The following is a 113,806-nucleotide window of genomic DNA, read 5'->3' as shown; positions in this document are numbered from 1 at the left end:
AGGTAGTGGTCGAGATGTCGGCCGTCCGGGAGTTCGACATCGGCGAGATTGACCTTGAGCCATGGGTTTTCGTAGACCGTGTGCTCGCCGAGATTCTTCCAGATCGACACCGGCGCTCGCTTATCGCGCCAGAGCGGGGGCCAGCCGCTGAAGCAGGTACCCGGCACACCACCGGGACTCCGAATCCTTCGGGTCGACGGCCTCCTTGGCGAGCTTCGCCGCCAGCTTCTTGGGATCCGGGGCGGTGGTCGGATCGTCGGCGACACGCAGTGACGTCTGCCAGTCGATCTGGGTCAATCGAGATACCTCGGACGCGAGGCAGAGCCTCCGCACCTTCGCGTCCTCGTCCAGCACCTTTGCTACCAGTTCGGCGTTCTCCCGGCCGGGGAGGAACCCGACGATGCTGACCGCGTTGGCCCGCAGAGTGGAAGTTTTCCCTTCCACCGCCCAGCGCCGGAAGTTCCGGACCCCCTCCGGCCCGACAACTGGAGCCACCGCGGCGTCGATAGAGCTAGACGTAGGTCCCTCGGCGAAGATCGACGGATCTCCGGATTCGACAGCTTGGCGGATTTTCTCAAGGTGTCCCGAGTCCTTGATCTTCATCAGACGCGGGTGCGTGATGTCTCGACGCCGCATGCCGTCTCCCAGCACTCTCTCGTAGGCCGTGACCACGTCCAGGGTAACCGGACGTAAGCCCGTCTCGACCTGCCCAAGGTACGCCTTCGAGTAGGCGGTCTGAGCCGCCATTTGGGACAGGGACAGACCGACGTACAGGCGAGCCGATCTCAGACTCTCGCCGGTTTCCTCGCTTGCATCGTTTGCAGACACGTGCAGACCCCTCGCCCGTTCATTTCACCGTCGGTGGTGACGAGACTACTCCCAGGCAGTCAAGTCGAGGAGGACTGAACCCGTGGACGGTGAGGCGTCGCCATGAGCTGGCGAGTGGACGAGAACGGGACGGTCGAGACCGATGAAGGGGACTCGTTCCCAGGTGGACGGCATGCATTGCGGTTGCCGGAGTGCTACCGGCCCGTGGTCGGCGGCGTTCGCCACCGCACCAAGTTCCGCGCCCCACCGCCGCCGGGCGAATGGGTGACGGCGCTGTGCGGCCTGCTCTACCAAGTCGGCAGCCGTCCCGCCCCCGAGCCGATTTACGACTGCCACAGCTGCGACGACGAAGCCGAGGGACAAGCCATGGCCTACCAGCCCGAGACCGCCACGGCGAACCCGTACACCGACCAACTCGACACCCTCATCGGCGAACTGGTCCGCATGCGCCGCAGTCGGGGCCTCACCCAGCGGGATGTCGCCGCCTACTTCGGCTGCGACGCGCCCACCGTGTGCCGCTTGGAAAAGCGCGAGCGCGAGTTCACCGTACGCACGCTCCAGGGCTACGCATGCGCCCTCCGTTACCGGATCGTCATGGTCATCTCGCCACTCGGTTGAGCTGCCCCGGACGAGGTTTCGCGTGCCCGAACGGGGAACTCGGTGTTCCGAAACGGGGGACTCGCGCGACCGAAACGGGGGACTCGCGGGAGCGGTGGCTACGTGCGGGACGCGGCCAGGACTTCCCCTAGCTGGGCGGCGAAATCGGTGGCGTGGGTGCCGTAGCCGATGTGGCCGCCCGGGAAGTCGACGATCGGCAGGCCGAGTTTCTCGGCCAGGATCTGGTTGGGCCAGTAGGGAAAGGCGTCGTGCGAATCGCGGCCACCGGAAAGCACCAGGCGATCCGCGGTCGCCTCCAGCGCGGCGAGGTCGGGGGTCACGCGCGGGTAGGAGCGCAGTTCGTGTTCCAGCCAGAATTCGAGGTTGTGCCGCACGCGCGCCACGAATTCCGCGGTGTCGCCGATCGGTTCCCGCCCGCCGGGCCCGCCCATTCCCTCGATCCCGGTCGCGCGCAGGAACTTCGCCAGCGCCGCCCCGAAACCCACAGTGCGGTAGGTGTCGTACACGTCGTCCAGGAGAACCAGGTGCCGTTCGCTGTCGGGCAGCAGGGTCACCAGCGGCGGCTCGTGCGCGAACAGGCGAAGGATCCGGTCCGGGTGCCGGGTGAGCAGTTCGAGCGCGACGATGGCGCCGGAACTACTGCCGAACACGTACGCGGGCCGATCGGTGAACTCGCCGAGCAACCGCTTCGCGTCCTCGACGTCGGCTTCGACCCGCGCGTCGTCGTCCACCGGCCCGTCGAGCGGGCTGCGGGAAAACCCGCGGCGGTCGTAGGTGACGGTGGTGTACCGGTCCGCCAGCGCGGTGGCCACCCCCTGGTAGAGCCCGGCGTCCCCGTTGCCGCCGGGGATGAACAGCAGCACCGGCCCGGTTCCGCGCTTTTCGTAGTAGAGCTCGGCTCCGGGCACCTTCAGCGTGGTCATCCACTTCCCCCAATCTCAGGTGGCCGACGGATCGGGCAATCCGGCGGCGAGTTGACGTAACGCGTCGCGCAGCAGCGGCCGGAGCGGAACCGGCGGATCCGCGCGCAGCCACTGATCGGTGACCACCTGCGTGGTGGCGCCCACCGCGGCCGCGACCAGCCGCGGGTAGAGATCGTGCCGGGGATCGGTCCCGGTCCGTTCGGCGATGACCGCGGCGAACTCGCTGTCCGCGGCGAGACCGGCCTTGAGGACCTCGGCCTGGAAAGCGGGTTCGGCGAGCAGCCGCCGGACACCGGCCGTCACCTCGGCGGACGGGCTGCGGTCCGCGGCGCCGTCGTCACCGTCCCACTGCGCCAGCGTGGCGTGGATGACCGCGTCCCACAGCGGTTCGTCCCGGGGCCGTTCGCGCAGTTCGAGCGCGGCTCGCCGCGCCCGGTCGAGGTGCCGCGCGGCGAGGGCTTCGTACTTGCTGGAGAAGTAGTTCCGGAACGTGCGGGTCGAGACCTCGGCCTCGGCGGCGATGTCCTCGACCCGCACGTTCTCCAGCCCGTGCTCCAGCGCCAGGGCCAGCGCCGCGTCGCTGAGCGCCTGCCGGGTCGCGAGCTTCTTGCGCTCGCGAAGGCCCAGGGTCTCGGTGGTCACGCCGACCACCCTACACAAAGTTGCCGATTCGGCAAGCTTTCCGAATCGGCAACTTTCTCGCCACGTCAAGCTAAGTCCACTTCGGACAGCTTTGCCCCGGGTTCCCGCCACTTCCGGCGCTCCCCTGTGGTCCCGGCGACTCAGGCCGTGGGAGACCTGGCTCCACTACGGCGGTCGTGGGTACGGTAACGCTGATGAGTGAACGCAGTTGGGGCTTCCGCACCCGCGCCCTGCACGCCGGTGGCACACCGGACCAGGCGACGGGCGCCCGGGCGGTCCCGATCTACCAGACCACCAGCTTCGTCTTCGAGGACGCCTCGGACGCGGCGAACCTGTTCGCGCTGCAGAAGTACGGCAACATCTACAGCCGGATCGGCAACCCGACGGTGGCCGCGTTCGAGGAGCGGCTGGCCAGTCTGGAAGGCGGGATCGGCGGCGTCGCCACCAGCAGCGGGCAGGCCGCCGAGTTCCTCACGTTCTCCGCGCTGGCCGAGGCGGGCGAGCACATCGTCTCGGCGAGCGGGCTCTACGGCGGCACGGTCACCCAGCTCGACGGCACGCTGCGGCGGTTCGGTGTGGACACCACCTTCGTCGCGGGCGACTCACTCGATGACTACGCGACCGCGATCACCGACAAGACCCGGCTGATCTTCACCGAGGTCATCGGCAACCCGAGCGGGAACGTGGCGGATCTGGCCGGGCTGGCCGATCTCGCGCACGCGCACGATCTGCCGCTCGTGGTGGACGCGACGCTGGCCACGCCGTACCTGTGCCGGCCGATCGAACACGGCGCGGACATCGTGCTGCACTCGGCGACGAAGTTCCTCGGCGGGCACGGCACCACGCTCGGCGGCATCGTCGTGGAATCCGGGAAGTTCAACTGGGGCAACGGGAAATTCCCGCGAATGACCGAGGTGGTGCCCAGCTACGGCGGGTTGAAGTACTGGGAGAACTTCGGCGAGTACGCGTTCTGCACCCGCCTGCGCGCCGAACAGTTGCGCGACATCGGCGCCGTGCTGTCGCCGCATTCGGCGTTCCTGTTGTTGCAGGGCGTGGAAACCCTGCCGCAGCGGATGGACGCGCACGTGGCGAACGCCCGCGCGGTCGCCGAGTACCTGGAGGCCGATCCGCGCGTGGACTGGGTGGCCTACGCGGGCCTGCCGTCCCATCCGCACCACGACCTGGCGCGGCGGTACCTCCCGGGCGGTCCCGGTGCGGTGTTCTCGTTCGGGGTGCGCGGTGGCCGGGCCGCGGGCGAGACGTTCGTCGAATCCGTGGAGCTGTTGTCGCATCTGGCCAATGTCGGTGACGCCCGGACACTGGTCATCCACCCGGCTTCCACCACGCACCAGCAGCTTTCGGACGAGCAACTGCGCGCGGGCGGGGTCGGCCCGGATCTGGTCCGGTTGTCGGTCGGCCTGGAGGACGTCGACGATCTGCTCTGGGACATCGACCAGGCGCTGGACAAGGCGGTGCGGTCATGACCTTGGAAACCACCGTGCCCGAAGGCGGGATCCGGGCCGTGGACGACGTGCTCACCTGGACCCCGCCCACCGCGCGGGAACGGCTGAGCCTGCTGTCGCGGACGAAATCGGTGACGATCGTCGGCGCTTCGAACAATCCCGCGCGGCCGAGCTATTTCGTGGCCACCTATCTGCTGTCCTCCAGCGACTACCAGGTCAACTTCGTCAACCCGCGGCTCGACGAACTGCTCGGGCAGCCGGTGTACCCGTCGCTGGAGGAGGTGCCCGGCGGTGTGGACCTGGTGAGCGTGTTCCGCAAGCACGAGGACCTGCCGCAGGTCGCCGCGGACGTGATCGCCGCGGGCGCCCGCACGCTCTGGCTGCAGCTCGGTCTGTGGCACGAACCGGTCGCCCAGCACGCCACCGACGCGGGTCTGGACGTGGTGATGAACCGCTGCGTGAAGATCGAGCACGCGCGGTTCGCGGGTGGGCTGCACCTGGCCGGGTTCAACACCGGTGTGATCAGCTCCCGCCGCCAGTCGAAGCCCTGAGGCTCAACCGGCGGCGAGCGCGGCTTCCACCGAGGGGTAGACCGGCACGCGGTTGCCGTTGTCCCGGAGCACCCGCAACACCCGCTCCCGGTCGCACACCAGCCGGACCGAACCGTCGTGCTCGCCGGCCTGTTTCAACGCGTACTCGAGCGCGTCGACCCCCGCGGAGTCGAAGCGGTCGAGGTGCTCGAGGTCGAAGATCAGCCGATAGCGGGCGCCGCCGATCAGCTCGTCGACATGCTCGCGGATCCGGGTCGAGCTGTCCTGATCTATTTCACCGCCAACCTCGACGACGGTGCAAGCTTCGGCGTTGCGGGTGGACAGTGTCACGGTCACGAAACCTCCCGAGGTTCGACGGCCCGCCCCCGGCCCGTCGCCGCACGCAGATCTACCGAGTTCGATCTTGAACCGCTTTGCTCGTCACCCGTCTGTAGGCGTGTCCCGGACGGGTTGGCGCAAGATGGTACGCAATCCGGCCGGATCCCGCTCGGCGAAACCGGCACGGTCCGGAACCGGTCCAAAGTGGCCAGCAGGCGCCGCCGGATCAGCTCGGCCTTCACGCGATCAAGAATGAACGCTCCCGCGGCGGGAGAGACAGGCGCCTCGCGAGGGAATAATCCGATTGAATTTCTTCACGCACGCTATAGCGGACCTCAATTGAATTCTGTGAGAATCGGGGGCAGAGCGAACGGACACCGGGGGGTTTCCGGATATGCACGATGTGGTGGTGCTGGCGTCGCCCGGTGCCGTCCTCTTCGACCTGACCGTTCCCTGGCACGTCTTCGAAGACGGCCTCGCCGGTTACGCGCCGGCCGAGGGCGGCCTCGATCCGTGTTATCGCGTTCGCATCGCGAGCCGGGACGGCGAACCGGTCCGGTGCCAATGCGGGCTGCACGCGGGGGTGCACGGCGACCTGGAACTGCTCGAAGCGGCGGACACCGTGATCGTGACGGGATTCGCCGATGTCGACTATCCGCACGACGAGGACGTGCTGGTGTCGCTGCGCCGGGCGCACGCCGCCGGGCGCCGGGTGGTCGGCCTGTGCGACGGGGCCTTCCTGCTGGCCGAGGCCGGGCTGCTGGACGATCGCCGGGCGACCACGCACCGGGCGCGCGCGTCCCTGCTGGCGCGGCGGTTCCCGCAGATCACGGTCGTGCCGGACGCGCTGTACGTCGATGCCGACGATCGGGTGTTCACCTCCGGCGGTGAGGCGGAGATGATCGGGTTGTGCCTGCACCTGATCCGCGCGGACCACGGCGCGGACGCGGCCGCCTTCGCGGAGCGCCGGATGGCGTTCGCCGAGCACCGCGGCGGGCCGGTGTCCGATGACCGGAGTCTCGGCGCGTTGCGCGAATGGATCACGCAGAACCTCGACCAGCGGCTGACGTTGAGCGACCTCGCGGCCCGGGTGCATCTGTCCGAACGCACGCTGACGCGCCGGTTCAAGGCGGAGGTCGGGGTCTCCCCGCGGCGGTGGATCCTGTTCCAGCGGCTCAACCTCGCGCAGAACCTGCTCGAACGCACCGATCAACCGGTCGAGGCCATCGCGCGCTCGACGGGGTTCAGTTGCCCGGCGTCCCTGCGCGAGCACTTCCAGCGTGCCGTCCAGATGAGCCCGGCCCGCTACCGGGTGTTCATCCGGGCCCAACGAGACGAACTGGAAACCCGCGGTTCCTGGTCGTGAGTGGTCAGCGGCTGGAGTCGAAGCGATCGGTGAACTCCTTGCGGCCGCGTTCGGTGAGGCCGCCGTGCAACCGCAGCCGGGCCAGGCCACCGTCCGGATAGATGTCCAGCCGCACGTGGGTCACCTCGCGCTGTTCGGGCACCACGAACCGGTGCCGGGTGTCCGGCTGCAACCGGGTGCGCGGCAACAACTCGAACCACGCATCCGGTTCGTCCACATCGGACACCGAACCGCTGAGCGAGGCCCAGCCGGGGGCGTTGCCCTTGAGGTTGCTGGTGTCCAGTTCCGCCAGCCGGATCACCCCGGCCCCGGCGAGCCGGAGCGTCGCCCAGTCGTTGCCGTCGTCGCGGCGGCGCGCGGTTTCCCAGCCTTCGGCCTGGTGCGCCGCCAGGCCGGGCGCGAGCATGTTGCTCGGTGACGAATAGAACATGTTGCTGCACCCGGTGATCTCGCCGCCGTTCTCCAGCGCGGCGAGGTCGAGCGCGCCCAGGTCGACCAGGCCCGGATCGGCGATCGGCCGGCCGTGCACGCGCAGCCGGGCGACCCCGCCGTCGGGGTGCATGGTCAGCCGGACGTGGGTGTACCGCCGCCCCGGCTCCACCGGGAAGAAGTTCTCGGTGTGCCCGGAAACCGGCGACTTCGGCACCACCGTCTCCCAGCCGGACAGCTCGTCCGCGCTCGGGTAACCGTCCACGGCACACGCCTCCACCGAGACGAACGGCGGGTAGTTGCCCTTGAAGAACGCGGTGTCCACGACCACCCCGGAAACCACGCCGGGCAGCCCGAGCCGCACCACCGCGTGGTCCACCCCCGGTTCGCGGCGCCGCCGGGTTTCCCAGCCGTCGTAGACCTGCCCCTTGGGACCGAAGGTCTCCGGCTGGTGCCGGGGAACCCAGTCGTTGATCAGGTTCTCCTTCTCGGCGAACAGCTCGTCGGTCGCCCGCATCACCGTGCCACCGAACCGCCGCGCCGCCAGATCGGGCAGGTTTGTCCACTCCGGACGGTCGTTCACATCGCCTCCTGTTCAGCCCCGGACGAGCAGTTCACCGAACGGCTCACCGGTGATCTCCTTACCCCGCAACCACGTTCCGCGTACCACCCCGGCGAGCGGGCGCCCGTGGTAGGCGCTCACCGGATTGCGGTGGTACAGCTTCGCCACGTCCACCACGAACGCCTCGTCCGGCGCGAACACGCAGAAGTCCGCGTCCGCGCCGACCGCGATCCGGCCCTTGCGCGCCAGCCCGACCTGGTCGGCGGGCGCCTCGGCCATCCACCGCACCACGTCGGCCAGTGCGAACCCCCGCTGCCGCGCCTGCGTCCACACCGCGGGCAGGCCGAGCTGCAGGCTCGCGATCCCGCCCCAGGCCGCCCCGAAATCGCCGCGCTTCAACTCGGCCGTGCACGGCGAATGGTCGCTGACCACGCAGTCGATCACGCCGTCGGCGAGCCCGCGCCACAGCAGTTCCCGGTTCGCCGCCTCGCGGATCGGCGGGCAGCACTTGAACTGCGTGGCCCCGTCGCCGATCTCCTCGGCGATGAAGCTCAGGTAGTGCGGGCAGGTCTCCGCGGTGATCGCGACCCCGTCCCGCCGGGCCTCGGCGATGAGCGGGATCGCCTCGGCCGAGGACAGGTGCAGGATGTGCACCCGCGCCCCGGTCCGCCGCGCCAGTTCGATCACCCGCGCGATCGCCACGTTCTCCGCCCCCGGCGGCCGCGACCGCAGGAAGTCGGCGAAGTGCACGCCGTCGGGCGCGGGCGCGTGGTCGATGGTGTCGGCGTCCTCCGCGTGCACGATCATCATCCCGCCGAACGCGGTCAGCTCGCGCAGCGATTCCTCCAGCCCGGCCGGGTCGAGCGGCGGGAACTCGTCCACCCCGGAGTGCAGCAGGAAGCATTTGAACCCGAACACCCCGGCCTCGTGCAGGCCGCGCAGGTCACCGAGGTTGCCGGGGATCGCCCCGCCCCAGAAACCCACGTCGACGTACACCCGGCCGCGCGCGGACTCGCGCTTGACCGCCAGCGCCGCCACGTCGACCGTCGGCGGGAGGCTGTTCAGCGGCATGTCGACGATCGTGGTCACGCCACCGGCCGCCGCCGCCCGGGTCGCGGTCTCGAAGCCCTCCCATTCGCTGCGCCCGGGGTCGTTGACGTGCACGTGCGCGTCGACCAGCCCGGGCAGCAGCACGGTGTCCGCGCCGAGTTCGACGACCCGGTCGCCGGTCAGCCCGGAATCCAGCGGCTCCACCGCCGCGATCCGGCCGTCGACCACCCCGATGCTGCACGCCGCCTCGCCGCCGTCGAGCACCACGCGCGGCGCCTTGAACACCAGATCCACTCGCACACCTTCCTGCTAGGGAACCGCTTCGAACTCAACCACACTGTCCAGCGCGGTGCCCATGGCCGCGTTCGCCTCCCGTTCGATCATGATCTCGACCAGCACCGGCCGGTTCGTGCGCTCGGCCTCCTTGCGCGCCCATTCCAGCGACTCGCGGATCTCCCCCGGTTCGGAAACCCGGGTCCCGGAACAGCCGTACGCCTCCATGATCTTGACGTTGTCCGTGCCGATCGTGTCGTAGTGGATGTCCACCTGGTAGTTCATCCCGTACCCGGTCTCGGCCTGGCGGATCAGGCCGAGGTACTCGTTGTTCAGCATGATCAGCACGAACGGAACGTCGTACTGGGCGGCGACCGCCAGCTCCTCGACCAGGAACTGGAACGAGTAGTCGCCGACCACGCCGACCACCTCGGCGTCCGGGCGGGCCTTCTTCACCCCGATCGCCGCGGGGATCTCCCAGCCGAGCGGCCCGGCCTGCCCGCAGACCTGGTAGTGGCGCGGTTTGTGCGCGCGCTGGAACTGCCCGGACCAGATCTGGTACAGCCCGATCGCGGTGACGAAGTACGCGTCCTCGCCGTAGAACTCGTTGATCTCCTTGAACACCCGCGGGGCCTTGATCGGGGTGTCGTCGAAGTCCTCGCGCCGGGGCAGCAGCTCCTTCAACCGGGCCAGTTCGGCCACCCAGTCCCGCCAGTCCGGGGCCGCGGACCGGCGCTCGGCGGCCGCCAGCAGTTCGGTGAGGAACGCGCGGGTGTCCGAGACGATCCCCAGGTCGGGGCCGAACACCTTGCCCAGCTGGGTGGGTTCGATGTCCACGTGGATGAACTTGCGCTCACCCCGGTACACGTCCAGATCGCCGGTGTGCCGGTCGCCGAACCGGGCGCCCAGCGCGAGCACCAGATCGGAGCGGAGGAAGGCGGCGTTCGCCCAGCGCTGCGAGGTCTGGATCCCGGCCATCCCGGCGAACAGCGCGTGGTCCTCCGGGAAGCCGCCCTTGCCCATCAAGGTCACGCCGACCGGCACGCCGAGCCGTTCGGCGACCGCGCGCAGCGCCTCGTCGGCCTCGCCGAGAACGACCCCGCCACCGGCCAGGATCAGCGGGCGCTCGGCGGCGAGCAGCAGGTCCAGCGCCCGTTCGACCCGGGCGACCGCGGGCTCGGGCCGGGTCACCGGCAGTGGCGCGTCGATGCTGGAGTCCCATTCGATCTCCTGCTTCTGCACGTCGATCGGCAGGTCGATGAGCACCGGGCCGGGGCGGCCGGACCGGGCGATCCGGAACGCCTCCCGGAACAGCCACGGCAACTGGGCGGCCTCCTTGGCCTGCACGGCCCACTTCGTGACCGGTTTGGCGATCTCCACGATGTCGACCGCCTGGAACGCCTCCTGGTGCAGTTTGGCCGACGCGGCCTGGCCGGTGATGCACAGGATCGGGATCGAATCGGCCTGCGCGGTGTACAGCCCGGTGATCATGTTCGTCCCGGCCGGCCCGGAGGTGCCGATCGCGACGCCCACGTTGCCGTTGGTGCGCGCCCAGCCGTCGGCCATATGGGTCGCGCCCTCCTCGTGGCGCACCACGAGGTGCTCGATGCCGCTGCCCTGCAATGCTTGGTACAGCGGGAGAATCGCCGCGCCGGGGCAGCCGAACACGGTGTCCACGCCCTCGCTGGCCAGCACCTCGACGACGGCTTGCATGACGGGAATTCTGGGCATGATCGTCCCTTTCTCAGGCTCGACCGGAAAGCTGCTCGGTGACCTTGAGCAGCGCGGAATGGTCCAGCGAGCCGTACCCCATGGCTCGCCCGGCGGCGACGAGCTGGGCGACCAGCCCGGTCAGCGGCAGCGCGACCTCGGCCTGCCGGGCGGCGGCCAGGGCGATGCCCATGTCCTTGTGGTGCAGGTCGATCCGGAAACCGGGCTGGAACTCGCGGGCCACCATCGACTCGCGTTTCAGGTCCAGAATCCGGTTGGCGGCCAGGCCACCGGCCAGCACGTCCAGGCCGACGCCCGCGTCCACCCCGGAGGCCTCCATCAGCACGATCGCCTCGCCGACCAGGCCGTAGATCCCGCCGACCAGCAGCTGGTTGGCGGCCTTGACGACCTGGCCCGCGCCGTGCGGGCCGACGTGCACGATGGTCTTGCCGACCACCTCGAAGAACGGGCGAGCGGCGGCGAAGTCGTCCGCCTCCCCACCGACCATAATGGACAGAGCGGCCTGCTTCGCGCCCGCCTCGCCACCGGACACCGGGGCGTCCAGCACCCGGATCTCCTTGTCCCGCGCGGCTTGCGCGATCTCCAGCGAGGTCTCCGGCCGGATGGTGCTCATATCGATCAGCAGGGTGCCCGGTTTGGCCGTCTCCAGCACGCCGCCCGAGCCGAACACCACCTGCTCGACGTGCGGGTGGTTGGGCAGCATGGTGATCACGACTTCGGCGCCCGCCACGGCGTCGGTGACGCCCGAGGCGCCGTGCCCACCGGCGGCCACCAGCCGCTCGACGGCGCCGGCGTTCACGTCGTAGCCGCGCACTTCGTGTCCGGCGGTTGCCAGGTGCGCGGCCATCGGCGAGCCCATGATGCCGAGGCCGATGAATCCCACGTTCGTCATTCGCTTCCCCTTCGCTCGCGCGGCAGCCACCCGAACGAATCGGCGGATTCGCCGGTCGGCTTGTACTCCAGGCCGACGAATCCGGTGTAGCCCGCCGCTTCCAACTTGGTCAGGTAGCCCTGGATGTCCTGTTCCCCGGTGCCCGGTTCGTGGCGGCCGGGTACGTCGGCGATCTGCACGTGCCCGATCCGGGGCGTGTGCTCGGCGATCACCGCGTCCAGGTCGTCGCCGTTGACGCCGAGGTGGTAGAGGTCGGCGAGCAAGCCGATGTTGTCCTTGCCCGCCTTGTCGAGCACCGCGACCGCGTCGGCCGCGGTGCGCAGCGGATACCGCTCGGCGCCGGACAGCGGTTCGAGCACCAGCCGAGCGCCGATCCGCGCCGCGGCCGCGGCGGCGAAGTCCAGATTGGACAGTGCCAGCTCGTCCTGTGCGGCCGGTTCGGCGCCGTCGATCCGGTTGCCGTACAAGGCGTTGAACGTGCGGCAGCCGGTTTCCGCCGCGATGCCGATCGCGGCGGCGACCGCGTCCTCGAACTCGGCTTCGCGGCCGATCCAGGACACCAGCCCCCGATCGCCCGCGGGCATGTCCCCGGCGAAGAAGTTGAGGCCGACCAGCTCGACCCCGGCGTCGGTGACCGCGCGGACGAACGCGGTGACCTCGCGGTCGCCGGGCGCCGCGGTGTCGAACGGCCACCAGAACTCGATCGCGTCGAACCCGGCTTCCCGGGCCGCGGCGGGCCGCCGCTCGATCGGAAGTTCGGTGAACAGCAGCGACAGGTTGACGTCGTAGCGCAGGGCGTGTCCCATGGGCACCTCGCCAAGATTTCGTATTGTGGAAACTTGATTTCGCATAACGACAGTAGCCCCACCGCTCGGCTCTCGTCAACGGTCCGGCCGGGCGGCTACCGTGCTGGCGTGGAGCTGAAAGCCGAGTTCACGACCGAGCCCTTCCGCGGCGAGGGCGAACCACCCGAGCACGCGGTCCGGGCGAACGAGGCCGCCCTCGAAGCGGGACTGAGCACCGATTTCGGACCGCTCGGCACCGCGGTGCGCGGCGAGCCGCAGGCCCTGCTCGACGCGCTTCCGGCGATCGCGCGGGCGGCCCTGGAGGGCGGCGCCACCCGGCTGACCCTCCAGCTCACCACCGGCGCCGACATCCCGGCGGCGAGCGCGGCGCCCAGCGCCCTGGAGCGGCTCATCCGGGAGGTCGAAGCCCAACTCGGCGCGCGGCTCGCCGAACTGGACCGGCCGGGCAAGCAGCGCGCGGTCCGGCTGCTCGAGGAACGCGGCGCGTTCGCCATCCGCAAGTCGGTGGTGACCGTCGCCGAGGCACTCGGCGTCACCCGGTTCACGGTGTACAACTACCTCAACCGCAGCTCATGAGCACCACAAGATCATCTTCAACAAACTGTTGACGGTCGGGATATGCGGCCGTAACGTCTTCAGATCAGAATTAGATTTCCGCAATGCGAAACTCTGCCTGAGGGGCCCGCATGCCACTCGATCTCGACGAGTTCAACCGCACCGATCCCGAGCGGGTTCGCGCGCTGCTCACCGCCTGCCTCGATGTGCCCCGCTGGGTGGACGCCGTGCTGGCCGGGCGGCCCTATCCCGATCTGGAAGCGGTGTTCCTCGCCGCGAAGGCGGCCACCCCGCTGCTGCCGGAGGAGATCCGGCGCGCCATGGACGCGCATCCGCGCATCGGTGAGAAGCCCGCGAAGGACGACACCGGGGCGAGGTGGTCGCGGTCCGAGCAGTCCGGAGTGGACGATTCGGCCGCCGCGGAGTTCCGCGCCGCCAACGCCGCGTACGAGGAGCGGTTCGGGCACGTCTACCTGGTCTGCGCGAGCGGGCGGAGCGGCGGCGAGCTGCTCGCCGATCTGCGCGCCCGCCTCGCCAACGACCCCGAGACCGAACTCGCCGTCGCGGGTTCGGAACTCGCCAAGATCGCCCAGCTGCGGCTGGAGAAAGCGGTGACCGCATGAGTCTGGTGACCACCCACGTGCTCGACGCCTCGGCCGGGCGCCCGGCGGCGGGGGTTCCCGTCCGGCTGGAAGCCCGCGGCGACGGCTGGTCCCTCGTCGCCGCGGGCCGGACCGACGACGACGGCCGGATCCGCGATCTCGGCCCGGATCGCCTGGAGGCGGGCGTGTACCGGCTCGTCTTCGACACCGAGTCCTACCTCGGCGCGGACTGCTTCTTCCCGGAAATCACCGTGTGCTTCCGGATCACCGACCCCCAGGCGCACCACCACGTCCCGATCCTGCTCAGCCCGTTCGCCTATTCCACCTACCGAGGGAGCTGATCCGCCGTGGCCATCACCCTGGGCCCCAACCAGTACGGCAAGGCCGAGGTACGCCTCGTGACGGTGAACCGGACCGGACCGGTGCACCACCTCAAGGACCTCACCGTGTCCACGGCGCTGCGCGGCCGCCTCGAGGACACGCACCTCACCGGCGACAACGCCGACGTCGTCGCGACGGACACGCAGAAGAACACCGTGTACGCCTTCGCGAAGGAAAGCCCGGTGGGCGAGATCGAGGATTTCGCGCTGCGCCTGGCGAAGCACTTCGTGGGCGAGTTCAGCCACATCACCGGCGCGCGGATCCTGATCGACGAGCACGGCTGGGACCGGATCCCGGTGGACGGCCGCGAACACGACCACGCGTTCTCCCGCGCCGGGGACGAGAAGCGGACCACCGCGGTCACCGTGCAGGACGGCAAGGAATGGGTCGTTTCCGGCCTGACGGACCTGGTGGTGCTCAAATCGACCGGTTCGGAGTTCCACGGATTTCCCCGGGACCGCTACACCACGCTCGCCGAGACGAACGACCGGATCCTGGCCACCGCGGTGACCGCGCGCTGGCGGTACGCCTCGAACGGAGTGGACTGGCACGCCAGTTTCGGCGAGATCCGCCGGATCCTGCTGGAAACGTTCGCCACCAAGCACAGCCTTTCGTTGCAGCAGACGCTGTACGCGATGGGCGAGGCGGTGCTGCGAGCGCGCCCCGAGGTCGCCGAGATCCGGCTGTCCATGCCGAACAAGCACCACTTCCTGGTGGACCTGTCCCCGTTCGGGCTGAAGAACGAGAACGAGGTCTTCTACGCCGCCGACCGCCCGTACGGCCTGATCGAGGGCACCGTCCTGCGCGATGACGCGGAAGACGCGGGCCTGGCCTGGCACACCCTGCCCGCGTTCTAGGGAGCCCGAGATGACCGCCACCACCACCGAACCGGGCACCGGTGTGCATCCGGTCGACCGGAAACCGCCCGCGCTGCAACTGATCGTGGGCGGCGTGCAGCACGTCGCGGCGATGTACGCGGGGGTGGTCGCGCCCCCGCTGATCATCGGCGCGGCGGTCGGGCTGAGTCCCGGCCAGCTCAGCCTGCTGATCAGCGCGAGCCTGTTCACCGCGGGCCTGGCGACGCTGTTGCAGACGCTCGGGGTGTGGCGGTTCGGCGCCCGGCTGCCGCTGGTCAACGGCGTCACGTTCGCCACGGTCGCGCCGGTGCTGTCGATCGCCGCCCAGCACGGGCCCGCCGACGCGCTCGGCGTGGTCTACGGCGCGACGCTGATCGGCGGCGCGCTGGTGGTGCTCGCGGCGCCGTTCTTCTCCCGGCTCACGCGGTTCTTCCCGCCGCTGGTGACCGGCACGGTGATCACCCTGATCGGGGTCTCCCTGCTGCCGGTGGCGATCAAGTGGATCTCGGCGCAGCAGCCGACGGCCGAACCGTCCGGGCTGCTGCTGGCCGGGATCACCCTGCTCGCGGTGCTCGCGTTCACCCGGTTCCTGCCCGGTTTCTGGGGCCGGATCGCGCTGCTGCTCGGTCTGGTCGTCGGCACGCTGGTCGCGTGGCCGCTGGGTGAAGTGGACACTTCGACGCTGTCCCAGGCCCCGGCGTTCGGCATCGCCACCCCGTTCCACTTCGGCGCGCCCGCGTTCGATCTCGCGACGATCGTGTCGATGGCGATCGTGATGCTGGTGGTGATGGCCGAGAGCACCGCGGATCTGCTGGCACTCGGCGAGATCGTGGGCCGCCCGACCACTTCGCGCACCCTCGCCGACGGCCTGCGCGCGGACGGCCTGGCGACCGCGGTGAGCACGATCTTCGGCGGGTTCGCCTGCACCGCGTTCGCGCAGAACGTCGGCCTGGTCGCCCTGACCAGGATGGTGAGCCGGTACGTGGTCGCGGCGAGCGGCGCGGTGCTGGTGGTGCTCGGCGTGTTCCCGGTGACCGGCGGGATCATCGCGCTGGTGCCGCAACCGGTGCTCGGCGGGGCCGGGCTGGTGCTGTTCGGCAGCGTCGCGGTGGCCGGGATCCGCACGCTGGCCAAGGCGTCCTTCGACAACCCGGCGAACATCACCATCGTCGCGGCGTCGCTCGGCGTCGGCCTGATCCCGATCGCCGCGCCGAAGTTCTACGAGCACTTCCCGTCGGCCGTGCAGACCGTGATGGATTCGGGCATCAGCGCGGGATGCGTGGTCGCGGTGGTGCTGAACCTGATTTTCGGGCGAGGCAACCCCCGCACCCGGTGAGGCGTGTCGGTAGTACTTACCGATGGGGGAGAACACCATGCGAGTGCGAAGACACCACTGTGCCGTTGCCGGCCTTTTCGCGGCCGCGCTGACTTTGTCCGGCTGTAACTCCGACACCAAATCGGCCGCACCACCGCCGAGTCCGGTGGCACCTCCGCCGAGCAGTGCCAATTCCGAAGCGGCCGTCCGCTGGGTGGACGGCTACTGCGGCACGATCGGGGACTTCGCCGCGGCCAGCAAGGCGAGCGGGGCCAAGATAACGTCCGGCACCGTCACCGCCGGACAGGCGAAGCGGGAGACCAGCGACTGGCTCGGTGAATACGCGACCATCCTGGGCAGGGCGATCGACGGGTTGACCGCGCTCCCACCCGCCCCGGCCCCGGCCGGAGACGCCGCGAAGAAGACCTCCCTGGAGAAGTTCACCGCCGCACGGGACAGGACCGTCGCCGCGAAAACCCAGCTGGACGCGGCGTCGGCGAACAACACCGCCGCCCACGACCGAGCCGCGAAGGACATGGCCGCCGTCCAGGAAGACGCGGTCGGTGCGATCAAATCGCTGATTCCGGCGATCCGGACTCCCGAACTGGTCACCGCCGTGCTCGCCGCACCCCGCTGCCAGCAGGTCGAGTGAGGCCACCGGGCCCCGGGGGTCGTGCGTGTCGCGGCCGGCTCTAACCGGTCTGTCCACTCACGACCTCGGGGCAGGCCGGCGCGGGTTGGTCGATGGCGCCGATGCGGAGGGCGGCGACCAGGTCGCGGTACAGGTCGTCGCTCGCCAGCAGCTCCGCGTGGGTGCCGCTGGCTCGGCAGGTTCCGTTTTCCAGCACGAAGATCCGGTCCGCGTCGACCACTGTGGACAGTCGGTGGGCGATGGTGATCACGGCGCCCCGGCTGGAGATCCGGTCGATCGCGTCGTGCACGGCGGCTTCGGTGAGGCCGTCGAGCTGGGCGGTGGCCTCGTCGAGCAGGAGGATCTCCGGGTCGCCGACGAGCGCCCGCGCCAGGGCGATGCGCTGCCGTTCGCCACCGGAGATCGTCGAACTGGACAGCACGGTGTCCAGGCCGAGAACCCGCGCGCGATCCGCCAGCCGCACCGCACGCAGCGCCGACCAGATCGCCTCCTCGTCGGCGTCGGCGTGCGTGTACAGCAGGTTCTCCCGCAGGGTCCCCGGCAGCAGCGGGGTGTCCTGCTCGACGTAGACGATCCGCTTGCGCACATCCTCCAGCGACCACTGGTCGAACGGCACCCCGTCCAGGGTCAGCTCCCCACGTTCGGGCTGCAGGAACCGGAGCATCAGCGAGAACATCGTGGTCTTGCCCGCCCCGGACGGGCCGACGATCGCGGTGTGCCCGACCCGCGGGATGTCCAGCGAAATCCCCTCGACCGCCGGGGCGGCGCCCGGCGCGTACCGGGCCGTCACGTTCCGGAACGACAGCACCGCGGCGTTGCCCGGGACGGCCGCGCCGGACGTTTCGCCCGCGTGCTCGACCTCCAGCCCCTGCACCTCCCGGATCCGCGCCGCGGCGGCCACCCCGGACTGCCACGAAGTGATCGTCTTCGACAGCTGCTCCACCGGGTTCATCACCTGGAACGCGTAGAGCAGGAACGCGATCAGGCTCGACACCGGCAACAGCCCCGCGCTCACCCGCCACGCGCCGAGCCCGAGGATGATCAGGATCGCGAGCTGCACGCCGCCGCCGGCCACCGTCCACGCGGTCGCCTCGATCCGGACCGCCCGCACGCTCTGCCGGGTGGATTCCCGCGCCTCGCCGAGGATTCGCTCGCTCTCGCGGTGCTCGGCCCGGCTCGACTTGACCGTGCGCACCGCCCGCAGGGCGCCTTCCAGCACCCCGCCCAGCCGCCCGACCGCGGCCTGCGCGTTCCGCTGCACCTTGGCCAGCCGCGGCATCAGGACCGCGAACGCGAGCCCGACCAGCGCCAGCGACGCGAGCGTGGTGACCAGCAGCACCCAGTCCAGCACCGCCATCAGGGCCAGCGCCCCGAACAACCCCACGATCCCGTTGACGAAGTCGACCACCCCCGAGGTGGCCGCCTCGCGCAGCATCACCGTGTCCGAGGTGACCCGGGTGACGAACTCGCCGCTCGGCCGCTTCGCGAGCTCGCCGATCCGCACCCGGAACAACCGGCGGACCATCGACGTCCGGGCGTCGAGCACGATCCGTTCGGCCATCGTGCCGAGCAGGATCGCCTGGCAAAGGCCCAGCACCAGCCCGCCGATCAGCAACGCGATCAGCAGCCACACCGCTTCCGAGATCGGCCCCGAGACGGCGAGCGCGTCGAGCACCCACTTGGTCACCAGCGGGGTGACCAGCTCGGCGCCGGTGGTGGCCAGCCCCAGCACCAGGCCGAGCAGCACCACCAGCCGGTGCGGCCGGACGAACGACCACAGGACCTTGATGTTCTGCCAGCGCCGAGCCGGTGGTTCGGTAGTCGCGTTCTCGCTGGTCACTATGCCCCCTGGGATCGGATTCACGTGGAGTCTGATCACCAAGCTACCAAAACGGGACACCGATGTCTCATAAATAAACTTCACCACCCCTATCTGGGACGGCACTTGCTACAGTGATCCGCGTGTCCACAGCCGCCGAATCGAGCACCCGGAGCCGCACCCGGCAGGCCATCGTCGAGGCCGCGGCGACCGTGCTCTCCCAGCGCCCGAAGGCCTCGCTCGCCGACGTCGCCGCCGCCGCGGGGGTCGGGCGCAGCACCCTGCACCGCTACTTCCCCGAACGCTCCGACCTGATCACCGCCCTGTCCGACGAATCGGTGGTCCGCATGCGGCAGGCGGCCGCGGACGCCGGTCTCGACCAGGGCACCGCGGTCGAGGCGCTGCGCAGGCTGGTGCACGCGTTCTTCGGGCTCGGCCCGTGGCTGCTCTTCCTGTTCAACGAGCGACTGCTGGAGGAAGAGGAGACCTTCCTCGCCAGTTTCGAGACCGCCAACGAACCGGTCGCGGGGCTCATGCTCCGGGGCCAGGAAGAGGGCGTCCTGGACCCCGAAGCGAGCATCGAATGGCTGCTCCGGGTGCTCTGGATGTTGGTCTACGCCGGTTGGGATGCCGTCCGGGACGGCGAGCTACCCCGGCATTCCGCCACCGAGTTCATCATCCGCGCCCTGGAGCACGGGATCGTGCTCAGCCGGTGAACCCCCGCGCCGCGCGGTAGGCCCGCCAGTCGCCGAACTCGGTGATGTCCACCAGTTCCGCACTGTCCACACAGGACTTGCGCAGCACGGTCGCCAGGCAGGCGCCGCCGTCGTCGAGCTCGATCACGCCCAGCTCGAGTTCCGGCGGTTCGGCCGGGATCAGGTGCTCCCGCAACACCGCGAGCGGCAGGTCGTAGACCTCGCCGAGCACTGCGGCCCCGCCGGAGGCGACCTCGTGCATCGCCGGGAACCGGTCCCCGACCGAGAAGTACCGGTACTTCGGCGCGGACCGCGCGGTGCACAGCAGCGGCGCACCCCGCAGCTGCTCGTGCAACGGTCCCCCGCGCATCCCGCCACCGTTGAGGAACATCAGGGGCATGGCCGGTTCCTTTCCTATTGCAGTGCCGAGGTGATTCCTTCGACGGCGAAGTAGACGAAGAAGATCGCGGCCAGCACACCCAGCAGCCAGCCGATCTCACGCCACTTCCGCTTGCCGAGTTTGATCAGCACGTAGGCGATCAGGCCCGCGCCGATGCCGTTGGTGATCGAGTAGGTGAACGGGATCAACGCCGCGGTGAGGAACACCGGAATCGCGAAGTCGATGTCCTGCCAGGGAATCCGGCGGCACTGCGCCATCATCATCCCGCCGATCACCACCAGCGCGGGCGCGGCGGCCTGCGCCGGGACCACCGCGGCGATCGGGGTCAGGAACAGGGTCGCGGTGAACAGCCCGCCGGTGACCAGGCTGGCCAGCCCGGTGCGCGCGCCCTCGCCGACCCCGGCCGCGGATTCCAGGAACACCGTGTTCGGCGCGGATCCGGTGACCCCGCCGGCCAGCGCCCCGGCCCCGTCCACCAGCAGGATCCGGCCCATGCCCTCGACCTTCCCGTCCCTGGTCAGGCCCGCCTCCTCGGACACGCTGGTGATCGTGCCCATGGCGTCGAAGAAGCCGGAGAGCACCAGGGTGAACAGGAACACGCTCGCGGTCACCACCCCCGCCGAACCGAACCCGCCGAACAGGTCGATCCGGCCGAGCAGCCCGAAATCCGGGGTCGCGACGACGTGCTCGGGCACCTGGGGTTCGACCAGGCCCCAGCCGTGCACGTCGAACACGGTGTTGACCACGATCGCGAGCACGGTCGCCACCAGGATGGACAGCAGCACCGCACCCGGCACCGCGCGGCTGACCAGCACGATCATCAGCAGCAGCCCGACGCAGAAGATCACGATCGGCCAGCCCATCAGGTGCCCGCCGAGTCCCATACGCACCGGCACGGTCGAGTTCGCCGCGTCCGGGGTCCGGGTCACGAACCCGGCGCTGACCAGGCCGACCAGGGCGATGTACAGGCCGATGCCGACGGTGATCGCCGTCTTCAGCGGCATCGGGATCGCGTTGATGATCCGTTCCCGCACCCCGGAAACCGCCATCAGCACGATGCACACGCCCTCCAGCACGACCAGCCCGAAGGCCTGCGCCCAGGTCATCTCCGGCGCCATCTGGAAGGCCACCACGCCGTTCACGCCGAGCCCGGCGGCCAGCGCGAGCGGCGCGTTGCCGACCAGTCCCATCAGGATCGTGGTCACCCCGGCGGCCAGCGCGGTCGCCGTGGTGACCTGCTCGGTCGACAGGCGCGCGCCGGTGATGTCCGCCGACGCGCCGAGGATCAGCGGGTTGAGCAGCACGATGTAGCACATCGCGACGAAGGTGGTGACCCCGCCGCGCACCTCGCGGCCGAACGTGCTGTCTCTCGCGGTGATCCGGAAGAAGCGGTCCAGTGCGGACGCTCTTCCCGGTTGGGGCTCGGGCGGGTGGTGCGGTCGGTCCGTGCGCAACTGGGTCATACCGGCCTCCACGACATCGCGGGCGTGCTCGACCAAGCCCCTCGGCCCGGCCGAGGAGCCCAGCAGGGGTGGGTCAGTAGGCGACCTTGTCGGTTTTCGCCTGCCATGCCTGGAACGGCTGGTTACCGTCCACAAGAGACAACTGGCCTACGGGTACCGGCCAGGTGTGCCTCGGCTGGGAGAAGAGCTCGTAGAACTCGCGGTCGTCGAATCCGGCCCGCGCCGCGTCGTGCCGGTCGGCGGCGTAGAGCACCCGGTCCAGCCGCGCCCACAGCGCGGCGGACAGGCACAGCGGGCACGGTTCGCACGAGGAGACCAGCACGCAGCCGGTCAGCCGGAAGTCCCCGATCGCCTGGCACGCCGCGCGGATCGCGACGACCTCGGCGTGCGCGGTCGGGTCCAGGGTCGGGGTGACCTGGTTGGTGCCGGTGGCGATCGTCTCGCCATCCCGGATGATCATCGCGCCGAACGGCCCGCCGCCCGCCGCCACGTTCTCGGTGGCCAGCCGGACGGCCTGGCGCAGCCATTCCTGCTCGGCATTGTCCACAAAAGACAAGGTGGTACCCACAGAAGTCTCCGTTCGGTGTTGGCTCAGGTGCCGGTGAGGTGCTCGGGCCGGACCGGGACCCGGTTCAGCGCCTTGCCGGTGGCGGCCCGGATGGCCGCGACGATCGCCGGGGTGGAGGAGATCGTCGGCGGTTCCCCGACCCCGCGCAGACCATACGGCGCGTGGGGATCGGCCAGTTCCAGGACGTCGATGCTCATCGGTGGCATGTCGAGCACGGTCGGGATCAGGTAGTCGGTGAAGGACGGGTTGCGGATCTTCCCGTCCGCGGTCTGGATCTCCTCCATCACCGCGAGCCCGAGCCCCTGCGCCGAGCCGCCCTGGATCTGGCCGAGGACGGCTTGCGGGTTGAGCGCCTTGCCGACGTCCTGCGCGCAGTCCAGCGCGATCACCTTGACCAGGCCCAGTTCGGTGTCCACGTCCACCACCGCCCGGTGCGCCGCGAACCCGTACTGCACGTGCGCGTTGCCCTGGCCGGTCTCGGGATCCAGCGCTTCGGTCGGCCGGTGCCGCCATTCGATCGTCTCGTCGAGCACGGTTTCGCCCAGGACATCCACCAAATCGGCGAGCACGCCCTCGTCGGAGGAGATCAGCTTGCCGCCCGAGACGCTGAGTTGCCCGCGCGCACGGCCGAGTTTGCCCTCGGCGTGGGTGAACAGCGCGGACCGCACGGCGAGGCAGGCGGCGCGGACCGCGCCCCCGGTGACGTAGGTCTGCCGGGACGCCGAGGTGGACCCCGCGTTGCCGATCGAGGTGTCCATCGGCTGGATGGTCACCCGTTCCACGCCCAGTTCGGTGCGCGCGATCTGCTGGATGATGGTGACCAGTCCCTGCCCCACCTCGCAGGCCGCGGTGTGCACCAGCGCGGCGGGTTCGCCGCCGATCACCTGCAGCCGCACCCGCGCGGTCGAGTAGTCGTCGAACCCCTCGGAGAAGCAGATGTTCTTGATGCCCACCGCGTAGCCGACCCCGCGCACGACGCCCTCGCCGTGCGTGGTGTTGGACACCCCGCCGGGCAGCGTGCGCAGGTCGTAGTCGCCGGAACGCTCGGGCGGCAGCGGTTTGCGCTCCACCCGCCGGAGCAGTTCGGCGATCGGCGCCGCCGAGTCGACGACCTGCCCGGTCGGCATCCTCGTTCCCTCGCGCATCGCGTTGCGCACGCGCACCTCGACCGGGTCCAGGCCGCACGCCTCGGCCAGCCTGTCCATTTGCGACTCGTAGGCGAACGCCGCCTGCACCGCGCCGAATCCGCGCATCGCACCGCACGGCGGGTTGTTGGTGTAGGCGCCCCAGCAGTCGATCGACACGTTCGGCACCTCGTACGGCCCCACGCCCAGGGTCGCCGCGTTCGCCACCACGGCCGGGGTCGACGAGGCGTACGCGCCGCCGTCGAGGAAGATCCGCGCCTTGACGTAGACCAGCTTCCCGTCCCGATCGGCGCCGTGCTCGTAGTGCAGCGTGGCCGGATGCCGGTGCACGTGCCCGTAGAAGGATTCCTCGCGGTTGTAGACCATCTTCACCGCTTTGCCGGTGTGCAGCGCGAGCAGGCAGGCGTGCACCTGGATGGACAGGTCCTCGCGGCCGCCGAACGCGCCGCCGACCCCGCCGAGGGTCAGCCGCACCTTGTCCGCGGGCAGCCCGAGCGCGGCGACCACCTGCCGCTGGTCCACGTGCAGCCACTGGGTCGCCACGTACAGGTCGACGCCGCCGTCCTCGGCGGGCACCGCGAGCCCGGATTCCGGGCCGAGGAACGCCTGGTCCTGCATGCCGACCTCGTACGAGCCGGTGACCACCACCTCGGCGGTCGCCTCCGGGTCACCGGCACGGATCGGCACGTACCGCACGACGTTCCCGTCCGGGTGCAGATCGGGGGCGGCGCCCTCGACCGCCTGCTCGGCGTCGGTGACCGGGTCGAGCACCTGGTAGTCGACGCGGATCCGCTTCATCGCCCGCCGCGCGGTCTCCGGATGGTCCGCGGCCACCAGCGCGACCGGTTCTCCTTGGTAGCGCACGACATCCACCGCGAGCACCGGCTGGTCGGGATGTTCCAGGCCGTACCGGTTCACCCCCGGCACGTCCTCGTGCGTGAGCACCGCGTAGACACCCGGCACGGCGAGCGCGTCGGTGATGTCGATGCCGCGGATGCGGGCGTACGGATGCGGGCTGCGCAGCGTGGCGCCCCACAACATGTCCTCGTGCCACAGATCCGAGGAGTAGGCGAACTCACCGCGCACCTTGATCGTGCCGTCGGGCCGCTGCGGGCTGCCGCCGATCCCGTTGACCGAACCGGTCACCTGGCCGGTTTCCGTCGAAGTACTCATCGAAGCCTCCCGCTCGCGGCGCGCAGTTCGGCGGCGATCCGCGATTCGTCGTCGGTGCGCAGCTCGCCGTCCGCCACCACGGTTTTCCCGCCCACCAGGAGCAGGGTCAGCGGCGGGGTCGCGCCGAGCACGAGCGCGGCCACCGGATCCTCGATCCCGGCGTGGTTCAGGCCGTCGAGCCGCCACACCGCGAGATCGGCCAGCTTGCCCGGTTCCAGCGAACCGAGTTCGTCCTCCCGGCCCAGGCACCGCGCGCCGCCCATGGTGCCCATCCACAACGCCTCGCGCGTGGTCAGCCCGGTCGGGCCGCCGCGCTGGCGGGCCTGCAGCAACGCCTGGTGCAGTTCCTCGCCGAGGCCGCCGGATTCGTTGGACGCGGCCCCGTCGACGCCGAGCCCGACCGGGACGCCCGCGTCGAGCAGCGCGCGCACCGGGGCGATCCCGGCGCCCAGGCGGCCGTTGGAGGTCGGGCAGTGCGCCGATCCGGTGCGGGTCGCGCCGAGCCGCCGGATCGCCTCGGGCGCCAGGTGCACGGTGTGCGCGAGCCAGACGTCCTCGCCCACCCAGCCGAGTTTGTCGGCGTACTCGGCGGGCGTGCAGCCGACCTCCCGCAGGCACTGCTCCTCCTCGTCGAGGGTCTCGGCGAGGTGCGTGTGCAACCGGACTCCCTTGCGCCGCGCCAGATCCGCCGACCGGGACATCAGTTCCTCGGTGACGGTGAACGGCGAACACGGCCCGGCGGAGATCCGGATCCGGGCGTCCGGCGCGGGATCGTGGTAGGCGTCGATCGCGGCCTCGGTGCCGAGCAGCGCGTCCTCGGTGCTCTCCACCAGGTTGTCCGGGGGCAGCCCGCCGTCGGATTCGCCGCGGTCCATCGAACCGCGGACGAGCTGCGCCCGCACCCCGATCCGGCCGACCGCCGACACCAGCGCGTCCATCTGGTCGCCGCCGTCGTTCGGGAAGACGTAGTGGTGATCGGCCACCGTGGTGCAGCCGGTGAGCGCCAGCCGGGCCAGGCCCGCGGTCGCCGCCGCGTGCGTGATCCCGGCGTCCAGTCGGTTCCACACCGGGTAGAGCGCGGTCAGCCACTGGAACAGGGTGTGATCGGCGGCGAGGCCCCGGGTCGCCCACTGGTAGAGGTGGTGGTGGGTGTTCACCAGGCCGGGGGTGATCAGGCAGCCGGTCGCGTCGATCCGGGTGTGCGCGCCGGAGATCTCGGGCGCCGGGCCTTCGCCGACGGCCTGGATCCGGTCGTCCGCCACGACCACGTGCCCGTCGCGGAACTCGGCGCCGTCGGCGTCCACAGTGGACACGGCGGCGTGCTCGAGGACGGTGGTGCTCATCGCGTCCTCGCCGCCTGCCGGACCGCGTCCAGGATCTTCTCGTAACCGGTGCACCGGCACAGGTTCCCGGCCAGCGCCTCGCGGATCTCCTCGTCGGTCGGCTCGGCGACCCGGTTCAGCAGATCGTGGGCCGCGACGACCAGTCCGGGCGTGCAGAAACCGCACTGCACCGCACCCGCGTCCACAAAGGACTGCTGGACCGGGTCGAGCCGCTCGCCCTCGGCCAGGCCCTCCACGGTCCGGACCTCGCGGCCCTCGGCCTGCCCGGCGGCGACCAGGCACGAGCACACCGGAACGTCGTCGAGGTAGACCGTGCACGAACCGCATTCGCCCTGTTCGCAGGCATTCTTGGAACCGGGGAGGCCGAGCCGCTCGCGCAGCACGTACAGCAGGCTCTCGCCCTCCCACACGTCGTCGGCCTGCTTGGCGTCGCCGTTGACCGTCACGTTCAGGCGCACGAGCGCTCACTCCCCTGGTAGTCGTTCCACGCCCAGGTAAGCGTCCTTCGGGCCAGGACGGAAAGGGCGTGCCTGCGGTATTCGGCGGTGCCGCGGACGTCGTCGATGGGACTCGCGGCCGACGCGGCGAGCGCGCCGAACCGGCGGCGGACCGAATCGCGGATCGGCGCGCGGGTTTCCCACAACCGGGTGTCGGTCAGCTCGGCGGTGAGGAACTCCTCCGCCTCGATGGCCCGGCGCGGGGTCGGGGCCGCGGAACCGACCGCCGCACCGACGCGGGCTTCTTCCGGATGCAGCGCCACGGCGAACGAGCACACCGCGATGACCATGGCGTTGCGGGTGCCGACCTTCGCGAACTGCTGGGGACCGGCCGCGGCCGGGAGGTGGATCGCGATGATCAGCTCGTCGGGCTCCAGCGCGTTGCGCTTCACGCCGAGGTAGAACTCCTCGGCCGGGATGCGGCGCGAACCGCGGACCGAGGCCACCTCGACGCTCGCGCCCGCGGCGAGCAGCACCGGATGGGTGTCCCCGGCGGGCGAGGCGGCGCCGAGGTTCCCGCCCACGGTGCCGCGGTTGCGGATCTGCGGCGAGCCGACCGTGCGCGACGCCATCGACAGCGCGGGCAGCGCCTCGCCCAGTTCGGCGATGACCCGCACGTACGGCACCGCGGCGCCGAGCGCGACCACTCCGTCCGAAGTGGACCATTCGGCCAGTTCACCGACCCGGTTCAGGTCGAGCAGCGCGGCGGGCCGCCGGTGGTCGAAGTTCAGCTCGACCATGACGTCGGTGCCGCCCGCGATGGGCACCGCGTCGGGCCGCTCGGCCTTGAGCGCGAGCGCCTCGGACAGCGAGGTGGGACGCAGGAAATCCACGGTTGAGCTCCTTGGTGCGGCGCAGGTGTGTCCCAGTACACATCCCGGCAGACCGAGGGGCAACGGTGCCAAAACATGAACCTGAGGCGCCCGAACGCTGCGGATTTGTGCTTTCCTACAAATCTGATGACGGTCGTGAAACATCTCTTGGAAATGCCCGAGCTCAGGTTACGACTGCGTACCGGCGCCGGGCTGCTCGACCGCGAGGTCACCCGGATCTACGGCACCGAACTGCCCGATCCGAGCCGGTACCTCTCCGCCGGTGAGCTGGTCCTGACCGGGCTGCTGTGGTGGCGGGAACCGGGCGACGCCGAACCGTTCGTCGCCGCGCTCGCCCGCGCGGGCGCCGCGGCGCTGGCGGCCTCCGGCGCCGATACGGGTGGCATCCCGGCCGATCTGGTCGAGGCGTGCGAGCGGCACCGCATCCCGCTGCTGGAAGCGTCTCCCGACCTGTCCTTCGCGATCATCACCGAACGGGTGGTCCTGGCGCTCACCACCGGATCGGGGGTGTCCCGGAGGCGGTTGCTGTCCACCGCGACCGAGGACGCCTCGCTGCCCGCGCTGCTCCGGCGCGGCGCGACCGAGTTGGCGGCGGCGTGCCGGGTCGTCTCCGGCACCGGCCGGGTGGTCGCGGAAACCGGCCCGGGCGACGGAATCACCCGGCTGCCGATTCCCGGACGCTTCGCGGTGCCGTGGGAACTGGTCGTGGCCGCGGAACTCGGCACCGGCCAGGCCGAGATCGCCGACGAACTGGCCAGCCTGATCGGCCTGGAACGGTCGCGGGCGGACGAGGTCCGGCGGGTGGCCGACCGGGTCGCCGAGCCCCTGCTGCGGCTGCTGGCCGGATCCGGCGGCGACCTGGCGACCGCGTTCGCCGCGACCGGGCTCGACGAGGACACCGCGCTGCGGGTCCTGCTGGCCCGCACCCCGGACGGCGAGCCCCGGATCGGCGCCGAGTTGCTCGCCGAACTGCTCGCGGATCCGGATTCCCGGAGCCTGGTCGGCGAGGTCGGCGCGGACGCCTACGCGCTGGTGGTCGCCGACGGCGGGTGGCCGGAGGACTGGACCTCCGCGGCGACCGCGGCGTTGTCCGCGGTGGCGCCCCGGTTGCCGGTTTCCCGGGTGCTGCTGGGCGTGGGCGGGCCCGCGACACTCGCCGGGCTGCGCGGGGCCTTCCAGGAAGCCCGGCACGCAGCCGTTGCCGCGGCCCAGCGCGCCGAACCGATCGCGGTCGTCGCGGGCGACGAGATCGGCGTGCACCGGCTGCTGGTCGCCGGGGTCCCGGACGAGTTGCGGCGCTCGGTGCGCGACCGCCTGCTCGGCCCGCTGCTGGCCTACGACGCGGCGCAGCGCAGCGATCTGGTGCACACCGTGCGGGTGTTCCTGGAATGCAGCGGCTCCCCGGCGGTCACGGCCAAGGCCCTGCACATCCACGTGAACACCCTGCGGTACCGCATCGCGCGCGCGAGCGAACTCCTCGGCGTCGACCTCACCGCCTTCCCCCACCAGGTCGACGTCTACCTGGCCCTCACCCTCGACGACTGATCCCGGCTCGGAAAGCGCGCGCACTTTCAGAGTGGCCGGGCCTCTCTAACGGCGGGCGTAGTGGTCCAGGGCGGGGCGGTCGAGGGTGGTGAGATCGGTGACTTCGGACTGGTCGAGCGCGCCGCAGTCGAGGCCGCGGTTCAGGAAGAGGGCCAGGGCCCGCGCGGTGGCGGGTTCGTCGAGGATGCCGCTTTCCGCCCGCGTGGCGTAGTCCCGCAGGCGGGCGGCCGCGGCGGGCAGACCTTCGCGGAAGAACGCGTAGGTCGCCGCGAACCGGCTGGGCAGCTGGTGCGGATGCAGGTCCCAGCCCTGGTAGAAACCGCGTTCCAGGGATCGCCGCACCAGGCGCAGGTGCTCGGCCCAGCCGGTGAGCACGGCATCGCCGACCGGGAGCCGGTTCGTCGAACCGTCCGAGAGGCGCACCCCGGTGCCCGCGGCGGCCACCTGCATGAAGTCCTTGGCGAAATCGGCCGCCGGATGGTCCATGCTCTGGTAGGCCGCGCCGATCCCGAGCCCGGCGCTGTAGTCGTAGGTGCCGAAGTGCAATCCGGAACACCGGCCCTCCGCGGCCTCGATGATCCGCGGCACGGCCACGGTCCCGTCCGGGGCCAGGATCGACTGGGAAGTCTCGATCTGCACCTCGAACCGCAGCGAACCGGTGGCCAGCCCGTAGGCGTCCTCGAGTTTCGCGAGCACCTCGGCCGCCACGGCGACCTGCTCGACCGCGGTCACCTTCGGCAGGGTCACCACGAAACCCGGCGGCAGCGGACCGTTCTCCAGCAGCCCCGAGAGGAACAGGTCGAGCGTGCGGATCCCGCGCCGCCGGGTGGCGCGTTCGAAGCTCTTGAACCGGATGCCCGCGAACGGGGTGCCGCCGGTGGTCGCGCACGTGCGCCCCGCCGCCACCGCGTCCGCGTCCTCGGCTTCGTCACCCGGACTGCCGTAGCCGTCCTCGAAGTCGATGCGCAGATCCTCGATGGGTTCGGTGAGCAGTTTCGCCCGCACCCGCTCGGCCACCTCGGCGTCGAGCCCGAGCGCGTCGCCCTGCTCGATGAACACCTTGCACGCCTGCTTGCCCCAGTCCGCCACCAGCCGCGTCCGGTACTGCGAGGCCGGGACGTACACCGTGTGCACCGGCTGGCGGCCGGACGGCTCGCCGGGATATCGGGCCGCCACCCGCGCGTCCGCCTCGGCGAGGCGGACGTCGGCGGCGGCGTAGACGTCGTCGGCGAGCCGCCCCTTCACCACGTCAGGCGATCCGCTCGTAGGCGGGCAGGGTCAGGAAGTCCGCGAACTGCTCGGCGAGCGCGACCTGTTCGAACAGCTCGACCGCGGGGGTCAGCAGGTCCTCCTTGATCTCGCCGGCCAGCTCGCCGCGGACCTCGCCGATGACCTTGCGGACGAGTTCCCCAGTGACCGTCTCACCGGTATCCAAAACGACCGAATTGCGGACCCACTGCCACACCTGGGAACGCGAGATCTCCGCGGTCGCCGCGTCCTCCATCAGGTTGTGGATCGCCGCCGCGCCGTTGCCGCCCAGCCAGGAGGCGATGTACCGGATGCCCACGTCGACCGCGCCGCGCAGCCCGGCCGCGGTGGACCGGCCCTCGGTGGCCGCCACGTCGAGCAGCTGCTCCGCGGTGACCGAGACGTCCTCGCGCTTGCGCTCGAGCTGGTTCGGCTTGTCGCCGAGCACCTTGTCGAACTGCTCGCGGCAGAGGCCGACCATGCCGGGGTGCGCGACCCAGGAGCCGTCGAAACCGTCCCCGGCCTCGCGCGCCTTGTCGTCGGTGACCTTGGCGGTGGCCTTCTCGTTGACCGCCGGGTCCTTGCTCGGGATGAACGCGGCCATCCCGCCGATCGCGAACGCGCCGCGCTTGTGGCAGGTGCGCACCAGCAGTTCGGTGTAGGCGCGCATGAACGGAGCGGTCATGGTCACGCTGTTGCGGTCCGGCAGCACGAACTTCGCCCCGGCGTCGCGGAAGTACTTGATGATGCTGAACAGGTAGTCCCAGCGGCCCGCGTTCAGGCCCGACGCGTGCTCCCGCAGTTCGTAGAGGATCTCCTCCATTTCGAACGCGGCCGGGATGGTCTCGATCAGCACGGTCGCCCGGATGGTGCCGTGCGGGATGCCCAGTTCCTTCTCGGCGTGCGTGAACACGTCGTTCCACAGCCGCGCCTCGAGGTGGCTTTCCATCTTCGGCAGGTAGAAGTACGGGCCGCGGTCGTTCGCCAGCAGCGCCCGCACGTTGTGGAAGAAGTACAGCCCGAAGTCGACCAGCGCGCCGACGCCCTTGCGCCCGCCGAAGGTCAGGTTGCGCTCGTCGAGGTGCCAGCCGCGCGGGCGGACCACGATCGTGGCGTGCTCGACGTCGTCGCGCAGCGCGTAGTGCTTGCCGTTCGAGTCGAGTTCGATGGTGCCGCGGATCGCGTCGTGCAGGTTGACCTGACCGCCGACCACGTTCGCCCAGTGCGGGGTGTTCGCGTCCTCGAAATCGGCCAGCCACACCTTGGCGCCGGAGTTCAGCGCGTTGATGGTCATCTTCCGGTCGGTGGGGCCGGTGATCTCGACCCGGCGGTCGCGCAGGGCCGCGGGGGCCTCGGCGACCTGCCACTCCGATTCGCGGATCTCCTTGGTCTCGGGCAGGAAGTCCAGCTTCCCGGTGCGCTTGGCCTCTTCCCGGCGCGCCTTGCGGGCCTCGAGGAGCTCGTCCCGCCGCGCCGCGAAGGCGTCGTGCAGGCCGGCCAGGAACTCGAGCGCCTCCGGCGTCAGGATCTCGTCGCCGCGCTCGACCGAGCCGCCGAGCACCTGAACTTCAGACATGCGGAACACCCCACTGTGACACGTTCAAAACGTCCATACGGTTTTTACATATCGGACTATAGTTTCTGCATAGCGGAACCTCAAACGGAGGCGTGGCGAACCCGACACGATCCGCTGGCACCTTAGGATCGGCGGCAGTCGAAGGGAGTAAACCGTGACGCCGGAGAAGTCGGCCCGGGCCGGGAGCGTCCAATCCCTCCAACGCGCCTTCGAGCTGCTCGAACACCTCGCGGACACCGGCGGAGAGGCGAGCCTGTCCGAGCTGGCGGCCAGCTCCGGCCTGCCGATGCCGACCATCCACCGGTTGATCCGGACCCTGGTCGAACTCGGGTACGTCCGCCAGAACACCAACCGCCGGTACGCCCTCGGCGCGCGGCTGATCCGGCTCGGCGAGCACGCCAGCATGCAGTTCGGCACCTGGGCGCGACCGCTGCTTTCCGAACTCGTCGACGAGGTCGGCGAGACCGCGAACCTGGCCGTCCTGGAACGGGACGAGGTCGTCTACGTGGCCCAGGTGCCCTCGAAGCATTCGATGCGGATGTTCACCGAGGTGGGCCGCCGCCTGCTGCCGCACGGCACCGGGGTCGGCAAGGCCATCCTGTCCCAGCTCCCGGCCGACGAGGTGCGCGCGCTGCTCGACCGCACCGGGATGCCCGCCTACACCGCGCACACCTACACCGATCCCGACGCGCTGCTCAAGCACCTGGTGAAAGTCGCCAAACAGGGTTACGCGCTGGACGAGAGCGAGCAGGAACTCGGCGTCCGGTGCGTCGCGGTGCCGCTCACCGGCACGCCCACCCCCGCCGCCGTCTCGGTCTCCGGCCCGGAAGGCCGCCTCACCAAGGAGGCCGTCTCCCGCATCGCGCCGATCGTCCAGCGCATCGCGAGCACCCTGTCGACCCACCTGACCGGGGCCGAGATCCCCGCCTGACTCAGAGCGCGAGCCCGTCCGCCAACCGCCCCAGCGTCCGGTCCAGGGCGGCGATCGGATCGCCTTGCGGGTTCTTCGCCCAGTCGAACAGGACCCCGTACCCGATGCCGACCATCGCGTCGGCGACCGCCCGCACCGCGGGGTCGTCCGGATCGCGACCGGCGCGTTTCGCCAGCTGATCGCGGAGGATCTCCCGGCCCTTGGCGAACAGCCCGAGGTTCGCCGCCCACAGTTCGGGCACGGTCACCATCAGCACGTCCCGTTCGTAGCGCGCGGCGCGCTCCTCGGGCGACAGGTCGTCGAAGAGCGCGCGGAGCGCGCCGCGCAGTGCCGGGACCGGACCCAGCTCGGCGGGCTGCGCCGCGAGCGCGGCCGCGGTGGCGTCGGCCAGCGAGTAGTAGTCGTCCAGCACCGCCAGGTCTTCCTTGGTGGCGAAGTAGCGGAAGACCGTGCTGGGCGCGACCTCGGCCGCCTCGGCGATCTGCTCGACCGTGGTGGCTTGGTAACCCTGCTCGCGGAACAGCCGCAGGGCCTGCCGCTGGATCTCGGTCTTGGTCCTGGCCTTCTTCCGTTCCCGCAGGCTCACGGTCGCAGCCTAACTCACGGAAGCCTTCTCGCTTTTGAGAGTTGACTCTCAAAAGCGAGTAGACTCTCATGTAGTGGTCCCCAACGAGGAGGTTGCCGCGATGACCGAACCCGTCGCTTTGCCCATCGACCGCAAGCCCGGCTGTCCCTTCGATCCGCCCGCGGAACTCACGCGGCTGCGGGACGAACGGCCGGTCGCCCGGCTGGCCTTTCCCGACGGCCACCTCGGCTGGCTGGTCACCGGCCACGCCGCCGCGCGCACGGTGCTGACCGATCCCCGCTTCAGCACGCGGCCCGAGCTGAAGCACCTGCCACTGGGCGTGATCGCCCGGCCCAGCGGCGCCACCGCGCCACCCGCGCCCGGCTGGTTCATCAACATGGATCCGCCCGAGCACACCCGCTACCGGCGCCTGCTCACCGGGCAGTTCACCGTGCGCCGGATCCAGCGACTCGAACCGCGGATCGCCGAGATCACCGCCGAATGCCTGGACGCCATGGCCACCGCCGGGCCGCCGGTCGATCTGGTGCGGGCGTTCGCGCTGCCGATCCCGTCGCTGGTGATTTGCGAGTTGCTCGGCGTTCCCTACGAAGACCACGCCTTCTTCCAGGAACAGACCACGATCATGGTGCGGATCGACAACACCCAGGAGCAGATCGACGCCGCCATGGGGACCCTGGTGGAGCATCTGGGCAAGCTGGTGCGGTTCAAGCGCGAGCATGCGAGCGACGACCTGATCGGCGACCTGATCGCGGAAACCGAGCTGACCGACGAGGAGCTGACCAATATCGCGCTGGCGCTCCTGATCGCCGGGCACGAGACCACCGCGAACCAGATCGCACTGGGCGTGTTCGCGCTCCTGCGGCACCCGGAACAGGTCGCCGCGCTCCGCGCCGATCCGTCGCTGACCGGCGCCGCGGTCGAAGAACTGCTGCGCTACCTGACGATCGTCCACCTCGGCGCGCCCAACCGGTCCGCGCTGGAGGACGTCGAACTGGAGGGGCAGCTGATCCGCGAGGGCGAAACCGTGACGATCGGGCTGCCCGCGGTCAACCGCGATCCCGCCGCGTTCCCCGATCCGGACACCCTGGACTTCGGCCGCGCGGACGTCCGGCGCCATCTCGCCTTCGGGCACGGCGTGCACCAGTGCCTGGGCCAGCAGCTGGCGCGCGTCGAACTGCGGATCGCCTACCGGGGGCTGCTCGACCGGTTCCCCGGGCTGCGGCTGGCGGTTCCGCCCGAAGCGGTCCCGTTGCGCGAGAACGCGGCGGCCTACGGGGTGTGGGAGCTGCCGGTCGCCTGGTGAGGGGTCAGTTCAGCAGGGCGTCGACGAAGGCGCCGGGTTCGAAGGGGGCCAGGTCGTCCGGGCCCTCGCCCAAACCGACCAGTTTGACCGGCACGCCGAGTTCGCGCTGCACCTGGAAGACGATGCCGCCCTTGGCGGTGCCGTCCAGTTTGGTCAGCACGATCCCGGTGACGTCGACGACCTCGGCGAACACGCGGGCCTGGGCCAGGCCGTTCTGCCCGGTCGTCGCGTCCAGCACGAGCAGCACCTCGTCGACCTTGGCCTGCTTCTCCACCACGCGCTTGACCTTGCCCAATTCGTCCATCAGGCCGGTCTTGGTGTGCAGCCGCCCGGCGGTGTCGACCAGCACGGCGTCGACGCCCGCGTCGATACCGCGCTTCACCGCGTCGAACGCGACCGCCGCCGGGTCGGCGCCCTCCTTGCCGCGCACGACCTCCGCGCCGACCCGCGACGCCCAGGTCTGCAGCTGGTCGGCGGCCGCGGCCCGGAAGGTGTCCGCGGCGCCGAGCAGCACCTGACGGCCCTGCGCGACGAGGACGCGGGCGAGCTTGCCGGTGGTGGTGGTCTTCCCCGTTCCGTTCACGCCCGCGACCAGCACGACCGCGGGCTGTTTGGCGCCCTCGACCGTGTGCGGCAGCGCGCGGACCGACCGGTCGGCGTCGGGGTGGAGCGCTCCGGTGAGCACCTCGTGCAGCACCGCGCGCGCCTCCTCCGAGTCGCGCACCGCGCGGCGGGTCAGCTCGGCGCGCAGGTTCTCCACGATCTCCGTGGTGGTCGCCGCGCCGAGGTCGGCCACCAGCAGGGTGTCCTCGATGTCCTGCCACGAGTCCTCGTCCAGGTCGCCCGCGCCGAGCAGGCCCAGCAGGCTCTGCCCGAACACCGACCGCGACTTCGACAACCGCCCGCGCAGGCGTTCGATCCGCCCGGTCGCCGGGGCGATCTCCTCGGTGACCTCGGGCTTCTCGGCTGCCTCCTCGACCGGAGCCGCTTGGGTCTCGTCCGGCAGGCCGACGTCGACGATCGTCCGGCGCGGCGCGTCCCGCGGCACCGAGGCGTCGTCGCCGACCCCGGGCTGCCCGTCGACCTCGGTCCGTTCCCCGGCGGGGTGTTCCGGCGCCGCCTCGGCCTCTTTTTCGCCGCCGGGCGCCAGCGCGATCCCGCCACCGGCCGTGTAGGACCCGCCCTTCGGCTTGGCCTGCTCCCCCTCGACCGGCTTGGACTCGCGCAGGCTGATCTTGCGCCGGCGCGCGATGGCCAGCCCGCTGACGAGCGCGATCGCCAGCACGACGACGACAACGACAACGATCCAGAACCAGAGGTTGGTCGACACGCCGCCATCCTCGCATCCGCACCTCGCACCCGCGGGAACCTCCCCCAATGCCGCATTGGTGTCCTCGCGCTACCGGCACAGCGGCACCATGTGCCCCACTAGCGCCCCACGCACCGAAGGCCGCATTTGCACGCGGCAGGCGGGACCACACGAACACGGCGCGAAGCCACACCGGGAAAACCTCATGAGGGAGCGCCGAGAAAGTTCAACTCGGAACGAATCGGTTTGGACAAGAACAAACGATATCGCTTGCGCACCCCTCCCGAGTGGACTAGACCACCCCGAGTGACCTCGCACTTTCCGGACGACGGCGTCCGGGTCGTCGGCCTGATCTCCGGCACGTCGATCGACGGCATCGACGTGGCCGCCGCCGAGTTGCGCGCCGAGGGCGAAGAAGCCGTGCTGCGGCCGCTGGGGGAACTCGAGCTGGCGTACCCCGAAGAGCTGCGCGAACGGCTGCTCGCCGCCCTGCCCCCGCGCGAGTGCAGCGCGGCGGAACTGACCCAGCTCGACACCCTGGTCGGGCAGGCGTTCGCCGAGGCCGCGCGGACCGGGATAGACCGGCTCGCGGGCGGGCGGGCCGAGCTGGTCGCCTCGCTCGGGCAGACGATCTTCCACTGGGTCGAGGGCGGGCACGCGCTGGGCACGCTGCAGCTCGGGCAACCCGCGTGGATCGCCGAGCGCACCGGGCTGCCGGTCGTCGCCGATCTGCGGGCCCGGGACGTCGCGGCCGGCGGGCACGGCGCCCCGCTCGCCAGCACGCTCGACGCGTTGTGGCTGCGCGGCCTCGCGGAGGACGGTGGCCGACCCGCGATCGGGCTCAACATCGGCGGGATCGCCAACATCACGGTCGTCGGCCCGGACGGGGACGTGCTCGCGTACGACACCGGGCCGGGGAACGCGTTGCTCGATCTGGCCGCGCACCAGGTCACCGGCGGCGGGCAGCGCAGCGATCTCGGCGGGAAGATCGCCGAACGCGGACAGGTGCGGCTGGACCTGCTGGAGCGGTTGCTGCGGGATCCGTACTACGCGGACGCGCCGCCGAAGTCGACCGGCAAGGAGCGGTTCCACGCCGACTACCTGCACACCGCGCTCGAGGGCCTGGAGCCCGTGGCGGACGCGGATCTGCTGGCCACGCTGACCGAACTGACCGCGGCGACCATCGCGGCGGCGTGCGCGCGGCACGCGCCGCACGCCGTGGTGGCCTCCGGCGGTGGCGTCGAGAATCCGGTGCTCATGCGAGCCCTGGCCCATCGCCTGCCCGGCGCGGCGGTGCGCACGAGCGACGAACTCGGCCTGCCCCGCGCGGCCAAGGAGGCCTACCTGACCGCGTTGCTCGGCTGGCTCACCTGGCACGGGCTCCCGGCCAACCTGCCCAGCGCGACCGGCGCCTCCGGCCCCCGGCTGCTCGGCAGCATCACCCCCGGCGCGGGTCCCCTGCGCCTGCCCGCCACACGTTCGGAAACCGTGACCCGCCTGCGGGTAGCGGCGCCCACGGCACTACCGGTAGGAGATATGAATGCGCGCTCTTGACCTCGCGATCATCGCGATCTTTCTGGTGGGGATGCCGTTGCTCGGCATCGCGATCGGCGGCCGGCAGAAGTCCGGCAACGACTACTTCGTCGGCGAGGGCAAGATCTCGTGGTGGGTCGCGTGCCTTTCGGTCGTTTCCGCCGAAACGTCCACATTGACTGTGCTTTCGGTGCCCACGGTGGCCTACATCGCCAAGCCCGAAGCGGGCGGCATGACCTACCTGTCGCTGGCCATCGGCTACATCCTGGGCCGGATCGTGGTGTCGTTCGTCCTGCTTCCCCGTTACGTGGCGGGGAATCTGGTCACCGCGTACGCGTTCCTCGGCAAGCGTTTCGGCAGCGGGCTGCAGGGCACGGCGTCGGTGACGTTCCTGCTGACCCGCCTGCTGGCCGACGGTCTCCGGCTGTTCGCCACCGCCATCCCGATCAAGGTGGTGCTCGGCGCGTACGGCGTGAACGTCTCCTACTGGCTGATCGTGCTCGCACTGGGCGTCGCGATGGTCATCTACAGCTTCTTCGGCGGGGTCCGCGCGGTCGTCTGGGTCGACGCGATCCAGATGCTCTGGTACGTGCTCGGCGGGATCGTGGTGATCTGGGTGCTGGCGGAGAACCTGCCCGGCGGCTGGCTGGACCGGGCCTTCGACGCCAGCAAGTTCCAGATCCTCGACTTCAGCTCCCACGCGCTGACCGGGCAGTACGCGGTGCTCACCGCGGTGCTCGGTGGCGCGGTGCTCTCGATGGCGTCGCACGGCTCGGACCAGCTGATCGTGCAGCGCCTGCAGGCCACCAACGATCTGCGGGCCAGCCAGAAGGCGCTGATCGCGAGCGGTGTCGTGGTCTTCCTGCAGTTCGCGCTCTTCCTGTTCATCGGCGTCATGCTGTGGGCCTTCTACAACGGGGTCGATCCGGTCAAGCAACTCGGCCTGCGCAGCAACGACGAGTTGTTCGCGAACTACATCGTCACCGAACTGCCGAGCGGCCTGTCCGGTTTCGTGATCGCCGGGATCCTGGCCGCCGCGCTGAGTTCCTCGCTCGGCGCGCTCGCCTCGTCCACGGTCACCGACGTCTACGAACGGGTCATCGGGCGTCAACTGTCCGAAGCGGACCGGTTGAAGCAGGGCCGGATCTGGACGGTGATCTGGGCCGGGCTGCTGATCGTCTTCGCGGGGTTCTTCGCGTCCTACGCCTCGACCAGCGACCCGATCGTGGTGCAGGGACTCTCCATCACGGGGTACACCTACGGCGCGCTGCTCGGGGCGTTCCTGCTCGGACTGCTGGTCAAACGGGCCCGGCAGCGGGACGCGATCATCGCGTTCGTGGTGACCGTGGTGGTGATGGCGTTCGTCATCCTCGGGCTCAAGTTCAGCAAGGCGAGCGGTTCCCTGCTCGGCGTCGACTTCGGCAAGGCGGGCGGGGACAAGGTGGCCCTGGCGTTCCCGTGGTACACCGTGCTCGGCGTGGTGATCACGCTGATCGTCGGCGGGCTGCTTTCGCTGCGGCACCGGACTCCCGATCCGAAGGCCGTCGAACCCGCTCCCGCGAAGGAACCGGAAGCCGAGGCGGCCTGACGTGGATGCCGCCACGCTGCGCCGGGCGGCCGCGGAATGCACCGGCTTCCTGCTGGAGCACGCCGAGGCCGACTGGACCCGGGACATCCCGGAGCTGGAGATGACCGTCGCCGAAGTCGTGGCGCACATCGGGAACACGTTCGTCTGGTACCCGCAGGACCTGGTCGCCGGGCCGACCGAACTGTCCACTTTGGATATCAAGGTGCGGCCGGACGCGTCGGCGCGGGAGCTGATCGCGACGGTTTCGGCCGGGGCGTCGGTGCTGGCCCTGGTGATCGCGGGCACCCCGCAGGACACCCGGGGCTGGCATCCGTGGGGGCTGGCGGATCCGTCCGGGTTCGCCGGGATGGCCTGCGACGAACTGCTCGTGCACACCGAGGACGCCGCGCGCGGCCTCGGTGTGCCGTTCCGCCCGTCGCCCGAACTCGCCGAGGCCACCGTGCGGCGGCTGTTCCCGTGGGCGCCCGGCGACGCCGATCCGTGGGACGCCCTGCGCTGGGCCAACGGCCGCCTCGCGCTACCCGGTCACCCGCGCCTGACCAAGTGGCGCTGGCACTGCGCTCCACTCGCCGACTGGAACGGCGTCGCCCCGATCGAGTAACGGCACTCTTCCCCCAAAGTGCCGTCCTTGCGTGTGCAGGAAGGACACTTTGGGGGTAGTGCGGCTCTCAGTCGCGGCCGGTGGGGGTGCCGGGGACCGGGGCGGGGCCGACCTGGGACAGGACGGTGTAGCGCGAACCGGACCAGGCGGGTGCGCCGCCGACCGGTTCGAGCCGCACCTGGACCGCCGCCTTACCGGCCGACGCCCAGAACGGCACGTCGAAGCTGTCCTCCAGCCACCTGGAGAACCGGTTGCCCAGCGGCTGGTACCACTCGCCCACGAACCGGTCGTCGACGAACACGTTCGCCCGCTGGAACGGCGCCAGCTGGTCGGACACTCGGTGCAGGCGCAGACCGCCGTTCGCCTGGTCGACCTTCGCGGTGAACCGGATCGGGCCGGTCGCCGCCGTGGTGCCGCCGGTGACCGGGGTGCGGTCGCCCTTGCCCTCGAACGTCGACTCCAGCGTGCCCCGGGTCTCGCCGATCGCCGAGTACCCGTGCAGCGCCCGGCTGGTGTCGTCGGCCGCGTCCACCACGTCCGACTGCGCCAGCGACGGCGCGGCCTGCCCGTACCAGTACGCCGTGGAGCTGTACTCGGACGGCCGGTCGGAGTCGGGGCCGTGCTCGATGTCGAACTCCAGCCCCCGGCCGAACGGCACCGCGTCGGCCATCAGCAACCGGTAGGCGTTCAGGCACACGTTCTGGCAGCCGTCCCGCTGCCATTCCTCGCTGACCAGCCCGGCCTGCGGCATCGCGTACGGCACGCCTTCGCGGTGCCCCCACTCGTCGTCCATGAAGTACCAGCCGGACTCGTAGAAGTCCTCCGAACCGGTGCCGATCATCGCCGGGCTGGCCGACCCGTCGGCGTACACCCGCTCGTCGCCTTCCAGGTAACTCATCGGATGGAGCGGACCGCCCGGTGCGATCCGCCCGCGCATGCTGGTCGTCACGCCGTAGAAGACACCCTTGCCGCCGGTGTTGAGGAAACCCCATTCCTTGTCCGGCACGGTGTCGCCCCGGTTGTGCGTGGCGTGGAAGTAGCCGAGCTTCCCGTCGCGGGCCAGATCACCGGGCAGCTTCGGCGCGGGCGCCGAGGTGACCGCGAAGCTTCCCCCGCTGATCGCCACGTTCGACGTGTTGACCAGCTCGATCATCGCGCCCTTCGCGTACGGCATCGGCCACCACGACGTGAACGCGCCGTTCTCCGTGGTGTCGATCGACTGCATCAGGTTCCGGGCCTCGTACTTGCCCAGCCCGGAACCGAAGAACTCGCCGACCGGAGCGTCCACTGTGGTCTGCCCGTCGAAGGTGATCCGCAACCGCAGGCCCTCCAGGATCGCGTCCGCCCGGGCGACCTGGTCCGCGGGAGTCGGGTAGACGAAGGTGCCCAGGCCTTCCCAGCGCTGGCCGACGATCCGGTAGTCGTGCGCGGCCTCCTCGTTGGGGTGGTTCGGCCCGACATCGAGCAGGTCGGTGCGCACCCACTGGCCGCCGACCCGGCTGTGCACCTCGTACCGGAACTCGTTGACGTCGAAGCTCGACGAGACGAACGCGTTGCTCACCGACAGCCGCGACTTCCCGCCGGAGACCGACTGCGGGATCACGATCGACTGGTCCGCCCAGGTGTCCGGCGGGGTCGCCGCGCCGTTGCGCCACTCGCCGACCTGCTTGCCGTCGACCGAAACCGTCGCGTGCTGATCGGCGATCTTCGGGTCGTACCGGCGGGTCAGGCGCACGCCCTGGTTGTCCGGTGAGACGGCGACGGTGAACGAGCTGCCACCCGGTTTGTACGCGCGGCCGTCGTCGATGACCCCCGGTGAGGTGATCGCCTGCGGCAGCCGCATCGACAGCTCGCTGATCCGCCGCGGCCCGGCGGCCGCGGGCAGTTGCAGGGTCGCCCCCGGCGCCAGGTCCACCCCGGCCCGCTGCGTCGACGCACCGGGCGCGGGCGGTTTCGGATCGCGGACCCCGAAGCCCCGCAACCGGTTCACCACGTCCAGCGCCTTGTCGCTCGGATCGAACGTGCGCACGCCCTCGGCGTCGGCGAACTGCCGGTACGTCACGTGGTAGAAGTGCGGGTTGTTCTGGGTGGTGATCCGCATCGAGTGCGTGAACGGCATCGGGACCTTGATCACCGTGCCACCCATGGTGTCCGCCGAGTTGCCGACCAGCGGCCACACGAACGGCGCGCCCTTGGCCCCGTTGACGATGTCCTGCAGCACGCCCTGCAGCACGACCCGGCCGTCCAGCTCGATGGAGATGTCCCCGATCGCCAGCACCGAGTCCGCCCGGTAGGTGAACCACATCGACGAGATCTCCCCGGCGCCGTGCACGTCGGCGATTACGCACCGGCCGTTCGGCTCGTTGGTCAGGCACGAGTAGGTGCCCTCGAAGCCGTCGTCGTTGAGTCCCCGCCGGTCGAAACTGGAGAACTGCTTGACCTGCTCGCCCGGCCGGAGCCGCTCCAGGCCGTCCAGCGTGCGGTAGGTGTCCCAGCCGACCGGCCCCTTCGCGGGCGCCTCCTTGGCGGGCGCCGCGGCCGCCTGCGCCGGGCTGACGGCCATCGCGAGCGCGGCCAGGAGCGACAGGACGAGTGCGGCGAATGATCTTCGCGATTTTCCGGGCGCGACAACAGAATTCCTGGACACGACTACTCCTGCCCACAACGCCAAAGGACCCGCGCCCCCGGGCGCGAGTAATCGATTACTCACCAAGTAAAATGGATGTTAAGCGGATATGTCTAGCGCCACATGGGTGGTCTGTACCAAACGCGAAGTTGTTACGCGGACGCGGTTTCTTCGGTACGCAATCGTTGCGAGATGACCTTGGTGATCCCGTCGCCCTGCATGCTCACGCCGTAGAGCGCGTCCGCGATCTCCATGGTCGGCTTCTGGTGGGTGATGATGATCAGCTGCGACGACTCCCGCAGCTGCTCCAGCAGGCCGATCAGGCGGCGCATGTTCGTGTCGTCCAGCGCGGCCTCGACCTCGTCCATCACGTAGAACGGCGAGGGGCGGGCCCGGAAGATCGCCACCAGCATGGCGACGGCGACCAGGGACTTCTCCCCGCCGGACAGCAGCGACAGGCGCTTGACCTTCTTGCCCGGCGGCCGCGCCTCGACGTCGACGCCGGTGGCCAGCATGTCGTCCGGTTCGGTGAGCACCATGCGGCCCTCACCGCCGGGGAACAGCACCGAGAAGACGACCTCGAACTCGCGGGCCACGTCCTCGTAGGCCGAGGTGAACACCTCGAGGATCTTGTCGTCCACCTCTTTGATGACCGTCAGCAGATCCTTGCGGGTCGCCTTCAGGTCCTCCAGCTGGGTGGACAGGAACTTGTACCGCTCCTCCAGCGCCGCGAACTCCTCCAGCGCGAGCGGGTTGACCTTGCCCAGCAGCGCGAGGTCCTTCTCCGCGCGCTTGGCACGGCGGGCCTGGGTGTCGCGGTCGTACGGCATGGGCGGCGGCGGGGTGACCGCCTCGCCGCGTTCCTTGGCCTCCTCGTACTCGGCCATCTCCCCGGCGCTCGGCGGCACCGGGACGTGCGGCCCGTACTCGTTGACCAGGTCCTCCAGGCCGATCCCGAAGTCCTCGGCGATCTTGGTTTCCAGCTGTTCCAGGCGCAGCCGCTGCTCGGCCCGCAGCACCTCGTCGCGGTGCACCGCGTCGGTCAGCTTCTCCAGTTCACCGGCCAGTTCGCGCACCCGGTTGCGGACCTGGGCCAGCGCCTGCTCGCGGTCCGCGCGCGCGGCCTGCACGGTGTCGCGCTCGGCAGCCGCGCGCTGCACCGAAACCTCGATCCGTTCCAGGGCCAGCTCGCCGCCCTCGACCACGGCGGTGGCGATCTCGGCGCCCCGGGCGCGGGCGAGCCGGGCCTTCTCGGCGCGTTCGCGGGCCTGCTGCTCGGCGTGCGCGGCGCGGCGCAGCGAATCGGCCTTTCCGGCGATGCCGCGCGCCCGCTCCTCCGCGGTGCGCAGGGCCAGGCGCGCTTCGACCTCCTCCTGGCGGACCACGGCGAGTTCGTCGGCGGCCTGATCGCGTTCGGTGGTGTCCGGGTCCTCGTCGACGTCCTGCTCGGCGACCGCGGTGAGCCGCTCCTCGAGTTCGGCGAGCTTGGCGAGCGCTTCTTCGCGGGACTGCTCGACCTTGGCGCGCTGGTTGCGCAGCCGCTCGACGTCGGCTTCCGCGGAACGCGCGGCCTGTTCCATCCGGCTGAGGCGCTCCGAGGAACGCGCCTTGCGCACCTTGGCTTCGCCGAGCGCGTCCTTGGCCTGGCCGACCTCCTCGCGGCGGGCCTGCTGCTCGGCGCGGGCGCCCTCCAACTCGGCGGTCGTCCGCTCCAGGGCGCGTTCCGCGGCGAGCATGCGGTCGCGGGCCTCGTCGACGGCGGCCTGCACCTCGATGACGCTTTCGCTGCGCGCGGAGCCGCCGACCGCCCAGTGCGAGCCGAACACGTCGCCCTCGGCGGTGACCGTGCTGATCTCGGGGTGCACCGCGACCAGCCGCCGGGCGGTCTCCAGGGTGTCCACCACGGCGACCCGGTCCAGCGCGCGCTCCACCGCGGGGCGCAGCGTTTCGGGCGCCGACACGACCTCGCGGGCCCAGCGGGCGCCGGTCGGCAGGCTCGGCCAGTCCGCGGTGTCGGCCGAGTGGTCCTGCCCGCCGAGCAGGATGCCCGCGCGGCCGGAGTCGTTGTTCTTGAGGTAGCGCAACGCGGCGAGCGCGTCCTCCCCGCCCTGCACCGCGACCGCGTCGGCGACCGGGCCGAGGGCGGCGGCGAGCGCGACCTCGTAACCCGCTTCGACGGTCAGCAGCGCGGCGACCGAACCGAGCAGTCCGGGCAGTTCGTCGGAGGCGCCGAGCAGCGCGCCCGCGCCGTCCTTGCGCTTGAGGCCCATGGACAGGGCGTCGACCCGGGCCTTCTCCGACGCGATCTCGCGCTCGGCGGTGCGTTCGGCCTTGACCAGTTCCTCGACCCGGGCCTTGGCCGCGTTGTTGGCCTCGACCGCGCGATCGTGGCGGACCTGGAGGTCGGCGTCGTCGGATTCCTCGACCCCGCCCTCGGCGCGGGCCTGCTCGAGTTCCTCGGCCGCGATCTCGGCGCGCTCGGCGGCCTCGTCGATGCCGACGGTGAGGCGGTCGATCTCGTCGGAGGTGGCGCCGTTCTTGCTGCGCAGCGCTTCCACCTGGCCGGTGAGCTTCGCCAGGCCCTCGCGCCGGTCGGCGATCGCGCGGACCGCGGCCATATGCGCGCGCTCAGCGGCCTGCACGGCGTGTTCGAGCTGTTCGCGGCGCTGCACGGTCTCCGACAGCGTCGACCGGGCCACCGCGACGGCCTCGTTCAGCTCTTCCTCGCGTTCGGCGACCTGCTCGGCCTCGGCCAGGAGTTCCTCGGGATCGCGGCCGCCGGTCGGCGCCTGCACCTCGGCGGTGAGGTGGCGCTGGCGTTCCACCGCGAGCCGGACGGTCCCGCGCAGCCGCTCGGCCAGCGCGGACAGCTTGTACCAGGTGTCCTGCGCGGCGGCCAGGCGCGGCGCGTCCTCGGCGAGCTGCTCCTCCAGCGTGGTCTGCTCGGCGGTCACCACCTCGAGGGCCTGCTCGACCTCGCTGCGCCGGGCGCGGGCGGCCTTCTCGTCCGCTTCTTCCTTCTGCAGGTCGGCGCGTTGGGTGACCAGGTCGTCGGCGAGCAGGCGCAGGCGGGAGTCGCGCAGCTCGGACTGCACGGCCTGGGCCTTGCGGGCGATCTCGGCCTGCTTGCCCAGCGGTTTGAGCTGGCGGCGCAGCTCGGTGGTGAGGTCGCCGAGGCGGTCCAGGTTGCCCTGCATCGCGGTCAGCTTGCGCAGGGCCTTTTCCTTGCGCTTGCGGTGCTTGAGGACCCCGGCGGCCTCTTCGATGAAACCGCGGCGCTCCTCGGGTTTGGACTCCAGGATCTGGGAGAGCTGGCCCTGCCCGACGATCACGTGCATCTCGCGGCCGATACCGGAGTCGGACAGCAGTTCCTGCACGTCCATCAACCGGCAGGTGCTGCCGTTGATCTCGTACTCGCTCGCACCGTCGCGGAACATCCGGCGGGTGATGGAGACCTCGGTGTAGTCGATGGGCAGCGCGCCGTCGGTGTTGTCGATGGTCAGGGTCACCTCGGCGCGGCCGAGCGGGGCGCGGCCCGCGGTGCCGGCGAAGATGACGTCCTCCATCTTGCCGCCGCGCAGGTCCTTGGCGCCCTGTGTGCCCATGACCCAGCGCAACGCGTCGAGAACGTTGGACTTGCCGGAGCCGTTCGGCCCGACGACGCAGGTGATCCCCGGCTCGAAGCGCAAGGTGGTGGCCGAGGCGAAGGACTTGAAGCCCTTGAGCGTCAGGCTTTTCAGGTGCACGTTGGCGCGAACCCTCCGATGCCGGGACTTGGTTGCCAGTCGGCAGAGTTTACCCAGGCCGCGTTACGAACCGTGGGACGCGGGCCATCTCCCCGCGTGCCTCGCCACACTCGTCACACCGGTCTCACCTGCACCAGCGCACGGTACCGGCAGGAAGGGACCTTCACTCCGGTTGAACGGGAGCGTGGGACCTTTACTACGGCCAGACGTGAGTGAAGGTCCCTTCCTGCCGCCGCTACCGGGAAGTGGGGCCTGCTGCTGGGGGTCGTGAGGGTTCAGGCCGGTTAGAACCGGTCCAAGCACTCACGACCCCCAGCACTCGGCCCCTCCCGTGTGCAAGGGCCCCGGCGTCAGCGCTCGACGAAGCCGACGAGGCCGCCGCGTGCCGGAGAGAAGCGGTGCACGACGTGATCCACACGTCCGGGTGACTTGCCGGACTTGAGGGCCTCGAGCAGACGCTCACAGTTGTCTTGAGCACCCTCCGCAACCACCTCGACACGCCCGTCCGGCAGATTCCCCGCGCTTCCCGCCAGTCCGAGTTCCAGCGCGCGGCTGCGGGTCCACCAGCGGAATCCCACGCCCTGCACCTGGCCGTGCACCCACGCGGTGAGTCGTACGGTGTTGTCTTCTTCACTCACGATCGTCATAGTGCCGTCCGGGCGGCGACTGCGCACAGTTAACCGACCGCACCGGCACGTTCGCGAGCAGGTGACGGACGGTGGTACGGTCCCCGCCGGGGTCCACCGCCCGGGCTAACACGCTCGGGTGCTTCCAGGCCGATCAGTGCCAACCGAGGAGCAAGTATGACCCAACCGGGGTCACGACCGGGCAAAAGAGCCGAGGACGCGCCGCCGCGGGTATCCAGCGGCCGGCTGCACCGCACCGGCTACGTGATGCTCGCCGCGAGCGGGCTCGTGCTCGCCACCGCCTTCGGTGCGATCGCCGAGCTCGCCAGTCCTTCTCCCTCCGACGCCGCCGGTCCGGCCGCGGGCCAGCCGCACCCGGGCCAGGCGCCCGGCGCCCAGGTCGTCCCGGGCAACGCCGTGCCCGGCCAGGCGCCGATCACCGTCAGCGGGGTCGCGGTGGCGGGCCCGATCCCCTCGTCCCCGGCCGCGCCGACCACCGTGGTCAGCGTCGGCCCGGACGGCAAGCCGACCACCAGCGTGGTGACGCCCCCGCCGGCGCACCCGGGGCCGGGCCAGCCGGGCACGCAACTGCCGCCGGGCACCGGCCCCGGCACGCCGACCGGAACGCATCCCACGACGCCGCCGTCTTCGTCCAAGCCCACCCCGACCTGGACCCCGCCGTCGCCGACGACGACCACCGACCCGTCGCCGTCCGACCCGTCCTCGTCCACCGGCGGCACGTCGTCCCCCGGCAGTTCGGGCAGCGGGACGTCCAGCAGCGGAAACTAGGCTTCGAAGCGGTAGCCCATTCCCGGTTCGGTGAGCAGGTGCCGCGGCCGCGAGGGTTCCGGTTCCAGTTTGCGGCGCAGCTGCGCCAGGTAGACCCGCAGGTAGTGCGATTCGGTCTCGTAGGACGGCCCCCACACCTCGTGCAGGATCTGCTTCTGCGCGACCAGCCGCCCGCGGTTGCGCACCAGCAGTTCCAGCACTCCCCATTCGGTCTTGGTGAGGTGCACCTCGGCGCCGTCGCGGTGCACCTTCTTCGCCGCGAGGTCGATGGTGAACGCCTCGGTCTCCACGACCGCCTCGGCATCGTCCGCTTTGGACACCGAGGACCGCCGCACCGCCGCCCGCAGCCGCGCCAGCAGTTCGTCCATGCCGAACGGTTTGGTGACGTAGTCGTCGGCCCCCGCGTCGAGCGCCTGCACCTTGTCCGAGGAGTCGCCGCGCGCCGACAGCACGATGATCGGCACGGTGGTCCAGCCGCGCAGCCCGGCGATCACGTCGTTGCCGTCCATATCGGGCAGGCCGAGGTCGAGCACCACCACGTCCGGTTTGGTCTCGGCCACCGCGCGCAGCGCCGCGGTCCCGTCGTGGGCGGTGATCACCTTGTACCCCCGCGCCGACAGGTTGATCCGCAACGCGCGCACGATCTGCGGTTCGTCGTCGATCACCAGCACCGTGCCGGATCTCGCCTGCCCGTTGTCCGCCTTCGCCGCAGTCATGGAACTTGCTCCCCACTCTCCTCGTCCAGCTCGAGCTCATCCAAGTCGGTGAGCCGGACGCCGTTCTCCTGCCCCCGGTACGCCGGTAAGGAGATCACCACGGTGAGCCCGCCGCCAGGCGTGTCCTCCGCCCGGATGGTGCCGCCCATCGCCTCGGTGAACCCCTTCGCCACGGACAGCCCGAGGCCGATGCCCGGGGTCGCGTCCCGGTCCCCGAGCCGCTGGAACGGCGCGAAGGCGGCCTCCGCCCCGCCCTTCTTGAGGCCGGGTCCGTGGTCGATGATCCGCAGTTCGACGTGCTCGGCGTGCGTGCTGGCGCGGGCGGACACCGGCCGGGTGGCCCGGGCCCCGTGCCGCAGCGCGTTGTCCAGCACGTTCGCCACCACGCGCTCGAGCAGGCCCGGATCGGCGAACACCGCGGGCAGATGCTCGTCCACCTTGACCTGCACCGATTTCGAACCGTCCACATTGGCCAGTGCGTGCGCCACGACCTCGTCGTAGCCGACCGGGCGCAGATGCGGCCGCACCGCGCCGGTGGCCAGCCGGGACGAGTCGAGCAGGTTGTCCACCAGATCGGCCAGCCGATCGGCCGACTCCTCCGCGGTGAGCAGCAGCTCCTCGGTGTCCTCCGGTGACAGCTCGATGTCCTGGGCGCGCAGGCTGCCGATGGCCGCCTTGATCGAGGTGAGCGGGGTGCGCAGATCGTGCCCGAGCGCGGACAGCAACGCCGTGCGCAGTTCGGTTGCCTCGGCCTTGCGCTCGGCACGGGCCGTCGCCGCCGCCATCCGCTGCTGGCGCAGGGCGAGCAGCGCCTGCCCGGCGGCGGCCTCGAGCACCCGGCGGTCACCGGCGTCCAGCGCCCGGCCGCGCAGCGCGAGGTGGACGTCGGCGGTCACCGGCACGTCCACGTCCGCCTCGGCCGGCCCGGCGCACGGGTTCTCCCCGACCTTGGCCACCCGCTTCCACTTGGCGTCCCGCTTTTCCAGCAACGCCACCGAAGTCAGCCCGAAGTTCTCCCGGACCTTCTCCAGCAGGCGCTCCACCGGTTTGGCGTGGGTGAGCACCGTCCGGGCGTAGGAGGCGAGCAGGGACGCCTCGGTGCGCGCCTGCGCGGCCTGGGTCGCCCGGCGCGCCGCGGTGTCCACCACCAGCGCCACCAGCACGCCCACGATCACCATGGCGATCAACGTGATCACGTTGGTCTGGGCGTGCACGGTGAGCGTGTAGAACGGCTCGGTGAAGAAGAAGTTCAGCAGCCCCGCGGACAGGAAGGAGGCCAGCAGCGCGGGCCCGAGCCCGCCGATGAGCGCCACGATCACCGTGGCCAGGAAGTAGTCCACGACGTCGGTGGAGAAGTCGAGCTCGTCGCGCAGCAGGACGCCGATCAGCGTCGCCATCGCGGGCACGACCACCGCCATCGCCCAGCCGAGGACCTGCCTGCCCCACGGCAGCGAGCTGCGGCCGAGCTTGGCCCGCAGCCGCCCGCCCGCCTGCGCGTGGGTCACCATGTGGACGTCGATCGGGCCGGAGTCCTGCACCACGGCCGCGCCGATGCCCTCGTCGAACAGCCGCGCGATCCGCGAGCGCCGGGAAGTGCCCAGCACCAGCTGGGTGGCGTTGACGCCCCGCGCGAAGTCCAGCAGCGCCTGCGGCACGTCGTCGCCGACCACGGTGTGGAAGGTCGCGCCGACGTCCTCGGCGAGCTTGCGGTACTTCCCGATCGCCGTCGGCCCGAGCCCGGCGAGCCCGTCCCCGCGCAGGATGTGCAGCACCAGCAGTTCCGCCCCGGCCCGCGCGGCGATCCGGCGGGCCCGGCGGATCAGCGTCTCACTCTCCGGCCCGCCAGTGATCGCCACGACCACGCGTTCGCGGGCCTCCCAGGTGTCGGTGATCCGCTTCTCCTCGCGGTACCGCTGCAGCGCCACGTCGACCTGGTCGGCCACCCACAGCAGGGCCAGCTCGCGCAACGCGGTCAGGTTGCCGGGCCGGAAGTAGTTGCCCAGCGCGGCGTCGATGCGTTCGGCCGGGTAGACGTTGCCGTGCGCCAGCCGCCGGCGCAGCGCCTCCGGGGTGATGTCCACCAGCTCGACCTGTTCGGCGCGGCGCACCACCTCGTCCGGCACGGTCTCCTGCTGCGCGACCCCGGTGATCCGCTCGACCACGTCGTTCAGGCTCTGCAGGTGCTGGACGTTCACCGTGGACAGGACGTCGATCCCCGCGTCCAGCAGCTCCTCCACGTCCTGCCAGCGCTTCTCGTTGCGGGAGCCGGGAATGTTGGTGTGCGCGAGCTCGTCCACCACGGCCACCTCGGGCTTGCGCGCGAGCAGCGCGTCGACGTCCATCTCGGTGAACTCGTGCCCGCGGTGGAAGACGTGCCGCCGGGGCACGATCTCCAGGCCCTCGAGCAGATCCGCGGTCTTCTTCCGCCCGTGCGTCTCCACCAGCCCGGCCACCACGTCGGTGCCGCGGTCGAGGCGCCGCCGCGCCTCGCCGAGCATCGCGAACGTCTTGCCGACGCCGGGCGCCGCGCCGAGGTAGATCCGCAGTTCTCCCCGGCGCGGCTTGCCCGGCCCGCGCTCTCCGGCCTGGTCTTGCTGGTCCACGCCGCCAGTCTGCTCCCTTTCCGTTCCGGTCACCTGCCAGGGGCCGCGGCCCGGACGGCGAGGTTGAGCTCGAGAACGTTCACCCCGGGGATGCCGACCCCGGCACCGCTGGTGTGTTCGTTGACGAGCTGCCGCACCTTCGCCTCGGGCAGCCCGGTGACGCGGGCGACCCGCGGGATCTGCAGCTCGGCGTACTCCGCGCTGATCGCCGGGTCCAAACCGGACCCGGACGCGGTCACCGCGTCGGCGGGCACCCGGTCCGGGGACACGCCTTCGCGCTGGGCGATCAGGTCCCTGCGTTCCTTGATCGCCGCGATCAGGTCCTCGTTGTAGGCGCCCTTGTTCGACGCACCCGAACTGGACGGGTCGCCCGGTCCGAGCGGGTTCTCGGAACCGGCCGACGGGCGGTTGTGGAACCACGGGTCGTGCGCCGGGTCCGCGGCGACCGGGTCGATCCCGATCAGCGAGGACCCGACCGCCTGCCCGTTCTGTTCGACGACCGAACCCTCGGCGTTGGCCCGCAGCCCGGGGACCCGGGACACCGCCCACACCCCGAGCGGGTAGATCACCCCGAGCAGCACGGTGAAGACCAGCAGCACCCGCACGCCCGCGCCGGTTTGCTTCAAGAAGGCTTTCATGTCAGTTACCCGATTCCCGGAATGAGACGGATGAGGAGGTCGATCAGCCAGATCCCGGCGAACGGGGTGACGATCCCGCCCAGCCCGTAGAGCAGCAGGTTCCGGCGCAGCAGCGAGGACGCGGTCGACGGCTTGTACCGGACCCCGCGCAGGGCCAGCGGGATCAGCGCCACGATGATCAGCGCGTTGAAGATCACCGCGGACAGGATCGCCGACTTCGGCGTGGCCAGGTGCATGATGTTCAGGCCCGCGAGCTGCGGGTAGATCGCCATGAACATGGCCGGCAGGATCGCGAAGTACTTCGCGAGGTCGTTGGCCACGCTGAACGTGGTCAGCGCGCCGCGGGTGATCAGCAGCTGCTTGCCGATCTCCACGATCTCGATCAGCTTCGTCGGGTTGGAGTCGAGGTCCACCATGTTCCCGGCCTCTTTGGCCGCCGAGGTGCCGGTGTTCATCGCCACGCCCACGTCGGACTGGGCCAGCGCCGGGGCGTCGTTGGTGCCGTCCCCGGTCATCGCGACCAGGCGGCCGCCCTCCTGCTCCTTGCGGATCAGGGCCATCTTGTCTTCCGGTTTGGCCTCGGCGAGGTAGTCGTCCACCCCGGCCTCTTCGGCGATGGCCTTGGCGGTCAGCGGGTTGTCACCGGTGATCATCACCGTTTTGATGCCCATCTCGCGCAGTTCGACGAACCGCTCCCGCATCCCGGGCTTCACCACGTCCGACAGCCGGATCACGCCGCGCACGAACGCCTTGCCGCCGTTCACCTCGGCGACCACCAGCGGGGTGCCGCCCTGCCCGCTGATCTCGTCGACGACCCGTTCGGTTTCCGCCGGGAACTCACCGCCCCGGTCGCGCACCCAGTCGCGGACCGAACCGGTGGCGCCCTTGCGGACCTGCCGCTCGCCGAGGTCGATCCCGCTCATCCGGGTCTGCGCCGCGAACGGCACGAACTCGCCGAGCCGCTCGTCCGCGCCCGCCTCGGCGGGCAGGCCGTGCTCGGTCACGATCAGCTCGATGATGCTGCGTCCTTCCGGCGTGCCGTCGGCGAGGCTGGACAGCCGGGCCGCCTCGGCGAGTTGCGCGGGCGTGGACTCGCCGACCGGGATCAGCTCGGTCGCCCGGCGGTTGCCGAAGGTGATGGTGCCGGTCTTGTCCAGCAGCAGCGTGGAAACGTCGCCCGCGGCCTCGACCGCGCGCCCGGAGGTGGCCAGCACGTTGCGCTGCACCAGGCGGTCCATCCCGGCGATGCCGATGGCCGAGAGCAGGGCGCCGATCGTCGTGGGGATCAGGCAGACCAGCAACGCGGTCAGCACGATCACCGACTGCTGGCTGCCCGAGTAGCCGGCCATCGGCTGCAGCGCCACCACGGCGAGCAGGAAGATGATGGTCAGCGTGGACAGCAGGATCGTCAGCGCGATCTCGTTCGGCGTCTTCTGCCGCGAAGCGCCTTCCACCAACGAGATCATCCTGTCCACAAAGGACTCACCGGGCTTGGTGGTGATCTTCACGACGATCCGGTCGGACAGCACGGTGGTGCCGCCGGTCACCGCGCAGCGGTCGCCGCCGGACTCCCGGATGACCGGGGCCGATTCGCCGGTGATCGCCGATTCGTCGACCGTGGCGATGCCCTCGACGACGTCGCCGTCGCCGGGGATCACCTCGCCCGCCTCGACGACCACCAGGTCCCCGATGGTCAGGTCGACGCCGGGCACCCGGTCCTCGGTGCCGTCGGCGTTCAACCGGCGCGCGACGGTCTCCTTCTTGGTGCGCCGCAAGGTTTCCGCCTGCGCCTTGCCGCGGCCCTCGGCCACCGCCTCGGCCAGGTTCGCGAACAGCACGGTGAACCACAGCCAGACGGCGATCAGGATGGTGAACACGCTCGGATCGGTGATCGCGAAGACGGTCACCAGGATCGAGCCGACCCACACCACGAACATGACCGGGTTGGCCAGCTGGTGGCGGGGGTTGAGCTTGCGCAGCGCGTCCGGGAACGAGGTCAGCAGCTGCCGGGGGTTGAAGATCCCGGCACCGACCCGCCCGGCGTTTTCGACGTGGTGCTGCGTCTCCTCCTCGGGAGTACGACGAGTTTCGGTGACTGTCATGCTGTATCCTTCGCGAGCTTGCGCGCGACCGCGATCGTGTCGCCAGGGCGCGACTTGCGATTGCCTCGCACGTTGATGGGGAGGGCGCCCTGCCGCCCCGATAGCGGGGCCTGACGGCCGAGGCGCGCGCTGTGGTCGTCTCGAGTGCCGCGACTCGCCACAGATGTCCTCATGCGAGTGCCTCCGCGATGGGCCCCAGCGCGAGCGCCGGGATGAAGGTGAGCGCGGCGACGAGAACGATCGTGCCGGTGAGCATCGAGCCGAACAGCGGCCCGGTGGTGGGCAGCGTGCCCGCGGTCTGCGGCACCTTCCGCTGCGCGGCGAGCGAACCCGCCAGGCAGAGCACCGCGAGGATCGGGACATACCTGCCGAGCAGCATGGCGACGCCGAGCGTGGACTCGAACCAGTCGCTGGTGACGGTGAGGCCGCCGAACGCGCTGCCGTTGTTGTTGCCGGTCGAGGTGTAGGCGTAGAGCACCTCGGACAGGCCGTGCGGGCCGCTGTTGGTCAGGGCCGTGGACAGTTCGTTCGGCAGCATCAGCGCCGCGCCCGAACCGAGCAGGACCACGGTCGGCATCGCGAGCATGGCGATCGCGGCGCAGGTGACCTCGCGCTTCCCGAGCTTCTTGCCCAGGTACTCCGGGGTCCGCCCGACCATCAGCCCGGCGAGGAACATCGCGATGATCGCCATCACCAGGATGCCGTAGATCCCGGTGCCGACCCCGCCCGGCGTGACCTCGCCGAAGAGCATGTTCAGCAACGGCATCCCGCCGCCGAGCCCGCTGTAGCTGTCGTGCATCGAGTTGACCGCGCCGGTGGAGGTGCCGGTGGTGGCGTTGGCGAACAGCGAGGACATGCCGATGCCGAAGCGCTGCTCCTTGCCTTCCAGGTTCCCCCCGGCCAGCAGCGCCGCCGGACCGCCCGCGTTCTTCTCGGACAGCCAGATGATCGTCAGGGTCGCCGCCTGCAGCGCGGCCATCACCGACAGCAGGACCAGGCCCTGCTTGCGGTTGCCGACCAGCTTGCCGAAGGTCCGGGTCAGCGAAACCGGGATCACCAGGATCAGGAAGATCTCGATCAGGTTGGTCCAGGCGTTCGGGTTCTCGAACGGGTGCGACGAGTTGGCGTTGAGGATGCCGCCGCCGTTGGTGCCCAGTTCCTTGATGACCTCCTGGCTGGCCACCGGGGCCAGCGCGATCCGGCTCGAGCTGCCGTCCGGGTTGGCCACGTCCACGCCCGAGGTCAGGCTCTGCACGACGCCCAGGGAGATCAGCACGATCGCGAACACGAACGCGATCGGCAGCAGGATCCGGACGGTGCCGCGGGTCAGGTCGACCCAGAAGTTGCCGAGGCGGTCGGTCTTCGACCGGACGAACCCGCGGATCAGCGCGACCGCGACGGCCATCCCGACGCCCGCGGACAGGAAGTTCTGCACGGTCAGCCCGGCCATCTGCACGGTGTGGCCCAGCACCTGCTCCGGCACGTACGACTGCCAGTTGGTGTTGGTCACGAAGCTGACCGCGGTGTTGAACGCGATCCCCGGCGCCACCGGGCCGCGGCCGAAGTCGAACGGCAGCAGCGGCTGCAGGCGCTGCAGCAGGTAGAGCAGCACCACCGAGACGAGCGAGAAGGCGAGCACCCCCGCGGCGTACGTCGACCACTTCTGCTCGGACTTGGGGTCCACCCGGAAGAGCCGGTACAGCCCGCGTTCGATCTTCCAGTCCTTTTCGCTGGAGTAGACCTTCGCCATGTAGTCGCCCAGCGGTTTGTACGCCACCGCCAGGGCGACAAGAAGAAGGCCGACCTGCAGGAGGCCGGCCGTCGTGTCTGACATCAGAATTTCTCCGGCCTGATCAGAGCGATGAACAAGTAGACGATCAACCCCAGGGCCAACACACCCCCGATGACGTTGGCCGCAGTGCTCACCCCGTTCACAGCCTCTCCAGCCCGCGCAGGGTCAGCGCCAGAATCACGAACACGCCGATCAGCAGGGCGGCGTAAAGCAAGTCGGCCACTGTGCACCTTTCACAACGGGTCACCCCAGTGGTGACCGCGACCGTCCGCAAGCGTGCGCTGGTAACGGCGAGTAACCAAGCCGCCTGACGGCTCCTTGACGCCCGCGGCCGCGGCGTTTACGCGATCTTGACGCGCGGTGAGGCGGCCCACAGGGCGTAAGCCCATCCGGACGGAGCGTGCAATTTGGGCAGACAAGAGCCCGAAAATGCATTAAAACTGTGTAACGGATAGTTGTACTAGCTAAATAAACGGAAGGCAGTGCTCATGTGCGGGATCGCCGGGTGGGTGTCGTACGACTCCGACCTCACCAAGCAACAGCACGTCGTCGACGAGATGACCGCCACCATGGCCTGCCGGGGACCGGACGACTCGGGCACCTGGGTGCGCCCGCATGCCGCGCTCGGACACCGGCGGCTCGCGATCATCGACCTCCCCGGCGGCAAGCAGCCGATGGAGGTCGCGACGCCGAGCGGCGCGGTCTCCATGGTCTACAGCGGCGAGGCCTACAACTTCACCGAATTGCGGCAGGAACTGACCTCGAAGGGACACAAGTTCGTCACTGACAGTGACACCGAGGTGGTGCTGCACGGGTACCTGGAGTGGGGCGAGAGCGTCGCGGACCACCTCAACGGGATGTACGCTTTCGCGATCTGGGACGAGCGCGACCAGAAGCTGGTCATGATCCGGGACCGGATGGGGATCAAGCCGTTCTACTACTACCCGACCCGCGACGGCGTGCTCTTCGGCTCCGAGCCGAAGGCGATCCTGGCGAACCCGCTGGCGAAGCGGGTCGTCGACGCGGACGGCCTGCGCGAGCTGGCGGCGTTCACCAAGACGCCGGGCTGGTCGCTGTGGCAGGGCATGTACGAGGTCGAGCCGGGGACCATCGTCCGGGTGGACGCCGACGGCATCCACACCCACACCTACTGGACCCTGAAGGCGACCGAGCACACCGACGACCAGGACACCACGGTCGCCAAGGTCCGCGAGCTGATGACCGACATCGTGCACCGCCAGCTCGTCGCCGACGTGCCCCGCTGCGTGCTGCTCTCCGGCGGCCTCGACTCCAGCGCGGTCACCGGCCTCGCCGCCGCCCGCCTCGCCGAGCAGGGCGAGCAGCTGCGCACGTTCTCGGTCGACTTCTTCGGCCAGGAGGAGCACTTCCAGCCGGACGAGGTGCGCGACACCCCGGACTCGCCGTTCGTGCGCGATGTCGCCAAGCTGGTGAACTCCGCGCACCAGGACGTGATGCTCAACCCGGCGGACCTGACCGATCCCGCGGTGCGCCGGGCCATGCTCACCGCCCGGGACATCCCGGGGGGCCTCGGCGATATGGACACCTCGCTGTACCTGCTGTTCAAGGCGATCCGCCGGGAGTCGACGGTCGCGCTGTCCGGTGAGTCCGCGGACGAGGTGTTCGGCGGGTACCGCTGGTTCCACGACGAGGCCGCGCGCGAGGCGAAGACGTTCCCGTGGCTGGCGTTCCAGAGCGCGCACAGCGACCGGACCGGGGTGCTGCGCGCCGACGTGGCCGAACTGCTCGACGTGCCGGGCTACACCGCCGACCAGTACGCGACCTCGGTCGCCAAGGTCGAGCAGCTGGACGGGGCGAGCGAACTCGAGCGGCGGATGCGCACGATCTGCAACCTCCACCTGACCCGGTTCGTGCGGATCCTGCTGGACCGCAAGGACCGCGCGTCGATGGCCGTGGGCCTGGAGGTCCGGGTGCCGTTCTGCGACCACCGGCTGGTCGAGTACGTCTACAACACCCCGTGGGCGCTGAAGACCTTCGACGGCCGGGAGAAGAGCCTGCTGCGGCACGCGACCAAGCACGTGCTGCCGCAGACCGTGGTCGACCGGGTGAAGAGCCCGTATCCGTCCACACAGGACCCCGGGTACGCGGCGGCCCTGCAGCAGCAGGCGAAGGAGGTCCTCGCCGAGAAGGACAACCCGGTGTTCGACATCGTGGACCGCGCGTGGACGCAGGCCGCGGTGGAACTGGACCCGGCGACCATGCCCGGCTCGACCCGCAACGGCATCGACCGCGTGCTGGACCTGTACCACTGGTTCGACCTCTACCGGCCGGAACTGCGGCTGAGCTGAACCGCGGGACCGTCCGCCGTCGCGCTAGACGCGGCGGCGGACGGTGCCGTACACCGCGAGCGCGCCGAACAGGAGCGTCCCCGCGCCGAGGATTCCCGCCTCGGTCCACTGGAACCGCCAGAACCGGTCCGCCGGCTGGTAGTCGACGAAGTTCCGGTATCCGCCCGCGCGCAGGCACAGCACCCGAGCGGCCGGGGGACCCGGGCACACCTGACCGGCCGCGGACAACCCCAGCCGGGTCCCGTCCGGCGCCTGGATCCCGGCCTCCAGCAACATGGCGTCACCGAGGCCGGAGTTGTCCGATGTGGACGCAACGTGGTGTTCGGGTTCGGCGTAATCCGCCCGCAGGATGTAGAGCCCGCCGTAGACCACCACGAACATCGCGAACGTGACGGCGATGGCGGGCAGCAGCCGCCGGACCAGCGCACCGGCCGCGACGCCGAGCACGAACATGAACAGCCACCACGCGACCGGCGCCACGCCCACCACGGTGAACATCGCCCGGTCGCCGAATGCCTTCGCGGCCGCCCCGAAGACCCCCTGCCAGGCCCGGATCATCAGGCCGGTCACCAGCCCGCCGAGCGCCACCAGGGTGCCGAGCACGCCGAGTTTGACCGCCACCCAGCGCCACCGCGGCACCGACTGGGTCCAGGCGAGCTTGTGCGTGCCGTGCTCGAACTCCCGGGCCAGGATCGGCGCGCCCCAGAAGACCCCGACGAACGCGGGCAGCAACGGAACCGGCCGGAGGAACTGGTAGAGCTGGTCGTACCGTTCGGTCAGCACGGCGTCGACCTGCATACATCCCGCCGCCTCCGAGCACCGCGCGTGCTCTTCCCCGCCGGCGGCGCTGACCGCGGACAGTCCGTGCACCAGCAGCACCACCCCGAGGCCGAGCAGGAACGCGGCGGTCACCAGCACCTGCGTCCGGTGCTGCCGCCAGGTAAGCCACAACAAGTTTCGTTCTCCTCAGTGGTCGCGAACGTGCGACTCGCGTGCCCGAATGTGTAGTTCGCGTGCCCGAGTGTGAAACTCGCCGGGCGCCGCCCGCGCGCGCGAGTTGCACGTTCAGGCAAGCGAGTTACACGTTCACGTACGCGAGTTGCACGTTCGGGTAGGCGAGTTCTACGTTCGGGCGGGGGTCGCGAGGGCCGGGCGGGGCAGGGTGGCGGCGTCCGGGCGGCGGAGGTAGCCGAGCACGAGTTCCTCCAGGCCCACCGGACACTCGGTCCACTGTGGACTCAGCAGCAGGGGTGCGGATTCGCCGGTGCGGAGGAGCAGGGTGGCCTGGCGCCCGGTTCGCCGGTCGTCGATCACCGTGGTGCGGGCGGCCACCGCGTCGGCCTCGGCCGCCGGACCGGTCAGCAGGCGGTGCGCGGCGAGCAGTTCGTCGATGTCCCCGCTGACCTGGACCCGGCCACCGCTGAGCACGATCAGCCAGTCGCAGGTGTTCTCCAGGTCGGCGACCACGTGGGAGGAGAGCAGCACGGTCAGCTCGGTTTCGGCCACGGCTTCCATCAGCCCGCGCATCACGTCGTGCCGGGCGAGCGGGTCGAGGTTCGCCAGCGGTTCGTCGAGGACCAGCAGTTCGGGGCGTTTGGCCACCGCGCAGGTCAGCGCGACCTGCGCCTGCTGCCCGGTGGACAGCTTGTTCACCTTGCGGTTGAGCGGAATTCCCAGCGCGTCGAGCCGCCGCCGGGCCGCCGCACCGTCCCAGCGCGGGTTCATCCGCCGCCCCAGGGTGAGCATGTCCTCGACGGTGAACCGGTCGTAGAGCGGTTTGTCCTGCGCCATGAACGCCACCCGCTCGAGCGCGTCCCGGCCCGGTTCGCCGAGCACCCGCACGCTGCCCCGCGTCGGGGCCAGCAGCCCGACGACCAGGTGCAGCAGGGTCGTCTTCCCCGCGCCGTTCGGCCCGACCAGCGCGACCACCCGGCCGCGCGGCACCGCCAGCGAGCAGTCTCGCAGCGCCCAGTTCCGCCGGTAGCGCAGCCCCAGCCCGGTCGCCTCCAGGATCGGATCAGTCATGCGGTCTCCTCCCGGAACGCGTCGAGCAGGGCGGACGAGAACAGCGCCCGGACGTCCTCGGCGTCCAGGCCCGCCGCCCGGCAAGCCGTCAGCCAGTCGCCCAGTTCCCCGCGCAGCCGCGTGCGGTCGGCGAAGGAGGCGCCCCCGAGCGAGCGCTGCACGAAGGTGCCCAGCCCGGGTTTGCCCGCCACGAGCCCTTCGCGCTCCAGTTCGCGATAGGCCTTGAGCACCGTGTTCGGATTGATCGCCAGCTTGCCCACGACCTCCTTCGCGGTCGGCAGCCGATCCCCCGGCGCCAGCAGCCCCAGCCGCAGCGCGTGCTTCACCTGGTGCACCAACTGCAGGTACGTCGCCACCCCCGACCCCCGGTCGAGGTGAAAGTCGATCACCACAACACCCTTTCCCTAATGAAGTAGTGAAATAGTGGTGGCCGTATTCGATCTTGTCAACACCTCCTCTAATGCACGCAGTGAACAGAAGAGATGCCGCGACGCGTATATGATCGGACACACAGCGCATAAGCGGAGGGACCTCGTGGCCGTCGACCACTCACCCAGTTCCGAGTTGCTCGAGAGCTACACCCGGCTCCTCGACCTGGTACGCACCGGCGAAGCCGACTCCCGGCCCGCTCTGAGCACCCGGACCGGCCTCGGGCGCACCGCGCTCACCCAGCGCCTCACCGCCCTGCTCGACGCCGGACTCCTCGAAGAAGGCGACCTCAACCCGTCCACCGGCGGCCGCCAAGCCCGGGCCCTGCGCTTCCGCCGGGACGCGGGGGTCATCCTCACCGCCGAACTCGGCGCCACCAGCTTCACCGCCGGGATCACCGACCTCATGGGCGCCGTGCTCACCTCGCGCCACCGCGACTGCGACATCGCCCAGGGCCCGGAAACCGTCCTCGCCGAAGTCGGGGCGACCCTCGACGCGCTGCTCGGCGAACTGGCCCGTCCCGCCGAGGTCTGGGGTGTCGGCCTCGGCCTGCCCGGACCGGTCGAATTCGCCACCGGCCGGCCGGTGGAACCGCCGATCATGCCCGGCTGGAACGACTACCCGGTCCGCGACGCGTTCGCCACCCGCTACCGCGCCCCGGTCTGGGTCGACAACGAGGTCAACCTGCTCTGCCTCGGCGAACTGCGCGCCCGGCACCTGCCGCCCACCGGCGACCTGCTCTACCTCAAGATCGGCACCGGAATCGGCGCCGGGCTCAGCCATTCCGGCCACCTGCACCGCGGCGCGCAGGGCTGCGCCGGGGACATCGGGCACGCCGCGGTCACCGACGACAGCACGATCGTGTGCCGCTGCGGCAAAACCGGTTGCCTGGAGGCGGTCGCCGGGGGCGCCGCGCTCGCCCGCGACGGCGAACGGCTCGCGCGCGAAGGGGTCAGCCCGGCGCTGGCCGCGGTCCTCGCCGAGCGCGGCCGGGTCACCGCCGCCGACATCACCGCGGCGGCCCGCGCCGGGGACCACCAAGCGGTGCGGCTCCTCGTCCAGGCCGCCCGCCACATCGGCGCGATGCTCGCCACGGTGGTCAACTTCTACAACCCGTCGACGATCCTGCTCGGCGGCAAGGTCGCCGGGGCCGGGGACCTGTTCCTCGCGACCATCCGGGAAACGATCTACCGGCGCTCCCTCCCGCTGTCCACCCGGGAACTGCGCGTCGACCGGGCCCGCCTGGGCGACGAGGGCGGGCTCGTCGGCGCCGCGTTCATGGTGCTGGACGAACTCTTCTCGCCGCGCCACTTCGGCCGCTGGCTGCCTGGCGGCTCCCCCGCGGGCATGCCCGAAATGCTCGCTAGCTGATAGTTCCCTGTGAATCGCGCACACCCGGCATTTCTCGCCGAACACACACGTTGCACGGGTAGGAGAGGTGAGGAGCCATGACCCAAGCATTCACACAGACCGCGTTCACCCGGACACCCGCGATTCCGCAGCTTCCGACCATGCCGAGCGGCTGGCCGATCGGTTCCTACGACTCGTACGAGGAAGCCCAGCGGGCCGTCGACCACCTCGCCGACAGCGATTTCCCGGTGGCCGACGTCACGATCGTCGGCGTGGAGCCGATGCTCGTGGAGCGCGTGGCCGGAAAGCTCAGCTGGGGCCGGGTCCTGACCAACGCGGGGATGTCCGGCGCCTGGTTCGGGTTGTTCGTGGGCCTGCTGCTGAGCATGTTCACGCCCGGCGCCGGGCTGCTGCCGATCCTGATCGGCCTGGTCGCCGGGGTCGGATTCAGCCTGGTGTTCGCCGCGATCAGTTACGGCGCCACCAAGGGGCGCCGCGATTTCGTCTCGCACAGCCAGCTCGTCGCCCGGCGGTACGACGTGCTTTCGCAGCCGCGCAACGCGGAGCGGGGGCGTGACCTGCTGGCGAAGTTCGCCATGAAGACGCACGCGATGAGCTGACCAGGAAAAGCAGGGGGCGGGCCCCCGATCGCCCGCCCCCTGCCTCTCGGGTGGCGCTCCTCAGCCCGTCGGCTTCGGGGCGCTGGTCGGCGGTGCGGGCGGGGTGCTCGCCGGGGGCGTGGAAGTGACCGGCGGCGTCGAGGTGACCGGAGGCTTCGGGATGGCCGCGGCGAAGGGCACCCCCTGGATCTCCCGGCACAGCGGCCGGTATCCGTTGTACCCGTTGTAGCGGCCCTGGTCGTCGTAGGTGCCCTGCTCGATCTTCGGCCGCGGGAACCGGTTGTCCTGACCGAGTTTCGTCTTCCCGCCGGTGCCGGGCTCGCAGGCGTACCGGGTGACGTTGAGCGGCCGCCCGGTTTCGTCGTAGAGGTACACATCGGTGAGCGGATTGCCCTGCGCGTCGAACGCGTAGACGTTCTCCAGGGTGTCGGTGCCGTAGGAGAGCGCCGGTGTGCCGTCGGCGGTCTGGTTCAGGTACTGGTAGGAGCCGGAATAACCGCCGTAGTAGTGGCCGGTGTCGACGAGGTAGCCGACCAGGCCGAACACGCTGCCCGCGGCCAGCGCCGAAACCGGCAGGCCGAACCAGAGCCACCGCCGGTCGCTCTTGAACTTCGGGCCCGCCCACACGGCCAGCGCCGCGAGCGCCACCAGACCGAGCAGCGCGATGGCGCCGGCCGAGTTGCGCCGGGTGAGCAGCGCGCCGACGACCACCAGGATTCCGGCGCAGACCAGCCACCACGCGGGCTGCAGGGAGCGCGCGTAGGCGATCGTCTTGGCCGAGATTCCCTGGCGCCCCTTGGTGAACTGCGTGTCGAGCCACCGAACCTCGGGCAGCTTGCCCACCGGGGCGAGGCCGCGTTTCACGACGTACAGCGCACTCGCCAGGAGCACCGGAGCCACCAGCAGGAAGCCGATCAGGCCGTCGTCACGCAGCCGGATGGTGATCGCGAAGCCGATGAAACCGGTGGCGACCACACCGCCCACCAGGGCCCAGAACGCGAGTCTCGCCAGCCAGTGCCGCTCGCGCGGCGGTTTGACCGCCGCCGTCGCGGCCGAAGGCGCCGGGTAGTCACCGGCGGCGCGCAGTTCGGCGGCGTAGCTCTCCGGTGAGCCGAGCCGTTCGATGAGCGCCTCGACGCGGGCGCCGTCCCCGAGCTCCTCGCCGATCTCGACCAGGTGTGGCCGAACGTCCTCCAGGATCTCCTCCACCTCGGCGGAGGGCAGATCGGCCAGGGCGGTCCGGACCCGGGCCAGGTAGTCGCGCACCGCGGCCGGAGTCTGCGTGGTCATACTGCTTCTCCCAACAGGCTGTCCATCGTCGTCGCGAAGGTGTGCCAGGTCTTCACCGACTCTTCGAGACGCTGACGGCCGGGCTCGTTGATGCTGTAGTACTTGCGATGCGGTCCTTCTTCGCTCGGCACGACGTACGAGGTCAGCAATCCGGCCTTGTACAGCCGCCGCAGCGTGCCGTACACGGAGGCGTCGCCGACCTCCTCCAGCCCCGCGAGCCGCAGCCTGCGCAGCACGTCGTAGCCGTACCCGTCCTCGTTCCGGAGCACCGCCAGCACCGCGAGATCGAGCACACCCTTGAGTAGCTGACTGATCTCCACTGGTTCCTCCAGTCTTACGCCAAGGACACTAGCACGCATTGCGCAGTAGTGCGGACAACACACACCGGGTCGTGGACGTTCAGGCCGGTTGGAACCGGCCTGGCCACTCACGACCCCGGCGACTCGGCGGCCTAGGTACGGCGGCGGGGTCGGGGTTGGCAGCGGGGGCAGGAGTAGGACGAGCGGTTCATGAACGGTTCCCGGCGGACCGGGGTGCCGCAGCGCCCGCACGGGCGGTCCGCCTGGCCGTACACGTTGAGCGAGCGTTCGAAGTACCCGGACTGGCCGTTCACGTTGACGTACAAGGCGTCGAACGAAGTCCCGCCCGCCCGCAGCGCCTCGGCCATCACCTCGGTCGCGGCGGCGAGCAGGGTCGTGCCCTGCGCGTTGGTGAGGCGTTCGGTCGGCCGCGCCCAGTGCAGGCGGGCGCGCCAGAGCGCCTCGTCGGCGTAGATGTTGCCGACCCCGGAGACCAGGGTCTGATCCAGCAGCGCGCGTTTGACCTCGGTGCGCCGGGACCGCAGCGCGCGCACCGCGCGGGCCGGATCGAACGCCGGATCCATCGGGTCCCGCGCGATGTGGGCGATCGTGCTCGGCAGCCAGGTGCGGTCGACCTCGACCAGATCGGCCAGGGCGAGCCCGCCGAACGTGCGCTGGTCGACGAACCGCAGCTCCGGGCCGCCGTCGTCGAACCGCACCCGCACCCGCAGGTGCTTCTCGTCCGGCGCGCCCTCGGGCTGGACCAGCATCTGCCCGCTCATGCCGAGATGCGCGAGCACCGCCTCGGCATCGGAAAGTTCCAGCCACAGGTACTTCCCCCGGCGGCGGGCCGCGGTGACCCGCTCTCCCGCGAGCCGTCCGGTGAAGTCCTCGGCGCCCTCCGCATGCCGCCGGATCGCGCGCTCGTGCAGGACCTCGACCTTCGCGATGGTCCGCCCGGCCACATGGGCCTCCAAACCGGCGCGGACCACCTCGACCTCGGGAAGTTCAGGCATACCGGCGATTCTGCCGTACGCCTACGACATTCCCGGGCCTGCGTCCGATGGCGCATGAGAACGAACGCATTGAGCCGCACCCGCGCGGGAATGCGGGTGCGGCTCAAGGGAAAGCGATTCAGGACTGGGTCTCGTCCTCGCCCGGATCGTCCTCTTCGGCGGCGTTGGTGTTCAGCTCGTCGGTCAGCGCGCGCCAGGCGGTCTCGGCCGCCTTCTGCTCGGCTTCCTTCTTGGTCGAACCGGTGCCGTGCCCGAGTTCGCGCCCGGCGACCAGCACCGTGGCGCTGAACTCCTTGCGGTGGTCCGGCCCGGTGTCCTCGACCTTGTACTCGGGCACGCCGAGCCCGTTGGAGGCGGTGAGCTCCTGCAGGCTCGTCTTCCAGTCCAGCCCGGCGCCCCGCAGCGGCGCCTCGGCCAGCAGCCCGTCGAACAGCCGGTGCACCAGCGCGCGACCGGCGTCGATCCCGTGCTGCAGGAACACCGCGCCGATCACGGCTTCCAGGCCGTCGGCCAGGATGCTGGCCTTGTCCCGGCCGCCGGTGAGCTCCTCGCCCTTGCCGAGCAGCAGGTGCGCACCGAGGCCACCTTCGCCAAGGCCACGGGCCACCCCGGCGAGCGCGTGCATGTTCACCACGCTGGCGCGAAGCTTGGCGAGCTGGCCCTCCGGCAACTCGGGATGCGTGCGGTACAGGTGATCGGTGACCACGAGCCCGAGGACCGCGTCACCGAGGAATTCGAGCCGCTCGTTCGGCGGCAGTCCCCCGTTCTCGTACGCGTACGAGCGGTGGGTCAGCGCGAGCATGAGCAACTCGGCGTCCAACTCGACGCCGAGCGCTTCGAGCAACGGCGCGGGGTCGGCCGCCGGTCCCGGCGTCGACTTGCCCCCCATATCGGTCAGCTACCTCAGGCGGGCTCGACGACCTGACGACCGTCGTACTGACCGCAGGTCGGGCAGGCGACGTGCTGGGGCTTCGGCTGCTTGCAGGCGCGGTTCGAACACGGCACCAGCTGCACCGGGGTCGCCTTCCACTGCGCACGGCGGGAGCGCGTGTTGGCTCGCGACATCTTCCGCTTGGGGACGGCCACGACTAGATCTCCTCATCACGGTCTGCTCGCCGGGCGGCGAGCATGGCTTTCGTACTGGGTCGAGCTGGCGCTCGTCAGGGTTGCTCGGTGCTCTCCTGGGAGCCATTCGCCGGATTCTCGTCGAAACGCTCGACCAGCGCGGCCCACCGAGGGTCTATCGTCTCATGCCCGTGTCCGGGCTCGAGATCGACCCACTTCACGCCGCACTCCGTGCACAGGCCCGGGCAGTCTTCCGTGCACAACGGTACCTGGGGAAGCGCGAGCACGACGGCGTCCCGGACGACCGGCTCCAGATCGATCCGGTCGTCGACCAGGCGGCTCACCTCGTCTTCGTCCGTGGTGGCCTCGGTGGTCGAGTCGGGGTAGGCGAAGAGCTCGGTGAGCTCGACCTCCACCTCGCCGCTGATCGGGTCGAGGCAGCGGGAACACTGGCCGGTGGTCGGCGCGACGGCCGTCCCGCTGACCAGGACCCCTTCGACGACCGACTCCAGCATCAGGTCGACCTCGACCTCCGCGCCCTGGGGCACGGTGATCACATCGGGTACGCCGAGCGGGTTCTCTACGGTGAGCCGCCGCTGGACGGCACGGCTCAGCCCAGCCCGGCGACCCAGCTCGCGGGTGTCGAGCACCCACGGGTTGCGCGCGTCGAGCTGTGCGGGTGTGGACTTATCGTCAGACATCGCATTCACACGGTAGTGGTGGCGGACGTTGCGCTTACTCCGCGCAACCTCACCAGGGTACGCGAGCCCCTCGGGGCCCCCGCAATTCGGGAACTCAGGCTTGGAAGTCGTACAGCGTCGGACGCCCGCTGCTGAGGTTGGCGGGACCGCGCAGGTGGTTGCGGCCCGAATCGACCGTGCGGAGGGTGGTCGCGAGCAGTTCGGAGAACTCCGCGAGCTTCCCGTCCACGTACGCGTCGCATTCGCCGCGCTGCCGGTCGGCCTCGGCGTGCGCCTCGTCCACGATCCGCGCGGATTCCGCGTGCGCGGCCTGCACGACCTCGGTCTGGGCGACCAGCCTGGCCTGCTCGTTGCGGCCGTCGTCGACGGCGCGCTCGTAGGCGTCCCGGCCGGCCTGGATCATCCGCTCGGATTCTGCGCGGGAACGTTCGGTGAGGTTCTGGTACTCGGCCTCCCCCGCGGCGATCATCCGCTCGGCCTCGGCGTGCGCGTCGCCCATGATCTGCTCGGCGCGCGCCCGGGCCTCGGCGACCAGCCGTTCGGCCTCGGCCCGCGCGTCGGCCACCGTGCGTTCGGCCTCCGCGTTGGCGCCGCTGACCGTCTCGTCCGCCTCGGTGCGGGCCTTGTTGATCAGGTCGTCCCGCTTGTCCAGCACGTCCTGGGCGTCGTCGACCTCCCCGGGCAGCGCGTCCCGGACGTCGTCGAGCAGCTCGAGCACGTCGCCACGCGGCACCACGCAGCTGGAGGTCATCGGAACCCCCCGTGCCTCTTCCACGATCGTGACGAGTTCGTCGAGAGCCTCGAACACCCGGTACACGGCAACTCCCTAGTGGCCCGCTATCCCCGTTCTGCACTGACCAGTTTGCCTGGTCACCGCCGCAAACCGGCGAACGAGCGCGACGCCGGGCGTGTCCGCCTCACGGACTCGCCCGGCGTCGGAGAACGCTCAGGAATCCAGTTCGACGAACTGGAAAGTCGAGTAGTGGTCGGGCGTGTAGAAGATCTCGCCGCCCTTGCCGGAGATGACCCGATCCTCGGCGCCGACGGGGAACAACTGGTAGTAGCCCGAATCGCAGGCGGGCAGGACGCCTTCGCGGTTCTCGTAGACCGTGCCGGACGCGCCGCCCCGGGCCTTGTCGACGGCCGCCTTCGCCTCGGCCGAAAGCGTGGAGAGCTTGACCGTGTCCAGGCCCGCCGGGTCCCCGCACTCCGGCGACGGGGTGCCGCCGTCGACCGGGATGACCGAGAACGTCTTGTAGTGGTCGGCGGTGTAGAAGAACTCGCCGCCGCTGCCGGTGACGATCCGCCGGGCGCCGCGGTCCGGGCTGCCCGGGGTGATCACGGTGTACTCGTGGTAGTAACCCGAAGCGCAGGACGGCAGGATGCCCTCGCGGTTGGAGAAGACCGTGCCGTCCTTCTCCGGGAACGGGAACGGGCCGCCCTTCTTGATCAGGTTGTAGGTGTCGGTGGCTTCCTTCGGCAGGGTGTCCAGCGGCGTCTTCTTGAAGCCGGAGGTGTCCCCGCACTCGGCGGCCGCGGTGATCGGCGCGGCGGCCTCGTGCGCCACGGCGGGCGCGGCGGCTCCGCCGAGGAACGCGACCAGGAGAGCGAGCAGGACGGACGCTATTCGTGGCTTGTAGTTGGTCATTTTCGGACCGTAACCCGATCAAGTGATCATTCAATAGCTATCGGGTTAATTCACGCGCTGACCAGCCGAGAATGGTCCGATCGGACCAGCTCGTTCGTATGGACACAGCGGCGCGAAGCGCCTCGATGAGCGGGCGGGGCTGGGCTGACCTAACTACGCTCGGCGAGCTTTTCCTTGAGCCGCTCGAACACGACCTCGGGCACCAGGTGGTGCACGTCCCCGCCGTAGGTCGCGACCTCCTTCACCAGCGAACTGGACAGGAAGCCGTAGACCGGGTTGTTGGACATCAACAGCGTTTCGACTCCGGACAGCTCGCGGTTCATCTGGGCCATCTGCAGTTCGTAGTCGAAATCGCTGACCGAGCGCAGCCCCTTGGCGATCGCCGCGATGTCGTTCTGGCGGCAGTAGTCCACCAGCAGGCCGTGCCAGGAGTCGACCCGCGTGTTCGGCAGGTGCGCGGTGCACTCGCGGAGCATCTCCAGCCGTTCCTCGACGGAGAACAGCCCCTTCTTGTTCTTGTTGATCCCGACGGCGACCACGACCTCGTCGAACAGCTTGGAGGCCCGTTCGATGATGTCGAGGTGCCCGTTGGTCACTGGGTCATAGGAACCGGGACAGACCGCACGCCGCATGGCGCGGACGCTATCAACTACCACCGGTTCCCGCGCGAGATGTGACCGCGCTAACTGACCGAGAACTCGGCCCAGTGCAGGGCGGTGTCGCCGTACCGCTTGGTGCGCAGCGGCGCGTAGCCCGGCGGCCAGTCCGGCTCGCCGTCCCGCAGCGCCCGCTCGACGACCACCAGGCCGCCGTCGGCGATCCAGCCGCCGGACGTCAGCCCGGTGAGCATCCGCCCGAGCGCCGCCGCGTCGACCGCGTAGGGCGGATCGGCGAGCACGACGTCGAACGGTTCGGCGGCGGGTTCGCCGACCACGGTCTCCACCGAGCCGGGCCGCACCGCGCCGCCGAGGCCGAGCGCGTTCAGGTTCGCGCGCAGCACCTCGACGGCCCGGCGATCGGCTTCCACGAACAGCGCGTCGGCGGCGCCGCGGGAGAGCGCTTCCAGGCCGAGCGCGCCGGAACCCGCGTAGAGATCCAGCACCCGCGCGCCGTCGAGTTCACCGGCCACCTCGAGCGCGTTGAACAACGCTTCGCGCACCCGTTCCGAGGTCGGCCTGGTGCCCTTCGGCGGCACCTTCAGCCGCCGCCCGCCCGCGCGCCCCGCCACGATCCTGGTCACCGGGCCATCCTCCCCCATGTCATGAGGGGTCCCCTTCTAACACCGGATGTCAGGAGGGGACCCCTCATGACAATTCCTGTCCGGAGGGGTCCCCTCCTGACAGGTAACTGGCGCTGAACGTTGCGTGACCTGGCGCTCGAACCCGCTGATCGCCTTGGCTCGACGTGTAGAGTCGTTCTTCCCCTTCCCGGCGAGTGAGCTGTAGGAGCGCTGCGTGTCGGAACCTCGGGTCAGACGGGCCGAGATCGCCATCGAACAGACCCACGTCGATCGCGTGTACACCCGCCTCGCGGAACTCCGGAGCCAGGCCGAAGCCATGCGCGCCAAGGGATACGAGATCGGGCACGGGGCGCAGAAGGAGGCCGTGTTCGAGCAGGCGTCCATGCTCTTCGAGCGGGACATGATGGTCTTCCACGCCAACCAGACCCTGCAGACCCTGGACGCCGAGTACGAGGGCCTGGTCTTCGGTCGCCTGGATCACACCAGCGACGAGACGATCTACGTGGGCCGCCTCGGCATCCGCGACGCCGAGTTCGACAACCTGGTCACCGACTGGCGCGCCCCGGCGGCCGCCGCCTTCTACCAGGCGACCGCCGAGGAACCGATGGACGTCGTCCGGCGGCGGGTGATCCGGTGCTCCGGCCAGAACGTGCTCGACGTGGACGACGACGTGCTGATCCCGGACGCCGTCCCGGAGTCCATGCAGGTGGTCGGCGAGGGCGCGCTGATGGCCGCGCTCGGCCGGTCCCGCGGCGAGAAGATGCGCGACATCGTGGCCACGATCCAGCGCGAGCAGGACGAGGTCATCCGGGCGCCGTGGCGCGGGGTCACCGAGATCACCGGCGGGCCGGGCACCGGCAAGACCGCGGTCGCCCTGCACCGCGCGGCCTACCTGCTCTACCGCCACCGCCGGCAGCTCGGCGGCGCCGGGGTGCTGGTGGTCGGGCCGTCCGGGGTGTTCACCAGCTACATCGAACGCGTGCTGCCGTCGATGGGTGAGACGAACGTCGAGCTGCGCGCGCTCGGGCAGGTGCTGGACGGGATCGAGGCGACCCGGCAGGACCCGGCGCCGCTGGCCGCGATCAAGGGTTCGCTGCGGATGCGCAAGGTGCTGCTGCGGGCGCTGCGCGACACCCCGCCGGACGCGCCGGAGGAGATGCGCATCGTCTACCGGGGCGAGGTGCTCAAGCTGGGCGCCAAGGAGCTGGACAAGGTCCGCCGCAAGGTGCACACGCACGGCGGCCCGCCGAACCGTTCGCGGGTCCGCGCGGCGGAAACGCTGCTCGAGGCGCTCGCCGACAAGGCCGAGGAGTACGCCCGCGCGGACGACCGGACCATCGACCGCGCGGAGCTGATCACCGATCTCGGCGAGCGGATCGACTTCCACCGGTTCCTGGTGGTCTGGTGGCCGGTCCTGTACCCGGGCGAGGTGCTCCGCTGGCTCGGGGACGAGCGCCGGCTGGCGCGGTCGGCCAAGCAACTGCTGAACCAGGAAGAGATCGCGCTGTTCGCGGCGTCCATGCGGGACCGTTCGCGGGGCTGGTCGGTGGCCGATGTCGCGCTGCTGGACGAGCTGCGCGTGCTGGCCGGGCCGCCGCCGAAGCGCCGCCGCCGTGCCCAGGACGTGCTCGAGGCCGAGCACCCGCCGCGCACGGCGACCGGGCCGCAGCGGCCCGAGCACTACGACGAGTACTCGCACATCGTGGTGGACGAATCGCAGGACCTCTCGCCGATGCAGTGGCGGATGGTCGGGCGGCGGGGCAAGTACGCGAGCTGGACCGTGGTCGGCGACCCGGTGCAGAGCTCGTGGCCGGATCCGGCGGAGGCGGCGCAGGCGCGGGATCACGCGTTCGGCCCGCGCACGGCCCGGCGCCGGTTCACCCTGCGCACCAACTACCGGAACTCGGCGGAGATCTTCGATCTGGCGGCCGAGGTCGTCGCCGGGCACGCGGAGCCGGACGAGCTGCCGCGGGCGGTCCGCAAGACCGGGATCAGCCCGGTGGTGCGGACGATCGATCGCGGGGGCCTCGAGGGCGAGGTGCAGGCCGCGGCCAAGGAACTGCTCGACGCGGTCGAGGGCACGGTCGGCGTGATCACCGCGATGGACCGGGTCGAGGAGGTCGGGCAGTGGCTGTCCGGGCAGGCCGACGAACGGCTCAAGGTGGTCGGCAGCCTGGACTCCAAGGGGCTCGAGTACGACGCCGTGGTGCTGGTCGAGCCGACCGAGCTGATCACCGAGTCGACCACCGGGCGGCGTGTGCTCTATGTCGCACTGACCCGCGCGACCCAGCAGCTGACCGTGCTTTCCGCTGATTCGGACTGGCTGCCGGGAAGCATCGAGGGCGGTTAGGCGTTACCACTTCGCGTGACGTCCCTGCCTGAGATCCCGCTGTCCGTGCTCGACCTCGCGCCCATCGCGAGCGGATCGGACGCTTCGGCCGCGCTGCGCGACACCATCGAACTGGCCCGGCACACCGAACGCCTCGGCTACCACCGCTACTGGGTCGCCGAGCACCACAACATGCCGGGGATCGCCAGTTCGGCGACCGCGGTGCTGATCGGACACGTGGCCACGGCCACCGAGAAGATCCGGGTCGGTTCGGGCGGGGTGATGCTGCCCAACCATTCGCCGCTGATCGTCGCCGAGCAGTTCGGCATGCTGGAGGCGTTCCACCCGGGACGGATCGACCTCGGCATCGGCCGGGCGCCCGGCACCGACCAGCGGACCGCGCTCGCGCTGCGCGGTTCGGCGGCCGCGCTTTCCGCGGACGCGTTCCCGCAGCAGCTTTCCGAGCTGATGGCCTACTTCGAACCGGACGAGGGCCGCGCGGTGCACGCGGTTCCCGCGGAGGGCAACAAACCGCCGTTCTGGCTGCTCGGCTCGAGCGGGTTCAGCGCGCAGCTGGCCGGGGCGCTCGGCTTGCCGTTCGCCTTCGCGCACCACTTCAGCGCGCAGAACACACTGCCCGCCGCGCGGCTCTACCGCGAATCGTTCCGGCCCTCGGAGACGCTGTCCGAGCCGTACCTGATGCTGGGCGCCGCGGTGGTCTGCGCGGAAACCGACGAACGCGCGCGGTGGCTCGCGGCGCCGAGCGCGCTGACCTTCCTCAGCCTGCGGCGCGGGCGCCCGATCCCGCTGCCCAGCCCGGAGGAGGCCGCCGAGTACTCCTACAGCGATCTGGACCGGATGTTCGTCGAGGAGCGGATGGGCAGCCAGTTCATCGGCTCGCCGGAAACCGTCCGAAAAGGACTGGAGAACCTGCTGGACGAGACCGGCGCGCACGAGCTCATGATCACCACGATGGTGCACGGCGCCGAGGACCGCCGCCGCTCCTACGAACTGGTCGCCGAACTCGCGCGCTAGCCGGACTGCCTACGTCCACGGGTCGTGAGTGGTTAGACCGGTTAGAACCGGCCTGTCCACTCACGACCCCGGTGCTCGGTTTCCCTGGGCCCGCGCAGGCATCCGGCTCATTTGAGCATCACGCTGCCCAGGTAACCGGCGGCGATCGCGGTCACCCCGGAGTTCGCGTCGGACGGGGTGTTGGTGAGCGCCCGCGCCATGCCCCAGCCGACGACCTTGCCGCCGGGGAGCAGTGCGAGGCTGTGCACCGTGCCCGCCGCGATGGCGGTGGCGCCGGTGACGGTGGCCGGCACGGTGGCCTGGCCGTCCTCGTTGTTGCCCCACGCGATGACCGTGCCGTCGGCTTTCAGGGCCAGGCTGTGCCCCCATCCCGCGGCCACCGCGGCGACCCCGGACCGCGCGGCGGGCGGCACGTCGCTCTGGCCGTACTTGTTGCCGCCCCAGGCGATCACGCCGCCGCCCTTCAGGGCGAGGTTGTGGTCGCCACCGGCCGAGATCGCGGTGACCCCGGACCGGGCCTCGGGCGGCACGTCACTGCGCAGGCCCCAGCTGAGCACGCTGCCGTCGCTCTTGAGCGCGAGGTTGTGGTAGCCCCGGGCGGAGATCGCGGTGACCCCGGAGCGGGCTTCGGGCGGCACGGTCGTCTCGCCGAACAGCGAGCTGCCCCAGGCGATGACCCCGCCGTTCTTCAGGGCCAGCAGATGCGCGTACCCGGAAGCGATCGCGGTCGCCCCGAGCGCGGCGGGCGGAATGGCCTGCTGCTGGTAGAAGTTGTTGCCCCAGACGACCAGGCTGCCGTCCTTCTTCAGCGCGATGGTCTGGTTCGATCCGGTCGTCACGGCGACCACGCCCGATTTGATGCCCAACCGCTCGAGATCCTTGTCCAGCACCACCCGCTGGTTCCAGAACGGGGCGCCGGACATGAGGACGCGGCCCGGCCCCTCCGCCGCCGCGGGGGTGGCGGCGGGCGCATCGGCCTGCGCGGTCGCCGGGGTGCCGGGTGGTGCGGGCACGGCCGGACTCGCCCCGGCCACCCCGGCCAGGAACGCCAGCGCGGCGATCGCCGCGCACGCGACCGTGCGCAGCGCGGCGCGAGATCCACGCGGGGCACCGGATGCGCTCACCCGCACCGCCTCCGTTTCCGTTCGCATTCTTCTAGCCTGTTCGGAACCGGCCGTTAGCCCATTCGGCGGCGCATGCTCCCCATCCCGAACGGCATCGAAACTCTACGCCGAAGTCATGGGTACGCGAAAACAATCATCCCCCATCCGGCACGGTTTTGTAGCTTGGTTACAAACGCCCCGAACGGATTTCGGCAGTGGTGACAATGCTTCCTGCCAATGGCGGCCCGCTCGCGGCTTTTTCGATCTAGCCCCTTGTCGGCCAGTTGACGCGGACGTAACGTACTAGCCGGTAACCGAGTGCACACCGTATTCTCCGCAATTTCGGAGAATACGGTGTGCGATGACTTCGGTGCTACCAGGGATCGATCTCCGGGGCAGTTCTCGTGTTCACTGGCGAGCCGTTGGCGGCTCAGAAGATCCCCGTCTGGGGCGGGCTGACTGAACGTTTGAGCGTATGGAGTGATTCGAAGATGAGTCGAAGACTGGGTAAGTTCGCGGCGGGCGTCGCGACCGTCGGGCTGGTGGCCGGGGTGGCCAGTGCCCTCGGCACGGGCACCGCGTTCGCGGCCGATGTCGTCTACGAGACCGGCGACCTCGCCTACACCTGCAACTACCCGTTGATCGGCGAGGGCGGCCTCACCGTGCACGCCAAGGCGATCGGGCCGGACTCGGTGGCCAGCGGCAGCACCGCCACCATCCGCGGCCTCGAGGTCACCGCGACGGTTCCGGCGGACGTGGCCGAACTGCTGTACAACCTGGCCGGAGTCGACGGCGTTCGAGGGGTCGCCGACGCGGACGTCATCGCCACCGGCGGCACCCTGGACTCGAACACCGCGAAGGACATCCGCATCGACGAGCAGACCTACGGCGGATCGGGCGACTTCCCGGTCCAGGCCCACCAGGACAGCGGCACCTTCATCCCGACCGCGACCGCGGGACCGGCCCCCGGCCCGCTCACCATCAGCCTGGACAACCAGTTCACCGTGAAGGCGGACTTCCACTTCCTGAACGCCACCCCGGCCTGGCAGGCCCAGCCCCCGTTCACCTGCACCCTGAACCCGGGCCAGGACCCGAAGCTTGGCAGCGCCAGCATCACCTGATTTCTTTCCCCCGCGGGGCGCTCCGGTCACCGGTGGTGGCCGGAGCGCTCAGCCACGTCGTAGCTGAGGAAGCGCCCATGACTCGTCGCATGCCGCGGTCCCGATTCGTCCTCGCGGCCGCCGTGGTGGGGCTCGCCGCGGGGTTCAACAGCGGCCTGGCCGGGGCCGGTTCGGGCGCCCCCGGCTCCTCGCCCGGGCTCGAACCGGTCGCGGAGACGGTGTCGGTCGCGAAGCTGCTGGCCTACGACTGCGCGCTGGGCGAAGCCGTGGACAGGAATCGGGTCACCGCCGCGATCACCACGACCGCCCCGGCCTGGGTGCGCGCCGGGAAGTCCGTGCGGTTCGGGCAGTTCTCCGCCGAATTCACCTTCCCCGAACAACTCCGCCCGGCACTGGGAACTCCGGCCTCGGTCGAGGGCCGGGTCAAGCTCGGCCTGAGTACGCGGCAGGCGGAGGTGCCCTTCGAACTGCCACCGGCGAACGTTCCGCTGCCGGAAACGGGACCGCTGTCCCTGGTGAGCACCGGCGCGGTGCCCCCGGTCGACGCGGGCGAACCGGGTGAGCTGGCCATCTCCCTCGCCCCACCGGCGATCACCTTCGGTTTGAAACAGGCCGACGGCACCCCGTCGGCGCCTCCCGAGGCCGGACTCGCCTGCGCGCTCGCGGCGGACCAGGATCCGTTGCTCGCCAAGGTTTCCGTGGTGCGCCCCGGCGCGGAACCGGCACCGGCGCCCGAATCCGGCCAGCCCGGAACGGCCGAGGTGCCCGGCGTTCCCGGCACCCCGGGCAGCCCGTTGAACGCGCAGGCGCAGGCCGCGGCCGCCCGGAATGTCACCTTCTTCACCGGGCAGGCCGTCTCCGGCAAGTCCGCGGTGGTCAAGCTGCAGACCTCGATGCGCATCGGCCCCGGTTTGGCGCCCCATGTCTCGGCGGTGACACCTGGTGGCTCCGCGCCAGGGCAGCTCTACACCGATTCCGCGCTGCCGAAGTCCGCGTCTCCCTTCTACGCATTCGGTTTCATGCCCACCACGGGCAGCGCCGAGTTCCTGCCACCCGACGACCCGAACGGAAAGCTGACCAGCCTCACCGGCACTCTCAAACAGGGCGTCCTGGAGATCATGCACACCGAGGCGATCATCAAACTGAGCGACGTCCTGGTGAACGGCGTACCGCTGGACGTCGGGCCGAACTGCCGGACCGAAACGCCGGTGAAGGTGGCGATGGCCAGCGTCAAAGGCGGCACCTACACCGTCTTCAAGGGCGGAAACGTCGGCACCATTCCCGACTCGCCCAATCCCGAACTGCGTGGGTTCACCATTCCGCCGTTCACCGGCTGCGGGACCACTTCGGACCTCAGCCCCCTGGTCACCGGACTGGTTTCCGGGCCGGGCAACCAGATCGAACTCACCCTGACCCCCCTCACCCAGGAACGGCCCGCACAATGAAGCGAAAGAGTCGAAGACGCGCGGCGATCGCCGCGACCGCATGGCTGGCCGGCACCGCGACCGGGCTGCTTCAGTCCGGGATCGCGCATGCCGCCACCGACCAGCTGTACCAGACGAACGACCTCCAGTTCACCTGCAACTACCCGTTGATCGGCGAAGATTCCCTGGTCGGCCGGGTGCAATTCCGCGCCCCGCGGTCCGTGCCGACCGGCTGGAGCGGGCACCCCACGGAGATCGTCGCGACCGGCATCGTACCGGCGAACGTCGTCCAGCTCATGTACAACGTGGGCGGCATCGACGGAATCCGCGGTGCCACCGGCGGCGATGTGAACCTCACCAACGCGAGCCCCTCGTCGGCCGGGCTGGCGCTCCGGTTCGGCGAGTACTTCGTCACCGATCCGGATTCCGGCCCGCTCACCGTGATCGCCCGCCAGGAACCGGGCACCATCGTTCCGGACGTCACCGCCGGTCAGCCCGGAGCGATCACCATCCGGCTCGACGGCCAGTTCACCGTGGCCGCGGATTTCCACTTCGTCAACGCGACCCCGGCCTGGCAGCCCCAGGGTGAGTTCGCCTGCGTGCTGAACGCCGGGCAGGACGACAGGTTCTTCCCGGACATGGCGGTAACCCCGGCGACCCCGCTCGGAATCGCGAAGGCCCTCCGCTGAAAAGGACTCGCTCCCCCACCCGGGAACCGGGCGGGGGAGCAAGGGACCTTTGCTCCTGTTCTCCGGCAGCGAGGGACCTGTCGTGAGTGTTCGGGCCGGTTAGAACCGGCCCGAACACTCACGAGGGTCAGGGCTGGGTGGGTTTGCCGAGGGTGAGTTTGATGGTGTTGTCCGGTCCGGAGATGAGCGGGTTCAGGATCGGCGCGAAGATCGTGCAGTTCTTGAAGTCCGGAATGGTGAACGTACCGGCCACCGTGCCCCCGGCGAAAACGGTGAAACTGCCTTCCGATTTGAGGTCGAGGGCGATCGGCTGCTCGGTCCTGCATTCGTCGCCCACCGGGATCGGGAAGATGCCGCCGACCCAGATGTCGCTGAGCTGCATGTAGGCTTCCGCGTGCGAGGTCAGCACGCCCTGCTTGATCTCGCCGGTCGCCGGGCCGGTCGGGATCACGGTCACCTTGGCCTTCACCGGGATCAGCCCGGCCACGGTGAATTCGGCGTGCGCGGGCGGCAGGTTCAGGGTGCCCACGACGTCGCCGCCGCCGGTCTTGGTGGTGACCGTGGCCGCGAGCGTTCCCGGCCCCAGTTCCAGGGAACTTCCGGTCTTCTTCACCGTCGTCGTCCCGGAGACCGGATAGGTCACCTTGATGGTGGCGGCGGACGCGGGCGCGGCGGTCAGCAGGCTCGCGGTGACGGCGACGGCCGCGGTCACCGACGCGAGGGCGGACCGGCGGCCGAAGGTGCGGAATCTTCGTTTCACGGGACTTCTCCTTGTGGTTGGGCGGAAATCGCGGTTACGGCTGGGTCGGCTTGCCGAGCAGGAGCGAGATCGTGTTGCCCGGACCGGAAACCTGCGAGCTGAGCAGGGGCCCGAAGATCGTGCAGTTCGCGAAGTCCGGGATCGTGTACGTACCGGCGACGGTGCCGCCGTTGAACACGGTGAAGGCGCCCTCGGACTTCAGGTCCATGCCGACCGGGGTTTCCGTCCGGCACTCGTTGCCCACCGGCGTGTGGAAGATCCCGGCCACCCAGATGTCGCTGAGCTGGATGTAGACGTCGGAATGCGCGGTCACCACGCCCTGTTCGATCTTCCCGGTCACCGGGCCGGCGGGGATGATCGTGACGGTGGCCTTCGCCGGAATGATCCCGCCGACGGTGAACGTGGACCGGGTCGGCGGCAGGTCGAGCGTTCCGGTCAGGTCACCGCCGCCGGTCCGGGTGACCACGGTGGTCTTCATGCTGCCCGGCCCCAGCGGAAGCGTGCTGCCGTTGTTCTTGATCACCGTGGTGCCGGTGACCGGGTAGGTGACGTTGATCGTCGCCGCCGACGCGGGCGCGGCGCCGAGCACGCTCGCCGCCACCGCGGTGGCCACCCCGATGATTCCGAGTACCGCTCGCCTGACGGACTTCGCCCTGGATGCACGCAGCATGGGTAGCTCCTCGATTCGGCGGGAGAAAAGTGAGCCGGGACGTTACCCGCCGGTACGTTACGACGACATGACCGGTGCTGCAACGGTTTCCTTTACCGCGGCTAACCCGGATGCGCAGATTTGCTCACCACTCGACAAAACCCGCGGTATGCCTTGTCAGCACGGCGCAAAATGGCATCGGTTACCGAGCCGTGACCGCCGGATCGAGGGGGAAGTTCTTGCTTCTGGCGGCCACGCGAAGTTAGCGTACCGACCAGTAACGGAATTGCACGTCAACAGTCGGCCCATTCGGGTTTCGTTGCCTTCCGCCAAATGGAGTATCGAAAAGCGATTTCGGCGTTTTCGCCGCGGATGGCGAGCAGAAGCAGAGGAGGTGTGGTGGGAACCAGGACCACCCGGGCATCCTCCTTCCCCGGCGCCGGGGCGATCCGCGAAACGGGGAGGCTGTACGCGCTCGGCCTGGAGGTCGGCCGGTACACGTTCAAGCGGCCGTTCCAGTTCCGCGAATTCATCCAGCAGTTCTGGTTCATCGCCAGCGTCTCGATCCTGCCGACCGCGCTGGTCGCCATCCCGTTCGGCGCGGTGATCGCGCTGCACGTCGGCTCGCTCACCACGCAGATCGGCGCCCAGTCGTTCACCGGCGCGGCGAGCACGCTGGCCATCGTCCAGCAGGCCAGCCCGATCGTCACCGCGCTGCTCATCGCGGGCGCGGGCGGTTCGGCGATGTGCGCCGACCTCGGTTCCCGCACGATCCGCGAGGAGATCGACGCGATGGAGGTGCTCGGCGTCTCCCCGATCCAGCGGCTCGTGGTGCCCCGCGTGCTCGCCGCGATGGGGGTGGCGGCGTTCCTCAACGGCATGGTGAGCGTCGTCGGCGTGCTCGGCGGCTACTTCTTCAACGTGATCCTGCAGGGCGGCACACCCGGCGCGTACCTCGCCAGCTTCTCCGCGCTGGCCCAGCTGCCCGACCTGTGGATCAGCGAGATCAAGGCGATCGTGTTCGGCTTCGTCGCCGGGATCGTCGCCTCCTACCGGGGCCTGAACCCCAAGGGCGGCCCGAAGGGCGTGGGCGACGCGGTGAACCAGTCGGTGGTCATCACCTTCCTGCTGCTGTTCCTGCTGAACCTGGTGCTGTCCACGCTCTACCTCCAGCTCGTGCCGCCGAAGGGGATGTGACCGGCGATGACGACCAGTTTCGGCAGGCGCGCGTACGAATCGGTCGATCGGCGGCTGTCCTTTCTGGACACCCTCGGCGACCAGATCTTCTTCTACCTGAAGTCGCTGGCGTGGATCCCGCGGGCGCTGCGCCGGTATGTCAAGGAGATCACCCGGCTGCTCGCCGAGGTCAGCTTCGGCAGCGGCGCCCTGGCGGTCATCGGCGGCACGATCGGCGTGATGATCGGGATGACGGTGTTCACCGGCACCGTCGTCGGGCTGCAGGGGTACGCCGCGCTCAACCAGGTCGGCACCTCGGCGTTCGCCGGGTTCATCTCCGCCTACTTCAACACCCGCGAGATCGCCCCGCTGGTCGCCGGGCTCGCGCTGTCCGCGACCGTCGGCTGCGGTTTCACCGCGCAACTGGGCGCGATGCGGATCTCCGAGGAGATCGACGCGCTCGAGGTGATGGGCGTGCCCAGCGTGCCGTACCTGGTGACCACCCGGATCATCGCCGGGTTCGTCGCGGTCATCCCGCTCTACGCCATCGGGCTGCTCACCTCGTATATCGCCTCGCGGCAGGTGACCGTGTGGTTCTTCGGGCAGTCGGCCGGGACCTACGACCACTACTTCACGCTGTTCCTGCCCCCGGTCGACGTGCTGTGGTCCTTCGGCAAGGTGCTCATCTTCAGCGTCGTCGTGGTGATGGCCCACTGCTTCTACGGTTTCCGCGCCACCGGCGGCCCGGCGGGGGTCGGCGTCGCGGTCGGCCGGGCGGTGCGCACCGCGATCGTGGCGATCAGCCTGCTCGACTTCTTCCTCAGCCTCGCGATCTGGGGCGCCACGACCACCGTGAAGGTGGCCGGATGAGCAGGCCAGGGTTGCGGAAACTCCGGCTGCGCACGGCCGGGCTGGTCTTCCTGCTGGTGATGGCGGCGCTCATCACGCTGTCGATCAAGGTCTACAACAAGGACTTCGTCACCTCGGTCCCGGTGACCCTGCGCACCGACCGGATCGGCAACCAGCTGCACGTGACCTCCGAGGTGAAGGCGCGCGGGGTGGTGGTCGGCGAAGTCCGCCGGATCACCAGCACCGGCACCGGCGCGGAGATCGAACTGGCCCTGGAGCCGGGCAAGATCGCCCACCTGCCGAAGGACGTGTCCGCCCTGCTCATCCCCAAGACGCTGTTCGGCGAGCGGTACGTCCAACTGTCCATTCCGGACAGAACCGCGGCCCCGCCGATCGCCGCGGGGGACGTGATCCCGCAGGACCGTTCGGGCAACGCGATCGAGCTGGAGAAGGTGTTCGACAACCTGCTGCCGGTGCTCAAGGCGGTCCAGCCGCAGAAACTCGCCACCACCCTGACCGCGATCTCCACCGCGCTGCGCGGGCGCGGCGACCAGATCGGCGACACGCTCGTCACCGCGGCGAACTACCTGGAGAAGTTCAACCCGAACCTGCCCCGGCTCAACGAGAACATCCGCGATCTGGCCGAGGTGAGCAAGCTCTACGGCGACATCGCGCCGGACGTGCTGGACTCGCTCACCAGCGCGGCGGTCACCCTGCGGACGGTGTCGGACAAGCGGGCCGAACTCGGCGGGCTCTACGACCGGGTCACCTCGTCCAGCCAGGACACGACCGCGTTCCTGCGCGACAACAAGGACAACCTCATCCGGCTGTCCGCGGCGAGCCGCGCACCGCTGGAACTCGCCGCGCGGTACTCGCCCAGCTTCCCGTGCACGCTCGACGCGCTGACCGCGCTGAAACCGTCCCTGGACCGCTTCTTCGGCAAGGACTCGGCGAAGCCCGGCATGCAGGTCGAAGTGCGGATCATCCCGGACACCGGCAAGTACCTCCCCGGCCAGGACGATCCGGTCTACAACGCCAAGGGTGGGCCGCGCTGCTACCCGAGCGGGGTCACGCCTGCCGCGGGGGTGGCCGCGGCCGAGCCGGGTTCCGCGGCTCATCCCCTGGTTTCCGGCGACGGGCTCGGCCTGCCCAACTCGCCGCAGGAACGCGAGCTGATCGCCGGTCTGGTCGCCCCCTCGCTCGGCGTCGCGCCCGGCCAGGTTCCCGGGTGGAGCAGCGTCCTCGTCGGTCCCCTGTATCGCGGGACGGAGGTGACCCTCAAATGAGGAAGATGGCGTCCCCGCTGATCAAAGGGCTGATCTTCGTCCTGGTGACCGGGCTGGCCACGGTGCTCCTCGCGGTCTCGATCGCCAACACCGGACTCGGTGACACCGACACCTACCGGGCCCGGTTCACCGACGCCACCTCGCTCAACACCGGCGACGACGTGCGCATCTCCGGGGTGCGGGTCGGCCAGATCGACGAACTCGAGGTCGTCGACCAGCACATCGCGAGCGTCACCTTCTCGGTCGACCGCGGCCGGAAACTCCCCGCCGACGTCACCGCGGTCATCAAGTACCGCAACATGGTCGGCCAGCGCTACATCGCGCTGGAACGCGGCAAGGGCGCGCCGGGCGCGCTGGCTCCCGGCGCGGAGATCCCGCTGGAGCGGACCACCCCCGCGCTGGATCTGACCGATCTGTTCAACGGGTTCAAACCGCTGTTCCAGGCCCTGTCGCCGAACGACGTCAACCAGCTCTCCGGCGAGATCGTGCAGGTGTTGCAGGGCGAAGGCGGGACCGTGGAAAGCCTGCTGGCGCACACCGGATCGCTGACCGCCACACTGGCGAGCCGGGACAAGGTGATCGGTGACGTGATCACCAACCTCAACTCGGTGCTGAAGACGATCAACGCCAAGGGCGACGCGCTGTCGAACCTGATCTCCACCGTGCGGGCGCTCGTCTCCGGCCTGGCCGAGGACCGGACCGCCATCGGTGAGGCGGTCGACGGGCTCGGCGGCCTGACCACCGCGACCGCCGGACTGCTCGAAGCGGCCCGGCCGCCGCTCAAGGACAACATCACCGGGCTCGGGAAGGTGTCCGAGAACCTGGCCGGTTCGTCCGCCGATCTCGAACGCTTCCTCACCCTGCTGCCGGAGAAGTTCACCGCGATCGGCCGGACCGCGAGCTACGGCTCGTGGCTCAACCTCTTCCTCTGCGAGGCGAAGGTGAACACCCCGTCGCCGCCGCCTCCCGTGATCCTGCCCCTGTCGAGGTGCCAGCGATGAAGTCCTTCCGCGAACGCAATCCGTTCGTCCTCGGCGCGGTCGGCAGCGTCGTGCTCGCCGCGGCGCTGACGGCCACCTTCTACTACGAGGATCTGCCGATCATCGGTGGCGGGACGACCTACCAGGCCGAGTTCGGCGAGGCGGCCGGGCTGCAGCCGGACGACGAGGTGCGGGTGGCCGGGATCAAGGTCGGCGAGGTGGCCGACGTCGAACTCGCCGAGGACCACGTGGTGGTGAGCTTCCGGGTCAAGGACGCGTGGATCGGCAACAAGACCTCCGCCGAGATCAAGATCAAGACGCTGCTGGGCCGCAAGTTCCTCGCACTGCACCCGATCGGCGACGCCGACCAGGACCCGGCCCAGCCGATCCCGCGCAGCCGCACGGTCACGCCCTACGACGTCACCGAGGCGTTCAACGGGCTGGCCGGCACGGTCGGCGCGATCGACACCGAACAGCTGGCGCGGAGCTTCCAGTCCATTTCGGACACCTTCAAGGGCACGCCCGAGCACGTGCGCACCGCGCTGGACGGGCTCACCGCGCTGTCCAAGACGGTCGCCTCCCGCGACGACGAGCTCGCCGAACTCCTGCGCAACACCCGGACCATCACCGGAACGCTGGCCGGATCCAACGCCGATTTCGAGAAGCTGCTCGGCGACGGCAACCTGCTGCTCACCGAGCTGAGCAACCGCCGCGACGCGATCCACGCGCTGCTCACCGGCACCCAGGACCTCGCCCGGCAGCTGTCCGGGCTGGTCGCCGACAACAACCGGCAGCTCGGCCCGGCGCTGGCCCAGCTCGGGACCGTCACCGACATCCTGCGACGGCAGTCGGCGAACATCGACAAGGGCCTGGAGCTGGCCGGGCCGTACTTCCGGCTGGCGAACAACACCCTGGGCAACGGCCGCTGGATCGACACCTACGTCTGCGGCCTGGTCCCGGAGAACCGCACCCGCTGCATGGTGCCGGGAGGGGGTGGCAGATGACCAGCACCCGCCTGGGCCTGCGGATCAGCCGGATCGTGACCGTGTTCGCGGTCCTCGGCCTGGTCGTCGCGGGCGGTCTGTGGTGGATCTTCTCCGGCGACGGGGACAAGCGCGTCACCGCCTACTTCACCCGCGCGGTCGGCGTGTACACCGGTTCGGACGTCCGGCTGCTCGGCGTGCGCATCGGTCAGGTCGAGTCGGTCACCCCGCGCGGCGAACAGGTCGAAGTGGCGATGACCGTCGACCACGACGCGCCGGTCGCCGCCACCACCAACGCCGTGGTGATCGCGCCCAGCGTGGTGGCCGACCGGTACGTCCAGTTCTCCACCCTGGCGCGCGGCGGGCCCCGGCTGGCCGACGGCGGGGTCATTCCCGCGACGCGCACCGCGACCCCGGTCGAGCTGGACGAGCTGTACGCGAGCCTGAACACCCTCACCCGGTCGCTCGGGCCGAACGGCGCCAACGCGAACGGCGCGCTGTCCGATCTGCTCAACACCGGTGCGGCGAACCTGGCCGGGAACGGCCGGTCGTTCAACGAGACGGTCCGCAACTTCGCCGATCTGGCGCGGACCCTGGCCGATTCGAAGAACGACCTGTTCGGCACGATCGACGAACTGCAGAAGTTCACCAGCATGCTGGCCGGGAACGACGACCAGGTGCGGCGGGTCAACGACCAGCTGGCCACGGTGACGCGGAACCTCGCCGCCGACCGCACCGAGCTGGCCGGCGCGCTGAACACGCTCGGCGGGGCGCTCGGCGAGATCCAGGCGTTCATCCGGGACAACCGCACCCTGATCAAGTCCAATGTGGACAAGTTGGCGCAGACCACCCAGCAGTTGGTGGACCGCCGGGCCTCGCTCGCCGAGGCGCTGGACACCATGCCGCTGGCGGTGACCAACGCGCTCGGCGCCTACGACCCGAAAACCCGGTCGCTGGTGGGCCGCACGAACGTCCTGGAGTACTACCCGCCGAGTGCCGCGGCCGTGTCCTGCGCCACGCCGGGCGCGCTGGGCGGCTGCCCCGCCGCGCCGCGGGGGCTGACCGCGGTGCCGGACGGCGCGCCGCCCCCGGCTTCGGCGCCGCCGCTGCCGTTGCCGGTCTCCGGCGCCACTTATGTCGGTGGTGCGAAATGAATCGGACCCGCGCCTTCCTCGCCGCCCTGCTGCTCTCCGCCGGGGTGCTCACCGGCTGCTCGGCGGGCGAGTTCACCGGCATCTACGATCTGCCGCTGCCCGGCGGGGCCGATCTCGGGCAGCGCCCGGTGCGGATCACCGTGCAGTTCGCGGACCTGCTCGATCTGGTCCCGCAGGCGGCGGTGAAGGTCAACGACGTCGCCGTCGGCCGGGTCGAGTCGATCCGGCTCGGCGCCGACGGCTGGACCGCCGAGGCGGTGCTGGCGGTCAACGGGGACGTTTCGCTCCCGGCCAACGCGGTGGCCCGGCTGCGGCAGTCCAGCCTGCTGGGCGAGAAGTTCGTCGAACTCGCCGCACCCGAGACCGCGGCCGCGCAGGACCGGCTCGCCGACGGCGCGACGATCGCGCTGGAGCGCACCAACCGCAACCCCGAGGTCGAGGAGGTCTTCGGCGCGTTATCCCTGCTGCTCAACGGCGGCGGGATCGGCCAGCTCCAGACGATCAACCAGGAGCTGACCAAGGTCATGCACGGCAACGAGTCCCAGATCCGCTCGTTCCTGTCCAATGTGGACAAGTTGGTGACCGATCTGGACTCGCACCGGGGCGAGATCACCGAGGCGCTGGACGGGCTCGACCAGCTGTCCGCCACCCTGGCTCGCCGTCAGCAGCAGATCTCCGGCGCGCTCACCGACCTCACCCCGGGCCTGCGGACCCTGAGCGACCAGCGCACCTCGCTGGTGACCATGCTGCGGTCGCTGGACCGGCTGTCCACGGTGGCGGTGGACACCATCAACAAGAGCCGCGACGATCTGGTCGCCGACCTCACCGCGCTGGCGCCCATCCTGCGACGGCTCGCCGAAGCCGGGCAGAGCCTGCCGAAGTCGCTGGAACTCCTGCCCACGTTCCCGTTCACCGACGCGGCGCTGGACGGGCTGAAGGGCGACTTCATGAACCTCTTCGCCTCGGTGACCCCCGCGCCGGGGATGCCGCTGCCCGATCCGCCCCTGCCGCTCCCGGTCACGGGTCAGGCGCAGGGAGGTCCCCGCTGATGCTGACGCGCAAGGTGCGGATCCAGGTGCTCGCGTTCGTGATCATCGCGCTCGCCGCGGTGACCGTGGTGGGCGGGAAGTACGCGGGTGTCGACCGGCTGTTCGGCGGCACCGGGTATGTCGTGCGGTTGCAGCTCAAGGACGGCAGCGGGGTGTTCACCAACGGCGAGGTCACCTACCGCGGGGTGACCGTGGGCCGGGTCGGCGAGCTGCGGCTGACCGCCGACGGGATGGAGGCCGAGCTGCGGATCGACGGTTCGGCGCCGGACATCCCGGTCAACTCGCGGGCCGTGGTGGCGAACCGATCCGCGGTCGGCGAGCAGTACGTGGACCTGCAGCCGCGGACCGAGGACGGGCCGTTCCTCGGCGACGGCGCGGTCATCCCGAAGGAGTCGACCGCGCTGCCGCTGCCGGTGCAGACCCTGCTCGGCGGCATCAGCGAGTTCAACGCCTCGGTGCCGACCGATTCGCTGCGCACGGTCGTCGACGAATTCGACGCCGCGCTGCGGAACGCGGGGCCGAACCTGCAGGTGCTGCTGGATTCCGCGACCTCGTTCACGCAGAGCGCGGACGCGCACCTGCCGCAGACCAGCACGCTGATCGACGACGGCGCCACGGTCCTGCGCACGCAGGTCGACTCCTCGGCGCAGTGGCGTTCGTTCAGCCAGAACGCGAAGCTGTTCGCCGAGCAGCTCGCGAAGTCCGACGGCGACCTGCGCAAGCTGATCGCCACCGCGCCGCAGGCGGCGACCCAGCTCTCCGGCGTGCTGCACGACACCAATCCGGGGCTGTCGGTGCTGGTGGCGAACCTGCTCACCACGTCGAACCTGTTCGCCGGGCGGATCGACGGGATCGAGCACCTGTTCGTCACGGTGCCCAAGGCGGTCGCCGCGGTGTCGACCGCGATCACCCCGGACTCCGCCCGGTTCGCGCTCACCCTGAACTTCAACGATCCGCCGCCGTGCGCCGAGGGCTACGAGGGGACCGTTCATCGCGCACCGGACGAGACGTCCCCGCTCCCGCTCGACACCGCTGCCCGCTGCGCCCTGCCCGCCGGGTCCCCGACCTCGGTCCGGGGTTCGCAGAACGCGCCGAAGGGCCCGATCCCGGTGCCCGCGGTCCCGGGATCCGGATCGCTGTCCGGGCCGCTCGGCGTGCCGTCGCTGCCGCTCGTGTCCACCAGCCTGGAGGAGTTGCTGTGGCTACGGAAATGATCGCCTCCCAGCGGAAGACCCTGGTGCGCTTGGGGATCGTTCTGGTCGTCGCGGCCGCCGCTTTCGCCGCGTGGGCGGGCTGGTCCTGGTTCTCCGCGGCACAGGACGATTCGCTGGCCTACCAGCGGACCCGGGCCGAGGTGTCGGACACCGGTCGCCGCCAGATCGCCGAGCTGAGCACCCTCGACTACCACCAGGTGGAACAGGGCATCGCGCGCTGGCTGGACGCCTCGACCGGGGCGCTGCGCGATCAGCTCGCCCGCACCGACGGCGGCACGAAGACCTCGCTGGCGCAGAACGGCACGGTCGCCACCGGCAAGGTGCTCGACGCCGCGGTGAGCGAACTGGACACGCACGCGGGCACCGCGAAGATGCTGGCCTCGGTGGAGATCACGGTGGCCAAGGAGGGCGCCGCGCCGGCGGTCAAGCGCAACCGCTTCACCGCGCAGCTGACCCGCACCGACGCGGGCTGGAAACTCAGCGCGCTCGACCAGCTCCCGGTGGGTGCGCGATGACTGTCGAAGTCGCCGAGGAACTCGTGGCCGAGACCCCCTTGCCCCGCAAGGAGAATCGGTTGCCGATGCTGCTCGTCGCGGTGGCCGTGGTGCTCGCCGGGCTGGGCGCCTGGTTCGCGCTGGCGGCGCACTCCGCCCGCACCTTCGAGGGCGCGGGCAACCGGGCGCAACTCGACGCCGCCGCGACGGCCGAGGTGAACGCGTCGGTCACCAGCTCGCTGAACAAGATCTTCTCGTACTCGTTCGACCACACCGAGGTCACCGAACAGGCCGCCGCGGCGGCCCTGCGCGGCGGCGCGCTGGACGCCTACCACCGGCTCTTCGCCCAGGTACGCGACCTCGCGCCGAAGCAGAAGCTGGTGCTGACCACCCGGGTCGTCGGCTCGGCGGTGCAGTCGCTGACCGGTGGCCAGGCCCGCCTGCTGGTCTTCCTCGACCAGTCCGCGACCCGCGGCGACAACGGCACCACCAGCGCCGCCGCCTCCCAACTCGCCGTCACCGCCGAACACCAGAACGACACCTGGGTGATCACCTCGCTCGAACCCCGGTAATCCCCTACCGAAACGGGGAACTCGCCGAACTACACACTCAGGCAAGCGAACTCCACACTCGGGTAAGCGAAACACACACTCAGGCAACCGAAATACACACTCGGGCACCCGCGACACCGATCGGCTTCCCGCCGCCCACCGCGATCGGGAACCCGCCGGGTACCGCGCATCCGGCCGCCCGAATGCGCGCTGCGGGGTCCCACGCGGATAACCCGCGTACCCGAGTGTGTAACTCGCGTGCCCGAACGTGTAACTCGCGTGCCGGAGTGTGCAACTCGCGGTGGAGGGGAACCCCGCGAATTCGTCAGGTGTTGAGGTGGCGGCGGCGCGGGGTGGGGGCCGGGCGGGTGGGGAGGCGGGGCTGGCGGGGGCGGACCGGGCGGTCCTCGGCGGGTTCGGTGGCGCTGGGGAAGAGCGGGAGGTACTGGCCCGGTACCCCGGCGGCGTGGTTTGGTCCGAAGTAGACGGTCCGGCGGGGTGCCGGTGGTTCGGAGCGCAGGGCGAGTTCCATCTCGAACCGGGCGGCCGGGTCGTCGAGGCGCTCGCCGAAGGTGGCCTGCAACTGGCGCATCCGGTACCGCACGGTCTGCGGGTGGACGTCCAGCCGGGCCGCCACGTCCAGCACGCTGCCCTGGGCGTGCAGCCAGGCCCGCAGGGTTTCCAGCATCCGGTCGCGCTGCTTCTCGGTCAGCTCGGCGAGCGGGGCGAACAGGCGCTCGCGCAACCGCTCGACCAGGGCGAGGTCCGAGTGCAGCAGCAGGGTCGGCAGGTGGTCCTCCGAGCGCATCACCTGGCGGCCCGGGAGGATCCCCTCGGCGGCCAGCACCAGGGTCCGGCGCGCCCAGCGCAGCGAATCGGCGACGGCCTCGAGCGGGACGCACGGCCCGATCGCCAGGCGGCAGTCCGGTAGCGAAGCCTCCAGGGTGGTGAGCCGCGCGCCGGTGACCTCGCCGGGGACGAGCAGGTGCGGTTCGGCGGTCTCCAGTTCGGCGAGCACGTCCGCGTCGATGAGCGAATGCCCGCGCACCCGGCCCGCGCCGGACAGCGGCTGGACCGCGACCGGCGACGCGTGCGCCGGAACCACCCAGCCGACGAGCTGAGCCAGTTCGGCGATCGCCTTCGGCGGGGCCGGCGGCGTTTCCAGGACCAGGTGCAGCAGGCGGCGGCGCCAGGTGTCCAGCGCGTCCGCCGTGGACGCCTTCGCCTCCAGGTACCCGTCGAGCGCGACCGAGGCGAGTTCGTCCATGAACGCGAGCATCGCGTCGGCGAGCTGGGACATCACCGCCGAGGACAGTCCGGCGCGGCGGCCGACCCGCATCATCCGCCGCCACGACACCCGGGCGCCGACCCGGTACGCCGCCTGCAGCGTGTCCAGGCTGCGGCCCGCTCGCATCTCGTTCTGCCCGAGCCGGTGGTGCACTTCGTGCGATTCCTCTTTGGACACGGTCGGATCGGCGATCTGCTCGACGAACAGGGTGATCGCGTATTCGACCCCCGCCCGGATCGCCTTCCCGTACGGCCCGTCGAGCGGCCGCGCGTAGGCCGGAATGGTGGCGCGGATTTCCTCGACGATCTCGGCGGCGAGGCTCTTGAGCTCGGGACGGAGAATGTCCGCGAGCCTCCGGGGCAACGGCACCGGTGGTGACGAGGTTTCGATTCCGCGCTCGACGGTCATCGCAGCTCCTTTGCTCCGCCCAGAAATCGCCCCCGCCCCCGCACGCGGTCCCCGTCGGCTATTGCCGGGTGACACCCGACACATCGAAAAACTAGCCCGGAACGTGTCACCAACCCGAGAAGAAACCGATTTCTTGTCAGACCGTGACAAAATAACCGGTATCGCTTGCGCGAAGCTGACAACTTCCCGGCCTACTACGCCAAAAGGGGGTCACCCCGTTACGGCATCCGCGTTCCGCGCAGCCGCGTCCGCGTTCCGGGCACGCAACGGGGTGGCCAGCCCGAGGAGACCGGCCAGCAGCACCCCGGCCCCCGAGCACACTACCGCCGCCGGGACGCCGAGCCCCGCGGCCAGCGCCCCGCCGAGCGCGGCGCCGAGCGGCTGCCCGCCCCAGGCGATCATCCGGCCGGTGGTGTTCACGCGTCCCTGCAACGCGTCCGGGGTCATCCGCTGCCGCACCAGGATGCCGTTCAGGGTGACCAGCGTGTTCGTGGCCTGCCACAGCCCGAGCACGATCAGCGCGGGCACGAGACCGGGAGCGGACACCCAGCCCAGCAGCAGGAGCCAGTTGGCCAGCAGGCCGCCGAGGCTCACCCAGCCCACCGGGATCCGGCGGGCCAGCCACGGCAGGAGCAGGGTCGCCAGCAGCCCGCCCAGGCCCGCGACCCCGTAGAACAGCCCGATCCGGGCGTCGTCGGGGGCCAGGCCCACCTGCCGCACGGCCATCGGCAGCAGCAAGCCGAGCACCGCGCCCGCGGTCATGCTGTTCCCGATGCCGAGCAGGGTGAGCGGGCGGATCAGCGGATGCCGCCACACGAACCGCAGGCCGTCGGCGATGTCCGCGCGCAGCCGCGTTCCGGCGCGCTCCCCCGCGCCGTCCGCCCGCAGCAGCGGCAACCGGCCCAGCAGGATCGCCGCGAGCGCGTAACTCACCGCGTCGACCCCGATCGCGTTCGCCGCGCCGAGGGAAGCGGCGACGACCCCGCCGACCGTCGGGCCGAGCAAGCCGATCATGGTGTGGATGCCCGCGCTGGCACTCGTCGCCTCGGCCAGCCGCGCGCGCCCGGCGAGTTGCGGGATCGCCGAGAAGCTCGCCGCGTCGAAGAAGACCGCGAACCCGGCGCTCGCCAGCGCGACCGCGAGCAGGTGACCGGCGCCCAGGATTCCGGCGACGTCGGCGAGGGGCACGCTCGCGAGCAGCACGGCCTGCGCGACGCTGATCAGCACCATCACCGTGCGCCGGGGCCAGCGGTCGGCGAGCGCACCGGCCAGCAGCCCGAACACCAGGTACGGCAACGCTTCCGCGGCGGTGAGCAGCGCGGTGAGCGAGGCGTTCTGGGTGCGCTGGTAGAGCAGCATCGGCAATGCGACCAGGGTGATCGCGGTCCCCGCCCAGGAGACCGCGCGGGCGGCGGTGAACAGGACGAACCGCCCGTCGAACCAGAGCGATTTCGGGCGTTCCACCCCGACCGCGACCACTCGTACGCCCCCTTCTCCGCAAGATCACCCCTGGAGCTTTGGTAATGATAGTCATAACCGTTTAGAGTGACAGAATCCGGTACGATCACGCCGAGCTACACGGGCACGACACAGTGTCGACTCGACCGCACGGACACCAGGGCAGGTAGTGACGCAGCAGAGCAGACCGCATCTCGTCCACGGCAAGGCCTATCCGCTGCTCCTCCTGGCGCTGGTCGTCGCGCTCGGCGTGGTGATCACGGTCGGGATCACCCTCGGCACGGTCGGCCTGGAGACCGGGCAGGTCTGGCGGATCCTCGGCCACCACCTGCTTTCCCTCGGCTCCCCGGCGGATCCGATCGACGACACGATCGTGTGGGACCAGCGCGCGCCCCGGGTCTTCCTCGCGCTGATCACCGGCGCGGGGTTGTCGGTGGCCGGCGCGGTCCTGCAGGCCGTGGTGCGCAACCCGCTGGCGGAGCCGTACATCCTCGGCGTTTCCTCGGGCGCCTCGGCGGCCGCGGTCGCGGTGCTCACCCTGGGCGCCGCGGCGGTCGGCGGGTTCTCGGTGTCGGCGGCGGCGTTCGCCGGGGCGATGGCCACGCTCGCCCTCGTGCTGGTGCTGGGCCGGCGGCGCGGGCGGCTCGCGCCGAACCGGCTGCTGCTCGCCGGGGTGGCGATCGGCTACCTGATGCAGGCCGTCACCAGCTACCTGCAGATCAAGGCGAGCCCCGACCGGCTGGCCGGGGTGGTGTTCTGGCTGCTCGGTTCGCTCGCGGGAGCGCACTGGGACCAGCTCGCGCTGCCCGCGGTGATCGTGGTGGCCTGCACCGCCGCGCTCGTGCTGCAGGCCCGCCGGATGAACCTGTTGCTGCTCGGCGACGACGCCGCGGCCGCGCTGGGCGCGAACCTCACCCGGCTGCGGATCGGGCTGCTGGTCACCGCCGCGCTGCTGACCGGCGCGGTGATCTCGGTGGCCGGCGGAATCGGGTTCGTCGGCCTGATCATCCCGCACATCGTGCGGCTGGTGGTCGGTTCCGAGCACCGGAAACTGTTGCCCGTCACGGCGTTGACCGGCGCCTGCTACCTCGCGCTCGTCGACGTGCTGGCCCGGGTGACCAGTGACACCGAACTGCCGCTCGGCATCCTGACCGCGGTCGTCGGCGTGCCGTTCCTGCTCTGGCTGCTCCGCCGTCCCGAAGGGCGGTCGGTCTGATGGAGGTGCGGTTCAACGGCGTCTCGGTCGCGATCGAGGGCGTCGAGATCGTGCACGGGGTGTCGCTCGAGGCCGCGGACGGCGAGGTCGTCGGCGTGCTCGGGCCGAACGGAAGCGGTAAGTCGACTTTGCTGCGCACGCTTTACCGGGCGCTGAAACCCCGTGCGGGCGCGGTGCTCGTCGGCGACGCCGACGTGTGGGCGGAACTGTCCGCGCGCGAGGCCGCCCGGCGCACGGCCGCGGTCACCCAGCATTCCGAGGAGGATTTCCGGCTCAGCGTGCTGGAGGTCGTGCTGATGGGCCGGACCCCGCACAAATCGCTGTTCTCCGCCACCACCGCCGAGGACCACGCGTTCGCCCGCGGCGCGCTGGAACAGGTCGGCATGGCCGAGGCCGCGGATCGGCTGTACCCGACGCTGTCCGGCGGCGAGCAGCAGCGCGTGGTGCTGGCGCGGGCGCTGTGCCAGCAGGCGAAGGTGCTGGTGCTCGACGAGCCGACCAACCACCTCGACATCGCGCACCAGCTGGAATTCCTCGAGCTGGTGCGCCGCCTGGACAACACCGCGGTCCTGGTGCTGCACGACCTGAACCTCGCGGCCACCTACTGCGACCGGGTGTTCCTCCTCGCGCAGGGCCGGATCGTGGCGGCGGGCCCGGTCACCGAGGTGCTCACGCCGGAACTGGTGCGCGCGGTGTTCGGCGTGTGCGCCCGGCTGGGCACGCATCCGGTCACCGGTGCGCCGCAGTTGTCCTTCTCCCCCTTGGAATCGGACCCCTTGGAATCGCAGCGCAGTGAGGATGGTTGAGCCGATGTCACGCCTGTCCCGCCGGAGTTTCCTGTCCCTGGCCGCGGTGGCCGGGGCGGCCGCGTGTTCCGCGCCCGAGCCCGCGAGTTCCGGTGGTGGCGGCCCGGCCCCGGCCGGGTTCCCGCTGACCGTGGACAACGCGCAGCGCACGCTGACCTTCGAGCGCCCGCCGGAACGGGTGGTGTCGCTGTACCCGTCGATGACCGAACTGCTGATCGCGCTCGGCGCCGGTGACCGGATCGTCGGGCAGGCGGGCACGAGTTATTCGCGCCCGCTCGAGGAGTACCGCGCGCGGTTCGACGCGATTCCGGTGCTGTCCGAATCCGAGGCGGCGACCGAGCCGTTGCTGGGGGTCCGGCCGGATCTCGTGGTTTCGGACCAGGAATACCACTTCGACGGCAAGCGGCTGCCCAGGCGCGACGACCTCGCCGCGAAAAGGATCCAGGTGTATATCAACCAGGCGCTGTACGAGCCGACGAAGGTGGCCGCGACCGTGCCGGACTCCTTCGCCGACATCACCAACCTGGGCCGGATCTTCGCGGCCGAGGCCAAGGCGAAGGAACTGGTCGACGGCTTCCGGGCCCGACTGTCCGAAGTGGAGGGAAAGCTGGCCGCCGTCGCGCCGGTGCGCGCGGTGCTGCTGACCAGTTACGACAAGGCGATCTACGCGCACGCGGGCGGGCTGTACGGGGACGTGCTCCGGCGCGCGGGCGCCAAGAACCTGACCGAACAGTCGGAAATCCCGCCCGGCAACTACTACGGCCAGCTCTCCACCGAACTCATCGCCCGGAAGAATCCGGACGTGGTGGTGTACGTTTTCCGCGATGACCAGAACCGGGCCTCCACCGAAACCGAACTGCGGCAGGCGCTCGGCGCGACGGCGGCGGGTCAGGCCAACCGGTTCGTCCCGATCGCCGAGGCGTCCTTCGGCGGCGGGTTGCGCAGCGCACCCGCGGTCGCCTCGCTGGCGAAGGCTTTGCATCCGGGTGCTGTTTGATGGGTGACCCGATCGCGCGGGCGCGGGCGATCCATGCCGCGCTGAACGGGCAGTCCGATGACGAGGACCGGGCCGAGGCGCCGGAGAGCAGGCAGATCTCGCTGCCGGACGTGCCGCCACCGGCGGTGGACCTGGTGGAGACGCTGGCCCTGCGGCGGTCCGGTTACGCGTATGCGCAACGGCCGCTGGAGCTGGCGAAGTTGAGCGCGTTGCTGCGGTTCGCGGTGGGTGTGCAGCGATTCGTGCCCGCGTACGGCGTCGACGAGCATCCGCTGGGCATGGCGCCGAGCGCGGGTGGGCTGCGGTGCGGGCGGACGTATGTGGTGGTGCGCGAGGCTTCGGGGCTGTCCCCGGGGGTGTACCGGTACGACGCGGTGCGGCACGCGTTGGCCGAGCGGTCGACGGGGGATCCGACTTCGGGGCTGTCCGGGGTGTATCTGCAGCCGGAGTTCGCGGATCGGGTGCCGGTGTCGCTCGCGTTGACCACTCGGCTGGATGTGGCCTTCGCCAAGTACCCGCTGCGGCATTATCGGACGTTGCACGTCGATACCGGGATCGCGGTGCAGAATCTGTATCTGGTGGGGACGGCGCTCGGGTTGTCCTGTTGCGCTGTCGCGGGGTATTACGACAATGCGCTTGCCGAGTTGCTCGGGGTGCCCCGGGAAGAGTTGCCGGTGATGCTCTTCGCGGTGGGGCATCCGGCGCGCTGAGAAAACCCCGCTTCTGAGCAGGGTTTCTCACCCGATCGAAGGGTTCGTTTGGACAAGCCGGATACCGGGTAGCACGATTCCGCCATATCACGCCCGGCCGTTCGGAGAATCGGATGCTCCCTGCCAGACCTCGGCGAACCTGGCCGCGAATGTTCTTCTCCGGCCTCCTGCTGTGGATTCTGGCGGTCCTGGTCACCTATCTGACCGGAAATCCGAATCTGATCCCGACGGTGATCCTGCTCGGCAGTTTCCTGGTGCCCGCGACCTTCGTGTCCTGGGCCTTCGAACGGCGTGACTCCGGCGAAATCACCGCGGATCTGGTGTTCCGCACCTTCGTGGTGGGCGGGGTGCTCGGGGTCCTGGGCGCGTCGGTGCTGGAAAGCTACCTGCTGCACCCGTCGCCGTGGCTGTTCGCCGGGGTCGGCCTCATCGAAGAGGCGGTCAAGCTCGCGGCGCTCGCGTTGCTGACGCGGCGGCTCGAGGTCAAATCGGTGCGCGACGGGATCATTCTCGGCGCGATCGTGGGGTTCGGGTTCTCCGCCTTCGAATCCGCCGGGTACGCGCTGATGGCGATGATCACCGAACAGGGCCTTTCCCTGGAGAACCTGGTGACCACCACCCTGCTTCGCGGGCTGCTGTCGCCGGTCGGGCACGCCCTGTGGACCGGAATCCTCGGCGGGGTGCTCTTCGCGCGCAGCACCCGGCGCCATTTCGTGCTCACCGGCCGGTTGCTGCTGACCTACCTCGGCGTCTCGCTGCTGCACGCGCTGTGGGATTCCATGCACAGCATCGCCGTGCTGTTCACGCTGCTGGCGACCGGGACGCCGGGGCAGGAGGAACTGCTGGCACGGGGCTGGCTCCCCCGGCCGACCGCCACCCAGGTCACCCTGATCACCGTGCTCGACTGGGGCGGGCTGGCATTGATCTCCGCACTAGGCATCGCCTGGCTGCTCGCGCTGCTGCGCTCGTCCCGCCGCGCCCCCAGGGCTCCGGTCGTGGCCTACGGCCTGGCGACCGGGCGCGGCGAGGGCCCCCGATTCACCCGGTACCGCCAACTGTAGAAACCCGGGAGGTTCCGAAATGTCCGCCACCGAACAAACCCCTTCGAGTTACACCGTCGTGCTGAGCGTGCCCGACATCGCCCGCATGATGCTGATCCGCGGCGTGGTCGCGGTGCTGTTCGGCCTGCTCGCGCTCATCTGGCCGGAACTCACCACGCTGGCGCTGGCGCTGGTGTTCGGCGTCTACGCCCTGATCGACGGGATCGGCCTGATCATCGCCGCGTTCCGGGGACACGCGGGCATGCCGCGCTGGCTGCTGGCACTGGGCGGCGTGGTCGGTGTCGCGGCGGGCCTGCTGACGTTGTTCTGGCCGGGCATCACCGTGCTGATTCTGGCGATCATGGTCGGTGCGTGGGCGGTGGTCACCGGCGTCGCGGAGGTCGTCGCCGCGATCCGGCTGCGGAAGGTGATCACCGGGGAGGCCCTGATCGCCGTGATCGGCGTGCTCTCGATCATCGCCGGGGTGCTCATCCTCTTCCAGCCGATCGCCGGGGCGATCGGGATCGCCGTGGTCATCGGCGTCTACGCGCTGCTCTACGGCATCCTGCTCGTGGTCGCCTGGTTCCAGCTCCGGAAAGCCGCGCGACGGCTCACCGGAGCCGGTACGGACGCGCCTTCAGGTACTCGGTGAGCGACTGCGGGGAATGGCCGGTCAGCCGGGCGACCGTGTCCGAAACGGTCGCCATCTCCCCGGTGGCGATGGCCTCGTACGAACTCACCCAGCCCGCCACTTCCCAGTCGGGTGCGCCGTAGCCCGCCCGGGACGCGTACGCCTCCTCGCGGGTCTCCGGGACATAGGTGACCGTGCGCCCGGCGGACCGGCTCAGCTCCCCGGCGATCTGGGTGAGCGTCAGCGCCTCCGGACCGGTGACGTCGTAGGTGGCGCCGTCGTGGCCCTCGCCCAGCAGCACGGCGACGGCCACGTCGGCGATGTCGTCATGGGACACGGCCGCGACCCGCCCGTCGCCCGCCGGGCCGCGGAGTTCGCCGCTCGCACCGGCCATGGCGCCGAACGCGGCGAGGTAGAAGCTGTCCCGCAGGAACGTGAACCGCGCCCCGGCGGACCGGATGTGCTGCTCGGTGTGCCAGTGGTCCCGGGCGAAGGTGAAGGTCGCGTCCGGGGCGGCGGCCAGGAAGGACACGTACACGATCCGCTCGACCCCCGCGGCGATCGCGGCGTCCACGGCGGTGACGTGCTCGCGCACCCGGTCGGCGCTTTCGTGCGCGGAGACCAGGAACAGGGTGTCCGCGTCGCCGATCGCCGCACGCATCGCGTCGGAATCACCGTAGGAAGCGGGTGGCGCGACGACCGCACCGGGCAGTTCCGGGATCCGCGACGGGTTCCGGCCGAGCAGGCGCTGCGCGGTTCCCGCTTCGGCGAGGCGCCGGGCGACCCGGCGGCCGAGCTGCCCGGTCGCCCCGGTGACTGCGATGGTCATGCCGCCGACGGTAACCACCGGTCGCCGGGTACTTCAAAGTGTCCTGTGCACCTCGGGGTTACCGAACCGGGCGACGTAGTGCCAGACCCGTTTGAGGTCCTGCTCGTCGTGGCGGCCGGTCCGCGCGGCGTCGCCGAGGATCCGCGGGTCGAGCCAGCCGTCCCGGGCGAGCGCGAGGCCCAGTTCGACGTACTCCGGTCCCCGGAATTCCGGGTGGCGCCGCAGTTCCGCGGTGCTCAGGCGGAAACCGCCGTGCCATTCGACCGCGCAACCGAGTTCGGCCGCGGCGCGTTCGACCTCGGTGCCGCGATAGCAGGGATCCAGGACGATCGCCTCCACATCGCGGCCCAGCGTGAGCGGCCCGTGAACGTGCGCCTCGACGTAGTCGTCCAGTGGGTCCTTGTCGTCCGCCTCGGCCAGTGCGATGAGGGCGGACGCCTTGCCCGCCACACCGAAATCGGCGGGTTCGCACACGCTGTCCGGATAGCAGAACGTCGTGCGCGCGAGGGTGTCCGCGGTGAGCCGCAGATGGGCCGACCCGAACCGCGGCGAGCCGCCGACCGCGCGGCGGCGGAAGTTCAGCGAACCGTACTTCGGCCGCTCGGCCGCGGCCACCTCGTCGTACGCCCCGGCGAACAGGCGGCTCTCCCACCGCCACCGGTCCCCGCCCGGATGCGCGGTCAGGCCGCCGTTGCTCGTCCCGGTTTCGAACTGGGAACGGTAGACGCCGTCGCGGGCCATCGCCGTCAGGATCGGCACGCCGTGCACCAGCCGGTCGGGGTGGAACTGCAGGGTCACCCGCAGATCCGGCGCGATCGGCCCGCCCCCGGCCAGCGCGGCGACATGCGCGAGCGCCCGCTCGGCAGCCGATGATCTTGCCACCGCCCGAGTATCGCGCCGACTCCCCGAACCCCTCAACGCGATTTCGCGCGCACCGGGAAGCCCCCAATGCGGCATTCGGTACCTTCAACGCCCCGAAAGCCACATTGGGTACCTGAGCGTGCGGCTTCGCGCCGTGCTCGCCGGATGCCCGGGTCGGGAACTCGCGGCAGGCGGGGGCCGCTGGCGCGAGTTCCCCGTTCCGGCCGCCGAACTACACATTCAAGCAAGTGAACTCCACACTCGGGCAAGCGAAATACACACTCGGGGCCACCCCCGACACCGATCGGCTTCCCGGCACCCACCGCGATCGGGAACCCACCAGGTACCGCACACCCCGCGTCCGGCAGCCCGAATGCGCCCCGCGGGGTCCAAACGGACAACTCGCGTGCCCGAACGTGAAACTCGCGTGCCCGAGTGTGCAACTCGCGGCGGCGGGACGGGGGACTCGGGGTCAGTGCGGGAGGGGTAGGGCGCGGCGGGTGGCCGGGTCGATCCGGGTGCCGCCGAGGAAGGGGAGCCCGGCGGCCGAGTTCGAGTACAAGCCCGGCACCAGGATCCGGACGACCGACAGGCCGGTCGGGGCGACGTCCTCGGTGGTCACGTCGACCGAGAGCACCGGGTGCCCCGCGGCGGCGAGCCGGTCGACCAGGTGCGGCAGGCCGTCCGGGCAACCGGCGAGCGCGGCGTGATCCACCTCGCCGGTCACCGCGTCCGCCAGTTCCGCCTCGAACCGCTCCTGCAGCAGGGGATCCAGGTAGAGCTGCAGATGGCAGCCGTAGTCGACGACGTCCCGGAAATCCGGGCGGTAGGCGGCCAGGTAGTCCCGATCCGGCCGCCACGGCGACAGCGGGCTGTCCGGGTTGCGCGCCGCCAGCATGTACGGGCTCTCCGGATCGTCGTACTCCGCCACGAACATCTGCAGCTGGCACGCCTCGGCGAACACCTTGCGCAGCGCGGCCACCGGATCGGCCCGGCACGCCGTGCCCATGGTCAGGTAGCCGGTTTCCGCGTCCCGGACGAGCGCGCCGACGGTGACCGGCCCGAATTCGCTCCCGAACTCGAAGTACCGCGTCGTCAGCGTCCGCCGGGCGCCGTGCCCGAGGCGCGCGAGCCAGTCCGGCGGCCGCACCGCCCGCACCCTGCCGCGGCCGTGCCACGCGCGCGCCACCGCGTCCCGTTCCAGCACCTCGCACAGCGCGCTGTACTCGGCCGCCGCGCGCCCGCGTCCGGCGGCCAGCCCGGCCTGGATGATCGGGTTCGTCGCGGGCCGCCCCGCCGCCACCGAAGCGGCCACATAGGACACCCACACCAGGCTCGCGGGCACGAGCACCCGCCCGCCGGTGGCCAGGTCCACGCCTTCGGCCCAGTCGAGCGGGAGCGCGGAGTCCATGGGGCGGAACGGAAAACCCGGCTCGGCGTACTGCTCGGCGGAGAACAGCGCCACCCGCGCGGGGTCCAGCGCGGGCAGTCCGGCCGCCACCAGTTCGGCCCGGGATCCGGTCACCAGGCCCGGCGGTACGAGGTTCCCGCAGTACCGTTCCACCGCCTCGCCGATCGCGGCGCCGTGCGCGGCCTCCGGATCGCCGAGCGCGTAGCCCGCACCCGCGGAATCGCTGGGCCAGGGCGAGAACCGCGTGGTGTCGGACAACTCCGAGGCGATGATCTCGAAGGATCGCGGCAGCTGCGCCGGGACGGGCAGCGACCGCAGCCGCCGGATGACCCCGGTGCGCTCGTCGACGAGGTTCATGCGATGTTCCGTTCAGGCCAGGGGAATCGGGTACCGGACCAGGCCGGATTCGGTGAGCGGGCCGGGCACCCAGCCCAGCCGCACGGGTTCGGTGTACAACCGCGTCCCGCCCCGGTACGGGAAGGCCGCAGGCGCGTTGCCGTAGAGCCCCGGCACGACCACCCGGACCACGTGCAGCCCGGCGGCCGCCACGTCCGCGGTGGTCAGGTCGACCTCGATCGCCCGCAGCCCGGCCGCGTGCAGTTCCTCGACGTAGTCCCCCGGCTCGGGAATCTCGTCGAACGAGGTCGCCGGACCCGTTTCCCGCAACCGGTTCAGCGGCTCCCCCTGCATCTCCGGGTCGAGGTACAGCTGGGCCACCGCGGGCAGGTCGACGAGATCGCGGAAGTCGTCCCGGAAGTCCTGCCGGTACGCCCGGTCCGCGCGCCGCGGTTTGAACACGTGCGCCCCGAGGCTCCCGGCCTCGACCGCGCGCCAGAGTTCGCTGTCCGGGGCCACCAGTTCGGCGGTCAGTTCGAGCACCGCGAACGCCTCCACCACGGCCTTGGTGGCCGCCTCCCGCGCGTCCGCCCGGCACGCGGTGCCGAACGCGATCATGCCGCGATCGGGGTCGGTGACGAACGCGGCGAGCACCGGCGCGCGGAACTGCGCGGGCAGCCGCAGCACCCGGATCTCGCGCCGCCCGGCATCGGGATCGGCGAACGCGTCGGTGACCTCCTCGGCGTCGGCCACCACCTCGGCCGGCGCGCCACTGGCCCACCACAGCGTGCTCGCGTCCCGTTCGAAGAGTTCTTCCAGCGCCCCGCGCCGCGCGTGCTCCGCGCTGACCCCGGTCGCGATTCCCGCGTAGGACAAGGCGTTCGTCGGCGGTTCCCCGGCGTGGGCGCCGCGGTAGTAGTTCAGGTACACCAGCGACGCGGGCACCCACACGTCCGCGCCGGTGCGCAGATCGGTGCCGTTCACCCACGCGACCTCCAGGTCCCGGGTGAACGGCACGAACGGGAACCCCGGGGTCGCGTGCTGTGCCGCCGAGTACAGCGCGAACTCCGCGGGGTCGACCGCGTCCACGCCGTCGGCGCGCCACGCGTCGTAGGGCCGGACGGGCAGCCGCTCGGGCACCAGGTTCCCGCAGTAGCGCTCGACCGCCTCCCCCAGCGCCGCGCCGCGCGCCCGGGCCGGATCGGCGAGCGACGCGCCGAACCCGTAGCGGTCGGTCGCCGCCGCGCCGCCGCGCACGGTGTCGGCGACCTTGGCGCTGCAGCCCACCCAGGCCGGGGGCAGGCCGGGCTTGCCGCGCTGCATCACCAGTTCGGTGACCAGCCCGAAGCGCGGATCGACCAGCAAGTCTTCCGGAGTCACGGTTCCTCCAGGATCGGCAGCGAAATCGAGGTCTGCTCCCCGCCGACGTGCACGGTCTGCTCGGCGAGGACCGTGTCGGCGGTCGTGTAGCGATCGGCCCCGGTGCCGAGATTCCTTGCCAGGAAAGGAAAGTCGCTACCGGTGATCTCCAGTTCCAGTGCCGCGCCCGCCGGAATGGTGATCCCGGCGGGGGTCAGCGGGATCCGGTGCCGGGCGCGGCCGCCGTTCGCGCGCACCGCACCGGAGGCGACCGAGCGCACCACGCCGTCCGGGCGCCGCTCGTTCAGCCGCACGATCCAGTCCGCGCTCGCCGCGGAGGTCTGCCCGGTGAGCACCACCTCCCCCGCGCCGAGCACGGTCAGCGGGCGGTCCAGCACCGGCGAGACGAACCGCACCGCGTCCGTGCGCGCGGCCAGCGCACTCCGATCCTCTCCCTCCACAATGGACGGAAACGGCGAGCGCGGGTCGCAGCGGAAGCGGCAGGCGCCCGCGGGAGTCCCGGTCAGGCCGCCGCCGGCGTCCGCCCGCCAGGTCCGGCGGTCGCCCGGCCAGGGCACGTCGTACCGCCACCCGTCCTCGCCGACCAGCCGCATCCGCGACCGCCACGCCGGGGGCCGCCCGCCGAGGGCCCGCTCCAGCCAGCCCACCAGGGTCCGGCCCAGCGGCGCGAGTTCGTGGCCCCACGGCCCCACCAGCAGGCTCGCCGCATCCCCGGCCGTGCGCCACTGGTGCAGCGTCTCCGGCAGCAGCAGATCGCGCCAGCCGCCGACGTGCAGGCTGGGCACGGACAGCGCGGCCAGTTCGGCGTCGGTGATCGCCTCGGGCGGCGGATCGGCGGACCCGTTCGCCCACGGTTCGACCGCGGACCACCACCCCGGCACCCGCGCCCAGAACCGTTCGCCCAGCCCGGAAACCGGCAGGCCGTCGAGTACCGGCGGGTGACGCCGGACGAGATCGTCCCGGCTGGTCCGGCTTTCCGCGTGGGCCAGCCACCAGTTGACGTGCTCGGCGAGCCGCAGGATGCCGCTGGGATCGAACTTCACCCGGTGCAGGCCCATCGCCGGAACCTGGCTGATCACCGCGGCCACCGGGGCGGAAACGGCGAGCGCGTACGCGGTGAACGCGGCGTAGGAGGCGCCGATCGGCACGATCCGGCCGTCGCACCAGGGCTGCGCGGCGATCCACCCGGCCAGCGCGCGGCCGTCGGCGCGCTCACCGCGGTACGGCGTCCACGTCCCGTCCGAGTCGTAGCGGCCGCGCACGTCCTGTGCCACGAAAGCGAATCCGCGCCGGGCCCAGCCGAGGCCCTCGGCCAGGTGGGCGCCGCGGCCGTAGCAGGTCCGCAGCGCCAGCACCGGGGCGCGGTCGAGGCCGCGCGGCAGGTACACGTCCGTGGCCAGCGCGGTGCCGTCCTCGGCCGGGACCCGCAGGTTGCCCCGGACCACCGGCGCGTGCGTCACGGGACGGCGAGCGGGGCGAGCCGCTCGGCCAGCCGCGGCAACGGGAGCACCGGATGGCGCGTGATCCCGGCGGTGTCCGGGTCGACCAGCAGCTGATGACCGTGCGAGGGCACCGGCCGCCCGGCGAGCCGGGCCAGGACGTCCCCGGCGAGCAGCGCGCCGAGCAGGCCACCGCCCGAATCCGGCCACCGCACCGGCGGCTTCGGCTGGTCGCCGTCCAGGTAACGCCACTGCTCGAGGAGTTCGTCGGCGACCGGGCACGCGGCGAGGCGGCGGGCCCGGGTGTCGCGGTAACCGGCGGTCTCGCCGGGCAGGAAGAAGGGGCCGAGGGCGAACCGGGTGCCCTCGGCGTGACAGCGGTGCCACGCGGTGCCGTGCGCGGCGCACCACTCGTCGACGCGCCGCCATTCGGTGTCCGGAAGCCAGCTCGCACAGCTGACCAGCACGTCGGCGTCGGCGACGGCACCCTCATCGACCGTCCCGGTGGTGACGTCGGCATGGGGCCGCAGCAGGTCCGCGGCCACCGTGCCCACCGGGTTGTCCCCGGCCACGTGGATCCGGCGCCCGCCGCCGGGCCCGCCGGACGGCTCCACCAGAACCCCGCGGCCGCGCAGCGCGGTGACCAGCTGGTCGAACGCGGCGGAGTCCTCCGGGGTCAGCTGGACGTCGGCGGGCGCACCGGTGGACAGGCGCCGGACCAGCTCCAGGAGCGGCGCGGGACCACTGATCCGCACGAACTTCCCGGCCGGTGTCGAATAACGCCACGAGCCGTCGGCGGCGGGATAGAGCTGAAATCCAGGGGCGAGGTGGAACCGTCGATGAAGGTGCCCTTCGATCACTTCTTACTTGCTCTCAGCCCAGGCGAAGGGGTTGTGCACCAGGGCGTTCGTGCCGGGCGCCTGCGGAGCCGCGAGAGCCTCGGGAGCTTCCACGTCCTCGAAGGCGAACGGGTTGTGCACGAGCGCGTTGGTGCCAGGCGCCTGCGGAGCGGCCAGGGCCTCGGGGGCCTCGACTTCGGAGAACGAGATCGCTTCCATGAATGACTCCCTACATGTTCGATCAAGCGATGAAAACGGTTTTCATCACTCCGATCGAACATACGCGAGCGGCAGATTCGTTCGCAAGGCCGCCAATTCAGTGAAATGAACGACACAGTCCGGTAACCGAAAGAACAATGCTTACCTGTTCATGCATGCAATGGTGTTTATCAATCCCGAATTGCGGGATGGCGAACAATCACGTCTCGGCAGGCTCCCGCGAGTTCCACGTTCCGGCACGCGAGTTGCACACTCGGGCACGCGAGTTACACGTTCAGGCACGCGAGTTACACGTTCGGAACCGCAGCTCGAGCAGTCGAGCGCGCAGTGCCCAGCGGGGCGCGGGGTGGTTCCGAGTGTGTAGTTCGCGTGCCCGAATGTGCGGTTCGGGTGCCCGAGTGTGTAGTTCGCGTGCGCGAGTGTGTGGTTCGCTTGCCTGAGTGTGTAGTTCGCGTGCCTGGCGGGCATCACGCTTCGAGCAGCTCGCCCACCGCTTCCAGCACCGGGACCAGGGCACGCAGCTCCGCCCGGTCGTCGCTCGCGCATTCGGTGATACCGGCGCCCACCACGTCGAACACGGCCAGCGAACGCACGGCGGCCACCAGTTCCGGGATTCGCAACCCGCCGGGCTCCGGAAAGTTCAAGCCGCCGAATTCACCCGGATCGAGCACATCGAGGTCGATGTGCACATAGAGTTGCCCGGCCCCGCTCGTGCGCACCGCGGACACCAGCCGTTCGGGGTCGGCGAGTTCACGGACGGACACCAGGGACGCCAGGCCCGCGTCGACGCCCTCCCGTTCGGCCGGGTCGAACGCCCGGGTGCCGGCCAGGACCACCCGGCCCGGCACGAGTTCCGGGGAGGCCGCGAAGTCGGAGTCCCCCTCGCCGAACGCCGAGCGCAGCACCATGCCGTGGAACGCTCCGGACGGCGAGGTCGCCGCGGTGTTCAGATCGGGGTGCGCGTCGAACCACACCACCCCGAATCCGCGCCCGTACCGGTAGCGCGCCACCCCGAGCGGGACGAGTTCCACCCCGCAGTCGCCCCCGATGGTGAGCACCGGCCCGCCGGGCGCCTCCAGCGCGCGCAGCTGGCTGGTCCGGTTCCGGATCAGCGTCTCCCGGTTCGCGATTCCGTCCACAGTGGCCGAATCCGCGCAGTCGACGTGCACCTCGTGCACCAGCTCGTCGAACACCTCGCCCACGAGCTCGGCCAGCGCACGGCAACCCCTGGGAAGCCGGTCCGCCCGCGGACCGAGTGCGCCGTGCCGCTGGGGGACCGCGTTGATCAGCATGGGAAGCAATCTAGTGAAATTCGCCGCCGATCGGCACCGCGATAGAGGTGGGTTCGGTGCGGCCACGCAGGGTGAGCTGCTCACGCAGTCGCCAGCGTTCCGCTTCCGGTGAAGCCGCGCGTTCCACGGCCGCCATGGACGCGACCACCCGGCCCGGAACGGATTTCGACAGCTCGGTGAGGCGGGCGGCCTCGTTCACCGGATCGCCGATGACGGTGTACTCGAACCGGTCCTGTGCGCCGATGTTGCCCGCCACCGCGGGACCGGCGGCCACCCCGATCCCGGCCTCGCACCCGGTCACCTCGCGCGCCAGCCGGGTGGCCATCGACCGCGCCGAAGCCAGTGCCGCGCCCGCCGCGTCGGCCAGTCCGGCGGGCGCCCCGAACACGGCGAGCGCGGCGTCGCCTTCGAACTTGTTCACGAAACCGCCGTGCCGGTGCACCTCGGCCACCACGACCGCGAAGAACCGGTTCAGCAGTTCTACCACCTCGGTGGCCGGGCGGGTCGCGGCGATGGTCGTCGAGCCGATCACGTCGACGAAGAGCACGGCGACCTCGCGCACCTCGCCGCCGAGTTCGATCTTCCCGGCCAGCGCCTTCTTCGCGACCTCGTGCCCGACCTGGCGGCCGAACACGTCCCGGATCCGCTCGCGTTCACGCAGGCCCTCGACCATCCGGTTGAACCCGGACTGCAGCAGGCCCAGTTCGGTGCCGTCGAACACGACCACCTCGGCGTCCAGGTCGCCGCGCTCGACCCGCCGCAGCGCGGCCCGCACGGTCCGGATCGGCGCCACGGTCGCCCGGGTCATCAGGACCACCAGGAAGAACCCGAAGACCAGGATGATCGCGCCGAGCACCAGGATCGCGATCGACAGCTGGGCCGTGGTCACGTCCGTCCGGATCAGCGCGAACACCGCGACGATCATCAGCCCGGTGACCGGCACCCCGGTGCCGAGCAGCCAGGCGAGCAGGGTCCGGACGGTCACCCCGGACACCAGTTTGCGCTGCGGGGGGCTACCCCCGGACAACGCCCGCGCGGCGATCGGGCGCAACGAGAACTCGGTCAGCAGGTAGGCGTTGGCGCACACCACCACCCCGGCGAACCCCGCGGTGAAGGCCACCTTGAAGACCGCGTCCGGCAGGTACAGCGCGAAGAGCGTGGTGAACAGCGCGGTGCCGACCAGCCAGAGCAGCGCCTGCATGCGGAACAGCCGCAGCGGCACGCGCAGCGTCGCCCGGCGGTCCCGCTCGTCCGGTTCCTTGCCCTCGAACGCCCACGCCAGCGCCCGCGAAGCCGATCGGGTACCCCAGAGGACCCCGATCAGCAACGCGACCGCGACGTAACAGGGCACCGCGACGAAGTTCACCGTCGTCAGGTCCGCGACGAACACGTTGGGCCCCGGGATGACCAGGGTCACCAGCGCGATCACCACCAGGGCGCCGATGATGTTGGCGATCACGAGCGAACCGGTCAGCAACACGCGCACCCGCATGCGCAAAACCGGATCGCGTTGCCGCGCGGAACCGAGGAGCCACGAACCTAACGGGTGAACAGGCACGCCCTATTCCAGCACGACGAGCAAATCGCCGCCTTCCACCTGCTGCACGGAGTTGATGGCCAGCCTGCTCACCCGGCCACCGGTGGACGCGGTGATCGCCGCCTCCATCTTCATCGCCTCGATGGTCGCGACCGTCGCGCCCGCCTCGACCTCGTCGCCCTCGGCGACCGCGAGCGTGACCACCCCCGCGAAGGGCGCCGCGATCTGCTTCGGATTGGCCTTGTCCGCCTTCTCGGTCGCCGGGATGTCCGAGGCGATCGAGTTGTCGCGCACCTGGATCGGCCGGAGCTGACCGTTCAAAGTGGACATCACCGTGCGCATACCGCGCTCGTCCGCCTCGCCGATGGCCTCCAGTTCGATCAGCAGCCGGACCCCCGGCTCCAGGTCGACCTGGTACTCCTCACCCGGACGCAGCCCGTAGAAGAAGTCCTTGCTGGGCAGCACGCTGGTGTCGCCGTAGGCCTCGCGGTGCGCCTCGAACTCCTTGGTGGGCCCGGGGAACAGCAGCCGGTTGAGGGTGGCGCGCCGGTCGCTGCCCAGCGCTTCGCGGTCCTCGGCGGACAGCTTCTCCACCGGTTTCGGTTCGGCGCGGCCCTGCAAAGCCTTGCTGCGGAACGGTTCCGGCCACCCGCCGGGCGGGTCGCCGAGTTCCCCGCGCAGGAAGCCGATCACCGAGTCGGGGATGTCGAACTTGTGCGGCTCCGCCTCGAAGTCCGCCGGTGCGACGCCCGCGCCGACCAGGTGCAGCGCGAGGTCGCCCACCACCTTCGAGGACGGGGTGACCTTGACCAGATGGCCGAGGATCTTGTCCGCGGCGGCGTACATCGCCTCGATCTCTTCGAACCGGTCGCCGAGCCCCAGCGCGATGGCCTGGGTGCGCAGGTTGGACAGCTGGCCGCCGGGGATCTCGTGGTGGTAGACGCGGCCGGTCGGCGAGGCGAGCCCGGCCTCGAACGGCGCGTAGATCTTGCGCACGATCTCCCAGTACGGCTCCAGGTCGCCGATCGCCTGCAGGTCGAGCCCGGTCGGGCGGTCCGAATGGTCGGTCGCGGCCACGATCGCCGACAGCGACGGCTGCGAGGTGGTCCCGGCCATCGAGGCCACCGCGCCGTCCACCGCGTCCGCACCGGCCTGGACGGCGGCGAGGTAGGTGGCCAGCTGCCCGCCCGCGGTGTCGTGCGTGTGGATGTGCACCGGCAGGCCGAATTCCTTGTGCAGCGCGGAAACCAGCTTCGCCGCGGCGGGCGCGCGAAGCAGGCCCGCCATGTCCTTGACGGCCAGGATGTGCGCCCCCGCGCCGACGATCTGCTCGGCCAGCTTGAGGTAGTAGTCCAATGTGTACAGCTTCTCCCCGGGATCGGAGAGGTCGGAGGTGTAGCACAGCGCCACCTCCGCCACCGCGGAACCGGTTTCCCGGACCGCTTCGATCGCCGGGCGCATCTGCTCGACGTCGTTGAGCGCGTCGAAGATGCGGAAGATGTCGATCCCGGTGGCGGTGGCCTCCTCGACGAAGGCGTGCGTCACCTCGGTCGGGTAAGGCGTGTAGCCCACCGTGTTTCGCCCGCGCAGCAGCATCTGCAGGCAGATGTTCGGCACGGCCTCGCGCAGCGCGGCGAGCCGCTCCCACGGATCCTCGGCCAGGAAGCGCAGGGCCACGTCGTAGGTCGCCCCGCCCCAGCACTCCAGCGAAAGCAGCTGCGGCACGGTGTGCGCGACGACCGGGGCGACCGCGAGCAGGTCCTTGGTGCGCACCCGGGTGGCGAGCAGCGACTGGTGCGCGTCCCGGAACGTGGTGTCGGTGACCCCGAGGTGCGGCGATTCCCGCAGCCAGCGCGCGAAGCCCTCCGGGCCCAGCTCGGTGAGCTTCTGCTTGGACCCCGCGGGCGGCGCGGTCTTGGGGACCTTGGGCAGTTTGGCCGTCGGGTTGATCAGCCGGGGCCGTTCGCCGTGCGGTTTGTTCACCGTGGTGTCGGCGAGGTAGGTGAGCAGCCGGGTGCCGCGGTCGGCGGAATGCCGGGCGGTCAGCAGGTGCGGGCGCTGCTCGATGAACGACGTGGTGACGTTGCCCGCCCGGAAGTCCGGATCGTCCAGGACCGCCTGCAGGAAGGGAATGTTCGTGGCCACTCCGCGGATGCGGAACTCGGCGACGGCCCGGCGGGCGCGGCCGACGGCGGTCTTGAAGTCCCGCCCGCGGCAGCTCAGCTTGACCAGCATCGAGTCGAAGTGCGCGCTGATCTCGGTGCCCGCGAACGCGGTGCCGCCGTCGAGCCGGATGCCCGAGCCGCCGGGCGAGCGGTAGGCGCTGATCATCCCGGTGTCCGGGCGGAACCCGTTGGCCGGGTCCTCGGTGGTGATCCGGCACTGCAGCGCGGCGCCGCGCAGGTAGATCGAATCCTGGCTCAGGCCCAGGTCGTCCAGGGTTTCCCCGGCGGCGATCCGGAGCTGCGACTGCACGAGGTCGACGTCGGTGACCTCCTCGGTCACCGTGTGCTCGACCTGGATGCGCGGGTTCATCTCGATGAACACGTGGTTGCCGTCCGGGTCGAGCAGGAACTCGACGGTACCGGCGTTGCGGTAGCCGATCTGCCGGGCGAAGGCGACCGCGTCGGCGCAGATCCGCTCGCGCAGCTCGGGAGCGAGGTTCGGCGCGGGCGCCAACTCGACCACCTTCTGGTGCCGCCGCTGCACCGAGCAGTCCCGCTCGAACAGGTGGATCACGTTCCCCGCGCCGTCGGCGAGGATCTGGACCTCGATGTGCCGCGGGTCGACGACGGCCTTCTCCAGGAACACGGTCGGGTCGCCGAACGCGGACTCCGCCTCCCGCGCGGCCGCCTCGATCGATTCGCGAAGGACCTTCGGGTCCTCCACCCGGCGCATCCCGCGGCCGCCACCCCCGGCGACCGCCTTCACGAACACCGGGAACCCGAGTTCCTCGGCCGCCGCGACCAGGGTGTCCACATCGGACGACGGTTCGGAGGAACCGAGCACCGGCACCCCGGCCTCGCGGGCGGCCCGGACCGCGCGGGCCTTGTTGCCGGTCAGCTCCAGGATCTCGGCGCTCGGGCCGACGAAGGTGATCCCGGCTTCCTCGCAGGCGCGGGCCAGGTCCGGGTTCTCCGACAGGAATCCGTAACCGGGGTAGACCGCGTCCGCCCCGGCCAGGCGCGCGGCGCGGACGATCTCCTCGACGGAAAGGTAGGCACGGACGGGGTGGCCGGGTTCGCCGATCTCGTAGGCCTCGTCGGCCTTGAGCCGGTGCAACGAGTTGCGGTCCTCATGGGGGAACACGGCGACCGTTCCGGCGCCCAGCTCATAGCCGGCGCGGAACGCGCGAATGGCAATCTCACCACGGTTGGCGACAAGCACCTTGCGGAACATGCCCGGTCCTTCCACTACGTTCGGGATCGGTAGATTCAGGACGTTACCGTGTGGGTCCCGCTACTCGGGAGTTCTGTACCAGGTGATGGACATCATGGATCTATGGGATTGAGGTTTCCCCAGCTCACCGTTGGTTACTGACCGGTAGACAAGGTGTACAGCAAGCGATTGGCAGTGCCGTTCGGCAGGCCCGTCAGCTTGTCCTTGGTCGCGTTGTCCACGAGCGCCTTCGCGGTGGCTTCCGCGGTCGCCTCGGGGTGCAGGGCGCGGTAGAGCGCGGCGGCCCCGGTGACGAACGCGGCGGCGGGCGAGGTTCCGGAGAACACCACCGACCCCGGTTTGCCGGGGACCACGGACGGGATGTTCGCGCCGGGCGCGAAGAGGTCCACCACCGAGCCGTAGTTGGACGGTCCGTACTTCGCGTCCTTGGGGTCGGAGGCGCCGACGGTCAGCGCCTCGGCCACCCGTGCGGGGGAGAAACCACTCGCGTCGCTGCCACTGCCGCCCGCCGGGACGGCCACCGGGACGACCGCGGCGAGCCTGCGCACGGCGTCGTCCAGCTTGTCGTTCGGCCCGCCGCCGAGGCCCAGGATCGCGACCGCGGGCTGGCGGGCGTTCTGGGTGACCCAGTCGATGCCCTTGATGATGTTCTCGGTGCTGCCGCTGCCGGTCTTGTCCAGCACGCGCACGCCGACCAGGCGGACGCCCTTGGCCACGCCGAACTGCTCGCCGCCGACGATCCCGGCGAGGTGGGTGCCGTGGCCGTTGTCGTCGGCGGCGTCGTCGTCGTTGTCCACGAAGTCCTTGCCCGGATCGACCCGCCCGGCGAACTCGGGATTCTTCGCGTCGATTCCGGTGTCGACGATGTACGCGGTGACCGTCTCGGCCCGGGTCTCGTAGCGGTAGATCTGATCGAGCGCGTTCTCGCGCTGGTCGATCCGGTCCAGCCCCCAGCTCGGCGGTTTGGGTTGCTCGCCACCGTTGGCGTGCGCGGGCAACGTCGTGGCGGCGATCGTCGCCAAGGTCAGCCCGGCCACTATGAACTTGCGTGTCCCGCGAATGCGCATGCGCCAGCGTTGCGCGTCGCCCATGGTCAAGACAACCCCACTATCGGAGGTTTTCGGTCAACTCCCCACGGCACGCAGAAAGTGCCGCCAGGCGGTGGCCGGAAGGACGAGCGCACCACCCGCTGGCCGCTTGGAATCCCGCACGGCGACCGCAGGTTCGACGAAGGCCACCTCGACACAGGCGGTCTTGTCATCGACAGTGCCGGACCGGCTGCTCTTGCGCCATACCGCGGCGGACAGATCGGCGGTTGCTGGCATCGCCGCTCCCTTCAGAGCCTCACAGTTCGGCGATCACCTCCTCGACCGACCGGATCGACTCTTCCGGGGGCAAGGCCATCGCGCACAGGTGATCGAAGACCAGCCTAGTCTTTCTCACCCGATCGGGTTTGTCGATGCGGACCGAGCCGCCCAGGTATTCCACGTACTGCACGTCCACCTCATCGGGCTCGGGAAAGCTCAGCACGGTGAACGGGCTGAGCATGGAGGCATGCGCACCACAGCTTGACGGAATCACCTGCAGAGTCACGGTCGGCAGGCTGGCCATCGTGACGAGTCGCTGCAACTGCTCCCGCATCACCTCGCGCCCGCCCACCATTCGGCGCAGCGCCGCTTCGTCGATCACCGCGTGCAAAAGCAGTGGTTTCTCCGTGTCGGTCAGGCGTTCCTGGCGAATCTTTCGCACGGTGACCACATCGTCCACGCGGGTTTTTGTCCCGGTGATGTTCGAGGCGGCGAAGTGGGCGCGGACGTACTCCTCGGTTTGCAACAGCCCGGGAATGGTGACCAGTTCGAAGAAAGCGGCGTGGCTGGCCGCCGCTTCGTCCTCGATGTAGAAGGGTTCGGTCGAGGGGCCGAAGAAGGCGTACCACCAACCCTTCTTCTTCGCGGCGCGGGACAGGTCGATCAGGCTGTCGTCGCGCTCGTCGTAGATGTCCATCATGCTGCGGATCAGGTGCACGTCCGCCCGGGTCTCGCCGACCTCGATCCGGTGCAGGCTGCTCCGGGTCTTGTCCAGCAGCTCGGCGGCTTCGTCCATGGTCATGTCGGCACGCTCGCGCATCTCCCGGAGCTTGCGACCGAGCCGACGTTTCTGCCGATTGGTATTACTCTGTCCGGACAACGCGGCACCTCTCTGTGCAGGGGCCGCCCATTGTTTCATCCGCACCCGACAAAACCGGAATTTCCAACCCCGCGCCCGAAAACCCGAAAATGCTACAACTTTCGTGAAGCGTGCATCTCGGGAAGGTAGACGAGCGCGTCGAAGGCCTGGACCACATCGACTTCGGAATACATATGCGCGTGGCGAATCCTCTCCGGTCCCGGGATGCCGCGAGCCCGGGCGGCGCGCAGGTCGACCAGGCTCGGCCCGCGCCCGGCGAGCGCCGCCTCGACGCTGCCCGGCTCCGGTTCCCCGAGTTTCTCCTCGTACACCCGGAAACCGAGCCGGGCATCCGGGGCCGGGGCGAGCCCGGTCGTGGTCCCGGTGCCCGCGGTCAGGGCGAGTGTGAAGTAGTCCGGGCCGAACTCGTCCGCCAGGTGCGAGCCCAGCAGCGGCGCGGTCAGGGTCGGCAGCAGGCGGCACGGCACCCGCTGCAGGTGTCCATTGTGGACCATGATGACCAGGCGGCGATCCGCGCCGAGCAGGTCCCGGAGCAGGCGCACGGTCGCGGCCATGTACGCGTCGCGCGAAGCGCTCTGCACGGCGGGCGCGCGGCCGTTCGCCAGATCGTCGAGTTCGCGCAGGTAGGCGTCCACGCGCAGGGCGCCCAGCGCGTGGTGCCGGGCGATCGCGTGCTCCGCCTTCGGCCGGTACATCGGCGCCAGCGAGTCGAGGTGCTGGAGCAGCACCGCGAGTGCCGCGGTGGCGGCATCCCGGGCCGCGGGCTCGAGCGCCGCGTACCGGCCCGGGGCGACCGCGCTGCTCGCCCCGGCGTACGGCTCGGTGGCGGCGATCGCCCGATCCGCGAGCGGCACCGCTGCCGGGTCGACCGTTTCCAGGTACTCCCGGACCGCGTGCAGCGCGGGCAGCCCCGAACCGCCCGAACTCGGCACGTCCAGGCCCGCGTAGCGGATGTCCCCGCCCGCCGCGTGGTGCTCGCGCAGCCAGGTGAGCATCGCGTGCATCTCGTCGGATTCGCCGAGCGAGAAGGTGACCCCGTCGCGGCCGATCTCCGCCACCGCGCCGGGGCCGCCCCGGATCCACTCGTCGACGAGCCGTCCCTCGGCGAAGCCGGATTCGAACCCCAGCACGCCGAACCCGAGGTCGCGTACCAGGAAGCGGAGGAGCCGGTCCCGCAGCGCGCCGAATTCGGCGATGTGGTGGTTGTTCTCGCCGATCGCCACGATCCGCGCGTCGCCGATCAGCTCGGCGAGCGGTTCCAGCTCCGCGAACGGCTCGGCGAACTCGGTGATTGACATGCTCCCCCTCTTGCCAACGGATGCGACTTAACGCAACATAGGTTGCACTAAAGCCCGCCACTAATGCAACGGGAATAGCACTTGGCCGAAGAACAACCCGGCAACCGCCGCCCCGGCGGCCGGACCGAGCGCAACCGGCTCGCCGTCCTGCGCGCCACCCTCGACGAACTGGGCGCGCACGGCTACCCGGCGCTCACCGTGGAAGCGGTGGCCGAGCGGTCCGGCGTGCACAAGACCACGATCTACCGCCGCTGGGGCTCCGCGGAGGGCCTGGTCGCCGAGGCGCTCGCCTTGGCCGTCGAGGACGACTGGGCGGCCCCGGACACCGGCTCGCTGGAAGGCGACCTGCGGGCACTGAACCACCTGATCGTGCGAAGTTTCACCGATCCCCGGGAATCCGCCCTGCCGGTCGCCGCGATCTCCGCCGCCTTCCAGTCGGACCGCGCGGCCGGGGCCCTGCGCGAGTTCTACGCCGACCGGACCGGGCGCACCGCCGAAATCGCGCGCCGCGCCAAGGCACGCGGCGAACTGCCCGCGGACACCGACGAGGCCGAGGTCGTCCGGACCGCGTGCGCACCGCTGTTCTACCGGCTGTTCATCACCCGGGAGCCGGTCGACGACACCGTCGCGGACACCGCCGCCCGCGCCGCCGCCCTGGCCGCCCGCGCCGGAGCCTTCGTGGTCGTGGGTCGTGAGTGTTCAGGCCGGTTCTATTGATTCGTAAGGCAAATATGGCGTGTCAGTCTGCGGCGTAGCGGGTT

The 113,806-nt window shown here is 70.5% G+C and carries 107 protein-coding genes (1 of these 107 cut by a window edge); 43 read left to right on the top strand and 64 right to left on the bottom strand.

Annotation, left to right across the window (positions count from 1 at the left end; all coding sequences use genetic code 11):
• Both FXO23_RS30600 and FXO23_RS30595 read right to left on the bottom strand, forming a co-directional pair.
• Window positions 1-110, bottom strand: the start of a protein-coding gene (locus FXO23_RS30600; RefSeq protein WP_246258061.1) for an NUDIX hydrolase. The gene continues 421 nt to the left of window position 1, outside the view; the window shows 110 of its 531 coding nt (coding positions 1-110); its start codon is at window positions 108-110; its stop codon lies beyond the left edge, outside the window.
• 10 nt (window positions 111-120) lie between these two features.
• Entirely contained in the window at window positions 121-828 is a 708-nt protein-coding gene (locus FXO23_RS30595; protein ID WP_281356634.1) for a helix-turn-helix domain-containing protein, read from the bottom strand.
• A gap of 102 nt (window positions 829-930) precedes the next feature.
• On the opposite strand from FXO23_RS30595, the gene FXO23_RS51785 reads away from it, so the two are divergent.
• A complete protein-coding gene (locus tag FXO23_RS51785) occupies window positions 931-1,446 on the top strand; it encodes a helix-turn-helix domain-containing protein (protein ID WP_246258037.1) in 516 nt (171 codons plus the stop codon).
• 98 nt (window positions 1,447-1,544) lie between these two features.
• Here FXO23_RS51785 and FXO23_RS30585 read toward each other — a convergent pair whose 3' ends face one another.
• Together FXO23_RS30585 and FXO23_RS30580 are read right to left on the bottom strand one after the other, a co-directional pair.
• Window positions 1,545-2,369, bottom strand: a complete 825-nt coding sequence (locus tag FXO23_RS30585; protein WP_158888951.1) for an alpha/beta fold hydrolase — start codon at window positions 2,367-2,369, stop codon at window positions 1,545-1,547.
• A 15-nt stretch (window positions 2,370-2,384) separates the two neighbouring features.
• Complete coding sequence (locus FXO23_RS30580) at window positions 2,385-3,011, bottom strand: acyl-CoA-like ligand-binding transcription factor (RefSeq protein ID WP_158888950.1); 627 nt, start codon at window positions 3,009-3,011, stop codon at window positions 2,385-2,387.
• 194 nt (window positions 3,012-3,205) lie between these two features.
• Here FXO23_RS30580 and FXO23_RS30575 point away from each other — a divergent pair, with 194 nt between their 5' ends.
• Together FXO23_RS30575 and FXO23_RS30570 are read left to right on the top strand one after the other, a co-directional pair.
• Window positions 3,206-4,495 carry an O-acetylhomoserine aminocarboxypropyltransferase/cysteine synthase family protein gene (locus FXO23_RS30575; RefSeq protein WP_158888949.1) on the top strand — a complete coding sequence of 430 codons (1,290 nt, stop codon included), beginning with the start codon at window positions 3,206-3,208 and terminating at the stop codon, window positions 4,493-4,495.
• Window positions 4,492-5,025 carry a CoA-binding protein gene (locus tag FXO23_RS30570; RefSeq protein ID WP_158888948.1) on the top strand — a complete coding sequence of 178 codons (534 nt, stop codon included), beginning with the start codon at window positions 4,492-4,494 and terminating at the stop codon, window positions 5,023-5,025. Before FXO23_RS30575 ends, FXO23_RS30570 begins: the two co-directional genes overlap by 4 nt.
• Window positions 5,026-5,028: 3 nt before the next feature.
• Here FXO23_RS30570 and FXO23_RS30565 read toward each other — a convergent pair whose 3' ends face one another.
• Window positions 5,029-5,361, bottom strand: coding sequence for an STAS domain-containing protein (locus FXO23_RS30565; RefSeq protein ID WP_158888947.1), 333 nt, complete (start codon window positions 5,359-5,361; stop codon window positions 5,029-5,031).
• A 376-nt stretch (window positions 5,362-5,737) separates the two neighbouring features.
• Here FXO23_RS30565 and FXO23_RS30560 point away from each other — a divergent pair, with 376 nt between their 5' ends.
• On the top strand, window positions 5,738-6,709 hold the full coding sequence (locus tag FXO23_RS30560) for a GlxA family transcriptional regulator (RefSeq protein ID WP_158888946.1): 972 nt from the start codon (window positions 5,738-5,740) through the stop codon (window positions 6,707-6,709).
• Window positions 6,710-6,713: 4 nt separating this feature from the next.
• Here the strand turns inward: FXO23_RS30560 and alc are convergent, their stop codons facing one another.
• Genes alc through FXO23_RS30535 form a run of 5 tightly spaced genes read right to left on the bottom strand, consistent with a single transcriptional unit; the run spans window position 6,714 to window position 12,452 of the window.
• Complete coding sequence (gene alc, locus FXO23_RS30555) at window positions 6,714-7,721, bottom strand: allantoicase (RefSeq protein WP_158888945.1); 1,008 nt, start codon at window positions 7,719-7,721, stop codon at window positions 6,714-6,716.
• Between the two features lie 12 nt (window positions 7,722-7,733).
• The gene (gene allB / locus FXO23_RS30550; RefSeq protein ID WP_158888944.1) at window positions 7,734-9,044 is read right to left on the bottom strand and encodes an allantoinase AllB; all 1,311 of its coding nucleotides are present in this window, start codon (window positions 9,042-9,044) and stop codon (window positions 7,734-7,736) included.
• Between the two features lie 15 nt (window positions 9,045-9,059).
• A complete protein-coding gene (gcl, locus tag FXO23_RS30545) occupies window positions 9,060-10,754 on the bottom strand; it encodes a glyoxylate carboligase (RefSeq protein ID WP_158888943.1) in 1,695 nt (564 codons plus the stop codon).
• A 13-nt stretch (window positions 10,755-10,767) separates the two neighbouring features.
• Window positions 10,768-11,646 (bottom strand): 2-hydroxy-3-oxopropionate reductase, encoded by an 879-nt coding sequence (locus FXO23_RS30540; RefSeq protein ID WP_158888942.1) that lies wholly within the window; start codon window positions 11,644-11,646, stop codon window positions 10,768-10,770.
• Window positions 11,643-12,452, bottom strand: coding sequence for a hydroxypyruvate isomerase family protein (locus tag FXO23_RS30535; protein WP_158888941.1), 810 nt, complete (start codon window positions 12,450-12,452; stop codon window positions 11,643-11,645). The genes FXO23_RS30540 and FXO23_RS30535 overlap by 4 nt, the downstream gene beginning before the upstream one ends.
• Window positions 12,453-12,560: 108 nt before the next feature.
• On the opposite strand from FXO23_RS30535, the gene FXO23_RS30530 reads away from it, so the two are divergent.
• From FXO23_RS30530 to FXO23_RS30505, 6 genes are all read left to right on the top strand, one after another.
• Window positions 12,561-13,028: a helix-turn-helix domain-containing protein gene (locus FXO23_RS30530; protein WP_158888940.1), complete on the top strand. Its 468-nt coding sequence runs from the start codon at window positions 12,561-12,563 to the stop codon at window positions 13,026-13,028.
• A gap of 110 nt (window positions 13,029-13,138) precedes the next feature.
• Window positions 13,139-13,630, top strand: coding sequence for a 2-oxo-4-hydroxy-4-carboxy-5-ureidoimidazoline decarboxylase (uraD, locus tag FXO23_RS30525; RefSeq protein WP_158888939.1), 492 nt, complete (start codon window positions 13,139-13,141; stop codon window positions 13,628-13,630).
• Window positions 13,627-13,950: a hydroxyisourate hydrolase gene (gene uraH / locus FXO23_RS30520; protein WP_158888938.1), complete on the top strand. Its 324-nt coding sequence runs from the start codon at window positions 13,627-13,629 to the stop codon at window positions 13,948-13,950. Before uraD ends, uraH begins: the two co-directional genes overlap by 4 nt.
• Window positions 13,951-13,956: 6 nt before the next feature.
• On the top strand, window positions 13,957-14,847 hold the full coding sequence (gene pucL / locus FXO23_RS30515) for a factor-independent urate hydroxylase (RefSeq protein WP_158888937.1): 891 nt from the start codon (window positions 13,957-13,959) through the stop codon (window positions 14,845-14,847).
• A 10-nt stretch (window positions 14,848-14,857) separates the two neighbouring features.
• On the top strand, window positions 14,858-16,183 hold the full coding sequence (locus tag FXO23_RS30510) for a nucleobase:cation symporter-2 family protein (protein WP_158888936.1): 1,326 nt from the start codon (window positions 14,858-14,860) through the stop codon (window positions 16,181-16,183).
• 145 nt (window positions 16,184-16,328) lie between these two features.
• Window positions 16,329-16,814 (top strand): hypothetical protein, encoded by a 486-nt coding sequence (locus tag FXO23_RS30505; protein ID WP_246258035.1) that lies wholly within the window; start codon window positions 16,329-16,331, stop codon window positions 16,812-16,814.
• Window positions 16,815-16,854: 40 nt separating this feature from the next.
• Here the strand turns inward: FXO23_RS30505 and FXO23_RS30500 are convergent, their stop codons facing one another.
• Window positions 16,855-18,654 carry an ABC transporter ATP-binding protein gene (locus FXO23_RS30500; protein WP_246258033.1) on the bottom strand — a complete coding sequence of 600 codons (1,800 nt, stop codon included), beginning with the start codon at window positions 18,652-18,654 and terminating at the stop codon, window positions 16,855-16,857.
• A 122-nt stretch (window positions 18,655-18,776) separates the two neighbouring features.
• On the opposite strand from FXO23_RS30500, the gene FXO23_RS30495 reads away from it, so the two are divergent.
• Window positions 18,777-19,349, top strand: coding sequence for a TetR/AcrR family transcriptional regulator (locus tag FXO23_RS30495; protein WP_218952188.1), 573 nt, complete (start codon window positions 18,777-18,779; stop codon window positions 19,347-19,349).
• Here the strand turns inward: FXO23_RS30495 and FXO23_RS30490 are convergent.
• The 7 genes from FXO23_RS30490 to FXO23_RS30460 form a co-directional block, all read right to left on the bottom strand.
• Window positions 19,339-19,728, bottom strand: coding sequence for an allophanate hydrolase-related protein (locus tag FXO23_RS30490; RefSeq protein ID WP_158888933.1), 390 nt, complete (start codon window positions 19,726-19,728; stop codon window positions 19,339-19,341). The genes FXO23_RS30495 and FXO23_RS30490 overlap by 11 nt on opposite strands.
• Before the next feature lie 14 nt (window positions 19,729-19,742).
• Window positions 19,743-21,191 carry an NCS2 family permease gene (locus FXO23_RS30485; RefSeq protein WP_158888932.1) on the bottom strand — a complete coding sequence of 483 codons (1,449 nt, stop codon included), beginning with the start codon at window positions 21,189-21,191 and terminating at the stop codon, window positions 19,743-19,745.
• Between the two features lie 73 nt (window positions 21,192-21,264).
• Window positions 21,265-21,759, bottom strand: a complete 495-nt coding sequence (locus FXO23_RS30480) for a nucleoside deaminase (protein ID WP_158888931.1) — start codon at window positions 21,757-21,759, stop codon at window positions 21,265-21,267.
• A 23-nt stretch (window positions 21,760-21,782) separates the two neighbouring features.
• Complete coding sequence (pucD, locus tag FXO23_RS30475; RefSeq protein ID WP_158888930.1) at window positions 21,783-24,077, bottom strand: xanthine dehydrogenase subunit D; 2,295 nt, start codon at window positions 24,075-24,077, stop codon at window positions 21,783-21,785.
• A complete protein-coding gene (locus tag FXO23_RS30470; protein WP_158888929.1) occupies window positions 24,074-25,420 on the bottom strand; it encodes an 8-oxoguanine deaminase in 1,347 nt (448 codons plus the stop codon). Before FXO23_RS30470 ends, pucD begins: the two co-directional genes overlap by 4 nt.
• Window positions 25,417-25,878 carry a (2Fe-2S)-binding protein gene (locus tag FXO23_RS30465; RefSeq protein ID WP_158888928.1) on the bottom strand — a complete coding sequence of 154 codons (462 nt, stop codon included), beginning with the start codon at window positions 25,876-25,878 and terminating at the stop codon, window positions 25,417-25,419. The genes FXO23_RS30470 and FXO23_RS30465 overlap by 4 nt, the downstream gene beginning before the upstream one ends.
• Complete coding sequence (locus FXO23_RS30460; RefSeq protein WP_158888927.1) at window positions 25,869-26,750, bottom strand: FAD binding domain-containing protein; 882 nt, start codon at window positions 26,748-26,750, stop codon at window positions 25,869-25,871. Before FXO23_RS30460 ends, FXO23_RS30465 begins: the two co-directional genes overlap by 10 nt.
• A 126-nt stretch (window positions 26,751-26,876) precedes the next feature.
• Here FXO23_RS30460 and FXO23_RS30455 point away from each other — a divergent pair, with 126 nt between their 5' ends.
• Complete coding sequence (locus FXO23_RS30455) at window positions 26,877-28,295, top strand: PucR family transcriptional regulator (protein WP_158888926.1); 1,419 nt, start codon at window positions 26,877-26,879, stop codon at window positions 28,293-28,295.
• A gap of 45 nt (window positions 28,296-28,340) precedes the next feature.
• Here FXO23_RS30455 and FXO23_RS30450 read toward each other — a convergent pair whose 3' ends face one another.
• Together FXO23_RS30450 and aceB are read right to left on the bottom strand one after the other, a co-directional pair.
• Complete coding sequence (locus FXO23_RS30450; protein ID WP_158888925.1) at window positions 28,341-29,543, bottom strand: DUF6986 family protein; 1,203 nt, start codon at window positions 29,541-29,543, stop codon at window positions 28,341-28,343.
• A gap of 1 nt (window position 29,544) precedes the next feature.
• Window positions 29,545-31,119, bottom strand: coding sequence for a malate synthase A (gene aceB, locus FXO23_RS30445; RefSeq protein WP_158888924.1), 1,575 nt, complete (start codon window positions 31,117-31,119; stop codon window positions 29,545-29,547).
• 154 nt (window positions 31,120-31,273) lie between these two features.
• Here aceB and FXO23_RS30440 point away from each other — a divergent pair, with 154 nt between their 5' ends.
• Window positions 31,274-32,050, top strand: a complete 777-nt coding sequence (locus FXO23_RS30440; RefSeq protein ID WP_158888923.1) for an IclR family transcriptional regulator — start codon at window positions 31,274-31,276, stop codon at window positions 32,048-32,050.
• Window position 32,051: 1 nt separating this feature from the next.
• Here the strand turns inward: FXO23_RS30440 and FXO23_RS30435 are convergent, their stop codons facing one another.
• Window positions 32,052-32,636, bottom strand: a complete 585-nt coding sequence (locus tag FXO23_RS30435) for a TetR/AcrR family transcriptional regulator (RefSeq protein ID WP_158888922.1) — start codon at window positions 32,634-32,636, stop codon at window positions 32,052-32,054.
• A 100-nt stretch (window positions 32,637-32,736) separates the two neighbouring features.
• Between FXO23_RS30435 and FXO23_RS30430 the strand changes: the two genes are divergently transcribed.
• Window positions 32,737-33,939 (top strand): cytochrome P450, encoded by a 1,203-nt coding sequence (locus FXO23_RS30430; RefSeq protein ID WP_158888921.1) that lies wholly within the window; start codon window positions 32,737-32,739, stop codon window positions 33,937-33,939.
• A 4-nt stretch (window positions 33,940-33,943) separates the two neighbouring features.
• Here the strand turns inward: FXO23_RS30430 and ftsY are convergent, their stop codons facing one another.
• Complete coding sequence (gene ftsY, locus FXO23_RS30425) at window positions 33,944-35,269, bottom strand: signal recognition particle-docking protein FtsY (RefSeq protein WP_158888920.1); 1,326 nt, start codon at window positions 35,267-35,269, stop codon at window positions 33,944-33,946.
• A gap of 285 nt (window positions 35,270-35,554) precedes the next feature.
• Between ftsY and FXO23_RS30420 the strand changes: the two genes are divergently transcribed.
• From FXO23_RS30420 to FXO23_RS30410, 3 genes are read left to right on the top strand one after another with little or no spacing between them, the layout of a single operon-like run.
• Complete coding sequence (locus FXO23_RS30420; RefSeq protein ID WP_158888919.1) at window positions 35,555-36,802, top strand: anhydro-N-acetylmuramic acid kinase; 1,248 nt, start codon at window positions 35,555-35,557, stop codon at window positions 36,800-36,802.
• Complete coding sequence (locus FXO23_RS30415; protein WP_158888918.1) at window positions 36,789-38,369, top strand: sodium:solute symporter; 1,581 nt, start codon at window positions 36,789-36,791, stop codon at window positions 38,367-38,369. Before FXO23_RS30420 ends, FXO23_RS30415 begins: the two co-directional genes overlap by 14 nt.
• Before the next feature lies 1 nt (window position 38,370).
• On the top strand, window positions 38,371-38,970 hold the full coding sequence (locus FXO23_RS30410; protein WP_158888917.1) for a maleylpyruvate isomerase N-terminal domain-containing protein: 600 nt from the start codon (window positions 38,371-38,373) through the stop codon (window positions 38,968-38,970).
• A gap of 67 nt (window positions 38,971-39,037) precedes the next feature.
• Here FXO23_RS30410 and FXO23_RS30405 read toward each other — a convergent pair whose 3' ends face one another.
• From FXO23_RS30405 to FXO23_RS30395, 3 genes are all read right to left on the bottom strand, one after another.
• Window positions 39,038-41,617: a glycoside hydrolase family 172 protein gene (locus FXO23_RS30405; protein ID WP_246258031.1), complete on the bottom strand. Its 2,580-nt coding sequence runs from the start codon at window positions 41,615-41,617 to the stop codon at window positions 39,038-39,040.
• A gap of 131 nt (window positions 41,618-41,748) precedes the next feature.
• Window positions 41,749-45,342, bottom strand: coding sequence for a chromosome segregation protein SMC (gene smc, locus FXO23_RS30400; protein ID WP_158888916.1), 3,594 nt, complete (start codon window positions 45,340-45,342; stop codon window positions 41,749-41,751).
• A gap of 350 nt (window positions 45,343-45,692) precedes the next feature.
• On the bottom strand, window positions 45,693-45,989 hold the full coding sequence (locus FXO23_RS30395; RefSeq protein WP_158888915.1) for an acylphosphatase: 297 nt from the start codon (window positions 45,987-45,989) through the stop codon (window positions 45,693-45,695).
• Window positions 45,990-46,145: 156 nt separating this feature from the next.
• On the opposite strand from FXO23_RS30395, the gene FXO23_RS30390 reads away from it, so the two are divergent.
• The gene (locus FXO23_RS30390; RefSeq protein ID WP_158888914.1) at window positions 46,146-46,757 is read left to right on the top strand and encodes a hypothetical protein; all 612 of its coding nucleotides are present in this window, start codon (window positions 46,146-46,148) and stop codon (window positions 46,755-46,757) included.
• Here the strand turns inward: FXO23_RS30390 and FXO23_RS30385 are convergent.
• From FXO23_RS30385 to FXO23_RS52325, 7 genes are all read right to left on the bottom strand, one after another.
• Entirely contained in the window at window positions 46,754-47,473 is a 720-nt protein-coding gene (locus FXO23_RS30385) for a response regulator (protein WP_158888913.1), read from the bottom strand. The genes FXO23_RS30390 and FXO23_RS30385 overlap by 4 nt on opposite strands.
• Window positions 47,470-50,076: a sensor histidine kinase gene (locus tag FXO23_RS30380; protein WP_158888912.1), complete on the bottom strand. Its 2,607-nt coding sequence runs from the start codon at window positions 50,074-50,076 to the stop codon at window positions 47,470-47,472. Before FXO23_RS30380 ends, FXO23_RS30385 begins: the two co-directional genes overlap by 4 nt.
• A 29-nt stretch (window positions 50,077-50,105) precedes the next feature.
• On the bottom strand, window positions 50,106-50,714 hold the full coding sequence (locus tag FXO23_RS30375) for a potassium-transporting ATPase subunit C (protein WP_158888911.1): 609 nt from the start codon (window positions 50,712-50,714) through the stop codon (window positions 50,106-50,108).
• A 5-nt stretch (window positions 50,715-50,719) separates the two neighbouring features.
• Window positions 50,720-52,816: a potassium-transporting ATPase subunit KdpB gene (gene kdpB, locus FXO23_RS30370; protein ID WP_158888910.1), complete on the bottom strand. Its 2,097-nt coding sequence runs from the start codon at window positions 52,814-52,816 to the stop codon at window positions 50,720-50,722.
• Window positions 52,817-52,985: 169 nt separating this feature from the next.
• Complete coding sequence (kdpA, locus tag FXO23_RS30365) at window positions 52,986-54,650, bottom strand: potassium-transporting ATPase subunit KdpA (RefSeq protein ID WP_158888909.1); 1,665 nt, start codon at window positions 54,648-54,650, stop codon at window positions 52,986-52,988.
• Complete coding sequence (gene kdpF / locus FXO23_RS30360; RefSeq protein WP_158888980.1) at window positions 54,650-54,742, bottom strand: K(+)-transporting ATPase subunit F; 93 nt, start codon at window positions 54,740-54,742, stop codon at window positions 54,650-54,652. The genes kdpA and kdpF overlap by 1 nt, the downstream gene beginning before the upstream one ends.
• Window positions 54,743-54,747: 5 nt before the next feature.
• Entirely contained in the window at window positions 54,748-54,882 is a 135-nt protein-coding gene (locus tag FXO23_RS52325) for a hypothetical protein (protein ID WP_281356632.1), read from the bottom strand.
• Between the two features lie 214 nt (window positions 54,883-55,096).
• Here FXO23_RS52325 and asnB point away from each other — a divergent pair, with 214 nt between their 5' ends.
• Window positions 55,097-56,935: an asparagine synthase (glutamine-hydrolyzing) gene (gene asnB / locus FXO23_RS30355; protein WP_158888908.1), complete on the top strand. Its 1,839-nt coding sequence runs from the start codon at window positions 55,097-55,099 to the stop codon at window positions 56,933-56,935.
• A gap of 24 nt (window positions 56,936-56,959) precedes the next feature.
• Here asnB and FXO23_RS30350 read toward each other — a convergent pair whose 3' ends face one another.
• The 3 genes from FXO23_RS30350 to FXO23_RS30340 form a co-directional block, all read right to left on the bottom strand.
• A complete protein-coding gene (locus FXO23_RS30350) occupies window positions 56,960-57,889 on the bottom strand; it encodes an ABC transporter permease (protein ID WP_158888907.1) in 930 nt (309 codons plus the stop codon).
• 168 nt (window positions 57,890-58,057) lie between these two features.
• A complete protein-coding gene (locus tag FXO23_RS30345; RefSeq protein WP_158888906.1) occupies window positions 58,058-58,960 on the bottom strand; it encodes an ABC transporter ATP-binding protein in 903 nt (300 codons plus the stop codon).
• Window positions 58,957-59,349 carry a GntR family transcriptional regulator gene (locus FXO23_RS30340; RefSeq protein ID WP_158888905.1) on the bottom strand — a complete coding sequence of 131 codons (393 nt, stop codon included), beginning with the start codon at window positions 59,347-59,349 and terminating at the stop codon, window positions 58,957-58,959. The genes FXO23_RS30345 and FXO23_RS30340 overlap by 4 nt, the downstream gene beginning before the upstream one ends.
• A gap of 145 nt (window positions 59,350-59,494) precedes the next feature.
• Between FXO23_RS30340 and FXO23_RS30335 the strand changes: the two genes are divergently transcribed.
• Both FXO23_RS30335 and FXO23_RS30330 read left to right on the top strand, forming a co-directional pair.
• A complete protein-coding gene (locus tag FXO23_RS30335) occupies window positions 59,495-60,760 on the top strand; it encodes an ROK family protein (protein WP_246258029.1) in 1,266 nt (421 codons plus the stop codon).
• A 77-nt stretch (window positions 60,761-60,837) separates the two neighbouring features.
• Window positions 60,838-61,359 carry a YflT domain-containing protein gene (locus FXO23_RS30330; protein ID WP_158888903.1) on the top strand — a complete coding sequence of 174 codons (522 nt, stop codon included), beginning with the start codon at window positions 60,838-60,840 and terminating at the stop codon, window positions 61,357-61,359.
• A gap of 60 nt (window positions 61,360-61,419) precedes the next feature.
• On the opposite strand, the gene FXO23_RS30325 is transcribed toward FXO23_RS30330, so the two are convergent.
• The 10 genes from FXO23_RS30325 to rsmD form a co-directional block, all read right to left on the bottom strand.
• Entirely contained in the window at window positions 61,420-62,649 is a 1,230-nt protein-coding gene (locus tag FXO23_RS30325) for a DUF1700 domain-containing protein (protein ID WP_158888902.1), read from the bottom strand.
• Window positions 62,646-62,969, bottom strand: coding sequence for a PadR family transcriptional regulator (locus FXO23_RS30320; protein ID WP_158888901.1), 324 nt, complete (start codon window positions 62,967-62,969; stop codon window positions 62,646-62,648). The genes FXO23_RS30325 and FXO23_RS30320 overlap by 4 nt, the downstream gene beginning before the upstream one ends.
• A 131-nt stretch (window positions 62,970-63,100) precedes the next feature.
• Entirely contained in the window at window positions 63,101-63,964 is an 864-nt protein-coding gene (mutM, locus tag FXO23_RS30315) for a bifunctional DNA-formamidopyrimidine glycosylase/DNA-(apurinic or apyrimidinic site) lyase (protein ID WP_158888900.1), read from the bottom strand.
• 118 nt (window positions 63,965-64,082) lie between these two features.
• A complete protein-coding gene (rnc, locus tag FXO23_RS30310; RefSeq protein ID WP_158888899.1) occupies window positions 64,083-64,853 on the bottom strand; it encodes a ribonuclease III in 771 nt (256 codons plus the stop codon).
• Window positions 64,854-64,867: 14 nt separating this feature from the next.
• A complete protein-coding gene (rpmF, locus tag FXO23_RS30305) occupies window positions 64,868-65,050 on the bottom strand; it encodes a 50S ribosomal protein L32 (RefSeq protein WP_158888898.1) in 183 nt (60 codons plus the stop codon).
• 74 nt (window positions 65,051-65,124) lie between these two features.
• Window positions 65,125-65,730, bottom strand: coding sequence for a YceD family protein (locus FXO23_RS30300; RefSeq protein ID WP_158888897.1), 606 nt, complete (start codon window positions 65,728-65,730; stop codon window positions 65,125-65,127).
• Between the two features lie 94 nt (window positions 65,731-65,824).
• A complete protein-coding gene (locus FXO23_RS30295) occupies window positions 65,825-66,547 on the bottom strand; it encodes a DivIVA domain-containing protein (protein ID WP_158888896.1) in 723 nt (240 codons plus the stop codon).
• A gap of 129 nt (window positions 66,548-66,676) precedes the next feature.
• Window positions 66,677-67,378, bottom strand: a complete 702-nt coding sequence (locus FXO23_RS30290) for a ribonuclease domain-containing protein (protein ID WP_158888895.1) — start codon at window positions 67,376-67,378, stop codon at window positions 66,677-66,679.
• Window positions 67,379-67,527: 149 nt separating this feature from the next.
• On the bottom strand, window positions 67,528-68,010 hold the full coding sequence (coaD, locus tag FXO23_RS30285; protein ID WP_158888894.1) for a pantetheine-phosphate adenylyltransferase: 483 nt from the start codon (window positions 68,008-68,010) through the stop codon (window positions 67,528-67,530).
• Between the two features lie 50 nt (window positions 68,011-68,060).
• Entirely contained in the window at window positions 68,061-68,618 is a 558-nt protein-coding gene (gene rsmD / locus FXO23_RS30280) for a 16S rRNA (guanine(966)-N(2))-methyltransferase RsmD (protein WP_179956923.1), read from the bottom strand.
• Window positions 68,619-68,832: 214 nt separating this feature from the next.
• On the opposite strand from rsmD, the gene FXO23_RS30275 reads away from it, so the two are divergent.
• Together FXO23_RS30275 and FXO23_RS30270 are read left to right on the top strand one after the other, a co-directional pair.
• Window positions 68,833-70,968: a HelD family protein gene (locus tag FXO23_RS30275; RefSeq protein ID WP_158888893.1), complete on the top strand. Its 2,136-nt coding sequence runs from the start codon at window positions 68,833-68,835 to the stop codon at window positions 70,966-70,968.
• A gap of 15 nt (window positions 70,969-70,983) precedes the next feature.
• On the top strand, window positions 70,984-71,982 hold the full coding sequence (locus tag FXO23_RS30270) for an LLM class flavin-dependent oxidoreductase (RefSeq protein WP_158888892.1): 999 nt from the start codon (window positions 70,984-70,986) through the stop codon (window positions 71,980-71,982).
• 107 nt (window positions 71,983-72,089) lie between these two features.
• On the opposite strand, the gene FXO23_RS30265 is transcribed toward FXO23_RS30270, so the two are convergent.
• Entirely contained in the window at window positions 72,090-73,133 is a 1,044-nt protein-coding gene (locus FXO23_RS30265; protein WP_158888891.1) for an RCC1 domain-containing protein, read from the bottom strand.
• Window positions 73,134-73,576: 443 nt separating this feature from the next.
• On the opposite strand from FXO23_RS30265, the gene FXO23_RS30260 reads away from it, so the two are divergent.
• The 3 genes from FXO23_RS30260 to FXO23_RS30250 all read left to right on the top strand — a co-directional run bounded on the left by FXO23_RS30260 (window position 73,577) and on the right by FXO23_RS30250 (window position 76,319).
• Window positions 73,577-74,206 (top strand): DUF6801 domain-containing protein, encoded by a 630-nt coding sequence (locus FXO23_RS30260; protein ID WP_158888890.1) that lies wholly within the window; start codon window positions 73,577-73,579, stop codon window positions 74,204-74,206.
• Window positions 74,207-74,283: 77 nt separating this feature from the next.
• Window positions 74,284-75,651: a DUF6801 domain-containing protein gene (locus FXO23_RS30255; protein WP_158888889.1), complete on the top strand. Its 1,368-nt coding sequence runs from the start codon at window positions 74,284-74,286 to the stop codon at window positions 75,649-75,651.
• Window positions 75,648-76,319 (top strand): DUF6801 domain-containing protein, encoded by a 672-nt coding sequence (locus FXO23_RS30250; RefSeq protein WP_158888888.1) that lies wholly within the window; start codon window positions 75,648-75,650, stop codon window positions 76,317-76,319. The genes FXO23_RS30255 and FXO23_RS30250 overlap by 4 nt, the downstream gene beginning before the upstream one ends.
• Before the next feature lie 127 nt (window positions 76,320-76,446).
• On the opposite strand, the gene FXO23_RS30245 is transcribed toward FXO23_RS30250, so the two are convergent.
• Window positions 76,447-77,079, bottom strand: a complete 633-nt coding sequence (locus FXO23_RS30245; RefSeq protein ID WP_246258028.1) for a hypothetical protein — start codon at window positions 77,077-77,079, stop codon at window positions 76,447-76,449.
• Window positions 77,080-77,113: 34 nt separating this feature from the next.
• The gene (locus tag FXO23_RS30240) at window positions 77,114-77,749 is read right to left on the bottom strand and encodes a hypothetical protein (protein WP_158888887.1); all 636 of its coding nucleotides are present in this window, start codon (window positions 77,747-77,749) and stop codon (window positions 77,114-77,116) included.
• Window positions 77,750-78,127: 378 nt separating this feature from the next.
• On the opposite strand from FXO23_RS30240, the gene FXO23_RS30235 reads away from it, so the two are divergent.
• Genes FXO23_RS30235 through FXO23_RS30190 form a run of 10 tightly spaced genes read left to right on the top strand, consistent with a single transcriptional unit; the run spans window position 78,128 to window position 87,485 of the window.
• Window positions 78,128-78,925, top strand: a complete 798-nt coding sequence (locus tag FXO23_RS30235) for an MlaE family ABC transporter permease (protein WP_158888886.1) — start codon at window positions 78,128-78,130, stop codon at window positions 78,923-78,925.
• A gap of 6 nt (window positions 78,926-78,931) precedes the next feature.
• Window positions 78,932-79,774: an MlaE family ABC transporter permease gene (locus tag FXO23_RS30230; RefSeq protein ID WP_158888885.1), complete on the top strand. Its 843-nt coding sequence runs from the start codon at window positions 78,932-78,934 to the stop codon at window positions 79,772-79,774.
• Window positions 79,771-81,039: an MCE family protein gene (locus FXO23_RS30225; RefSeq protein WP_158888884.1), complete on the top strand. Its 1,269-nt coding sequence runs from the start codon at window positions 79,771-79,773 to the stop codon at window positions 81,037-81,039. Before FXO23_RS30230 ends, FXO23_RS30225 begins: the two co-directional genes overlap by 4 nt.
• The gene (locus tag FXO23_RS30220; protein ID WP_158888883.1) at window positions 81,036-82,040 is read left to right on the top strand and encodes an MCE family protein; all 1,005 of its coding nucleotides are present in this window, start codon (window positions 81,036-81,038) and stop codon (window positions 82,038-82,040) included. The genes FXO23_RS30225 and FXO23_RS30220 overlap by 4 nt, the downstream gene beginning before the upstream one ends.
• On the top strand, window positions 82,037-83,023 hold the full coding sequence (locus FXO23_RS30215) for an MCE family protein (RefSeq protein WP_158888882.1): 987 nt from the start codon (window positions 82,037-82,039) through the stop codon (window positions 83,021-83,023). The genes FXO23_RS30220 and FXO23_RS30215 overlap by 4 nt, the downstream gene beginning before the upstream one ends.
• The gene (locus tag FXO23_RS30210; protein ID WP_158888881.1) at window positions 83,020-84,156 is read left to right on the top strand and encodes an MCE family protein; all 1,137 of its coding nucleotides are present in this window, start codon (window positions 83,020-83,022) and stop codon (window positions 84,154-84,156) included. Before FXO23_RS30215 ends, FXO23_RS30210 begins: the two co-directional genes overlap by 4 nt.
• The gene (locus tag FXO23_RS30205) at window positions 84,153-85,205 is read left to right on the top strand and encodes an MCE family protein (protein ID WP_158888880.1); all 1,053 of its coding nucleotides are present in this window, start codon (window positions 84,153-84,155) and stop codon (window positions 85,203-85,205) included. Before FXO23_RS30210 ends, FXO23_RS30205 begins: the two co-directional genes overlap by 4 nt.
• Complete coding sequence (locus tag FXO23_RS30200) at window positions 85,205-86,419, top strand: MlaD family protein (RefSeq protein WP_158888879.1); 1,215 nt, start codon at window positions 85,205-85,207, stop codon at window positions 86,417-86,419. The genes FXO23_RS30205 and FXO23_RS30200 overlap by 1 nt, the downstream gene beginning before the upstream one ends.
• The gene (locus tag FXO23_RS30195; protein WP_425484922.1) at window positions 86,404-86,934 is read left to right on the top strand and encodes a hypothetical protein; all 531 of its coding nucleotides are present in this window, start codon (window positions 86,404-86,406) and stop codon (window positions 86,932-86,934) included. Before FXO23_RS30200 ends, FXO23_RS30195 begins: the two co-directional genes overlap by 16 nt.
• Entirely contained in the window at window positions 86,931-87,485 is a 555-nt protein-coding gene (locus FXO23_RS30190) for a hypothetical protein (protein ID WP_158888878.1), read from the top strand. Before FXO23_RS30195 ends, FXO23_RS30190 begins: the two co-directional genes overlap by 4 nt.
• Window positions 87,486-87,789: 304 nt before the next feature.
• Here the strand turns inward: FXO23_RS30190 and FXO23_RS30185 are convergent, their stop codons facing one another.
• Window positions 87,790-89,160, bottom strand: a complete 1,371-nt coding sequence (locus tag FXO23_RS30185) for a PucR-like N-terminal domain-containing protein (RefSeq protein WP_158888877.1) — start codon at window positions 89,158-89,160, stop codon at window positions 87,790-87,792.
• A 210-nt stretch (window positions 89,161-89,370) separates the two neighbouring features.
• Window positions 89,371-90,639, bottom strand: a complete 1,269-nt coding sequence (locus FXO23_RS30180; protein ID WP_158888876.1) for an MFS transporter — start codon at window positions 90,637-90,639, stop codon at window positions 89,371-89,373.
• A gap of 148 nt (window positions 90,640-90,787) precedes the next feature.
• Between FXO23_RS30180 and FXO23_RS30175 the strand changes: the two genes are divergently transcribed.
• The 6 genes from FXO23_RS30175 (at window position 90,788) to FXO23_RS30150 (ending at window position 96,039) form a co-directional block, all read left to right on the top strand.
• Complete coding sequence (locus FXO23_RS30175) at window positions 90,788-91,834, top strand: FecCD family ABC transporter permease (RefSeq protein ID WP_218952187.1); 1,047 nt, start codon at window positions 90,788-90,790, stop codon at window positions 91,832-91,834.
• Window positions 91,834-92,640: an ABC transporter ATP-binding protein gene (locus FXO23_RS30170; RefSeq protein WP_158888875.1), complete on the top strand. Its 807-nt coding sequence runs from the start codon at window positions 91,834-91,836 to the stop codon at window positions 92,638-92,640. Before FXO23_RS30175 ends, FXO23_RS30170 begins: the two co-directional genes overlap by 1 nt.
• 4 nt (window positions 92,641-92,644) lie before the next feature.
• Window positions 92,645-93,637 (top strand): ABC transporter substrate-binding protein, encoded by a 993-nt coding sequence (locus tag FXO23_RS30165; protein ID WP_158888874.1) that lies wholly within the window; start codon window positions 92,645-92,647, stop codon window positions 93,635-93,637.
• Window positions 93,637-94,347 carry a SagB family peptide dehydrogenase gene (locus FXO23_RS30160; protein WP_158888873.1) on the top strand — a complete coding sequence of 237 codons (711 nt, stop codon included), beginning with the start codon at window positions 93,637-93,639 and terminating at the stop codon, window positions 94,345-94,347. The genes FXO23_RS30165 and FXO23_RS30160 overlap by 1 nt, the downstream gene beginning before the upstream one ends.
• A 149-nt stretch (window positions 94,348-94,496) precedes the next feature.
• Entirely contained in the window at window positions 94,497-95,408 is a 912-nt protein-coding gene (locus FXO23_RS30155) for a PrsW family intramembrane metalloprotease (protein WP_246258027.1), read from the top strand.
• A 19-nt stretch (window positions 95,409-95,427) separates the two neighbouring features.
• Window positions 95,428-96,039, top strand: a complete 612-nt coding sequence (locus FXO23_RS30150) for an HdeD family acid-resistance protein (RefSeq protein ID WP_158888871.1) — start codon at window positions 95,428-95,430, stop codon at window positions 96,037-96,039.
• Here FXO23_RS30150 and FXO23_RS30145 read toward each other — a convergent pair.
• The 14 genes from FXO23_RS30145 to FXO23_RS30080 form a co-directional block, all read right to left on the bottom strand.
• The gene (locus tag FXO23_RS30145; RefSeq protein ID WP_158888870.1) at window positions 95,999-96,847 is read right to left on the bottom strand and encodes an SDR family oxidoreductase; all 849 of its coding nucleotides are present in this window, start codon (window positions 96,845-96,847) and stop codon (window positions 95,999-96,001) included. The genes FXO23_RS30150 and FXO23_RS30145 overlap by 41 nt on opposite strands.
• Window positions 96,848-96,880: 33 nt before the next feature.
• Window positions 96,881-97,729, bottom strand: a complete 849-nt coding sequence (locus tag FXO23_RS30140) for a DUF3626 domain-containing protein (protein ID WP_281356630.1) — start codon at window positions 97,727-97,729, stop codon at window positions 96,881-96,883.
• A gap of 451 nt (window positions 97,730-98,180) precedes the next feature.
• A complete protein-coding gene (locus FXO23_RS30135) occupies window positions 98,181-99,476 on the bottom strand; it encodes a YcaO-like family protein (RefSeq protein WP_158888869.1) in 1,296 nt (431 codons plus the stop codon).
• A gap of 12 nt (window positions 99,477-99,488) precedes the next feature.
• Window positions 99,489-100,835, bottom strand: coding sequence for a YcaO-like family protein (locus tag FXO23_RS30130; protein ID WP_218952186.1), 1,347 nt, complete (start codon window positions 100,833-100,835; stop codon window positions 99,489-99,491).
• A complete protein-coding gene (locus FXO23_RS30125; RefSeq protein WP_218952185.1) occupies window positions 100,832-102,295 on the bottom strand; it encodes a CocE/NonD family hydrolase in 1,464 nt (487 codons plus the stop codon). Before FXO23_RS30125 ends, FXO23_RS30130 begins: the two co-directional genes overlap by 4 nt.
• Entirely contained in the window at window positions 102,292-103,134 is an 843-nt protein-coding gene (locus tag FXO23_RS30120) for a hypothetical protein (protein ID WP_218952184.1), read from the bottom strand. The genes FXO23_RS30125 and FXO23_RS30120 overlap by 4 nt, the downstream gene beginning before the upstream one ends.
• Window positions 103,135-103,137: 3 nt before the next feature.
• A complete protein-coding gene (locus FXO23_RS30115) occupies window positions 103,138-103,332 on the bottom strand; it encodes a streptamidine-related RiPP repeat protein (RefSeq protein ID WP_158888868.1) in 195 nt (64 codons plus the stop codon).
• Window positions 103,333-103,799: 467 nt separating this feature from the next.
• Window positions 103,800-104,624: an arginase family protein gene (locus tag FXO23_RS30110; protein ID WP_158888867.1), complete on the bottom strand. Its 825-nt coding sequence runs from the start codon at window positions 104,622-104,624 to the stop codon at window positions 103,800-103,802.
• 10 nt (window positions 104,625-104,634) lie between these two features.
• On the bottom strand, window positions 104,635-106,116 hold the full coding sequence (locus FXO23_RS30105) for an adenylate/guanylate cyclase domain-containing protein (RefSeq protein ID WP_158888866.1): 1,482 nt from the start codon (window positions 106,114-106,116) through the stop codon (window positions 104,635-104,637).
• A 69-nt stretch (window positions 106,117-106,185) separates the two neighbouring features.
• Window positions 106,186-109,560 carry a pyruvate carboxylase gene (locus tag FXO23_RS30100; protein ID WP_158888865.1) on the bottom strand — a complete coding sequence of 1,125 codons (3,375 nt, stop codon included), beginning with the start codon at window positions 109,558-109,560 and terminating at the stop codon, window positions 106,186-106,188.
• 134 nt (window positions 109,561-109,694) lie between these two features.
• Window positions 109,695-110,651 carry a S8 family peptidase gene (locus FXO23_RS30095; RefSeq protein ID WP_246258026.1) on the bottom strand — a complete coding sequence of 319 codons (957 nt, stop codon included), beginning with the start codon at window positions 110,649-110,651 and terminating at the stop codon, window positions 109,695-109,697.
• Between the two features lie 33 nt (window positions 110,652-110,684).
• On the bottom strand, window positions 110,685-110,885 hold the full coding sequence (locus FXO23_RS30090) for a DUF397 domain-containing protein (RefSeq protein ID WP_158888864.1): 201 nt from the start codon (window positions 110,883-110,885) through the stop codon (window positions 110,685-110,687).
• Window positions 110,886-110,904: 19 nt separating this feature from the next.
• Window positions 110,905-111,786, bottom strand: coding sequence for a helix-turn-helix domain-containing protein (locus FXO23_RS30085; RefSeq protein WP_158888970.1), 882 nt, complete (start codon window positions 111,784-111,786; stop codon window positions 110,905-110,907).
• Window positions 111,787-111,839: 53 nt separating this feature from the next.
• Complete coding sequence (locus FXO23_RS30080) at window positions 111,840-113,045, bottom strand: erythromycin esterase family protein (RefSeq protein ID WP_158888863.1); 1,206 nt, start codon at window positions 113,043-113,045, stop codon at window positions 111,840-111,842.
• A gap of 81 nt (window positions 113,046-113,126) precedes the next feature.
• Between FXO23_RS30080 and FXO23_RS30075 the strand changes: the two genes are divergently transcribed.
• Window positions 113,127-113,762, top strand: a complete 636-nt coding sequence (locus FXO23_RS30075) for a TetR/AcrR family transcriptional regulator (RefSeq protein ID WP_158888862.1) — start codon at window positions 113,127-113,129, stop codon at window positions 113,760-113,762.
• The last annotated feature ends 44 nt before the right edge of the window (window positions 113,763-113,806 follow it).

The organism is Amycolatopsis anabasis (assembly GCF_009765355.1).
Lineage (GTDB): Bacteria > Actinomycetota > Actinomycetes > Mycobacteriales > Pseudonocardiaceae > Amycolatopsis > Amycolatopsis anabasis.
Note: the sequence above shows the minus strand (reverse complement) of the source record. Positions and strands in the feature narration are given on the sequence as shown.

Bases quoted from the DNA above. Each gene is read 5' to 3' on its own strand.
- FXO23_RS30135 (WP_158888869.1), bottom strand. From the start codon at position 99,476: ATGAACCTCGTCGACGAGCGCACCGGGGTCATCCGGCGGCTGCGGTCG.
- FXO23_RS30490 (WP_158888933.1), bottom strand. From the start codon at position 19,728: ATGCCCCTGATGTTCCTCAACGGTGGCGGGATGCGCGGGGGACCGTTG.
- uraH (WP_158888938.1), top strand. From the start codon at position 13,627: ATGAGTCTGGTGACCACCCACGTGCTCGACGCCTCGGCCGGGCGCCCG.
- FXO23_RS30220 (WP_158888883.1), top strand. From the start codon at position 81,036: ATGAGGAAGATGGCGTCCCCGCTGATCAAAGGGCTGATCTTCGTCCTG.
- FXO23_RS30540 (WP_158888942.1), bottom strand. From the start codon at position 11,646: ATGACGAACGTGGGATTCATCGGCCTCGGCATCATGGGCTCGCCGATG.
- FXO23_RS30570 (WP_158888948.1), top strand. From the start codon at position 4,492: ATGACCTTGGAAACCACCGTGCCCGAAGGCGGGATCCGGGCCGTGGAC.
- FXO23_RS30395 (WP_158888915.1), bottom strand. From the start codon at position 45,989: ATGACGATCGTGAGTGAAGAAGACAACACCGTACGACTCACCGCGTGG.
- FXO23_RS30330 (WP_158888903.1), top strand. From the start codon at position 60,838: ATGACCCAAGCATTCACACAGACCGCGTTCACCCGGACACCCGCGATT.
- mutM (WP_158888900.1), bottom strand. From the start codon at position 63,964: ATGCCTGAACTTCCCGAGGTCGAGGTGGTCCGCGCCGGTTTGGAGGCC.
- rnc (WP_158888899.1), bottom strand. From the start codon at position 64,853: ATGGGGGGCAAGTCGACGCCGGGACCGGCGGCCGACCCCGCGCCGTTG.
- FXO23_RS30240 (WP_158888887.1), bottom strand. From the start codon at position 77,749: ATGCTGCGTGCATCCAGGGCGAAGTCCGTCAGGCGAGCGGTACTCGGA.
- FXO23_RS30100 (WP_158888865.1), bottom strand. From the start codon at position 109,560: ATGTTCCGCAAGGTGCTTGTCGCCAACCGTGGTGAGATTGCCATTCGC.
- FXO23_RS30260 (WP_158888890.1), top strand. From the start codon at position 73,577: ATGAGTCGAAGACTGGGTAAGTTCGCGGCGGGCGTCGCGACCGTCGGG.
- FXO23_RS30560 (WP_158888946.1), top strand. From the start codon at position 5,738: ATGCACGATGTGGTGGTGCTGGCGTCGCCCGGTGCCGTCCTCTTCGAC.
- FXO23_RS30300 (WP_158888897.1), bottom strand. From the start codon at position 65,730: ATGTCTGACGATAAGTCCACACCCGCACAGCTCGACGCGCGCAACCCG.
- uraD (WP_158888939.1), top strand. From the start codon at position 13,139: ATGCCACTCGATCTCGACGAGTTCAACCGCACCGATCCCGAGCGGGTT.
- FXO23_RS30225 (WP_158888884.1), top strand. From the start codon at position 79,771: ATGAGCAGGCCAGGGTTGCGGAAACTCCGGCTGCGCACGGCCGGGCTG.
- FXO23_RS30110 (WP_158888867.1), bottom strand. From the start codon at position 104,624: ATGCTGATCAACGCGGTCCCCCAGCGGCACGGCGCACTCGGTCCGCGG.
- FXO23_RS30510 (WP_158888936.1), top strand. From the start codon at position 14,858: ATGACCGCCACCACCACCGAACCGGGCACCGGTGTGCATCCGGTCGAC.
- FXO23_RS30150 (WP_158888871.1), top strand. From the start codon at position 95,428: ATGTCCGCCACCGAACAAACCCCTTCGAGTTACACCGTCGTGCTGAGC.
- kdpA (WP_158888909.1), bottom strand. From the start codon at position 54,650: ATGTCAGACACGACGGCCGGCCTCCTGCAGGTCGGCCTTCTTCTTGTC.
- FXO23_RS30415 (WP_158888918.1), top strand. From the start codon at position 36,789: ATGCGCGCTCTTGACCTCGCGATCATCGCGATCTTTCTGGTGGGGATG.
- FXO23_RS30200 (WP_158888879.1), top strand. From the start codon at position 85,205: ATGCTGACGCGCAAGGTGCGGATCCAGGTGCTCGCGTTCGTGATCATC.
- FXO23_RS30250 (WP_158888888.1), top strand. From the start codon at position 75,648: ATGAAGCGAAAGAGTCGAAGACGCGCGGCGATCGCCGCGACCGCATGG.
- FXO23_RS30185 (WP_158888877.1), bottom strand. From the start codon at position 89,160: ATGACCGTCGAGCGCGGAATCGAAACCTCGTCACCACCGGTGCCGTTG.
- FXO23_RS30485 (WP_158888932.1), bottom strand. From the start codon at position 21,191: ATGACCCAGTTGCGCACGGACCGACCGCACCACCCGCCCGAGCCCCAA.
- FXO23_RS30455 (WP_158888926.1), top strand. From the start codon at position 26,877: ATGACGGTCGTGAAACATCTCTTGGAAATGCCCGAGCTCAGGTTACGA.
- FXO23_RS30390 (WP_158888914.1), top strand. From the start codon at position 46,146: ATGACCCAACCGGGGTCACGACCGGGCAAAAGAGCCGAGGACGCGCCG.
- FXO23_RS30290 (WP_158888895.1), bottom strand. From the start codon at position 67,378: ATGACCAACTACAAGCCACGAATAGCGTCCGTCCTGCTCGCTCTCCTG.
- FXO23_RS30230 (WP_158888885.1), top strand. From the start codon at position 78,932: ATGACGACCAGTTTCGGCAGGCGCGCGTACGAATCGGTCGATCGGCGG.
- FXO23_RS30115 (WP_158888868.1), bottom strand. From the start codon at position 103,332: ATGGAAGCGATCTCGTTCTCCGAAGTCGAGGCCCCCGAGGCCCTGGCC.
- FXO23_RS30085 (WP_158888970.1), bottom strand. From the start codon at position 111,786: ATGAAACAATGGGCGGCCCCTGCACAGAGAGGTGCCGCGTTGTCCGGA.
- aceB (WP_158888924.1), bottom strand. From the start codon at position 31,119: ATGTCTGAAGTTCAGGTGCTCGGCGGCTCGGTCGAGCGCGGCGACGAG.
- FXO23_RS30375 (WP_158888911.1), bottom strand. From the start codon at position 50,714: ATGAAAGCCTTCTTGAAGCAAACCGGCGCGGGCGTGCGGGTGCTGCTG.
- FXO23_RS30145 (WP_158888870.1), bottom strand. From the start codon at position 96,847: ATGACCATCGCAGTCACCGGGGCGACCGGGCAGCTCGGCCGCCGGGTC.
- asnB (WP_158888908.1), top strand. From the start codon at position 55,097: ATGTGCGGGATCGCCGGGTGGGTGTCGTACGACTCCGACCTCACCAAG.
- FXO23_RS30575 (WP_158888949.1), top strand. From the start codon at position 3,206: ATGAGTGAACGCAGTTGGGGCTTCCGCACCCGCGCCCTGCACGCCGGT.
- FXO23_RS30090 (WP_158888864.1), bottom strand. From the start codon at position 110,885: ATGCCAGCAACCGCCGATCTGTCCGCCGCGGTATGGCGCAAGAGCAGC.
- FXO23_RS30095 (WP_246258026.1), bottom strand. From the start codon at position 110,651: ATGGGCGACGCGCAACGCTGGCGCATGCGCATTCGCGGGACACGCAAG.
- coaD (WP_158888894.1), bottom strand. From the start codon at position 68,010: ATGCGGCGTGCGGTCTGTCCCGGTTCCTATGACCCAGTGACCAACGGG.
- FXO23_RS30255 (WP_158888889.1), top strand. From the start codon at position 74,284: ATGACTCGTCGCATGCCGCGGTCCCGATTCGTCCTCGCGGCCGCCGTG.
- FXO23_RS30190 (WP_158888878.1), top strand. From the start codon at position 86,931: ATGACTGTCGAAGTCGCCGAGGAACTCGTGGCCGAGACCCCCTTGCCC.
- kdpB (WP_158888910.1), bottom strand. From the start codon at position 52,816: ATGACAGTCACCGAAACTCGTCGTACTCCCGAGGAGGAGACGCAGCAC.
- FXO23_RS30155 (WP_246258027.1), top strand. From the start codon at position 94,497: ATGTTCTTCTCCGGCCTCCTGCTGTGGATTCTGGCGGTCCTGGTCACC.
- FXO23_RS30345 (WP_158888906.1), bottom strand. From the start codon at position 58,960: ATGACTGATCCGATCCTGGAGGCGACCGGGCTGGGGCTGCGCTACCGG.
- FXO23_RS30535 (WP_158888941.1), bottom strand. From the start codon at position 12,452: ATGGGACACGCCCTGCGCTACGACGTCAACCTGTCGCTGCTGTTCACC.
- FXO23_RS51785 (WP_246258037.1), top strand. From the start codon at position 931: ATGAGCTGGCGAGTGGACGAGAACGGGACGGTCGAGACCGATGAAGGG.
- FXO23_RS30215 (WP_158888882.1), top strand. From the start codon at position 82,037: ATGAAGTCCTTCCGCGAACGCAATCCGTTCGTCCTCGGCGCGGTCGGC.
- FXO23_RS30325 (WP_158888902.1), bottom strand. From the start codon at position 62,649: ATGACCACGCAGACTCCGGCCGCGGTGCGCGACTACCTGGCCCGGGTC.
- FXO23_RS30430 (WP_158888921.1), top strand. From the start codon at position 32,737: ATGACCGAACCCGTCGCTTTGCCCATCGACCGCAAGCCCGGCTGTCCC.
- FXO23_RS30160 (WP_158888873.1), top strand. From the start codon at position 93,637: ATGGGTGACCCGATCGCGCGGGCGCGGGCGATCCATGCCGCGCTGAAC.
- FXO23_RS30080 (WP_158888863.1), bottom strand. From the start codon at position 113,045: ATGTCAATCACCGAGTTCGCCGAGCCGTTCGCGGAGCTGGAACCGCTC.
- FXO23_RS30265 (WP_158888891.1), bottom strand. From the start codon at position 73,133: ATGCGAACGGAAACGGAGGCGGTGCGGGTGAGCGCATCCGGTGCCCCG.
- gcl (WP_158888943.1), bottom strand. From the start codon at position 10,754: ATGCCCAGAATTCCCGTCATGCAAGCCGTCGTCGAGGTGCTGGCCAGC.
- pucD (WP_158888930.1), bottom strand. From the start codon at position 24,077: ATGAGTACTTCGACGGAAACCGGCCAGGTGACCGGTTCGGTCAACGGG.
- FXO23_RS30170 (WP_158888875.1), top strand. From the start codon at position 91,834: ATGGAGGTGCGGTTCAACGGCGTCTCGGTCGCGATCGAGGGCGTCGAG.
- FXO23_RS30205 (WP_158888880.1), top strand. From the start codon at position 84,153: ATGAATCGGACCCGCGCCTTCCTCGCCGCCCTGCTGCTCTCCGCCGGG.
- FXO23_RS30385 (WP_158888913.1), bottom strand. From the start codon at position 47,473: ATGACTGCGGCGAAGGCGGACAACGGGCAGGCGAGATCCGGCACGGTG.
- FXO23_RS30585 (WP_158888951.1), bottom strand. From the start codon at position 2,369: ATGACCACGCTGAAGGTGCCCGGAGCCGAGCTCTACTACGAAAAGCGC.
- FXO23_RS30165 (WP_158888874.1), top strand. From the start codon at position 92,645: ATGTCACGCCTGTCCCGCCGGAGTTTCCTGTCCCTGGCCGCGGTGGCC.
- FXO23_RS30470 (WP_158888929.1), bottom strand. From the start codon at position 25,420: ATGAGCACCACCGTCCTCGAGCACGCCGCCGTGTCCACTGTGGACGCC.
- FXO23_RS30210 (WP_158888881.1), top strand. From the start codon at position 83,020: ATGACCAGCACCCGCCTGGGCCTGCGGATCAGCCGGATCGTGACCGTG.
- FXO23_RS30105 (WP_158888866.1), bottom strand. From the start codon at position 106,116: ATGCGGGTGCGCGTGTTGCTGACCGGTTCGCTCGTGATCGCCAACATC.